Genomic DNA, 115343 nt, shown 5'->3' on the forward strand with positions numbered 1-115343 from the left:
TACCGGATCAACATGGAGCGCCGGCGCCGGCAACAGGCCCAGGAGCATGCCCTGGACGTTCAGCGCCAGGCCAACCTGACCCTGGAATCCCGGGTTCGGGAACGTACCGAGGAACTGGAGCAGGCAAACGAGCAGTTACGGGCCATCAGCCTGACCGACGGCCTGACTCACGTCGCCAACCGGCGCCGGTTTGATGAGAAACTGGAAACCGAGTGGAACCGGGCGTTGCGTCACGAGCATGAACTGAGCCTGATTCTGCTGGATATTGACCACTTCAAGCAGGTGAACGACCGCTTCGGTCATCTGGTGGGGGACGATTGCCTGGTGGCGCTGGCCTCGATTCTGTCCGATGAAGTCCAGCGCTCTGGGGACCTGGTGGCTCGTTACGGCGGTGAGGAGTTCGCCATTCTGCTGCCTACCACAGATGTGGCCGGCGCGCAGCAAGTGGCGGAACGGATGCGGCTGTCGGTCGCCCGAACGCCGGTCAACAGCGGCGAGCACATGTCGCCGGTCAGCCTGACTATCAGTCTCGGTGTGGCGACATTGACCCCCAACCGGCAATCCGATTGTCAGGAACTGATTCGCCGCGCCGATGAGGCGCTCTATGCCGCCAAGTCTGATGGGCGCAATCGGGTGGTGGTCTGGTACCCGAAAGCGGTTGCTCCCACCACCGGATGACCTCAGTTCTTGAGCTTGTACCGACCCGGCCCCAGGAAAATCAGCGCCAGTGCGGTGAACAGGAAGAAGCCCTGAAGTTCCAGCGCCCAGCCGCCATTGCTGCTCAGGGTCAACAGCTGATGGCCATGCACCAGGGCGATGGCGACGATCATGTTGAAGACAATGATCAGGGCGCCAATCCGGGTCTGGTATCCGAGAATCACCATCAGCGGTGCAATCACTTCCCCGATATAGACGCCGTAGGCCAGGATCGTGGGCAGGCCATGGCTGGCCAGCTGGCCTTCGATAAAGCCAATGCCATTGAGCAGTTTGGCGATGCCGTGGAACAGCAGTAACCCGCCCAGTGTCAGCCGTACAATCAGTTTTCCCAGATCGGCATTATCCAGCACGTTTGGCCTCCTCAGTGTTGTTCGGGAGGGCAAGAATACTGTTTTTCCGGAGGCAATTCAGTGACGTGTTGTTATTAAACTCAGCACGACGGCCCGAGGGCGAAGCGGATGTGGTTCCGCTCCAGCAGGTTTTCCCAGTACTGTCGCATCCAGTCCCAGGCCTGGTTATTGACCTGGTCGATGAAGGGTTCCAGGTCCAGGTCGTAATAATCCGGGGTGCCGGCAATCTGGAGTACGGTAACGGTAATGGCATCGTCCAGCTCATTGGCGAAGGGTTCACCAATGAGCTCGTGCACCAACAGGTTGGCCCGGGTGGCTTCCAGGTCAATCAGTTCGCTGGCGCGGGTAGAGCGGTTGTTATCGTGCATTTCTTCCATCAACCGGTGGCACAGGTAGGCGCGTATGAGCAGCCCGTCCAGGCCATCGTAGCGCACCAGCAGTACCGAGGGCTGGGTGAAGTAGCGGGTAGCGGCATCAATGAAGGGTTGGAACAGTTCGGTTATGCCGGCTTCCCGGGCACAGGCGTCAACACATTCCACCAGCCTGGGCGCCATTTCAATGTATTCCACCGCGAACTGGAACAGGGACGTTGCCGGTTGATAGCCATCCACCACCACCGAACCCGGCAGCCGGGCAGCTTTCTCTTTCATCTGGCGTAAGAAGGCGCCGGATCGTGCTTCCTGGCGCCTTGCCTGATCGATGATTTCAAGGACGGCCTGTGGTGTCATTTCAGGAGATGCCGAAGTCTGAACAATTTGAGGTCGCAAGGCGCCTCCCGTTCTATCAAGGAGTAACCGGAGGCAGGAAAGCAGGGGCTGGCTACCGCAACATGCCTGCCGTTTCTGACTAGTGTAGCCAAGATTTGTTGCCTTGCTGCCTGTACTGGCAAATTTAACGGTTACGGTGTGTATAGCAGGCTTCAGCGGGCATCAAACCACCGGTCCTCGCGGGTATAGCGCCAGCACAACCAGCCCATGCTTCCGGCTCGCGCCAGCATCAGCGTAATGAGCGCAAACCAGAGTCCGTGGTTGCCCCACCCGGTGGTCAGCCACCAGACCGGCAGAAACACAGCCAGCGCTGAAAACAGCATGGTGTTCTGCATTTCCCGGGTGCGGGTGGCGCCGATGAACACACCGTCAAGCAGAAAACCCCAGACCGAGGCAAATGGCAGCAGCCAGAGCCAGGGCAGGTATTGCCAGGCGGTAGTTCGCACCTCCTCCAGACCGGTCAGCAGGCTGATTAGCCAGCGGCCGCCGAGCACGAACGCAACGGTCAGCAGCAACGCACCCCAGATCGACCAGCGCAGGGCGCTCAGGAAGACCATGCGGAACCGGCGCCGGCTGTTCTGGCCAATGGCCTCACCCACCAAAGCTTCGGCAGCATTGGCGAATCCGTCCAGGGCATTGGAAATCACCAGCAAAAAGGTGATCAGCACGGCGTTGGCGGCCAGGATGATATCCCCCTGCCGGGCACCCTGAGCGGTGAAAAACGCCAGTACCAGCAGCAGGGCAATGGTGCGAACCATGATGTAACGGTTCACCTGCAGAATGGTCAGGTAGTCTGCCAACTGTCCGAACAGCGCGCGGGTCAGTCGCTGGCCTTCGGGCATCCTCCGAAGCACGATGGCAAACCCGATCAGGGCAGCACCGTATTCCGCCATCACGGTGGCCATGGCCACGCCCCGGCTGTTCCAGCCCAGTACCGTAACGAAGAACACGTCCAGCACAATGTTGATGCCGTTGGCGATGATCAGCATCACCATGGGGCCGCGGGGGAACTGGGTACCGATCAGCCAGCCCACCAGGGTGTACTGGCACAGCACCGCTGGCGCACTCCAGATCCGGATAGCCGCGTATTCTGCGGCCAGAGCGGCCACCTCAGGGCTGGGATTCATCAGCTTCAGACCGATTCGGATCAACGGTTGGTGAAACAGGATCAGTAACAGCCCGATGCCGATGGCCAGCAGGATTGAGCGTAATAGCAGCGCGACCTGAGCAAAGGCATCCCGTTTGCCCCAGGCCTGCGCCGCCAGTCCGGTGGTGCCCATGCGCATGAAACCGAAAGTCCAGTACAGGATGCTGAACAGGTTGGCGCCCACGGCAACCGCGCCCAGGTATTCCGGACTGTGCAGATGGCCGAGCACGGCGGTGTCCACCAGGCCCAGCAGGGGCACGGTGAGATTGGTCAGCATCAGTGGCCAGGCCAGTGCCCACAGGCGTCGGTCAATGATGCCGGGCGCACGCTGCTTATTCTTTATGCTTCTCAAAACTCTGCACTTATCTTATTTGGATTTAAGGATTTTTTAGTCTTTTTTTGATCTGTGTCTATACTCAATTTTGATGTATCCATAAGCAGGCTTTCACTCGGGGATTTCCGACGGTTGCGAGTGCCATCGGTAAATTTCGGAGGGATGACGCAAAATCCGACAAGAATAACACTCTGTGGAGACACAGTATGCGCGTGCATGCCAAGCGGGCAGTAGCCCTAGCCGCTGGTCTGTTGTCACCGGCTGTGGTCGTGGCCGACTGGACCATGAACATGACGCCCGGTGTAACCGGCACCAGTAATCAGATTTTCAGCCTTCACATGACCATTCTCTGGATCTGCGTCGCCATCGGTGTGGTGGTGTTCGGGGTCATGTTCTGGTCCATTTTCGCCCATCGCAAATCCCAGGGCGCCAAACCTGCCAATTTCCATGAGAACACGGTGGTCGAAATTCTCTGGACCATTATTCCCTTTGCCATTCTCGTGGCCATGGCCATTCCCGCCACGGCAACGCTGGTGGAGATGTACGACACCACCGAATCCGAAGTGGATATCAAGATTACCGGCTATCAGTGGCGCTGGCAGTATGAGTACATCAATGAAGATTTCGGTTATTTCTCCAGCCTGTCCACACCCCGGGACCAGATCGAGAACCGCCAGGCCAAGGGTGAAAACTACCTCCTGGAAGTGGACAACCCGCTGGTGATTCCAGTCGGCAAGAAAGTGCGTTTTCTGTTGACCGCCAATGATGTAATCCACTCCTGGTGGGTGCCGGAGTTTGGTGTGAAGAAAGATGCCATCCCCGGATTTATCAATGAAACCTGGACTCGGGTGGATGAGCCGGGCATTTACCGTGGCCAGTGCACCGAGCTGTGTGGCAAGGACCACGGCTTCATGCCGGTGGTGGTTGAGGCGGTGCCGGAAGAGGAATACAACGCCTGGGTGGCGGAGCAGCGCGAGGCAGCCGAGAAAGAGCGCCAGCTGACCCAGAAAGACTGGACTCTGGAAGAACTGATGGAGCGTGGTGAGAAGGCCTACGCCACAGCCTGTGCGGCCTGCCACCAGGCGGATGGCAGCGGGGCCCCCCCGGCGTTCCCCGCGCTCAAGGGTAGCCCGATTGCGACCGGGGATATGACGGCTCACATCGACATTGTGGTGAACGGCAAGTCCGGGACGGCGATGCAGGCGTTCGGCAACCAACTGAGCGAAGTGGACCTGGCCGCGGTGATTACCTATGAGCGTAATGCCTGGGGTAACAACACCGGCGATATGGTCACGCCCAAGGAAATTTTTGATTACAAGAACCAGCAGTAATCAACGCCAGATAACAACAATCACCAGCCACATCAGAAGGCGGTAACGGGGGTTTTCATGAGTGCGGTTGCAGATACCCACAGCCAGGAACATCACCACGGCCCGGCCAAAGGCATCAGCCGCTGGCTGCTGACCACAAACCATAAAGACATCGGGTCCATGTACCTGATGTTCAGTTTTGCCATGTTCCTGCTCGGCGGCAGCATGGCCATGGTCATCCGGGCCGAACTGTTCCAGCCCGGCCTGCAGATTGTGCAGCCGGAGTTCTTTAACCAGATGACCACCATGCACGGTCTGATCATGGTGTTCGGGGCGGTCATGCCGGCCTTTGTCGGATTAGCCAACTGGATGCTGCCCTTGATGATCGGCGCTCCCGACATGGCACTGCCGCGCATGAATAACTGGAGTTTCTGGCTGCTGCCCTGCGCCTTCCTGATTCTGGTCTCCACCCTGTTCATGCAGGGCGGCGCCCCCAACTTCGGCTGGACCTTCTATGCGCCGCTTTCCACCACCTATGGGCCACCCAGCACCACGTTCTTCATCTTCGCGGTGCATATCATGGGGGTGTCCTCGATCATGGGCGCCATCAATGTCATCGCCACCATTCTGAACATGCGGGCGCCGGGCATGACCCTGATGAAAATGCCCCTGTTTGTCTGGACCTGGCTGATCACCGCGTTCCTGTTGATTGCGGTCATGCCGGTGCTGGCCGGCGTGGTGACCATGATGCTGATGGACATCAACTTCGGGACCAGTTTCTTTGATGCCTCCGGTGGTGGCGATCCGGTGCTGTTCCAGCATGTGTTCTGGTTCTTCGGGCATCCGGAGGTTTACATCATGATCCTGCCGGCGTTCGGGGCCATTTCCCACATTGTTGCGGCCTTCTCCCGCAAGCCGCTGTTTGGCTATGCCTCCATGGTGTATGCGGTGGGTGCCATTGCCCTGTTGTCGTTCGTGGTCTGGGCGCACCATATGTTTACCGTGGGTATTCCACTGGCCGGGCAGTTGTTCTTCATGTACGCCACCATGCTGATTGCCGTGCCCACCGGGGTGAAGGTGTTCAACTGGGTCACCACCATGTTCCGGGGCTCCCTGAGTTTCGAGGCGCCCATGCTGTTCGCCGTGGCCTTTATCATTCTGTTCACTATCGGTGGTTTCTCCGGTCTGATGCTGGCCATCGCGCCTGCGGACTTCCAGTACCACGATACCTACTTTGTGGTCGCGCATTTCCATTATGTGCTGGTGCCCGGTGCCATCTTCGGCATCTTCGCTTCCGCCTACTTCTGGCTGCCCAAGTGGACCGGCCACATGTACGACGAAACCCTGGCCAAGACCCACTTCTGGCTGTCGTTCATCGGCATGAACCTGGCTTTCTTCCCCATGCACTTCCTGGGGCTGGCGGGCATGCCCCGGCGGATTCCGGACTACGCGCTGCAGTTTGCTGACTTCAACATGGTGTCGAGCATCGGGGCCTTTATGTTCGGCGTCAGTCAGTTGCTGTTCCTGTTCATCGTGGTGAAGTGTGTGCGAGGGGGCGAGAAGGCCACCGCCAAACCCTGGGATGGTGCCGAAGGGCTGGAATGGACGGTTCCCTCACCAGCGCCGTATCACACTTTCTCGACACCGCCGGAAGTGAAATAACCGGGAGGTCGCCATGGCAGAGCCACAACCGCAACACGGCAAACGCAGCAACGGTCGGGTGATTGCCTGGTGCATGGCCGGCGTGGTCGGTATGTTTGCCTTCGGCTTTGCCCTGGTGCCCCTGTACGACGTGTTCTGCGAAATCACCGGTATCAACGGCAAGACCGGCGGCCGGTACGAAGCGCAGGTCACCAACCAGGTGGATGCCAACCGCACCGTGACGGTCCAGTTCCTGGCCAGTAATGGTCCGGGTATGTCCTGGGAATTCCGGCCGGTGACCCGCAGCATCAAGGTGCATCCCGGTGAGCCGGTGACCGTCAATTACTACGCCGAAAATGGCAGCGACCAGGCCATGGTCGGACAGGCAGTTCCGAGCCTGTCCCCGGCTGAGGGCACCCTGTACTTCCACAAGACCGAGTGTTTCTGTTTCAACCAGCAGCCCCTGGAAGCCGGCGAAAGCACAGAAATGCCTCTGGTGTTTATCGTGGATCCGGAACTGCCGGAACACATCACCAAGCTGACACTGTCCTACACCCTTTACGACCAGAGCCAGAAGGCCGAAGTATCGGGTGCCGCCGGGGCAGCAAAAACAACCAACAATAACGGCTAAGCCATCGGAGACAGCTATGGCGGATCACCAGACCTACTACGTTCCCGAACAGAGCAAGTGGCCCATTGTCGCTACCGTTGGCCTGGGGGTCACCCTGTATGGCGCGGCAGCCATCATGGTGAACGGCAACCAGGGTGAAAGCACCACCGGTTCCTGGATCATGTTCTGGATTGGTGCCCTGATCATGGCGTACATGCTGTTCGGCTGGTTCGGCAGCGTTATCCGCGAGAGCCGCGCCGGACTATACAGCGACCAGATGGACCGATCTTTCCGCTGGGGGATGAGCTGGTTCATTTTCTCGGAAGTCATGTTTTTTGCGGCTTTCTTCGGTGCGCTCTTCTACGTTCGGATGTTCGTGGTGCCCTGGCTGGGGGGCGAGGGTGATAAAGGCAGTAGCAACATGCTGTGGGAAGGCTTTCAGGCCAGTTGGCCTCTGGTCAGCAACCCTAACCCTGAGGCCTACCCGGGCCCGAAGGAAGTGATCGGGCCCTGGGGCCTGCCGCTGATCAACACCATCCTGCTGGTAACCTCGTCGTTCACCGTGACTATTGCCCACCATGCCCTGAAAGCGGGTCACCGGGCCAAGGTGAAGCTGTGGCTGGGAGCCACCATTGCGTTGGCGGTGGTGTTCATGTTCGTACAGGGGTACGAGTACATGCACGCCTATCAGGACCTGGACCTGACCCTGCAGTCCGGCATCTATGGCAGCACGTTCTTTATGTTAACGGGTTTCCATGGGGCCCACGTGATGCTGGGTACGTTGATGCTCGCCATCATGCTGATCCGGATCATCAAAGGCCATTTCACCGCCGACAATCATTTCGGCTTTGAAGCGGCAGCCTGGTACTGGCATTTTGTGGACGTGGTCTGGCTGGGTCTGTTTGTGTTCGTGTATGTGCTCTGAGGCAGGTGAAGTCAGGGCGTCGGGTTCAGGGTGAGATCGCCGGTCCAGAGCGCGATCAGCACCACGGCCAGTAATAGCACGCTGAGCGAGACCCGCACCGCCAGTGAGTTCACCACACGGTTGGTTTTACCGCCGTCCCGAATCAGGAAAAACAGCCCGCTGAACAGGCTGATAATGACGGCGAACAGCAGTACGACAATGGCAAGTTTTAACATGAGGAATCCGGTTGTTTCAGGTCCGCAGCCTGTTGAGCATTCTGGTGCCGGGAACAACGCCCCGGTTTGTTACTTCACTATAGCAGAGCGGCGCTAAGTGGGTTTCAGCTCCCGCCGCTGGCAGTTCGACTGGCGCCTGCTGGTCTTCAGCGGTGTCTTTCTGCCTCTGCTGATCAGTCTGGGCGTCTGGCAGCTGAACCGCGCCGCGGAAAAAACCAGTCTGCTGCGGACCTGGAATTCAGAAAGCGCCGGGTGGGACTGGCAGGATGTGGCGGCTGCAGATGGATGGCAGGAGGGCCAACCGGTCACCCTGACCGGTTGGTACCGGGAGCAGACCTGGTTGCTGGACAATCGGACCCGGGACGGCCGCGCCGGTTACGAAGTCCTGACGCTTTTTGAGCCGCTCTCAGGCCCTTTGGTGGTGGTCAACCGGGGCTGGGTGCCGGCACCGGCCAGTCGTGAGCAACTACCGGAAGTGCTGACGCCTGAGCCTCTGTTCACCCTTCAGGGCCGGCTGGCGGCCTATCCGGAACCGCCGGTGCTGGGGGCGCAGGAGCCCGATACACCCGGCTGGCCGAGACGGATTCAGGCGTTGCCTGAGAGCCGTGTCCGGGCGTTGGGTAAGACGCCGGCCCCGATGATTGTTCACCTTGCCGACAGCCAGCAGCCGGGTGCATACCGGGCGGACCGGGCGCCGGATGTGATGGGCCCGCAGACGCACTACGGATACGCCGCCCAATGGTTTGCACTGGCGGTAGCACTGACTATATTGACTCTGGTGGCGAGTTATAAAAAAGACAGCGAAAGACCCAAGGCAGGAGCCGACAATGACAACGACAACGGCTGACTCTCTCTCTCATTCTGATGGCCCGAGCCCGGCTCAGGTCAGGCGGGGCCGGCGCACCGCCATGTTGCTCTTTGCGGTGGGGTTCGGCCCCATGCTGGTGGCGACGGTCATGTTTTACACCGGCTGGCTTAACCCGACCGGTCAGAGCAATCAGGGGCAGTTGGTGCAACCGCCGGTGCCGGTGGCAGAGCTGAATCTGCAAACCGCTGCGGGGAACCCCCTGCAGGCCCGCTTTGGTGTTGATGTCGCCGACCCGAAATGGCTGATGCTGGTGGCCTCGGAGCGTTGTGCGGAAGACTGCGAGCAGCTGCTGTATCTGGCTCGCCAGGTTAACGTTGCGCTTGGCAAGAACGCGCCGCGTGTTGGTCGTGCCGCCTATCTGGGCACGGTACCGGCGGATCTGGAGCGGCGCTGGTCCGATGAGTACCAGTTGATGGAGCGCCTGCAACCGGCCGCTGGCAAGACACCGGCATGGCCCGCCGGGATCAACCCGGAGCAGCAACCGAGAATCCTTCTGGTCGACCCGTTTGGCAATGTGATGATGCACTATGGCAGGGAACATACCGGCAAACAGCTGCTGAAAGATCTGAAGCACCTGCTGAAACTGTCACAGATTGGCTAACGGGAGGCCTGCGGTATGACGGCGATGTCTCCGGAGCAATCCCGGGCAATAGCAAAGAAACTGGCGTTCTGGGCTACCCTGGCCTGTTTGCTGGCAGTGGTGGTGATCATGCTTGGTGCCTGGACACGGCTGGTTCATGCCGGCCTGGGATGCCCGGACTGGCCTGGCTGTTATGGTTTTCTGACCGTGCCCCAGGATGAAACCCGCATCGCCATTGCCAATGCCCGTTTCCCGGAGACCCCGGTGGATGTCTCCAAGGGCTGGCCAGAAATGATTCATCGCTACGCCGCCGGTACCTTGGGACTACTGGTATTCGGGCTGGCCATTGCCTCGGTGCGCAACCGCAGAGCGGGGCTTCCGGTCAAACTGCCGCTGTTCATTGCCGGCTTTATCGTGTTGCAGGCCGCGTTCGGCATGTGGACGGTTACCCTCAAGCTCTGGCCCCAGGTGGTGGCCCTGCATCTGCTGGGCGGATTTACCACCCTGAGCCTGTTGTTGTTGCTGACCCTGCGGCTCCGGCGGCGGGCACGGGAAAGTGAGGCGCCGCGACCGGCGATGGCGGCATCCCTGGCAAGACTCCGACCCTGGCTGTACGGCGGTTTGCTGCTGGTCATTGCCCAGATTGCCCTGGGGGCCTGGACGGCAGCCAACTACGCCGCCGTTGCCTGTACCGATCTGCCTACCTGTCAGGGTCAGTGGTGGCCCGAGGGCATGGATTTTCAGCATGGATTTGATATCACCCAACATGTTGGTCCCAACTATCTGGGCGGCCAGCTGACCAGCGATGGCCGGGTTGCTATTCATGTCAGCCATCGCCTGGGCGCGGTTCTTGTGTTGGGTTATCTGGCCATATTGCTGGGGCTGCTGTGGCGCCAGCGAGCCCAGAGCGGTCTCGACAGGGCCATCGCTCTGGTGGGCGGTGCCCTGGTGCTCCAGTTCTGTCTGGGGCTGACCAACGTCTGGCTGCACATCCCCCTGATCGTCGCCGTTGCCCATAACGCCATGGGCGCCGGCCTGTTACTGTCGATGGTGCACCTGATCTGGCGGCATCATCAGCTGGCCCTGCCAGCACTATCCCCCGCACCTCATACAACAACCATAAACCGGGAGGTTACGGCATGAGCGAGCAAGTGAAGGCGCTGCCGATCCAGAATTCAACGCATGCGAGCCCTATTTCCTGGCGCGATTACCTGGAACTGACCAAGCCCCGGGTAGTGGCATTGATGATTCTTACCTCGGTGATCGGCATGCTGCTGGCAGCACCGGGCGTGCCCGGCTGGAGCGTGCTGCTGTTCGGCAACCTGGGTATTGCCTTGCTGGCCGGGGCGGCTGCGGTGGTGAACCACGTGGTGGATCAGAAGATTGATACCGTGATGGCCCGCACTCGCAAACGCCCGGTGGCGACTGGCCGGATTGCGCCGCTGGACGCCCTGCTGTTTGCTACCGTGCTGGCGGCCCTGGGCATGGTCGTGCTGGTGTGGCAGGTGAACGAGCTGACCGCCTGGCTGACGCTGGCCTCCCTCGTGGGTTACGCCGGTGTTTACACCCTGTTCCTGAAACGGGCGACGCCACAGAACATTGTCATCGGCGGGCTGGCCGGCGCCATGCCGCCACTGCTGGGCTGGACCGCGGTCACTGGCCAGGTGGAAGGGCACGCGCTGTTGCTGGTGCTGATTATCTTCGCCTGGACGCCACCGCATTTCTGGGCTCTGGCCATCCACCGCAAGGAGGAATACGCCAAGGCCGGTATTCCCATGCTGCCGGTGACCCACGGCAATCGCTACACCGAACTGCATATTCTGCTCTATACCCTGATGCTGCTGGCCGTCAGCCTGCTACCGTTTGTCACAGGCATGTCCGGTGGTATTTACCTGGTGGGCGCCCTGGCGCTAGGCTTGAGGTTCCTGCAATATGCTGTTCGCCTGCTGCGCGGTGACGACCGGCGGGTAGCGCTGAACACCTTCAAATATTCCATCACCTATCTGATGGCGTTGTTTGTGGTGTTGCTGGTAGATCATTTTGTCTTTGTCCCGGCCTGACTGGCCGGGGTTAAGCCTGGTTGGGAGACCCTATGGGGCGGTCGATTCGGATCACGTTGTTTGTTCTGTTGTTGCTGGTGGTGCTGGTGTTCGGCCTGACAGTGGGACGGCAGGTCTTTCTGGTGGGGGGCGAACCGGCACCGGCGCCGGATCTCAGCCAGTACAACGCCTATGTCTACGACCAGCCACGGCCCCTGGTGGAGTTCTCTCTGACCAACGAGGAAGGTGAGACGGTCACCCGGGAAGATCTCCGGGGCCGGTGGACCTTCGTGTTCGTGGGCTACACCAATTGCCCGGACATCTGCCCCGCTGCCATGGCCAATCTGCGCCGCACCGACCAGTTGCTGTCCCCGGAATTACCCCAACCGGACTATCTGCTGGTCTCGGCAGACCCGGAGCATGATACCCCGGCGAAGCTGAAGGCCTACACTGATTTCTTTGGTGAGCATTTCCACGGCCTGACCGGCGATCTGGACACCCTGCGCCAGGTCGCCAAGAGCGTGAGCGCGGTGTTTGTGCACAGGCAGGTGAATGGCGAGTTGCTGGTGGACCACAGCGGGCATTTTGCCTTGCTTAATCCGGACGGCGACGTTCAGGCGCTGATCCAGCCACCCCACAAGCCGGAACAGCTGGCCGAAGCCTTTGAGCGTATCTACCAGTGGGCCAACGCCAATCGCCAGCCAGGCTGAGGCGAAGGTCTCACTGACAAGCATTGGTTAGTCACCTACACTACCCGGTTTCCGTTGATAACCTGACGACCGGGCCTCTGCCATGACTTCTGCAAACACCCCCACCCCCAGGCAACTGTTTACGGTTCTGCTCGCCGGTAGCCTGGTTTTGCTGGTTGTCCACGGCCTTGGCCGATTCATCTACACCCCGTTGTTGCCCTACCTGGTGGCCGATAACCAGTTCAACGCGCCGGACGGAGCTGCGGTGGCCACCTGGAACTACCTCGGCTATCTGATGGGGGCAATGCTGGCCATCCGTTGGCACAGAATCGACCAGATTCGGCTGATGTTGCCTCTTTTCCTGGCGGTTCATGTGGTGACCACGCTGATCGTGACCCAGACCGACCAGCTGACGGTGATTTCTGTCACCCGCTGGCTGAACGGTGTGGCTAACGGCGTGGTATTCGTCCAGGCGCCAGCCCTGATTCTGGAATGGCTGGTAATGCGCAACCGGGCCTCTCTCAGCGGTCTGGTCTATATCGGTGTTGGTGTAGGGCTGCTGGTGTCCAGCGGCCTGGTTACCGGAACCGCCAGCCTGCTGGAGGGCGCGGAGCGCTGGTGGCCAGCTGCCCTGTTGTCGATTCCCCTAGCCTGGTGGGGTGCCATGCAGTTACGGCAACTGGAGGTACCGGTGCGCCAGCATGATGACGCCGGTAAGGCGGTGGTCAATACCCCGTTGCTGGATCGCGCCAGCATCCCGCTGTTTCTGTCCTATGCCGGGGCGGGCCTGGGTTACATCCTGCCCATGACCTTCCTGCCCCTGTTGGCAAAACTGGAACTGCCTGAGGGCCACGCCTTGCTGGACGGCACCTGGGTGATCGTCGCCCTGTTCACCATCCCGGCGCCCTGGCTGTGGAACAAACTGGGGGCCCTGATGGGAGACTTGCCCGCCCTTCGCCTGAATTTTCTGATTCAACTGGCCGGTGTGCTGGCCACCGTGGTCTGGCCTGGCGCCTGGGGCTTGGTGTTATGTGCCGCCCTGGTCGGCAGCACCTTTCTGGGCACGGTATTGCTGACCCAGCGCATCGGGCGCGCGCTGCATCCGCATCAGGGCCCGCGCCTGTCGGCAGCGATGGTGGCACTGTATGGCTTTACCCAGATGGTCGGCCCCTGGCTGACCAAACAGTGGCTGGATGCCGGCGGTACCCTGGTGTCGGCTTTCGGCATCGGGGTGGCAGCGCTGGCGTTTGGCCTGGTATTCGCGTTCTTCGTGCCCCGGCCTGAAGCCTGGCATGCCCGCTCCTGAGGCATGGTAAACTGCGGCCACATTCCGGCAAGCACCCAGTACCATGCTCCCGATTGATGGCATCCTCCCAGAACTGACCCGCACACTGGCAAAGACCACCACCGCTTTGCTCCAGGCGCCGCCCGGCGCGGGTAAAACCACCCGGGTACCGTTGGCGCTGCTGGATGCGCCCTGGCGCGATGGCCGCAAAATCCTGATGCTCGAACCCCGCCGACTGGCGGCCCGGTCGGCAGCGCGGTATATGGCCCGGCAACTGGGAGAGGCGCCCGGGCAGACGGTGGGCTATCGCACCCGACTGGATACCAGGGTCTCCGGCACCACCCGGATCGAAGTAGTGACCGAGGGTATACTCACCCGCCTGATCCAGACCGACCCCATGCTGGAAGACTATGCCGCTGTTCTGTTTGACGAATTCCATGAACGTTCCCTGCAGGCCGATCTGGGGCTGGCACTGGTGCGTGAGAGCCAGCAGGCCCTGCGAGAAGACCTGCGCCTTCTGGTGATGTCCGCGACACTGGATACCGCGCCCATTGCCAAGATGCTGGGGGACGTGCCGGTGATTTCCAGTGAAGGCCGGGCGTTTCCGGTGGATGTCCTTTATCGGCCCCTGTCCCGCAGTGCCCGGATGGTGGATCACGTAACGGCGGTGGTGCTGGAGGTCCTGGGAGACCAGGCTGGCTCGGTGCTGGTGTTCCTGCCCGGGGCCGGTGAAATTCGCCGGGTGGCGCAACAGCTGGCGGGACAACTACCGGAAAACGTGGTGTTGGCACCCTTGTATGGCAACCTCAAGTCTGAAGAACAGGATCGGGCCATTGCGCCACCCCCGGACGGTTCTCGCAAGGTGGTGCTGGCGACCGCCATTGCTGAGACCAGCCTCACCATTGAAGGTGTTCGGGTAGTGGTTGATGCCGGCCAGCAGCGCCGGGCCGTGTTTGATCCCAACAGTGGCATGACCCGCCTGATCACCGGCCGGGTGTCCAAAGCCTCTGCCGAGCAGCGTAAAGGCCGGGCCGGACGGGTCGAACCGGGGGTGTGCTACCGGTTATGGAGCGAGTCGGAGCAGTTTGGGCTGGCTGAGTTCACGCCAGCGGAGATTCAGGAGGCGGACCTGGCGCCGCTGGTACTGGAGCTGGCCCAGTGGGGGGCTCGTTCACCGGATCAGGTGGCCTGGATTGATGCGCCGCCACAAGCCCACTGGCAGCAGGCGGTGGATTTATTGCAGTGGCTGGATTTGCTGGATGCTGACGGTGCTATTACCGATCACGGCAAGGCCGCCCGGGATCTGGGGATGCACCCTCGTCTGGCCCATATGGTTCTCCGGGGCAGGGCCCTGGGATTTGGCCAGCTGGCGGCGGAACTGGCGGCATTGCTGGAAGAGCGTGATTTGCTGGGGCCAGGCTCCGGTGCGGATTTGCACGAACGGATCCGGGTGGTACGGGGACAACGGCCACCCCGTGGTCTGGATACGGCCCGGTTACAGGCGGTACGGCAGGCGGCGAAACGGTTGTGCCGGGAGCCGGGGTCACGGAGCGAACCCGTTGCTACCGAGGTGGGCCGGGTGTTAGCCCAGGCTTATCCGGACCGCATTGCTCGCCGCCGTTCGGGCGAGGCGCCGCGCTACCAGCTCAGTAATGGCAAGGGGGCGAGCCTGAGGGACGATGATCCGCTGGCCCGGGAGGACTGGCTGGTGGCTGCGGACCTGGACGGTAAGGCCCGTGAGGCGACGATTTATCTGGCGGCGCCAGTGGATCTGGGGGATCTGGAGCAGGACCTGGCTGCGCACATACAAGAACGGGAAGAAGCCCTCTGGGACGACAAACGGGGCACGGTGGTGGCGCGTCACATACGCATGCTTGGCGCCCTGATACTGGCGGAAAGGCCGTTGCAAGCGGTGGACCCCGAACTGATCCAGCAGGGTTTGCTGGATGCCGTCCGTCGCAAAGGACTGGATCGGCTGCCCTGGAACGAGGCCGCCCGCCAGTGGCAGGCCCGGGTGCAGTTACTGGCCACACAGTTCCCCGGTCACTGGCCGGATGTGACGGATGCTGCCCTGCTCGCCGGTGTGGAAAGCTGGTTGGCGCCGTTTATGGCCGGCATGCAGCGGTGGTCGGATCTGGCCCGGATTGATCTGACATCCGCTCTGAACAGCCTGCTCGCTTATCCACAGCAACAAGAACTGGATGAACTGGCTCCGAAAGCTCTGGCCATCCCCACCGGCCAGAAGGTGACGCTGGATTACACTGCCGACAATGGCCCGGTGCTGGCTGCCAAGCTGCAGGCCCTGTTTGGCTGGACTGAAACACCGACGGTGGCGGGCGGCCGGGTGCCCGTGGTAACCCACCTCCTGTCCCCGGCTCAGCGCCCGCTGGCGGTCACGGCAGATCTCGCCAGCTTCTGGCAGAACGCCTATCCACAGGTACGAAAAGAACTCCGGGGCCGCTACCCGAAACACCCCTGGCCGGAAGATCCACTCACGGCCCAGGCTCAGCAGGGAACGAAAAAACGCCCTGCTCGCTGATTCGTCCACTGATCAGCTGCACCGGAACAGGCTCAAAAAAAAGGTTGCGAACGGTAATGTGTTGGCCGGCCGGTGCACCGAGCTGGTTTGTCGCCATTTCTTCCAGTGTGACTTCATTATGTGAAGCCGTGCTGTCCTTGAAACTGTCTGCCAATACCCAGAATGGTTTTGCTTCGGCCCTGGCCAGCAAGGCAAGCGGATAACTGCCCGCCTTGTTGAGAAAGTGGCCATCGGCCAGCCAGGTGTCACAGCCGCACAGCACCACGTCCGCCTTCGGAACGAACAGCCCCATCTGGGCATCGGTGATCACCGTCACTGGCACGCCCAGTTCATCCAGTTCACGGGCCAGGGTAAAGCCCTCGTTACCGGGACTACCCTGTGTACAGATTACCGAGAAGTTGCGGCCCTGCTTTACCAGTAAACGGAACACTGCCAGTACCTGGGAGCTACGGCTGTGAGTGAAAATTCTGGCCCGCTCCGGAATCCGTGTCGTGGCGATTTCCGCCACACGATGGTTGGCGGAGGCAATCTGCTCCAGAACCGAGTCCACCACGGGCAGCGCCTGTTCAGCCGCAGAAGCACCGTCCTGGCTGCCTATTAGGCTCTGACGCACCCGTTCCATGGCATTGGCCAGCGGCACCATGCTGGGACGGGCTCCGGCAAGATCGTTAAGCAGTTTTTTGAGAGTATCCGGGGATACTTCACCCGCGGCCAGCCATTGGCGCAACAGCGTCAGTGCTCTGGTTGCCAGCTGGGCGGCACCGGATTGGTTATCGGTACGTACGGTTTCGACAATCTTGCGGGCCGGGAAATCGGGTTCGGGGGTGCCCATGGCTGGCTCCGGTTAGTCAGCGAGTAATAACCGGAGCTTAGCAGCCCGTGGCCGTTACCGGATGATGGACCGGCTCTTTTCCAGATACACCGCGCCTTGCTCTTTCACGGTATCCGGGGCCGCGTGCTCGGAAGCCTTGTGCACTTTCTCCAGCCGCTCGGCAATGTCCTCCAGCTCATGGTCCAGTTTGCCCAGGGCATTTTCCAGAGTGTAGGTGAGCTGATGGACTTCGCTCATGGCCTCTGGTGTCAGATCACCGGCCAACACCTGCTCAAGCCGGTTGTTGTACTCGGAGAAATTGGCCACCGCCTGTTCCAGGGTTTTCGAGGGTTCGCCTTTGTAGTGATCGTACTCATCATCGGCGAAGGCCGGAAGGGTGAACAGCAGGGTGGCAGCGGCCAGCATCAGGTGTTTTGTCATGGTCAGTTCCTCATTAGTGATAACTAATGCGAATTATTGTCAGTATCATTAACTGTGACCATGAGATCGGTCAATTTACGCATAAAATAACCCTTGCCAGGGTTCCAAAGCTGGATAAAATGCAGCCAATTTTCACTCTGTGCGGCTGTCACCATGCACCTTGTCTCATTCAACGTGTTCCGTACCCTTGGCTTTCCCGACACCACTGTACTGAAGCCCGAGCATTTCCTTCGCCACAAGCCGCTGTTGCAGGAGGCGGACTGGGTACTGTTCCCGGAATACTGGCAGATCAACGCCCTGGTGCATGGCTTGAAGTGCCGGGTGTTCCCCAGTATCGCCAGTTATCGCATTGGTCACGACAAAGTGGAAATGACCCGCGCCTTTCAGACCGTGGCGCCGGAACACACACCCTGGACCTTGATTGAAGCCAATGGTCCACAGGAACGTGACATGCTGTGGGACACCATGGCCCTGCCTTTCGTGGCCAAACTACCCAAGGCCAGCATGGGCGAAGGTGTGTGGTTGATCGAGTCCCGAGCCGACTGGCTGAAGTATTGTGATCGCACAGACGTGCTCTACGTGCAGGAGTACCTGCCGATCGATCGGGATGTGCGGGTAGTCGTGGTGGGTGATCAAGTGGTGACCGCCTACTGGCGTACCCAGTCGGAGCAGGGGTTCTACAACAACGTGGCCAGGGGTGGCCAGATTGTGGCTGGTGATGTGCCGACGGCGGCTACCGATCTGGCCCTGCGCCTGGCCCGGGAACTGGAAGTAGACCATGCCGGCTTTGATATCGCCCTGGTGGAAGGCTATCCCTATGTGCTGGAATTCAACCGCCTGTTCGGCAATCAGGGCCTGGGTCAGGGCAGTGATCTGAAAGACGCCATCTTGGATTATCTGCAGCGCCAGAGTCGGCCCCAGGACCCGGATGGTCCCACCGAACCAACGCCGCTGTGGCCAGTAGCGGTGTGACACAGAATACTGTGCCATAGGTCCGGTTTCGGTCACCGGATTTATGGGTATAACTGCGCATTTGCGGTGATTGGAAAAAGGCCCGATGATCGCGCCATTCACGGGTAATACAGCCAGTCTGTGCTACCCTTTTTTTATGCCCGTTTACCCTGTGGAGGGACACACCACCCATGATCCAGACGCCTAACGCCGATATCGCCGACTACTACAGTGCCGAGACTTTCAAGCGGATCAAGGACTTTGCCGACGGCAAGGAAACCCCGTTTGTGGTGATCGACACCCAGACCATTGACCGTCAGTACGAAGAGCTGGTGGAAGGGTTTCCTTACGCCAAGGTCTATTATGCGGTGAAGGCCAACCCAGCCCCGCAGATTCTGACCATGCTGCGGGACAAAGGTGCGAATTTTGATATCGCTTCGGTGTATGAACTGGACAAGGTGATGGCCCTCGGTGTGACCGGCGACCGCATCAGTTACGGCAACACCATCAAGAAGGCGAAAGACATTCGCACCTTTTACGAAAAGGGTGTGCGCCTGTATGCCACGGATTCCGAGGCAGACCTGCGCAACATTGCCAAGGCTGCCCCGGGCTCAAAAGTGTATGTGCGTATTCTGACTGAAGGCACCCTGACCGCCGACTGGCCTTTGTCCCGCAAGTTTGGCTGCCAGACCGATATGGCCATGGATTTGCTGATACTGGCTCGTGATCTGGGCCTGGTACCTTATGGTGTGTCGTTTCACGTAGGTTCCCAGCAGCGCGAAATCGGTGCCTGGGACGCTGCCCTGAACAAGGTGAAGGTGATTTTCGAGCGCCTTAAGGAAGAAGACGGCATTGAGCTGAAGATGATCAACATGGGCGGTGGTTTCCCGGCCAACTACATTACCCGAACCAATGAACTGGGGGTGTACGCGGAGGAGATTGCCCGTTTCCTGCACGAGAATTTTGGTGACGACCTGCCCGAGATCATCATCGAGCCGGGGCGATCGCTGATTTCCAATGCCGGTGTGTTGGTGAGTGAGGTGGTGTTGATTTCACGGAAATCCCGCACTGCCCTGCACCGCTGGGTGTTCACCGATGTCGGCAAGTTTTCCGGCCTGATCGAGACCCTGGATGAGTCCATCAAGTTTCCGATCTGGACCGAGAAAAGCGGTGAAGGTGAGGATTGTGTGATCGCCGGACCGACCTGTGACAGTGCCGATATCATGTACGAGCATCACAAGTACCCGCTGCCGCTGAATCTGGCGATCGGAGACCGGATGTACTGGCTGTCGACCGGGGCCTATACCACCACCTACAGTGCCATTGAATTCAACGGCTTTCCTCCGTTGAAGGATTACTACATCTGACCGAAGGTCAGTGAGGTATCTCAGAAAGGATCAGCTTGCGGGCTGATCCTTTTTTCGTTTCAGGTCCAGAGTGAAAGCCAGGGGTAATACCAGCAGGCTGTAGGCCACCATGGCCATCACGGCATGACGGGTGTCGCCAGTCCAGTCGGCGAGCAGGCCGCCGAGCATGGGTACCGAGAAGGCCATGGTATAGCCCACCAGGAAGGTGCCGGCAGACAGCCGTCCGGTTTCGGCGGAGTTCACCAGCAAAGGCGGCAGCGCCACCAACAGGATCAGCAGAATGCCGGCCACGAAGCTCATCAGCGTGGCGCTGGCAATGAACCACCAGCCTTCGAGCACCAGAGTGCCGGCGGTGCCGGCAATGCTGAGAACCGCCATGACGACAATGAAGGTACGGCGGCCGACCCAGGCCCGTGCCATTTTCAGCATCACCAGCGAGGCAAAGACCTGGGCGATGTTGTACCAGAACAGGGCCTCGGACAGCAGGCCGATACGCCCCTGTTGTTCCAGCAGGTTACCCATGTAGGCGTTGAGGCCGAAGAACATGGAGCCGGAAAGCCCCAGCAGCAGGCCCAGACGCAAGGTAAGCGGGTTTTTCCAGTCTGGCAGCCAGGCGCTTTTGCGGACGGGGCGGTCCAGGTCCCGTTTGGGCAGAAACAGGGCGGCGACCACCAGCAGGGCCGGCAGCGACCAGGCCAGTATGGTGGCGCGCCAGCTGTTGTCCAGCAACGGCATAAGAACCGGCAGGGTAATGCCGGCGCCGATGAACTCACCCATGAGCATGCCGTTCATGTAGATGGCTGAGCCCAGAGCAATGTGATGGGGTTCCAGCCAACGCGGCAGCAAGGCTGGCAGCGCTGGCTGCATCATCGCCACACCCAGACCCATGACGGCGCTGGCTATCATCAGGGTGACGGTATCGGGCACCAGACCACGGCCGGCGGAGCCTATGACCATGATCACCATGGCCAGTGCCAGTGTGTTTCGTGGGCCGATGCGGGAGATGGCCAGCGAACCGGGCATGGCGCCAATGGCCAGCATCAGGATGGGCAGAGTGGTCAGGGCGCCGGTCAGTGCCTGGGTCAGGGCCAGTTCATCGCCAATGAAGGGCGCCAGGGGCGGCGCTACCAGCACGGGGATGCGCAGATAAACACCGGCGAGCCAAAGCAACACCGCCACCGGCAGCAATCGGGCTGGCGGTGGCGGTGTGGTCGCGGCGGTTTGAAATGCCACGGCGGAGCGAATCAGTCTTCGCTGGTATCCGGCAGGTAAGCACCGTCTTCGTCGTGCACTTCCCGGCCGGTTACGGGCGGGTTGAAGGCGCAGATCAGGCGCATGTCTTCAGTGCCGCCGTACAGGGTGTGACGGTCGTGCTTGTCGAGGGCGTACAGAGTGCCATCGGTGATTTCGTGCACTTCGCCGGTGGCGAGGTCCTTGATGCGGCCGTTACCCGCCACGCAGTAAACCGCTTCCAGGTGGTGCTTGTACCAGAAGGTGTGCTCGGAGCCGGCCTTGATAATGGTTTCGTGGAAGGAGAAGCCCATGCCATCCTTCTTCAGCAACAGGCGGCGGCTGGTCCACTGCTTGTCGCTGACTTCACGCTCGGTACCGATAATGTCTTGCACTCGTACGATTTTCATTCGCATTCCTCATTTTGTGATGGAATAGCCATACAGTATAAACATGCGCCTCAGGCTCGATTCAACCGCCAGTCGTCGTATGCCGCCAGGGCCTGCTCGATGGCGGCAGCAAATTGTTCCCTCTGCTGATGGGTCAGAGCTCGTTGTTTCCGGCACCGTTCGAAGGCTTTCTGGATTTCCCGCCGGCTGGCTTTGTCGAGCTGTTCCAGCCAGTGATGGTCGGCCGGTTCCAGTTCCAGCAAATCCCGCCCGGCGTGGTTCCGCTGGCTGATATGCCACCAGTGATCCACCGCCCGCCCTAACACAACATAGCCGAACTGGCTGTCCTGTACAGGCCCGAAGCTGGCGGTTTTCAGGCCGTCCTTCATGGGCCCGATGCTCAGTGCCGGCAAAACCAGGCGATCCCCGTAGAAGTAACTGCCGGCAGCGCCAATCAACCCTCCGAGCAGGGCGCCGGTGCCCAGCGACGAGCCAAACGTTACGGCATCAATGCCGGCACCGCTCACCGCTCCGGCACCAAAGCCCGCGGTGGCCAGGTAGCGCTTGCTGACCGCCCAGTGCTTGCGGGTGTCCTCGGAAAACAGATCGTGCTGGCTGTGCCACTGCAGTTCGGCTTCCTGGCGGCGTATGCGCTGATGTTGGTACAGGTGCTCAATGTCGATTCTGAGGGCCTGTTCCCGTTGGCGTTGGTGCCGGTACCAGCGATCCCGCAGGGTCTCGGCGAGGCTGGCATCGCTGGTTTCGGCGATCTGGTTGAGCGTCAGTGTGCGTCGTTCCTGATATGACATCAGGTCTTCGAGGGCTCGGGCAACCAGGCCTGCCGCCTGGCGCCGGCGCTGGCGGCGCTGTTCGGACAGGAACCGGGTGGCCCGTTCCAGCGGCGCCTCCCAGTCCGGTTCCAGCTGGCCGAACGCTCGTAACAGGCTTAGATGTTGCTCAAACGGGGCGCGAACAGCGTCGAACTTGCGGACAACCTGGAAGAACTGGCCCAGTGCGGCCTGCCAGGTGTCGCTGTAATCGTCCTCACCGATACTGTTGATCAGCGCCAGGCTCGGACGCCCGGTCCAGCGCAGAATGGTCATTTCCGCCTCGTGCTCGGCACTGTAGGGCACCGAGCCATCCACCACATAGATGATCCCGGCACCTTCCACGATCGGTGCCAGTAATTCACATTCATCGACAAACCGGTCATCGCCCCGGTGCTGGAGCACAAAAGCCCGCGCAGTTTCCGGGTGATCCGAGGCGGAAATGCTGTGCGCCTCCAGCCACTGCAACACTCGCCGTGGGCGCTGGAAACCCGGGGTGTCCACCAGGGTGTAGAGTTTCCGGCCGTCGACGGTCAGCGGATAGTCCTGCCGGGCCCGGGTGGTACCGGGTTCCAGGGCAATGGCGATAGCGTCATTCTGGGACAGGGTGGCGACGACACTGGATTTGCCCTTGTTCGGGTGGCCGACCACGGCGAATACCGGAGCATTGGTCATGGTTGTGCACTCCCGGCCAGATAGGGGTTGGGCTCTTCGGTAGGCGGCAAGGCCACCGAGGCAAAGCCCGGAGCCAGGCGTTCGGTAAACCGAAGCCAGGGCTGAACCAGGTGGGTCTGCGGCGGCTGGTTCGGATCGCTCGCCAGCGGCAGCAGGGTTACCCGGCTATTCGAGGGCCAGCGCTCCCGGGCGGTCTCCAGAAAATCGTGCAGCTCGCCGGTGGGCGGCTCCCAACTGCGGGTGACGACAATGACTGCCGGATGTTCCTGGCCGGCCAGGTGGATGCCTACTTGTGCCAGTACGTCTTCATCCTGGGCCAGACTGGCCCGGCCCCCGGCCCGGAAAATTCGGCAATCCGGAGCCTGCAGGCGTTGGGGCAACTCCGGTTCGCCGGCACCGGCCCAGCAGATCATCAGCGGGGTGTCTGGCAGTTGGTCTGGCTGGGCCCGGGTGCGGGTGTCTGGCAGGTCGGCGGCATCGTTGTGGCTGCTGCCGGTATCCAGGGTGGCGGTTTCCATCCGGTATAACAGGGCCTTCATGCCGGGATGGCCCGCCATCAGCCGAGTGGCACGGCGGCGCAGCAGGCTTTGGCTGAGAATCAGCAGCAGCACACGCGGTATCACCGTCCAGGTCAGCCATAACATGACCACGAAGGGCCACCACAGGCCCCAGCGTGAAGGCTCGACTCCGGTTGTGACGGGAGCGGCGCGAAAGAATCGGGTTGCCTCCACCAGCTCCAGAGACGGCACCGCGGAAGGCCACAGCCAGGACCAGGGCGCCGCCAGGGCGCTGACCAGATGGTGGTAGCCTGAAGCGGCGGTATCCAGAGTGGTGCTCCAGCCAAAGGCCAGGTCCTGAACCACCACCATGATCAGCAGAGTGGCCAGGCCGGCAAGACCAAAAGCAACGCCGCCGGCGTGGGCCGCCTGCGCCATCAGTAGTGGCTGGATCCGGGCCCGGGTCGGGCTGGCGTGGTCCAGGTGCAGCCGTTTCAGCAACCAGCGCCAGGGTTGCCAGCCGACTATGGCCTGTACCGTGGTGGCCAGTGCCAGCAGCAACTGGAACAGCACAAAGGCCAGAATCACAGTGATGTTGATGCGCTGGCCGCCGTCATAGAACAGCAGGCCCAGCATGGTCACGATGCCCATCAGGCAGCCGGCACCTGTGAAGCCGCTGGTTGCCCGGCGCCAGAGTTTCAGTTCCCGACGGCCAGCCGTCACGGCGCCGCCGGGGCCGGACAGTCGATCCATGTGCGCCAGCCAGCGCGAAGGGCTGGGCTTTATTCCCTGCTGCTCGCAGTCCAGAGCAAAGCGCCGGTCCCGGCGGTGGAGAAAGGCGGGGGGCTGATCCCTGTCCCGCTGGATGCGGTCGTCAAAATCCAGCAGCAGACGAAGGGGGTTCGGGCTCATGCAGTGTCCTGATGCAAGTTCGGTCGTGGGTGCTTTGCTGTTAGCATATAGGCAATTACGATCCTGATACCAGCCAATGGACCCGCCATGCCCCATCACCTCATGAATCTGCGCCATGTACCTGATGACGAGGCCGAGGAGATCCGGGCTCTGTTTGAGGACCATGGGGTGCGCTACTACGAGCCCCCGCCCAGCCGCTGGGGCATCAGCATGGGCGGCTTCTGGGTTCACGATGCGGAGGAGGCGGAGCGAGCCAAGGCGTTGCTGGATGAGTATCAGCGTCAGCGTTTCGAGAGGCAGCGCCAGGCCTATGAGCAAGGCCTGGCCCGCGGCGAAATCGGTGGTATCGGCTCCATGTTTCGACGCTATCCGCTGCGGACTCTGGCGGCCTGCCTGGCCATCGCTGCAATTGCGGCAATCAGCTTGCTGCCCTTTGTTCGAATAGGCTAGTTTCACTGCCCGTTGTCTGGTTTTTCAGACAGTGTTCGGTCTGCCGGACAATCTGCGGCCAGCGGCGGTCCTGCGCGCCTGCCATGCTATTGCATGCGCAATCGCTGTCCGGAATTCCGGAATAGCCCCCTCTCAAGTGCCAGTAATTTTTCATTTTTCTAAATATATTCATGGTCTTGTCCGGTTGGCACAGGATCCGCATGGGCCGTGGCGCCCATGGGGCCGATTCAACAACAACAAACAAGGACCGACCATGAAACGAATGATGCTCTGCACCCTGATAGGTGCTGCCACGGTAACGTTTACTGCCTGCAAGAAGGGCGAGGTGTTCAACTCCTTGCCTGATTTCCTGGTGAGTGATGTCCAGCAGTTCGATTACGATGGCAATACCGATGATCTTCTTACCGCCGGCCTGGGGCCGGAGGGTCTGGCCAGTGCCACACCACCGGCGTTTGTCGATGCCCTGAATCCGACACCGGCGGAGTTGCGCCGGCTGGCCATCTACAACAATTACCGGGCACTGGTGGATACCGCACCCGGCGGAGGCTATGGCAGCCTGTTTGGTCCGGCCGTGGATAACGCCAGTGGCCGAATTCCGGGCCAGGAATTCATTGCGCTGATGCAGGTGCCGGGCGCCACTGTGCCGGTGACGGTAATGGCCCAGGTGCCCGACAGCTTTGATCCGGATTTTCCGTGCATGGTAACCGCGCCCTCCTCGGGTTCCCGCGGGATCTACGGCGCCATTGGCACCGCCGGGGAGTGGGGCCTGAAAAAGGGCTGCGCAGTGGTTTATACCGATAAGGGCACCGGTACCGGTGCCCATAACCTCGCCACAAACACCGCCCAGTCCGTGAACGGAACACTCACCCTAGAACCTGAAGAAGCCTTGTTCCGGGCGGATCTGGACGCCCAGAGCCGGGATGATTTCAATAGCCAGTGGCCGGATCGCTTCGCCTGGAAACACGCCCATTCCAAACAGAACCCGGAGGCAGACTGGGGCCGGCATGTGTTGCAATCCATTGAGTTCGGCTTCTATGTGCTGAACACACTCCATGGCCGGGAACTGGGTAATGGTGAAATTCTCCGGACCATCAACCCGAGGAACACCCTGGTGATTGCCTCCAGTGTTTCCAACGGCGGTGGAGCCTCGGTGCGGGCGGCGGAACAGGACGAGAAAGGCCTGATTGATGGTGTGGCGGTGTCTGAGCCCAATGTGAATCCGGCTGTGGACCGGAGTTTCAGCATTCGTCAGGGCAATGGCCCTGCACTGACGGAACACAGCCGCAGCCTGCTGGATTACACCACCGCGCTGGCGGTGTACCAGGGTTGTGCCAACCAGGCCCCCGGCATCCGAGACCTTGCCCCCCTGAACGGCGTGTTCAATCCGCCGGTGACTGGCCAGAACATCTGCCATTCCCTGTTCAACAAGGGGCTGGTGTCGGGTGCTACCCAGGATGACTGGGCGCTCGATGCGCAACGGATCCTGAACGAGGACTTCGGCGTGCAGCCGGAGCAGAACCTGCTGGCGCCAGTGCATTTTGGCCTGGCGGTCGCCCAGAGCATTGCCATGACCTACGCCAATGCATACGGCCGCGCGGGTGTTGAAGACAGAGTGTGTGGCCTGAGCCTGGCGGCGACCGGCAGTGCCGGGGCAGTGGTGCCACTGATGCCTGCGGCCGAGGCGGCGCTGTTTGCAGCGAGTAACGGCATTCCGCCCTCGGCTGGTGTCAACCTGGTCTACGACGACGCTGAGGGCCAGCCCACGAACCTTGCCGTTAGCGCTTCGCCCAGTTCCAGCCAGGTGGATTACGGGCTGGATGCCCTGTTGTGCCTGAGAAGTCTTGCCGAAGGCAGGGATGTGGTGACCGGCGAGCCCCTCGAGGGCGATCGGGCCGAGCTGCATGAAGCCATTAGCCGTGGCATTTCAGCGGTGCGGGCCAGCGGAGACCTGCAGCGCAAGCCGACGGTGTTTGTCACCGGACGGGCCGATGCCATCCTGCCCATTAACCACACCTCCCGACCCTATGTCGGCCTGAACCAGGCAGTGGAAGGCCGGCACAGCAATCTGCGTTATTACGAAATCCTCAACGCCCATCACCTGGACGTGCTCAACGGCTTTCCGGGCATCGGTGACCGCTATGTGCCGTTGCACCACTACTACTTCCAGGCGCTGGATCTGGTGTGGGCCCATCTCACCGACAAACAGCCGCTGCCGCCCAGTCAGGTGGTGCGCACGGTGCCCCGGGGCAGCCTGACCACGCCCCTGACCCTGGCGAACCTGCCTCCCATTCAATCCGAACCGGCGGAAGCGGACCGGATTGTCTTCACCGGTAACCAGTTGCAGATCCCGGACTGATTACCGACGGTTGAAATGCCACCTTTGGAGGTTTGCCCCCGCACCGGGGGCTTCCTATACTCCCGTGACGGCGTCCGGAAATCCGGACGCCCAAGGATTGCCCATGAAACCATCCCCACCCGTGAGCACGCGGACTATGAGCGAGTTGTTTACCAACAAGAACAAGAGCGGCCTGACCCGTGACCTGATCGAAGCCCTGTTCCCGATGTTTGAGGAGGCCAGTGCCGGTGCCATTGCAGTGGATCGGGAAACCAACATTACCTGGATCAACGGCAGTTATTCCCAGTTGCTGGGCCTGGTGGACCCTTCCCACGCCATTGGCAAACCGGTGCGCAAGGTGATTCCGCAGACCCGGATGCCTGAGGTGGTGGAAACCGGGAAGCCCCTGCTGTTGGACATCATGGAACACAACAAGCAGCAACTGGTGGTCACCCGACTGCCGTATTACGACGATCAGGGCGGCATTGTCGGTGCTGTTGCCTTCGTGCTCTACGATGACCTGCAACCGCTGACACCGCTGGTGTCCAAATACCGGCGCCTGCACCGGGATCTGGCTGCTGCCCGCAAGGCCCTGGCGAAGAAAAGCCGTGGCACCCGCTACAGTCTGGGCGATTTTGTCGGTGGCAGTCCGGCGGCCCTCGAAGTAAAGCGCCGGGCGCGACTGGCGGCAGGCCGGGACATGCCGGTACTGCTGCTGGGGGAAACCGGCACCGGCAAAGAGGTGTTAGCCCAGGCTATCCATGCGGTGTCGCCCCGGGCAGATAAGCCCTTTGTTGGTGTGAACGTGGCTGCGGTGCCGGAAAACCTGCTGGAGGCGGAATTCTTCGGTGTCGCCCCGGGCGCGTACACCGGTGCAGACCGTCGTACCCGGGAGGGCAAGTTCCAACTGGCCAACGGGGGCACGCTGTTTCTGGATGAGGTGGGGGATATGCCGCTGCCGTTGCAGGCCAAGCTGTTGCGGGCGTTGCAGGAGGGGGAAATTGAGGCTCTGGGCTCGAACAAGGTAACGACAGTGGATGTGCGGGTGATTGCGGCCACCAGTCGCAACCTGGAGGCCATGATTGCCGAGGGCAGCTTTCGTTCAGACCTCTATTACCGGCTGAATGTGCTGGAGATCAATATCCCACCCCTGCGGGACCGATTGGCCGATCTGGGTGTGCTGTGCGAAGCCCTGCTGGGTGAAATCTGCGAGGGCCAGGACATGCGTGGCGAGATTACCGATGCCGGCGTCGCGGCGCTGGGCAGTTACGACTGGCCGGGCAACATCCGGGAATTGCGCAACGTGCTGGAGCGGGCCCTGACCATGAGTGAGGATGGCGATTTACTGGATGCGGACGCGATCTTTAAAGTGCTGCCCCGTGCTGGCCAGCGCCTGGTCTCGCCGGTGCCCGCCCGCTCTGTGCGCCCGCTGGCCCGCATTGTGGCTGAGGCTGAAGCCCAGGCCATTGAAGAGGCCCTGGTGACCTGCCGTGGCAACCGGACCAAGGCCGCCCGGCTGCTGGGGATTTCCCGTTCCGTGCTCTACGAGAAGTTGGCCAGATTGTCCTGATTTCCGGACGGCTGTCCCGTTATCCGTACAATCACCTAAGACTATTGTCGATGAGTGTCCGGATTGCCGGACAGCTGCCTTGGCTCCAGAACTGCCGCAAATATCTATCCGCATGAAATAAAAGGCATTATCGGCTGTGGCACGGTGTCTGCTATAGCCTGTTTGCAGGACGTCAGAACAACGTAAGAAAACAAAGCTGGCGCAAACTCGTTGGACCCGACCCAAAGTCAGCTATGGTTTCCTGCGTTGTCTGATCAGTTTCAGACGTAGCCCGCCGGCAAGAACCGGTGGCTGTACGACAACAACAAAAAGGATCCATTTCATGTCGATCAAGCATAAGCTTTCAAAACTGACCTATGGCATTACCGCCGCCGCGGTTATCACCGGTGGTCTGGCCAGTGCGGACGCCGTGGCCGCAGAGAAGGTTCGCTGGCAGGTTCCTCTGGCGTTTCCATCCCATCTGGTGGGTCTGACCACACCGGTCAAGCACCTTACCGAGAATCTCAAGAATATCTCCGGTGGCGATATCCAGCTGCGTTATTACGAGCCGGGCGAACTGGTGCCGCCGTTCGAAATCATGGACGCCGTTGGCAGTGGCAAATACCCCGCCGGTTACACCTGGGTCGGCTATGACCAGGGCACCATTGCTTCGTTGCCGCTGTATTCCGGCGCACCCTTCAACATGGAGCCACCTGCGTATCTGGCCTGGTACTACGAGGGCGATGGCCGCGAGCTGCTGGAAGAAATCTACGCGGAGCGCAACATTCACCCGATGCTGTGTTCCATCATTGGCCCGGAAGGCGCTGGCTGGTTCGCGCAGCCCATCGAGGGCATGGACGACTTTGACGGCCTGAAGATCCGCTTTGCCGGCATTGGCGGCAAGGTCCTGGAGAAGCTGGGCGCATCGGTAACCATGGTGCCGGGTGGCGAGATCTACCAGGCCCTGGAGCGCAAGACCATTGATGCCACCGAGTTCTCCCAGCCGGCCATCGACAAGATGCTGGGCCTGGATCAGATCATCAAGAACTACATCATGCCTGGCTGGCACCAGACCCTGACCACCTCGCACCTGCTGGTCAACAAGGACACCTGGGACAAGCTGGAGCCACAAACCCGTGCCCTCATCGAAATGGGCTGTGAGTCGGCCACGCTCAAGGGTTTCGCCGAGAGCGAGTGGGCCCAGCCAACCGCCCTGCGTGACTATGAGAAAGAAGGCGTAACCGCCCAGACCCTGCCGGAGCCTGTCCTGCGGGAGCTGCAGAAGGTCACCAACGAGGTGCTGGATGAAATCGCCGCCAAGGACGAAATGTTCAAGCGCGTTCTCACCAGCCAGCGTGAGTTCATGGAACATCACTCCATCTGGCACTCCAAGGGCTACCTGCCCCGGGATTTCTACCAGTACGACTGATCAGCGGATGATGATCATGGCAGGCGGCGTTGATGCCGCCTGCATTCCCACTCTGCATCCGGACTATTCGAGGTTGTTGTGACTGATACCAATGTCTCCGGGGGTGAGCAGTCCCCGGCACCGGGCGAGGATTTTCTGCCCACCAACGCCCTGGCCTGGCGCCTGGATCGCCTGGTGGTGGCGGTCGGCCGTTTTGCTTCCTGGCTGTGGATCGGTGTACTGGTGGTGGTGCTTATCAACGTGTTTTCACGATACGTGCTGTCTCAGGGTTCCATTGCACTGGAAGAGCTGTCCTGGCACCTGTTCGGCACTGCCACCATGCTGACCCTGGGCTACGCCGTGGTGCGTGACGACCACGTGCGGGTCGACGTGCTGAAAGAAAAGTTCCCGCCCCGGGCCCAGGCCGTCATTGAATTGCTGGGCATTGCCCTGCTTGCGCTGCCGGTGATCTACCTGATGGTGGAAGTGCTGGTGCCCTACGCCTGGAAAGCCTGGACCTACAGCGAGCGTTCCCAGGCCCCGAGTGGTCTGCCGTACCGGTTCATTTTCAAAAGCATGCTGCCGCTGGGACTGATCTTCGTGATGATCGCGCTGTTCTCCCGGTTCCTGCGTTGCGCCACGTTCCTGTTCGGGTTCCCCCGGGCCGTAACGCCCCCTGAAGACGATCGCCGGTCTACCGGCCATCCCAATCCCTGAATCACGAGGCAGACGTCATGGGTGTAGAAGCGATTCTTGTTATCGCCATGTTCGCCAGCTTCATGGTGCTCCTGCTGCTGGGGTTCCCGGTAGCCTGGTCACTGGCGGGTATTGGTCTTGTGTTCGCCATTGTCGGACACGTGATGGTGGAGTATTTCGACTCCCCGCTCTGGTTTACCTGGCAAGGCACCATGGGGGTGCTGGATGCCAGAATCTACGGCATTGTCGCCAATGAATTGATGGTGGCGCTGCCGATGTTCATTTTCATGGGCATCATGCTGGACCGCTCCGGCATTGCCGAGAAACTGATGCACAGCCTGGTGCGGGTGCTTGGCCCGCTGCGTGGCGGTTATGCCATCACCGTGGTGATTGTCGGCGTGCTGCTGGCCGCCTCCACCGGTATTGTCGGGGCCTCCGTGGTCTTGCTGGGCATGTTGTCCCTGGGGCCGATGATGCAGGCCAACTACAACAAATCCCTGGCCGTGGGCACGGCCTGTTCCGTGGGTACCCTGGGTATCCTGGTGCCACCCAGTATCATGCTGGTGCTGATGGCGGATCGCCTGGGTACCTCAGATGCCTCGGTTGGCAAATTGTTCATGGGGGCGCTGATTCCGGGCATCATGCTCGGGGCCATGTACATCCTGTACATTCTCATAGCGTCGTTCCTGAAAAAAGACCTGGCGCCCGCGCCGAAGAACCGGCAGCCGCTGGACGCCCGGGCCTGGCTGGATGTGCTGAGAGCGGTGCTGCCACCGATGGCCCTGATCATTGCGGTACTGGGTTCGATTTTCTTCGGCATTGCCACTACCACAGAAGCCTCGGCGGTGGGTGCCGGTGGCGCCATGTTGATGGCCTTTGTCAGCAAGCGGCTGGACATGGCCACCCTGAAAGAATCCCTGTACCAGACCAGCCGCACCTCGGCCTTCATCTTCGGCATCTTTATCGGTGCCACGGTGTTTGCCTCGGTGCTGCGTGGCCTGGGTGGTGACGAGGTGATTGAAAGCGCCATTACCGGGCTGCCTTTCGGTACCACCGGGGTCCTGCTGACGGTGCTGTTCATCACCTTCCTGCTCGGTTTCTTTCTGGACTGGGTGGAAATCACCCTGATCATCCTGCCGCTGGTCGCGCCGGTGCTGTTCAAGATGGGCGTGGAGCCGGTGTGGTTTGCCATCATGTTCGCCATCTGTCTGCAGACCTCGTTCCTGACGCCACCGGTGGGTTTCTCACTGTTCTATATCAAGGGCGTGTGCCCGCCGGGCATCACCACACGGCATATCTATCTGGGCGTACTGCCGTTTATTGCCCTGCAGTTGCTGGCGCTGGCCCTGGTGTTCTGGTTCGAGCCGCTGGCCACCTGGCTGCCCAACGAGGTATACGGAGGGGGCTGACCGGCCCTCCCTGCGGATTCCAATAACAATTCCAATCCTGAAAGGAGACTGTGACCATGCGTCTTCACAATCAAGTTGCCCTGATTACCGGCGCCGGCCGGGGCATTGGCCGCGCCATTGCTGAGCATTACGCCCGCGAAGGGGCCCGGGTGGCGGTGGCAGACCTGACCCTCGAAAGCGCCGCCGACACCGTGGCAGCCATTGAACAGGCCGGCGGCACGGCCCTGGCCCTGGCCATGGATGTCACCGACGAACAGGCGGTTGACCAGGGCGTGGCTTCCATCGTTGAACACTGGGGCAGGCTCGATGTCGCCCTGGCCAATGCCGGTATCCAGCATATCGACCCGGTGCACAAGCTGGCCTATGCCGACTGGAGCAAGGTGATGAACGTGCACCTGGACGGCGCCTTCCTGGTGACCCGGGCGGCCCTGCGCCAGATGTACGCCCAAGGTGGGGGTACTATGCTCTATATGGGCTCGGTACACTCAGTGGAAGCTTCGCCCCTGAAAGCGCCCTATGTCGCAGCAAAGCACGGCATGCTGGGCCTGTGCAGGGCAGTAGCAAAAGAAGGTGCGGAGCACGGGGTACGCAGCAACATTATCTGCCCCGGCTTTGTGCGCACACCGCTGGTGGACAAGCAGATACCGGAGCAGGCCAAAGAGCTGGGCATTTCCGAAGAAGAAGTGATCAGCAAGGTCATGCTCAAGAACACCGTGGACGGGAAGTTCACCACCCTGGAAGACGTATCAGAACTGGCGGTGCATCTGGCCGCCTTCCCGTCCGCTGCCCTGACCGGCCAGTCGATCGTGGTCAGCCACGGCTGGCATATGCAGTAATTTTCTGGAGAGACGGATGAGCAACACAGAACAATCACCGGTTGTCTGGACCCCGGACCAGGACACCCTCACCCGTTCCCGCATGGGCCAGTTCAAGGCCTGGCTGGAGCAACAGGGCTTTGGCCCCTTTGATGATTACCACGCCCTGCACCAGTGGTCGATTACCGAACTGGACACCTTCTGGCAGAAAGTCTGGGACTACTGCGGCCTGGTCTGCGAGACACCGGCCAAACAGGTGCTTGGCAACCGGGAAATGCCCGGTGCGGAATGGTTCCCCGGCATGAAACTGAATTTTGCCGCCAACCTGCTGCGGCTGGCGGACGGCGACCATGCTGATAGAGAAGCGGTGGTGGCCTACTGCGAAACCCGCCCGGCACTGCGCAAGACCTACGCCGAGCTGAAAGCCGACGCCGGTGCTCTGGAAGCCTTCCTGCGCAGCAAGGGCATTACCAAGGGCGACCGGGTGGCGGGTGTGGTCACCAATGGCTATGAAGCCCTGGTGGGCATGCTGGCGGCTACCAGCCTGGGCGCGATCTGGAGCTCCGCATCACCGGACTTCGGCATCGGCGCCATCAACGACCGCTTCGGCCAGATCGAGCCCTCAGCCCTGGTTGTGGTCAACGGCTACGGTTATGGCGGCAAAGTGTTCGCGCGCCAGGACGACTTTGCCGAGCTGATCGCTGGCCTGCCCTCCCTGAAGGTGGTGGTCAGCATTGCCCAACTGCCCGATGAAGCACCGATCCCCGGCGAACTGGTTACCACCTGGGATGATGCCCTGAAGGTCGGTGAAGGCGAGGCGCCCTCGTTCACCCCGGTTGATCCGGATCACCCTGTGTACATCCTCTATTCCTCGGGCACCACCGGCAAACCCAAGTGCATCGTGCACGGTACTGCCGGCTTGCTGGTTAACCACGCCAAGGAACTGATGCTCCATGGTGATGTTGGCCCGGAAGACCGCTTCCTGTACTTCACCACCTGCGGCTGGATGATGTGGAACTGGCAGGCCTCTGCCCTGATGACCGGCGCCGCCGTGATCACCGTCGACGGCTCCCCGGGTTACCCGAGTCTGAATTTCCTGTGGGAAACCGTAGCGAAAGAACGGGTCACCCACTACGGCACCAGCGCCCGTTTCATCGCCGGCTGCCGCAAAGCTGAACTGCAACCGGCGAAAACCCTGGACCAGAGCCACCTGCGCGTGGTGTTCTCCACCGGCTCCCCGCTGTTGCCGGAAGACTACGACTGGATCTATACCGACGGTGCTCCCAACGTATTGCTGGGCTCCATCGCCGGCGGCACCGACATCTGCGGCTGCTTTGTGGGATCAACACCACTGTTACCGGTGCGAAGAGGTGAAATCCAGTGCCGCTTCCTGGGCGTGGACGCGGTCGCCTACGGCGACGACGGCCAGCCGGTCAGCGAAGGCCGGGGCGAACTGGTCTGCCGCCAACCGTTGCCCTCGATGCCCGTCAGCTTCTGGCAGGACCCGGACGGTGAACGCTACCGAGATGCCTATTTCAATACCTTCCCCGGCGTCTGGGCACACGGCGACTTCATCGAGTTCACCGAACACGGCGGCGCCATCATCTACGGCCGCTCCGACGCCACTCTCAACCCTGGCGGCGTGCGCATCGGCACCGCCGAAATCTACCGTCAGGTGGAAACCGTTGACGCGGTTAAAGACAGCCTCGTGGTCGGACGCCAGATCGACGGCGACGTGGAAGTGGTGCTGTTCGTGGTTCCGGCCGAAGGCCAGAACGTCACCGACGACCTGGTCAAAACCCTGAAAACCCGAATCCGCGAAGGTGCCAGCCCCCGACATGTGCCCAAACACATTGTCGAGGTGCCGGACATTCCCTACACCCGTAGCGGCAAAAAAGTGGAACTCGCGGTGGCCCGGCTGATCAACGGCTCCAGGAAAGCCGACAACCGGGATGCACTGGGCAACCCGGAAGCGCTGGACCGGATTCGGGAACGTTTGGCGCAAGCAGGGTTGTTGCCCGACTGATTCTGGATAAAGGGGAATGTGAAGTGTGCCGATATGGGCTGTTTTGTCGACAAAACAGCCCATATTTGCGAACTCTGCGACGATGAAATTGGACTACCCGTACATCGTTTGGGCGTGGCAGGGGGAGAGCTTTCCAAAACCTTGCGGAGCCATGGATGGCGGAGCAGAGCGTACAGGGAGGTATTCACAGCGTGTTTTGGAAAGCTCTCCCCCTGTCACGCTTACCCCATACCTGATAAATGTTAGAAAGTTTCGTAAATTCCCGCCATTTCATCGTCCTGTCACGGAAGATCAGGCATTTTAAGTCCGTTCTTATACTAAGATCGTAACCAAAATTTTGTAAAAAATGCTATCTTAGTAGGTCTATCAAAAGTTCCGAATCAGTCACTGGCCCGACCGGACGTTCACAAGACGCCCGACCGCGCCATGACCGTCCTGAACCCACCCAATAGCCTGAGGACGAAAATGACATCATCCAAAGCCAAGATTGTCTACACGTTGACCGACGAGGCTCCCGCCCTCGCCACCCGGTCACTGCTTCCCATCCTGGAAACCTTCGCCAAGCCGGCTGGCATCGACTTCGAAACCAGCGACATCTCTCTCGCGGCGCGTATTCTGGCAGGCTTCCCGGACTACCTTGAGGAAGACCAGCGGGTTCCGGATGCCCTGGCTGAATTGGGTGAGTACACCAAGGATCCGGACGCCAACATCATCAAACTGCCGAACATCTCCGCCTCCATTCCGCAGCTGCGTGCCGCGATCAAAGAACTGAATGAGCAAGGCTACAAGGTGCCCGAGTACAAGGAGCACCCGGAGACCGACGAAGAGAAAGAAATTCACGCCCGCTACAGCAAGGTGCTGGGCAGTGCCGTTAACCCGGTACTGCGTGAAGGTAACTCCGATCGTCGCGCGCCGGCCGCGGTCAAGGCTTTCGCGCGTAAGTACCCGCACACCATGGGCGAATGGAGCCCGGCCTCGCGTACCCACGTGGCGCACATGCGCGGTGGCGACTTTTACTCCAGCGAGCAGTCCGTGACCCTGGACAAGGCCACCAACGCCCGCATCGTGTTCGAGAACAAAAAGGGCGAACAGACCGTTCTGAAATCCGACCTGCCGCTGCAGGAAGGCGAGGTGCTCGACGGCATGTTCATGAGCAAGAAGGCGCTGGTGAAGTTCTTTGAGGACGCCATCGCCGACTGTGAGAACACCGGCGTGATGTTCTCCCTGCACGTGAAAGCCACCATGATGAAAATCTCCCACCCGATCGTATTCGGTCACGCGGTGAAGGTTTTCTACAAGGAGCTGTTCGACAAGTACGGTGAGCTGTTCCAGGAAATCGGCGTTAACCCGAACAACGGCCTGTCGTCCGTGATCGAGAAGATCAAGCAACTGCCGGAATCCAAGCAGGAGCAGATTCAGGAAGACCTGCACGCGTGCTACGAGCACCGTCCGGAAATCGCCATGGTCGATTCTGTTAAAGGGATCACCAACCTGCACGTGCCGAGCGACGTCATTGTCGACGCCTCCATGCCGGCGATGATCCGTAACTCCGGCAAGATGTGGGCCCGTGATGGCAAGCTGAAGGACACCAAGGCGGTGATGCCGGAGTCCACCTACGCCACCATCTACCAGGAAGTGATCAACTTCTGTAAGACCCACGGCGCGTTTGACCCCACCACCATGGGTACCGTTCCGAACGTGGGCCTGATGGCACAGAAAGCCGAAGAGTACGGCTCTCACGACAAGACCTTCGAAATGAAGGAAGACGGTGTCGTGCGCGTTGTGGCCGAAGACGGCACTGTCCTGACCGAGCACAAGGTTGAGGAAGGCGATATCTGGCGTGCCTGCCAGACCAAGGATCTGCCGATCCGCGACTGGGTCAAGCTGGCGGTTAACCGCTCCCGCTCCAGCGGCATGCCGGCCGTATTCTGGCTGGACGATGAGCGTGCCCACGATGCCCAACTGATCAAGAAGGTCAAAACCTACCTGGCTGACCTGGACACCGAAGGTCTGGACATTCGCATCATGTCTCCGGTTCGCGCCATTCGCTGGACCATGGAGCGTCTGATTCGCGGCCTGGACACGATCTCTGTCACCGGCAACGTGCTGCGTGACTACCTGACCGACCTGTTCCCGATCCTGGAGCTGGGCACCAGCGCCAAGATGCTGTCCATCGTGCCGCTGCTGAACGGCGGTGGTCTGTATGAGACCGGTGCCGGCGGTTCCGCACCCAAGCACGTACAGCAGCTGATTCAGGAAAACCACCTGCGCTGGGATTCCCTGGGTGAGTTCCTGGCCACCGCGGTGTCCCTGGACGAGCTGGGCGAGAAGCAGAACAACGAGCGTGCCCGCCTGCTGGGCCAGACTATGGACAAGGCCACCGAGCGACTGCTGGAAAACAACCAGTCTCCGTCGCGGGTAACCGGCGAGCTGGATAACCGTGGTTCACACTTCCACCTGGCCCGCTACTGGGCGGAAGAGCTCTCCAAACAGGATGAAGACAAGGAACTGAAAGAATTCTTCACCAAGCTGTCTGCCCAGCTGGAGGAGAACAAGGACAAGATCCTGGAAGAAATGACCGTGGTGCAGGGCCATCCGGCCGATATCGGTGGTTACTACCACCCGCCCATGGAGAAGGTGTGCGAGGTTATGCAGCCGAGCGCCACTTTCAACAAGATCCTGGCCGAGGCACGGGATTCCGTGAATTAAGGCCAGTGTTTCAGCCGGGCCACGGGCCCGGCATGAATCCCCGAAACCCGGTGCGCTTGAAGCTCACCGGGTTTTTTATTGATCTGGCTCTCCCTGGTAGCTCTGTCCGGTTTCACCGGCCTTGCGTAGCTGAAGCAGCGTCATTGGCGGGCCGATCAACTCGAATACCACCGTAGCGCCAATCACCAACGGCAGAATGTAGCCAAGCTCCGGCAGCCGTTCGGTGGCCACCAGGGCGAGGCCCAGGGCAACGCCGGCCTGGGGCATCAGGCAGGCACCGATACGTTGCCGGGTTTCCGGAGCGGAGCCGGCGAGCAGGCCGCCCAGGTAACCACCGGCCAGCCGGCCGCCAATGCGGGCCAGTACATAGGCCAGGCCAAGCGCACCGAGGGTGGGTAGCGCCAGCCAGTCGAGCTGGTAGCCGGCCATGAAGAAAAACAGTGCCAGGAAGGGCTCGGAAATGCCTTCGATGGAACGGAACGGCCGAACGTGATGTCGGGCTCGGTTCGCCACCACAATGCCCAGAGTCATGCAGGTCAGCAGGTACGACAGGCCAAACCAGCTGGCCAGCCCCGCCGCGACAAAGACAAACCCGGCGGATTCCAGCAGCATGGGTTCACCCGGCCGTAGCCGCCCGGTCAGCCAGGCCATGGGAAACCCCAGTACCATACCCAGCAGCACCGAGCCTGCCACTTCCCAGAGCCCGTGCAACATGGCCGTGGGCCCGCTCAGGTCGCCGTTGCCCAGCAACAGACCGGCCGCCACCAACAGAACACTGAACAGTATGGCGCCCCAGGCATCGTCGATGGCGACCACCTGAAACACCAGCCGGGTGAGCGGACCGTTGGCGCCCGCTTCGCGCAGGACATCCAGGGTCGCTGCCGGTGCCGTGGCGGTGGCGATGCCGCCCAGCAGCAGAGCTGCCGGCAGGTTGCCGGTTACGGCCCAGACCGCCAGGATGACGGCCATGGCGGTCAGCAACGTGACGGCCAGGCTGACAATCAGCGCTTCCTTTCCCTGCCTGAGATCCCGTGCCGACATTCGTTCACCCAGCAGAAACCCCACCATCGCCAGGGTTAACTGGGTAATCAGGCTGAAGCTCTGGTCTGCGTTATCCGGCAGCAGGTCAAGAAGATCCGGTCCAGCCAGGGCGCCCAGCAACAGCAGCAGGGTCACCCGGGGCACGTGTACCTTCTGGCCCACGGCGTGGGCCGCGAGTGCCAGCAGCAGGGTGCTACCGATAAGGATCAGGTCGCTGGCGTGATTCACCCCCTTACTCCTGTTGCAGCGGAGCGAACCGGGCCTGGGTCAGTCGGGCCAGATCGGCGGGTGCCAGTTCGATTTCCAAGCCCCGTTTGCCAGCACTGACAAAGACCGTTTCGAAGCCCTCGGCAGACTGGTCGATGAAGGTTTTCAGAGGTTTTTTCTGGCCCAGGGGACTGACCCCACCCAGGACATAGCCGGTGGTGCGCTGCACCAGCTGTTTGTCGGCCATGACGGCTTTCTTGGCGCCGGCAGCCTTGGCAATCTGTTTCAAACCGAGCATGGCGGTGACCGGTACGATGCCCACCGCGAGATTCTTACCATCGAGGCTGACTACCAGGGTCTTGAACACCTGGGCCGGGTTCGCACCGGTTTTTTCCGCCGCTTCCTCGCCATAGCTTTCCGCAGCCGGATCGTGCTCATACTCGTGAATGATGAAATTCACCTGGGCCTGTTTGGCGGCGTTGATTGCGGGGGTCATGACGGTTCCTGTCGGTTGGATCGAACGTAGCACCGATTAAAGCATGTGCCGCCAACGAGTTCATCCTTCCCGGAACACCGGCCAGCGGTCGGAAATGGCGCCCCTGACCGGATCAAAGACGGCCAGATCGCCAAACTGCAGGAAGACCGATTCGCTCTGGTGCGGCCGCAGGAACACCCGGTCGCCCTCTGCCAGGTCGAGCCCATCGGCGAAATTCAGCATTTCCTGATTACTGGATCGGCCGTAGACCGGATTGGGGGTTAATCCTGCCGGTGACACCGGCGTTGCCGGCCAGTTGCCGCCGTAGATGAAAGCCGTGCGGGCCCGGTTCGGGTTCCACAGTGCCTGCAGCCTGCCCAGCCCGGGTGCGCCGGGAATTCGGGTGCTTTCCAGCAGCTTCAGGACCGGCGTGGCAATGAACGCCGCGGGCCGGTGGTCAGACAGTGTTGGCAGGTCGAAATCCGTGGGCATTACCAGGCCGGAACCGGCGGAGAGCTCATTCACGGGCAGCTCGCCGGACAGCCCGCGATAGAGCTGATAGGTGGTGGATCCCCCGGTGTTAAGTGTCAGGTCTGTCAGTGAGCGTCCCAGGTGTTGCTCGGCGGTGGACACGTAATCCTGATACCGCGCCATGGCCCGGTCCCGCAGCCAGGCCGCTGGCCCCGGTGCTTTCATGATATGAGGTTCGTAGCCCATGAACCCGCTGAAACTGAGCCAGGGCGAGCGTTCAATCATGGTGAGGACCCGAGCCAGGTCACCGGTGTCGGTAAACCCGCCACGATGTAGGCCAACATCGATCTCCAGGTTAATCCGCAGCCGGCGTTGTTGTGCCCGGGCGAAGCCTTCATAGGCCTCAAGCCGCTGCCGGGAATCCACCAGCCATTGCAGTTGCTGTTCTGGCCGGAAGCCGGTGGTACTGGCTGTGAGCTGCCGATAGAAACGGTCAACGGCGGCCACCGGGAGCGGCTTGCCCATCAGCACATCCGCCTGAGGCAGGGCATCGGCCACGGCGTTGAGAAAGGGTTGATGGAAAACCATCAGCCGGTTACTGCCGGTAGCCGTCATGATCCGTTGCAGAAACGGCAGAGAAGGCAGTGATTTGACCACAATGCGGTAGTGGTACTCGCCGTTCAGGTGACTGTTCAGGGCCGACAGGTTGTGATCCAGCCTGGCCTGATCCAGCACCAGCGTCGGGGTTGCCAGGCCAGCCTTGGAAAGGGCGGCGTCCAGGGCCTGGAAATAGGGGTGATGACCGTCCCGGCGGGCTTCTGGTCGCAGCCAGGCCAGTGCGCCGGCGGCACCCAGGGCGGTGGCGCCGAGTAGAAGCCGGCGACGTTGTCGAACGAAGGCATCACTGTGGGCCATGGTTACGCGCTCTCCCCCGCCGTCTCGAACAGGCCGGCCAGGTAAGGATTGAGAAACCGCCCGCCCGGGTCCAGGCTGCGCCGCACCTCCAGAAAATCCTGCCACCTGGGATACAGGGCCCGAAAATCACCGGACTTGAGGGTGTTGAGCTTGCCCCAGTGGGGCCGGCCGCCGTGCCGCAGCAAAATCGGCTCCAGCGCTGTGAACATGGGTTGATAGTCTTCCTCGAAGAACCGGTGTACCGCAATGGAAACGGAATCACGCTGGTAAAACGGGCTCAGCCAGGCATCGTCGGCCTTCACAAAGCGAACCTCGAAGGGAAAGAACACCTCGGGAAACTCTGCTTCCACTAAAGAAACAATCTCCCGGAAGGCCGCCTGCCAGTTTTCCCGCGGCAAATGGTATTCCATTTCATTGAAACGGACATTGCGGTCGCTGGTGTAATTCTGCCAGGACGCGGCCACTTTCACTTCTTTGTCCAGGGAGCGGATATAGCCGCCCAGGATCAACCGGCGTAACCGGGGCGACCAGGCCAGGTAGTCCCGCGCCCGCTGAAGATCCCGGGCGCCGTCGTTCTGGTCCAGCTGGGCGGTGGCCGATATCGGTTCGTCGGTCAGATCATGTTGACTGGTAAAACCCATGCCGGAGAACGGAATGTAATAGAATTCGTAGTTGCGATGCTGGTCGGCGCGGGCATCGGCAGCATCCAGAATGTCGTCCAGTGGCAGCCACTCGGTGGTCTTGCGCAACCGGTAAGGTCGGGTGTTCTGCAGGGTCACGTCGGTCACAATGCCCAGGCAGCCGAGGCCAACCCGGGCGGCGTGGAAAATCTCCGGGTGCTGGTGCCGGCTGCATTCCAGTAGCTCGCCCCCGGCGGTCATCAGCGTGAGAGCCTCGACATAGCCGGACAGGCTCATCAACCCGGCGCCGGTGCCGTGGGTTGCAGTGGCCAACAGTCCGCCCAGGGCCTGTTGATCAATGTCCGGCATGTTGAACAATGCCTGGTTGATGGCCTCCAGCGGCCGGCCCACCTGCCCCAGCAGGGTTCCGGCAGCGATGCGGGCCTGGCACTGCTGATCATCGTGGCTCAGAACACCGGTCATGCGCGCCAATGAGACCAGAATGCCGTCGGTGGGTACCAGGGCCGAGAATGAGTGCCCGGACCCCACGGGCCGTATGGTAGTCCCCACATGGTCAGGGTTCTGCAGCAGATGCCGGAGCTCGTCAATGTTGGCCGGAGCAATCCGGTTTTCGGGCAGGCAGGTCTGGGAGCCGGACCAGTTTCGCCAGGGCAAAGGGCTTTGTGATGGCTCGCCCGCAGCCGGCAATGCGCTCTCACTGGCGGTGGCACCGGTCAGATGGCTGGCGATGGCAGTGCTGACCAGTAACTGCAGGAAATGGCGCCGTTGCATCGTCAGTGGTCCTCCGCTTCGGCGGGTGTGGCCATAAAGCGAATCAGCTGGCGGAACTGCTCGGCGTTGCAGTCCATACAGAGCCCGTAGGGTGGCATGCCACCGATACCAGAGACCACGTTATCCACGAGGGTTTCCATGCCTTTGGCCAGCCTTGGCTGCCAGGCCTCGCCGTGGCCGGTCAAGGGGGCATCCGAGGTGCCTCGGGCGTGGCAGGCCTGGCAGGACCGCTGGTAAACCGCGGCCAGTTCCGGGCTCGCCGGGCTGCTGTTGGCGGCATGGGCCTGAACGGCAGCGGATGGGCTGTGACCGCCATTACAGGCAGCCAGGCCGATGGTAATGGTGGCCACAATGGCCCGAGGCAGATGCTGGTGCAATCTCATTCTTGTTATCCATAACGCGATCATGTGTCACGTTTAGTGTCATCGATCCCGACTGAAACTGCAAATCCTTCTCGACTCATGAGCCGTAACTGTCTATTTTTTGTATAGGAAGCTTGAGGCGACAAGGAAATTGGCATGCAGCCAGAACGGCCGGATTATCCGGGGCTGACCCGACTGAAGGAAAGCCACAGTCCGCGAAGACGGGCGCTGTGGACAACACTGGTGTATCTGGTGGCCGGGTTTATCTGGATTACTTTCTCGGATCGTATCGTCGAGCTCTGGTTTCCAGATCCCCGCATGTTGTCGTTGGTACAGACCTGGAAAGGGGTCCTGTTTGTGGTGGTGACCGGCCTGGTGCTGTTCACGGTGATTCTGCGCCAGCTCAACAAGGATCGCCTGCTGCTGTCCCTGCAAGCCGACCAGCGCCGGGCGCTCCGTCGCCGTGAACGACAGCTGACGGTGCTGATGGATAACCTGCCCGGTATGGCCTACCGCTGCCTGCCCGACGAAGACTGGACCATGTTGTTCGTATCGGCCGGGTGTGCCGATCTCACGGGGTATCAACCTGAGGAGCTGATTCGTAATCGAATCACCAGCTACGCGGCCCTGATGGATGAGGAAGACGCCGGACAGGTCGCGCAGGACGTGGAAGCGGCGGTCCGCAAAGATGAGTCCTTTTCCGTCGAGTACGCCATTACCCGCAAGGACGGACGGAAGATATGGGTCTGGGAGCGGGGCTGCGGCGTGCTGGATGATGACGGCACCATGGTGCTTGAGGGCATTATTCTGGATATTTCCGACCGCAAGCAGCTGGAAAACGAGCTCGAAGCACTGGCGACGCGGGACTCACTGACCGGCGTGCTCAACCGCCGGGAGTGCTCACGGGTGCTGATCGAAGAGCTGGAGCGGGCGCGTCGGTACAACCGTCCCCTCGCGTTGTTGTGGATCGACTTCGACCACTTCAAGGAAATCAACGATACCTGGGGCCACGCTGCAGGGGATTCCGTGCTCTGTTCCATCAGCAGTCTGCTCGAGGACAGCGTTCGCAGCGTTGATACCCTGGGCCGTTTCGGGGGCGAGGAGTTTGTCCTTATTCTGCCAGAAATGGACGTTGCCGAAGCGGAGGAAACGGCTGAGCGGTTGCGCCAGCGTGTCTGTAATCACCCGGTTGCCCTGGAATCCGGTCACAACATTCGATTGACCATCAGTATTGGCGTGGCGGTTTTTCCCGACCATGGCGATACCCTGGATGCACTTTGCGCTGCTGCCGACAAGGCGATGTATCGGGCCAAAAAGCAGGGTCGGAACTGTATCGCCATGGCACAGGCGGTTCAGTCAGTCCATAATGGTTTCAGATAGTCACGTTTTCCGGCCCCGGTCGAAAAACCTCTGGCGCACCAACCAATAACAAGACTGATAAGGCGTTTATCATGCATTCACTCGCCCGCCGTGCCCTGCATACCTGTAATGTGCCTCGGGACCTGAACCCGGTGACATTTCGCGACACCGCCGGTGAACATCCGGATCGGGTCGGGCTCGACAGCAATGCCGCCGAAGCCGTCTGGCGCAGTGTTGAGGCCCTTTACAGAACGGGCGTGCATCCCGGTATTCAGTTGTCACTGCGTTATCGGGGTGAGCAGGTATTGCACCGGTCGATCGGGCACGCCCGGGGTAATGGTCCCCACGATCCGGCCTCGTTGCCGCGCATTCCCATGACCACCGACACCCCGATCTGTTTCTTTTCCGCCTCCAAAGCAGTCACCGCGTTACTGATGCATATGTTGTCCGAGCAGGGGCTGGTCAACCTGATGGACCCGGTGTCCTACTATTGCCCGGAATTTGCGCGTAACGGCAAGCGCACGATTACCGTGCACCAGATTCTCTCCCACCGGGGCGGTATCCCCGCGATACCCCGGGAAACCCCGATCGACGTGCTTTGGGACCGCGACGAAATCTGGCGGCTGCTCTGCGCCGCCAAGCCAGTCGAAGTGGACGGCGCCAAGGTGGCCTACCATGCCATTACCGGTGGCTTTGTGTTGCAGCGGGTTCTGGAAAAGGTAACCGGCGACACTATCGAAAGCTACCTGGATCGTTACCTGCGCCGCCCCATGGGTATGAAATGGTTTACCTATGGCATAGCTCCCGAACACCTGCACGAGCTGGCCAGCAATTATGCGACCGGGCCGACACCCCGGTTTCCGGTGTCCTGGGTGGTGAACCGCGCCTTGGGCGGTGATATCCGGACGGTGGAGAAAGTCACCAACGACCCCCGCTTCCAGGAGGCGGTGATCCCCGCCGGAAATCTGTGCGGCACGGCCGAAGAAATGGGGCGCTTCTTTCAGATGATGCTCAATGGTGGCAGTTGGGATGGCAAGCGCATCTGCAGTGAACTCACGGTTCGCCGTGCCATCCAGCAATTTGGCTCACTGCAGATGGACAGGACCATGCTGGTGCCCATGCGATTCAGTGCCGGCATGATGCTGGGCAGCAATCCTGTTGGCCTTTGGGGCCAGCAAAGCCGCTATGCGTTTGGCCATGTCGGGCTGATCAATAAACTGTGCTGGGCGGACCCGGCCCGGGACATTTCCGTCAGCCTGTTGAACACCGGTTTTCCGATTGTGGGTCATCACTTACCAGCCCTGGCTCGTTTCGTCTACACTGTCTGCAAACAGTTCCCGGTGTTGCCGGAAAACCAGCGGAGACTGGTGGCCGCCTGAGCGTTTCATTAAGGCGTCAGGCCTTGGCGCTCAAGGCCTGACGCCAGAATCTGTCAAAAAAAGTGAAAGCTTGTTCATTGTAATTGCACTTTGTCTGACAGTTCGGCACACTTGGTATCAATCAATAAGGATGTTTTCCACACTCATTGGACGAGGTTAACTATGGAAAAGCCGCAATTTCCCCCGCCTGAGCAGCGTAGCGTCAAGCTTGATCAGCACGACAGTGTGCGTTCCCACGTGCAACAGCAGATCTGCGATGAGGTACAGCGCCTGGAGCGTCGTATTGAAACCCTGCGCCTGACCAAAGCCCCCCACGCAGCCATCATGATTTCCACCTACGAACGGATGATCTGCCGAAAAAAGGGCTTTCTGCAGAACTGGGACCTGTAACAGGCCCAGTTCTGCAGAGACGATTGCTACTGTCGGTCAGGTGTTGATTCTGCATTCCAGGACATCAGGAATTCCGTTTCCGGCTGATTGGCACAGTTTGCCGGATTGCTGACGGTTGGAATGTCATCGGCGTTCTCGTAATCGGCTGGATCTTCCTCTGGATCCGGAATTCTTGCCGGTTCGTCGTTGGAGACGAACAGATGGACCTTGCTCATGCCGTAATCCAGTTCAATGCGGAGACAGTCCGGGCTGTCGTCCTCCATATTGAAGCCGTGTCGGCTGAAATCAATGACCGCCTGATCCGGACTTTTAATATACAAGGTATCTTTCTGGGTCGTTCCGATGAACTCCTGGCGCAGTTCGATGCCGCCGTAGTCCCGTGACACGTAGTCTGCCGTCGCGTATTCCGGCTGGTTGTAGCCAATGGCGCTGAATGACGCTGCACTGAACCTTGAGCCTGCGAGAACGCTCAGCAATTGTGGTTGTTGATCCCGGTTTTCAGCGTCGACGCTGCGGGCAACATACTGGACAGTGCGATAAACATGCCCGGTTTCGCTGCCAGCCTGATAGCGCCAGTCCAGAGTCTGATAACGCCATTCCCGGGCATTCAGAGGTCGGTTTTCAAGGGTCGCAGCCTGATCGGTAAATCGGATGGAGGCCTGATTGGAGCGGGAGTTATAGGTGCCTGACTCACCGGCTTCAATGCGCCTGCGGATATAGTCCCGCCCTTCATCAAAATTATCGACGCGCCCTACGCTGATCACCTGGTTCATCAGATCGAGAGGGTTACGAACCTTGCGGTAGCTTTTTTCGTCGCTGGTGGGCTCGCCACCGATAAACCGGTCGATATGGCGACGGATTTCGGCAGCCGTTGCCTGGTAGTCCTCTGTCTGGTCCGCACCGTTCGGCTCGATACCGGGATAGAAATCAGCAAACCGGGTTTTGCTCAGGGTGTTCGGGGCACGGTCTGTATCCGCGAGGTCAAAGGTTCTGAAGGTGAGATCAACATTACTGGCCGGATTCAACGTCGATGAGGAATCGCCGCCACTGTCTACCCGACAACCGCTGAGTGTCAGTAACGTGAGTGAAACAGCGGCAAAAAGGCAGGAATGTCTCATTTCAGGTGACCCCGGGGTGCGAAAAAGCGTGTGAACGGCTAAAGTGACGAGTGCTGACAATAAACGATAAAGCACGCAGCTACCCGCGCGGAGATCACATTTTGCAGCAACGGTTTGCCCATATCCCGGTGCGGACGGTGGTTCTGCTCCTGTTTCTGGCCGCTCTGGTTTTGCCATCTGTGGCGAAGGCCCAGAATGCCTGCCGGGATGGGCAGATCATGCTGGATCACAACACCGGTAGCATTCCGAATCTGGGCGAGTGCCTGTGGTACCTGGAAGATCCTGAGCAGTCACTGACGATTGATGAGGTTCGCGCCGTAGGCGAGGACACGCTGACCCGTCACCAGGGTGGAGTGCTTAACTTCGGTTATACCGGCTCGGCCTACTGGACCCGCTTCGACCTGAGCACCCGCCGTTTAACCTCGCGGTCGGACTGGATACTGGAGCTGGCGCTGCCACTGGTGGACGACGTTCGGCTGTATCTGGTTCGGGATGGGCAACTGGTGGAACAACGCCAGACCGGGTATCTGGACAGCTGGGACGAACGGGATCTGGCCGTGCCAAACCCGACCTTTCGGCTCAGATTGTCGCCAGACACCGTCACCACGGTTTTCCTGCGCATTACCAACACCAACACCTTCCGCCTGCCGATTACCCTCTGGCACCCGGACAATTACATAGAAAAGGTCTCCATCGACGAAGCCGTACGCGGGCTGCTGCTGGGTGCCATCCTGGCTATCCTGGCTTACAACCTGTTTGTAGCGGTGTCGGTGCGGGAGCGCAGCAACATCTACTACGTGCTCTACCTGGTATGTGCGGCGGTATTCATCGGTACCGAACAGGTGCACGGGGTTCAGTTGCTGGATAGCCGGCCAGCCTTGCTCAACAAGGAATACCTCCATTTCCAGATTATTCTGACCTGGTTCTTTGGCCTGTTAATGGCCCGTTCGCTGCTGGAAACCCGGCAACGCTCGCCCGATCTGGATCATGTACTCCGGTTATGTCTGACCTCTGTCATCACCACCTTTGGTTTGTCGTTTTTCATGCCCTATTCGGTGGCCATGGAATGGATTGTGGTCGGCTCGATTCTGCTCAGTATCATTCTGATTGTGGTCAGTTATCTGTCCTGGCGCTATTACAACCCGGCAGCACGCTCTTATTTCTTTGCCTGGACCCTGGCCCTGATCGGGTTTGGTATCTATGCGCTGACGGTGATGGGTTACCTGCCGCTGAATACCTTTACCAGCTATTCGCCACAGTTCGGCCTGACGGCCCAGATCATCCTGTTTTCCTTTGCCCTGGCTGACCGAATCAAGCAGGTTCAGGGCGAGGCCCTGGCCTGGAACCAGCGCGCTCTGGCGAACCTGAGGCGTTACCAGTCACTGTTTGATAACGCCATTGAGGGCGTGTTCCAGATGTCTCCGGAACGGCGGTTTGTAACCGCCAACCCGGCCATGGCCGAGTTGCTGGGCTACAGCAGCAGCCGTGAGCTGCTGGTGCGAAACCCGGATGTGCTGGAAACCTGCATTGCCGACGAGCGGTTGCGGCGCCTGGTGGTCGAGCAACTGGAAGCCCGGGGCACGGTCAAGGGGATTGAGGCCCGTTACCTGACCCGTCAGGGCGAGGAGCGCTGGGCCACTATCTCCCTGCACACGGTGTATGATGCTGAGGGCCTGCCCATGCATCTCGAAGGCACCTGTATTGACGCCACCGAGAGCCATCAGCGCCTGCAGATCGAGCGGGAGCGGGAGCAGGAGCGGCTTGAAAAAGAGCTGGCCCGGAATTCCGCTCAGGCCAAGAGCCAGTTCCTGGCCAATATGAGTCATGAAATCCGGACCCCGCTGGCGGCAATCATCGGCTATGGCGAAACCCTGCTGGACCCGGATCTGAACGAAACCGAGAAACGCAGCAGTGCTGAAACGGTGGTTCGCAGCGGGCGTCACCTGCTGGAGCTGGTGAACGATATCCTCGACCACTCAAAGATCGACGCCAACAAGCTGGATGTTGATGTGGTGCCGGTCAATCTGCCGGAGTTACTGGATGAAATCCGCGCCTTCTTCGCCCCCCGGGCCCGGGAAAAGGGCCTGGATTTCAGTATCATCTGCGATTATCCCCTGCCCGAGAAGATCCGGACCGATCCAACCCGTTACCGACAAATTATCATTAATTTGTGCGGAAATGCCCTGAAGTTCACGGAAAATGGGTCTATCTCCCTGATTATTCGCTGTGACCGGGGCGCCGAGAAGCTTTACGCCCGGGTGGTGGATACCGGGATTGGCATGAAGCCTGAACAGCTGGACCGTCTGTTTGACCCCTTTGCCCAGGGCAGCACCGCAATTTCCCGCCAGTATGGCGGCACGGGGCTCGGCCTCAGTATATCCCGGAGGCTGGCGGAACTGCTGGGCGGCGATATCCGGGTGTCCAGCACCTATGGTGAAGGCAGTGAATTTGAAGTGTGCATCAGCACCGGTGAACTCGCGCAGGTTCATTTCCTGCGGGATGCCTCGGAATTCAGCCAGCGGCGCCGGGCCATTGCCATGGTCATGGCGCCCCGGTTGTCGGGCCGCATCCTCTGTGCCGAGGATAACGATGTAAACCGCCGGCTGGTGTCGTTGCTGGTGGGGCGCACCGGTGCCGAGCTGGTGCATGTCAGTAATGGCGCGGAAGCCCTGGAGCGCGCCACCCGCGAGCACTTCGATCTGATTCTGATGGACATCCAGATGCCGGTGATGAATGGCCGGGATGCCACCCTGGCGTTGCGGGAAGCAGGTGTTAACACCCCGGTGGTTGCGCTTACGGCCAATGTCATGGCCGAGGATATCGCTGAATATCGTCTGGCGGGATGCAATGATCACCTGGCCAAACCCATCGACAAGCAGCGCTTTTACGAGGTATTGGCCCGTTACCTGGCGTTGTCGGCGGAAACGGCGGTGGGTTCGGGTCACCGGTACAGCGGCAAGGTGCTGGTGGCCGAAGACAACGATGATAACCGTGGGCTGGTGGAGCGGATGCTCCGCCGCACCGGCGCAGAGCCCTTGCTGGTGACCAATGGGGAAGAGGCGGTTCGCCGGGCCCTGTCGGAAACCGTGAAACTGGTGCTTATGGATCGCCACATGCCCGGCATGGACGGCGTTGCGGCCACCCGGCTTTTGCGCCAGGCGGGCTTCCGGCGGCCGATCATTGCCTTTACCGCTGGTGATCAGGCAGAGAATGAAGCCTTGCTGGAGGCCGGTTGCGACGGGGTGCTGAACAAGCCCATTGACCATGCCCACCTGCAGGCTCTGCTGGATCGCTATCTGCCGGTGGAACAATGGGTCGGCGAGGCGGTTGACGATGACATTAGTCCGCTGGTGAACCGTTTCCTGGATGGCCTGGCTGAGCGAAAGCGTCGCATGGAAGCCGCACTGGCCCAGGGACAGTTGCAGCAATTGCAGTCCGAGAGCCATCAGATCAAGGGCACAGCCGGTGCCATGGGCTATCCGTTGATGACAGAACAGGCAGGGATACTTGAGCGATGTGTACGCTCAAGCCCCGGAGAGAGGGGGATGATTCGACAGGAACTGACCATCCTGAACGCCATGATTGACCGGGCCCTTGAGGGTCACCAGAGGTCGTCGAAAACCACAAAGGAACAGGCCAATGAGCGATAACCAAAAACAGGAACATTATTCCCTGAGCATGATGTATGGCACATACGCCGACATACTGTTCGTACTGTTTCCGTTTCTTGTCATTGCCATGCAGCGGCTCTGGGATGGCAACCTGTACCAGTCCCTGATGCGGCCCGACCTGAGTATTGCTGCGGCGATTCTGGCCGGCCTGGCTATCGGCAAGTTTGTGCTGGGGTTGGTGACCAATCGCGATCTGGGGCGCTACAAAGAGCGGATTGTGTTTTTTATTGCCCTGACGCTGTTCGTGGTCCTTGGGCCGGCCATCATCCTGATCCTGAGTATGACCGGGAACTCGGAGATTCCGGGCTTTGTGGCCTTTGTGCAGCCGGTACTGCTGATTGTCTCCATTTCCCTCTATACAACGGCAGTCAGCATTGCCAATATTCTCACCCGGGTGACCGCGCCACCGTCCGTCGGTGACCATGGCGGGCCCGCCGGTGATGAACCGGTTGATGTCCGCCCCGGGCCCGCACCTCTGGACTTGCCGCGCCGAACCGGCAACGATACCTACTGAGCCAGGGCACAGAACAGGAGAGTGTAATGAGTGATCTCAGAGTACTGGTGGTCGAAGATGAGCCGGTGATGCGGGAGCGTCTGGTCGACATGCTTTACAAAGCCGGTGCTACCAGCGTGTCTGAATGTGCGGATGCTGCCTCTGCCAGGGCGGCGTTCGAGGCCAGTGAGTTCCAGATCATTCTGCTGGATCTGGGACTGCCGGATGGTAACGGTCACGAACTGATGACCCGTTTCAAACAGGTTCGGGAGAACCAGCATATTGTGCTGGTCACCGCAGACGATTCCATTGAGAGTATTCAACGTGCCATCAGTGCCGGCGCGAATGGCTATGTGGTGAAGCCCTACTCCCAGGAAAAGATTTACGATGTGGTGAACAACTACGCCATGGTCCATGGCGGTGATCTGTCGATGATGGATGGGCTGAACCGGCATCATTGACCGGTTCAGCCTGCGGCTTTGGCGGCACGTCTGATCAGGCTACCTGGCGGGCAATCCAGGAATTGTAGCGGGTCGCAAGAGCCCGGACATATCGGGCTTCGGCGCCGTCCAGATTGCTGAGTACGCCTTTGAAAATCCAGCCCCGCTCATACAGACCCAGCACCCGCTGCTCGTCATCCAGATTGACTCGCTGATTGAGTTTCTTGCAGATTGCATCCAGCAGCGGCAGCTTCTCCGGGCGCTTGATCGGAGCCTGACGATTGGTCATGGGCTGGTTCGCTGCACGTGATGTCGGATGTCTTCTCATGATGTTCTCCTTGTCGTTTTGCGGCTGCAAAAACAGAAAACCCCGGAGCCTCACAGGCAACCGGGGTCTGGCGGAGAAGCTGCCCCGGTTACCGCAACGGCTCCCGGGACTGACCGAAAGCCGTTAGCTGTCTTTCACCATGGCACGCACGGCCTGCCCAATCTGGCAACCGGCGGCTGAGTATACGGTGTGCTTTGAAATCATCCTGGTCATATCGGCTCTGTGGATTCGGTTCAGTCATCAGTGTATCGGCAATTGGACGGTTTGCAATAGCCCTGTTCATTCGGCAAACCCGTACAGACGCACCGGCGGGAAATCCTCATACTTCGCCTTGTCACGTGTTTTTACGTTGTGCAATCCGCGGTACCTGCCTGGCAGGTATCGGATGGATCTCTCCTTTCTACGCAGCCCGTTGGGCTGCGTTTTTTTTTGCCATCTCGGAAAGTTCGTAGCCACTACTTCGTACAGCCATCTATGGCGGCTTTGGCGATAATTCAATCACTCAATACATTCAGTTATCCAATTGATATCCAGAGGTTGAAACCGAAGAAAATGCCCGAAGAACCCGGACCTGCCCGTAACAAGTTCCGTTCTGATTTTATTGTCGAGATTGCCCTGATTGTCGCGGTTGCCGTTTATCTGGTGATGGCGCAGGGGCAAGTGGTGGGAGAGAACCTGTCCTTTACGGTTACTGGCGCCGCGCTGATGGCACTGGCCACCTACTGGACACTTCATACCATCCGAGATGGCCTGGAAGTTATTGCACTGCGGCTTCGCCCCGGCAAATAACCCGTTCCCAGGTTTTGTGCAGGATGAGAGCATCGTTGGCTGCCCGGTGCACGGGCAGCCCGAGTTCGGCAATCACCTGCTGGCGGATGCCTGACCAGTGGCGTACCTGGCCTGGGTCGAGCAGCATGGAAATGGATTCCAGTTGAAATGCCGGAACCTCACCGGCAGCCCGGAACAGCCTGTGTAGCCAGAAGCTGTCGAAGGTCCAGGCGTCACAGAATACCTGCTCCGGCAACAACTCGTTTAATTGCTGAGCCACCTCGCTAACCGGCATGCCTTCCTGCACCAGCCGTTGCCGTGAAATTCCGTGAATGGTTTCCGCGCTTTCAGACCAGTCCTGCCAGAGCACATGGGGCTGAATCAGCCAGCTGTGCAGTGCCCCGTCGGGCATGCAGATGCCTACCTCAATCGGGTAGCTGGCGATCAGGTCGAGGCTGGACGCCTCAAAGTCAATAAAGGCCGGGCTGAAGTCTGAGCTCATTGAATCGGTGCTGGTGCTTTGTCGTTTTCTTTCGAGTTTACCCCTGATCTTGCCAGGACGCGAACCCAACTCGGTTTGTCACTGTTACAATATGGCCACGCTTTGTAAAAGCCCGATGACACACCCTTCTGAAAAACTGGTGCTGACCCCTCATGACTGACTCCGTTGTCGTTATCTATTCCGGTGGTATGGATTCTTTCACACTGTTGCACCTGGCCCGCGCCAGGGGGCTCAAGGTACATGCCCTGTCCTTCAACTATGGCCAGCGCCACGTGCGGGAACTGGATGTGGCAGCGGCGGTTTGCCAGGCTGAAGGTATTCCCCACAAAGTGATTGATATCCGTGCCATGAGTGAGGTGATGTCCGGCTCGTCTCTGACGTCTGACATCGAGGTGCCTGAAGGCCATTATGAAGAAGACACCATGAAAGCCACGGTGGTGCCCAACCGCAACATGATCCTGTTATCGCTGGCTACCGGGTATGCGGTGACCACCGGAGCGGGCGCGGTCTGGTATGGGGCCCATGGCGGGGACCATGCCATTTACCCCGATTGCCGGCCGGAGTTTGTTGAAAAAATGGATGCCGTGTGCCGGGTGGCTAACTACGAGCCCGTGGGCATTGAGGCACCCTTTATGGCCATGGACAAGGGCCAGATCCTGGCAGAAGGGCTCAAGCTGGGCCTCGATTACAGCCAGACCTGGACCTGCTACAACGGCCGCGACAAGGCGTGCGGGCGTTGTGGTTCCTGCGTCGAGCGGCTGGAGGCCTTTGCCGCCAATGGCGTCACCGATCCACTCGCCTACGAGCGTCTTGCCTGATGTACCGCGTCAAGGAAGCCTTTTACACGCTCCAGGGTGAGGGCGCCCAGGCTGGACGCGCGGCGGTGTTCTGCCGGTTCAGCAAATGCAATCTCTGGACGGGGCGTGAGAAAGACCGGGCGAATGCGGTGTGCAATTTCTGCGACACAGATTTTGTCGGTACCGATGGTCAGAATGGCGGCCGCTTCGACACCCCGGATGCCCTGGCCGCCCATATCCGGTCACTGTGGCCGGATGCTCCTGGCCGGCCCTATGTGGTCTGTACCGGTGGTGAGCCTTTGCTGCAGCTGGATGAGCCTTTGATCACGGCCTTTCACCGGGCCGGATTTGAGGTTGGGGTGGAAACCAACGGCACACTGCCCGCGCCCGAAGGTATCGACTGGCTGTGTGTCAGCCCGAAAGCCGATGCCGAGGTGGTCATTGCCGAGTGTGATGAGCTGAAGCTGGTCTACCCGCAGCCGCTGGCGCCACCGGAGCGATTTCTGCACATCCGGGCGAGGCATTACTTCCTGTCACCTATGGCCTCACCGTCTGTGCCGGAGGGTGGGCCGGATGCCATCAAGCAAAGCAATACCCGCAAAGCCACCGACTACTGCCTGTCGCATCCGCAATGGCGGTTAACCTTGCAGATGCACAAGATTCTGGGCATCGACTGAGTCAGGCGGTTTCTGCGGTCTGCAGTTCCCGGTTGCGAAAGTGGCTGGGGCTCAGCCCCGTCCAGCGTTTGAACGCCCGGGTAAAATTGGCGGCGTCGGCATAGCCCAGGCTGTCGGCAATCTGGCTCAGATTCATGGTGGTGCTGGCCAGCAGATCCCGTGCGCGCTCCAGGCGGACCTGGTCCACAAGGGCCTGGAAGCTGGCTTCTTCTTCCTGCAGCCGGCGTTTGAGGGTGCGCTCTGAAACATACAGGGTGGAGGCCACCCGGGCCAGTTTTGGCGGAAACGGGTGGCTGGTTTCGATCACCCGTCGAACACGGCAGGCAAACCCGGCATCTTCTTTTAGTTGTTTCAGTGCCGTTTCGCATTGTTCCCGCGAACTGACCGCCAACTGATCGTTACTGAACTGCACAGGCAGATTGAGCTGGCTGGCAGGAATCACCAGGGCATCTTCACTGGCGCCGTAGTCCACCGGCACCCCGATGGAGCGTCGGAACCGGTGAAAGTGGTTGGGTTCCGGGCCCCGGCGCAAAACCTGTGTCCCGGGCACCGGGCTGCCAGTGAGTTGTGCCCCCATGGAAACGCAGCCGAACAGCACGGCATCCAGAACGAATCCCTGCAATGGGCCTAGCTCGATATCGCATTTGACCGCGTACCAGACATTGCTGCCTGCGACTCGCTTCTCTACCTTCAGATGCGGTGCCCGCAAGGTGAGATAACGGGTCATCAGCTCCAGAGCCTCGGCCAGCGTGCGGCTGCTCATGACAGCGGTACCCAGTGCACCATGCAGGGGCAGCTTGAGCTCCCTTGCCAGCAGGATACCAAGTCCAGGTTCACCACTTTCAATGATGGCCCGGGTCACAAACTCGCTGGCCTGGGCCTGGCTGACCCGAAGTTCGGTGGAATTGAGCCGGGTGGGATCCAGCCCGACTCTCAGAATCAGGTCCCGGTCATCAACACCAATGGTATGAAGCAGCTCGGCCAGGGTATGCAGGTAGATGGCCGGCATGCCCAGATCCTGAGAATTGGAAACAGAGGCGCGCATGATGTTCCTCGTCAGCGTGTGTTGTTGTTATGTAAGGGAGCTCGTTGGAACCGATTATGGCGCTTTGCACGGTTGAGCCCCATGACTTCGCTGACGGGTCAATGGGCCAGAGAGGCCAATTGCTTTATCTCGCCTGTCGTTGAACAAATTCCTGCAACACCCTGGCGGATTGGCCCGGGCGCTCCAGCATGGGCAGGTGGCCGACACCCGGGAACACGTGAACTTCCGCATTGGGTGTAGCGGTACGAAACCAGTCTACGCAACGGGTTGGTGTGATCACGTCGCGATCACCCCATTGCACTTGCAGTGGTGGAGTGTCCGGGCCAAGAAATCGCGCGGGGGCCAGGGCATCGGCCAGCATATCGTTGAAAATATGCCGTAGCGACGCTTGCCGTTTGAGCAGGTCGGGACCCAGCAGGCCGGTCATGGCCAGCCCGGGTACCGTGGGCTTGCCATTCCCGACGCTGTTGAACATGCGGTAAACGCCGGCCCAGTCGCCAGGAATAAGAATGGCATCGCGATCAGACTTGAAGGGCGCGTTGATATCCACATCCGGGTGTTCCGGAATGCCGGCGCTATTGAGCAGTGTGACCGAGCGGGGTGGCTGGTTCAGCTTATGGGCGAGGATCGCGGCAATGGCACCGCCCATGGAACTGCCCGCCAGATGCAGGTTGTCGCCCGGGTATTCAGACAGCCAGTCCCTCAGCCGCTCTGCCTGGCGTTCGTAGCGATAGCTGGCCGCGGGCTGATACTGGCTTTCGCCCAGCCCCGGCAGGTCCGGAATCAGCAGATGCCAGTGCGAAGGCAGCTTCTGCATCCAGAGCGCCCAGTTCTCCTTCATGGAGGCAAAGCCATGGATAAGCACCAGGGTCGGACGCCCCGGGCCGGGCCGGCCGCGTTCCAGAAAAATCATGCGATGACCGTCCACACCGGCTTCCCGGCGTTTGGCTCTGAGCAGCCAGCGTTGTCCGGTTCGGGCCATGGGCCAGAGATCGGGTACAGGGATCGATGCCACGGGCATACCTCATTACTGTGAATGCCTTGTCAGTTTAACGCGGCGCGGGCCGTGCGCTATTGCCCGGCTGCCGGACTCCGGAGGCGGTGCAGCAAGTCAGCGGGTGGGAGTGAGGTTCAGATCGGTCAGCACGGGATTGTGGTCAGACGATCGCCACGGGCCCGACTGATCCGGGGTCTGACGGTAGCTCAGCGCCCGGGGCTCATCAGCGTTGATGTTCCAGGTTTGCGCCTGCTCAATCCAAGGCATCAGTGCCGGGCTGGCAAGCGCGTAATCAAGGGTACCTTTCTGGCCCTGGTACCGGTAGGTATAGTGCTCGCACTGCATTGGCAGGCAAGGGTAATACTGGTGTACCAGGCTGGTGAAACCGGCTTCCTGGAACCGTTTGACCGGCGCCTCGCGGGCATAGCTGTTGAGATCGCCAGTGATCAGTACGGGTGTGGTTTCGGGATCTCCGGCCAGTGCCTGGAGCCAGATCACGATAGCGTTGGCGCTGAGGGTCCGCTGCCGGTTGTAGCAGCCCTGCCCGTCGCCCTGATCCTGTTCTCGGGCCGCTGCATGCCGGCAGGATTTTGATTTCAGATGTGGTACTACCACCCAGAACGTCAGCTCACTTCCCCGGGCACGGAATGCCTGGGCGAGTGGCGGGCGGGACGCGCCTGGAAGTTCGCCTGGTCCGGGCCTGTAAGCCGGGCCAGTGGGGCGGACCCGGGATTCCCGATACAGCAAGGCAGTGCGGATGGCATCGTTGCCGTCCCGGCCCGGCGTCTGTACGACTGCCCAATCAGCGCCGAGCGTCCGGGCCAGGCCAGCCGCCGCACTGTCTGGGCCGTAGCCGTCATTTTCCAGTTCGGTCACGGCAAGGATGTCGGGGTGCGCGTCCTGGATGGTTCGGGCGAGTTTACGGTTCTGGGTCTGAAACTGCTCGAGCGATGATGCGCCCCGTGGCGTGGGAAAGCCCTTGCCCTGCCCGTCGCCATTGAAGTAGTTCTGCAGGTTCAGGGTCATGATCCGGATACTGTCCGTTGATTTGGTCGGCGCTTGTGGTCTGGGGTTACGGGCCTGGAAACGTGGTACAGCGCCCGGTTGAACCCGCCACTGGCCAAAGCGGTAATCCAGTACGCCCTCCAGTTCTGACACGATATCGCCGGCCCGAACGGTATCGCGTTCTAATAGCCAGGGCACCGGCGTCGGGTTTTGCTTGCCCAGGCCGTCGTCCAGGGTTATCCGTTGCGCCAGGTTTTGCTGTTCCAGTGTGCGGGCAGCCGGACCTGGCGCTAACTGTTCTGTGGCAATCACCTGATCGCTGGCCGCCAATGCCAGCTCGCCGTACCTGGCCAGGTTGTAATTATCGATGACCGTCAGGGGCTCGTCGAAACGCACCCGCATGTTTTCCAGGCTTTCGGGCGGTTGCGACCAGGGTAGCGATACGTTGATCGGCGCTGGCAGGGGTGCCTGGCCGCAGACTGAAAGGCTGTGCACCGGTGCCAGTTCGGTCAGGCCGTGAAACTCCTTGACGGTGCCGGTAACCCGCACCCGCTGACCCACGGTGCCAGCGGCTTTGCGGGTATAGACAAACAGTGCTTCTGAGGTGGCTGGATTGTCATCGGTCTGGTGATCGGCCTGCTGCAGGTAGAATCCGGAAAAGCCGCCAGGTTTTCGGGCATCCAGTACAAGAATGCCTTCTACGGTCACGGTTTGGCCGATCAGTGGGGATTGGTTGCCGGTGCCCTGTACCTGATGGATGGGCGTGGCGGAAGCTCCACAGCGGTTATCGGCATGCGCCTGGAGTGGCGTCGCCGATAACACGAGCCCCAGGTAAAAAAGGGCAGTAAAGGTCTGGAGCGGTCTGGTCACGGGGCCAGTCTAGCAGAGACCGGCCACCGCCTTGAGTGCCCGTTCGCGTTTGCTGCCAAAACCGAGCTGGTCCGGGTTGGCCAGTTCTAGCTGCTGAACCAATGGGTCTGGGTGGCTGTTTTCGTAGGTGATGCCTAGTCGGGACAGCACATAGGGTGCCAGGGCTGCTCGGGTTTCGATGTGCAGCAGGCCATTGGTCATGCCGTAGTCGCGGGCGATGATCTTCTGCTGGGCTTCGGTCAGGCGCTGGTCCGGGGTGATCTCCAGTGTCACCTGCCGCTGCCAGTCGTCATCCTGCTGGGCGTTGTGCCGGGCTTTCTGACGCAGGGCTTCAATACGGCCGTGGAAGCGACTCAGGGCAAAATCCCGGAATTCCCGGTTGGCGCTGCACCATGCCCGAACGTGCCAGCTGTTGCCGGAACAGACCAGAGCGTGGGGTTCCAGCACACTTTCGGCGGCTTCCGGGCGACTCAGTGATACGTAGCTCGCCTTCAGCTGGCGATGATAACGGGTAGCGGTCACCACGGCCCGCATAACTTCCGGTTCTATATGGCGGGCCGCCTCCGGGATGACGGCGTTGCCGGGCAGGCCCAGTTCAAGATCGGAGAAAGTATCACTCAGATTCTGCTGGCGGGCCAGAAGATCCTGATACTCGGATACGGCGCCCCGGGTGACCACCGGCTTGAAATTGTCAGAGGGGACATAGCCTTTCAGGTGCCGGTCGTAGACCAGATTGCCGGGAGCCAGTTCACGAAGATAAGTATTGATGTCCTTGGAAGCCTGCTGTCGACCGATACCAAAGCTGTGACAGATATGGTTGGTGGTCAGCCGACCCTCCCACAGGGCGATAATCTCGATCAGGCGATAGCGAAGCAGTAAATCCCAACGAATGGGCCAGTCCGTTTTCTTCATAACCAGGCGCTCACGGTCCAGTAGATTGCATGGCAAATATGTTACCTGCTCCCGCCAATCGGGTCTGTTACGACCCATTAATGTAAAACATTGTCAAATGGCCTGCCAGTGCGGGCTCGGGGTCTCGGCAACTCCCTAGTGGCGCGGCTATAAAGAGGTTGGTTAAATGCTCGCCAGCAGACAATCTATAATGTTGCTATCTTTTCTTTTTGTTACCCACTGTAATCGCGACAGGCAGAATTCCGATGACCCGAATGGTTGCGTCTTTATCAGCGCTGATACTCAGTATTGTCCTTCTGGTCAGTGGCAACGCCTTTCTGATGACTCTGTTGGGCATTCGCCTGAGTATTGAAGAGGTTTCGCCAGATGTGATCGGCTGGGTGCTGGTGTGCTACTCCATCGGGTTTGTGCTTGGCACCTTGTATGTGCACAAGATTATTGGCCGGGTGGGTCACATCCGTGCCTTTGCGGTGTTCGCAGCCATGGCGGCGGTCACCGCACTGATGTATCCGATGGCTATTTCCATGGTGTTCTGGGCCGTGCTGCGGGTGCTGTCCGGGTTCAGTATTGCCGGGGTGCTGGTGGTCATTGAGAGCTGGTTTTCCAGTCGGGCCACCAACGCGAATCGCGGCGCACTCTTCGCGGTCTATCAGATTGTCTTCTATCTTTCTGCCGCCGGCGGCCAGTTGATTGTCAATGTCGGTGACCCGGCCAACTTCCTGCCGTTCTCGCTGGCGGCCATGTTGCTGACGCTGGCATTGATTCCGTTGTCTTTGACCCGGATGGAGGCGCCGGTTATTGAACAGGCCAGCCGCATGTCGGTGTTCAAGCTGGCGCGCGAATCGTTTTCGGGCGTTGCCGGGGCGCTGATCTGTGGGGTGATGATCGGTGGCTTCTATGCCCTTGGGCCGGTTTACGCCACGCTGGTTGGCCTGGATGTGGCGCGCACCTCTACCTTTATGGCCAGCGCGATTGTGGCGGCCATGCTTCTGGCCTGGCCGCTGGGACGGCTGTGCGACCGTTTTGACCGGCGCAGGGTCATGTTCTGGGTGGCGGTGGCCGCGTCGGCTTCCGCGGGCGGTGTGGCGGTGCTTGGCGCCGGTAACCTGGCCTTACTCACGCTTTTGGTAGGGCTGTTCACCGGCCTGTCGGCCACTATCTATCCGATTGCCGTGGCGATCACCAACGACCGTATGGACAGCAACCGGATAGTCTCGGCCAGTGCGACCTTGCTGCTGAGTTACGGTATTGGCAGTGTCATCGGCCCCATTGCCATGGCAGAGCTGATCAGCCTGTTGGGTCCGGCTGGCCTGTTCTATGGCAATGCGGGGTTCCTTCTGGTGTTGGCGGTGATTACCAGCTACCGCATCAGCCACACCGAAGATGTTCCGGTGGAAGAGCAGGAGCATTTCGTTCCGACCATGCCGGAAACCTCACCGGTGCTGACCGAGATGGATCCCCGGAACACCGAGTTTCACGAGTCACCGGAAGTGGAAGAAATGCAGGAGGAGCTGCGTCAGGCCGGTTGACGCAGCTTTCGGTTTTCCCCAATTATATTTTTGTCTTCACATCTGTTTTTATTTCAATGGTTAGCTTACTATTGGTGAATTTCCAATAAGGTAAGTCTTTTGTCGGTTTTCGGGGTGGCGTTTGCTTGTCCCATGCCGGATCACCATCAGGAGTAATGAACCATGAGAGATCAGTTTCCGTTTGCCGTTGCCCGGGTAACCCGCCGCTGGCGCAAAATGCTCGATGAACGCCTGAAAGATCTGGGTGTTACCCAGGCACGTTGGAGCACCATGGTGTATCTGCAGCAAGGTGGTGAAGGCCTGACCCAGCGTGAACTGGCCAGCCTGATGGCCATTGAAAACCCGACCCTGGTACGTTTGCTGGACAGCCTCGAGCAACAGGGGCTGATTGAGCGCCGCCCATGCCCCAACGATCGTCGCGCCCGTCGCCTTCACCTGACCAAGGCCGGTGTCGAGTTCATGGATGAGTTGTCAGAGCGAGCGGCCACGCTCCGCGAGGAGATGCTTGACGGCATTTCCGACAAAGACATTGAGGCATCGCTCAAGGTTTTCCACAAGATCATGGAAAACGCCGAGAAGCAGAAGTGAGCCTTGGCTGATCAATCCGTAGAGGGCCTGCGGGCCCGATATGGTGACCGCTGGCGCTGGCTGGCGGTGCTTACCGTGGTGCTCGGCACCATGGCCACGGTGCTCAGTGCCACGGTGGTCAACGTTGCCCTGCACGATATCATGGTGGAGTTCGGTATCCGCCAGGGCCAGGTTCACTGGCTGGCGACCGGTTTCATTGCCGCCATGACCACCACCATGCTGGCTTCGGCGTGGCTGCTGGACCGCTTCGGTGTCCGCAAGACCCTCAGTGCCGCCATGGCCATGTTCACGCTGATTTCCCTTGCCGGTGGCTTCGCGCCCACGCCGGAATTGTTGATTGCCGCCCGGATTGGGCAAGGGGCCATGGCCGGGTTGATGCAGCCCATGGGCATGTATCTGGTGTTCCGGATTTTTCCGGCTGACCAGCGCGGCCGCGCCATGGGCATCTATGGTATGGGGGTGATTCTTGCGCCGGCTCTGGGTCCGGTCCTCGGTGGTTTTCTGGTGGATCAGTTCCACTGGCGCTGGGTCATGTTTGCCCCGGCTCCGGTCACCCTGCTGGGTGTGTGGATGGCCTTGCGCTTTCTGCCGTCACCACGGTCCCGTCCGGCTCCCTACATGTTCGATCTGTCCGGTATGGTTCTGCTGGGGGCCGCGGTTGCTGTAACCCTGGAAACGCTTAACCGTCTGCAGGACTGGCCCGGCGACTCTGTGCGTATTGCCTGGCAGGGTGCGTTGGCTGCGAGTCTGATTACTGGATTTATCGTACATGAACGCCGCACAGCCCATCCGCTTATCCGGCTGGCGTTGCTGCGGGAGCCGGTTTTTCTGTATGCAACCCTGGGCGCTATGGCGCTGGGCCTGGCGCTGTTCGGTTCCACTTACCTGATCCCGCTATTCGTACAGACTTCCCTGGGTTTTTCGGCCACGGAGGCGGGCGTGCTGATGTTACCGGCAGGTATTGTGCTGGGGATGGTGTTCCCCGTGGCTGGCAGGCTTGCCGACAAACGCAGTGCCCGGGGGCTGGTGCTGTTTGGTATTGCCATGTTTGCCTGCTCGGCCGTGTTGTTCGCCGCCACCGGGGCGTTGGTCGGTTTTGTCTGGCTGGCGCTGTGGGCAGTTGTGGGCCGAATCGGTATAGGCTTTATGTTGCCAGCGCTGTCGACGGGCGCTCTGAACCCGCTCGCGCCGGAACAGCTGGGTGCAGGTTCCAGTACGATCAATTTCGCCCGTCAGCTGGGTGGTGCGCTCGGGGTGAATATCGTTGCCCTCACCATCGAGTTCGGCGAACACGAAGGCGGGCTGCCAACCGTTTCAGCCTTTGCCTCGGCCTGGTGGCTGGTTGCGGTATGCGTGGCGCTGGCGGCGGTGCCGATCTGGAAAATGCGGGCCTGAGGCCGGGAGTTGCCTTGTTTGCCGCTATTCATTACTATGGCCGCACCTTCGGGGGAGTAGCCTCTGCACCGGTGATCCGGGGCAGACGGTGGTCAACATACTTGCAGCTCAATCTGCATGGCCATCGTGTTCCTGAACAGGAACTGGCAAGACCTGAGGCAGATCACCTCCAATGGGCGGAAGGTGGGCTGTCTCATGTCTGAATTGTCTCCGCCCTGAGGTTCTGCTGAATGGATGCTTTTCTCGCTTCGACGCTTGCCGTTGCCATCGCTGAAATTGGCGATAAAACCCAGCTGTTGTCTCTCTTTCTGGTTGCCAGATACGCCAAACGTACCCCTATCATCCTCGGGATTCTGATTGCTACCGTGCTTAACCATGCCCTGTCCGCCTGGCTGGGCGCCTGGGTTGCGCAATGGATTCCGGAGGCCTGGCTGCCCTGGATCCTGGCCGTCAGCTTTGTTGCCATTGCCCTGTGGCTGTTGATTCCAGACAAGGATGATTCGGAGGACTCGAAATTCCTGGGTATGGGTGCCTTCATGGCCACGACCATCATGTTCTTCCTGGCGGAAATTGGTGATAAAACCCAGATTGCCACGGTGGTCCTGGCCGCACGGTATACCGACACGTTCTGGGTTATCATGGGTACAACGGTGGGTATGCTGTTGGCCAATGTGCCGGTTATCATGGCGGGTCGCTGGCTGATGGAACGCCTGCCGCTGGCCATGGCGCGAATCAGTGCGAGTATTCTGTTTGTGGCCCTGGCCGTGGTGACGGTCTGGGCCACGGTAATGAACTCCTGAGCCGGACGCCGGTCATTGAGTGTGAGAAATGTTGTTACGGGAACCCAATCTTATGCGGTGGAAAAGCTGGTTGCTTGTTGTCATTGGTGTCAGTCTGCTGTGGCCGTTTTCCTCAGTGCAGGCCGCCCGGGACACAAACGGGCCGGAGGCATCAGAACGGGTGCCGGACCGCTCCCCGCGGGTTCCTACCTTTCAGCCCGACGGTGACCTGGCGGGAGAGCTGCAGGTGTTCAATACCGTCTATGAGGACACCTTTGCCGGCATTGGTAACAAGTTGGCCCTGGGGTACCTGGAGTTGGTGAAGGCCAATCCCGGTATTGATCCCTGGCTGCCGGGCGAAGGCACCATGATCACTCTGCCCCGCATGTATGTGTTGCCCGATGTTGAGCGCGAGGGCATCGTGATTAATCTGGCTGAATACCGGCTGTATTACTTCACACCGGATGGCGGGGTGCAGGTGTACCCGGTTGGTGTGGGCACTGAGGAAAACCCGTCGCCGCTGACCAATGCCAAAGTAACCATGCCACTGGAGTCCCCGGCCTGGTACCCGCCAGCGAGCATTCGTGCCGAATATGAGGCGTCGGGAGACTATCTGCCGAAAATGATCCCACCAGGCCCGGGCAATCCCCTGGGTACCCATGCCCTCATGCTGAGTGAGAAAGGCTACCTCATTCACGGCACCAACAAACAGTTCGGTGTCGGTATGCCGGTCAGTCACGGCTGTTTCCGCATGTACAACGAAGATATTTCACGGTTTGTCTATCAGGTGGAGAAAGGCACGCCGGTTCAGGTGATTCGTGAGCCGGTCAAGATCGGTATGGCCAGTGGTGAGGTGTGGCTGGAAGTGCATCGGCCCCATGAGGACTATTCGGCCCGCGACCGGGAGCGCCTGTGGGCTCAGGTATTTGAAAAAGTAGAGAGCTTCCGCCAGCAGCATCCGGATGTGGATCTTCGCCGCCGTTCCATTGAGCTGGCGGTGGATCAGGCCGATGGTCTGCCCACAATGATCGGCGAGAAGCTGACCCGGATGGCATCCGAGGATTCGGTTGAACCGGCAGAATCCGAGAAACAGGGCAAGCCGGAACAGACCCTGTATTTCTAGTCCCCCTGGTAAAGGAACACCGCAATGAGCAGGAGCATTCTGATCACCGGCGCCAGTTCTGGCCTTGGCGAGGGCATGGCCCGAGAGTTTGCCGCCCGCGGAGATAACCTGGCGCTCTGCGCCCGAAGAACTGAGCGGCTCGAGGTGCTGAAAGCGGAGCTTGAACAGCAGTATCCGGGTATCCGGATTCAGGTGATGGCACTCGACGTGAATGATCATGTTCAGGTGCAGGAGGTGTTCCGGGCTTTTCAGGCGCACTTTGGAGCACTGGACCGGATTATTGTGAATGCCGGTATCGGTAAGGGCCAGCCACTCGGAACCGGGCGCTTTGATGCTAACCGGCAGACCGCAGAAACCAACTTTGTCGCCGCCCTCGCCCAGATTGAAGCGGCGATGGAAATTTTCAGGGAACAGAACCGGGGCCACCTGGTGGCCGTATCATCGGTAACGGCAGTGCGCGGTATGCCGGGCAACGTTACCACCTATGCCGCCACCAAGGCCGGGTTGGCAGCACTCTGTGAAGGACTTCGCATCGAGTTGAAAAAACGCCGGTCCCCGATCCGTGTGACTACCCTGTATCCGGGCTATATTCGCACTGAAATCAATGAGAAGGTGAAAAACACACCGTTCATCGTCGACGCACAAACTGGCTGTCGTGCTATGGTGAAAGCCATAGAAGCCGGAAAAGCCGAGCATTTTGTGCCCGCCTGGCCCTGGGCCCCGATCGGTTTTGTGCTAAGGCGGTTACCGGAGTCGGTTCTGGCAAAGCTGTTCTGATCACTCCCGTGGGAGGTTGAGATGCGTGCAAGCCACTTCAGGACATCGACACTCACCCCCAGAGCAAAACTCTGGGCGCTGGTGTTTGTAGCCGGAGCCTTGCTGGCCCTGTTCAGTCTTTCCCTGAAAGTCTTTGCGCAACAGGAATCGCCCCGTCAGGCCCTGGTGCTTTCGGTTGAAGGAGCGATTGGCCCGGCCACCATGGATTATGTGACCCGCGGTATTCGCCGGGCGGAGCGGGAAAGCGCCGGCCTGGTGGTGATTGAAATGGACACCCCGGGCGGTTTGATGGATTCCATGCGGGAAATCATCAAGACCATTCTCGCTTCCGATGTGCCGGTGGCGACCTACGTTTCACCCCAGGGTGCCCGGGCGGCCAGTGCCGGTACCTATATCCTCTACGGCAGCCACATTGCCGCCATGGCTCCGGCCACCAACCTTGGCTCAGCCACACCCGTGCAAATGGGTGGCCTGCCCGGCTCCACAGAACCTGAGTCCCCTTCGGAATCTGCCCCTGAAGAATCTTCGGAGGACACCGACCAGAGCGAATCGGCCGACAAACGTCGTGGCGACACTGCTATGGAGCGCAAGGTACTGGAAGATGCCGTGAGCTACATCCGCGGCCTGGCCGAGCGCCACGGTCGTAATGCCGACTGGGCGGAAGAGGCGGTTCGGGAGGCGGTCAATCTCGGGGCTACCGAAGCCCTGGAGCGTAACGTGGTGGACGTGGTGGTGCCAAACCTCCGGGCGTTGTTAAGCGAGATTGATGGTCGCACTGTGCGCTTGGCCGCCGGTGATCGGGTGCTGGAAACCGCGCAACTGGAATTGGTGCGGGCCGAGCCGGACTGGCGAACCAAACTGCTGTCGGTGATTACTGACCCGAATGTGGCCTATTTCCTGATGATCATCGGTTTTTACGGCATTCTTTTCGAACTGGCCAATCCCGGCGCCGTAGTGCCTGGGGTGATTGGCGCCATCAGTCTGATTCTGGCCCTGTTCGCCTTCCAGGTATTGTCGGTGAATTACGCGGGCCTGGCGCTGATCCTGTTGGGGCTGGCCTTCATTGTCGGCGAGGCGTTTGTGCCCAGTTTCGGCATCCTCGGCATCGGTGGCATCGTGGCGTTTGTCACTGGCTCAGTGATCCTGATGGACGGCAGCCATCAGGACATTTCGCTGCCCACGATTGGTGGTACGGCGGTGGTGGCTGGGGGCTTTATTCTCTGGACCGTTACCCGGTTCATCGGTCTTCGGCGGCGCCACCCGGTCTCGGGTAGTGAGCAGCTGGTCCACGAGCACGGTATGGCACTGGATGATTTTGTCCCCACGTATGATGCCTTCGCGGGCCATGTACGGGTCAGCGGCGAACGCTGGAACGCCCGGAGTCAGGTGGCCATTGCCGCCCGATCGCAAGTGCGGGTAAATGGTATGGACGGCCTGACTCTGCTGGTGGAGCCCGGCAACGACGAACCGGCAGAGCGCACAGATTAAACATCAACGGCAAATCAAGGAGGCCGTATGAATCTCGGTGACATTATTCCCTATATTGCACCGACGGTGGTGCTGCTGCTGATCCTGGGGTCAGCAATCAAGATCCTGCCGGAATACGAGCGTGGCGTGGTCTTCTTTCTGGGTCGGTTCCAGGGCGTGAAAGGCCCGGGCCTGATCATCGTCATTCCTGGTATCCAGCAGATAGTGCGAGTTGACCTTCGGGTGATCACCCTGGATGTCCCCAGCCAGGACGTGATCTCCAAAGACAACGTTACCGTGCGGGTAAATGCGGTGCTGTACTTCCGGGTGGTGGATCCGGAAAAAGCCATTATCCGGGTTGAAGATTATGGTGCCGCTACCAGCCAGTTGGCCCAGACGACACTGCGGTCTGTATTGGGCAAGCACGATCTGGACGAGATGCTGTCGGAGCGGGACAAGTTGAACGCCGACATTCAGGAGATCATCGATGCCCAGACCGAAGAGTGGGGTATCAAGGTGGCGAATGTGGAAATCAAGCATGTGGATCTGAACGAATCCATGATCCGCGCCATCGCCCGTCAGGCGGAAGCCGAGCGGGAGCGCCGGGCCAAGGTTATCCACGCTGAAGGCGAGCTTCAGGCGTCGAAGAAACTGGTGGAAGCGGCTGAGGTGATGTCTGTGAACTCCGGTGCCATGCAATTGCGTTATCTGCAAACGCTGGCGGACATGAGCAACAACAACTCCTCGACCATTGTGTTCCCGTTGCCGATGGATCTGGTCAAGACCTTCATTCAGAACCAGGGGCCGGACAAGGCTGGGCAGGAAGAGCCGAAACCCTAATACCAAAGGGTTCTGCAGACATAAAAAAAGGCCGGATCAACCGGCCTTTTTTGCTAGCTGACAGCCTTACTTCTGGCTGGCACGCTCGAGCATACGCTTGGCGCGCTCGTTTGCTTCGTCAGCAGCTTTCTGGGCAGCACGGGCTGCAGCCAGAGCTTCTTCAGCAGTCTGCTGGGCAGTACGTGCACTGCTGGCGGCGCTGTTAGCAGTGTTCAGGGCGTTGTTGGCAGTCTGCTCAGCGGAGCTGGCAGTTGCATTTGCTTCGTCGATAGCAGCTTGTTCAGTAGTGGCACAACCTGCAGTCAGAGCAGTAGCCAGTGCAAACCCGGCGATCGTCAGTTTACGCATTGTAAATCCCCTTATTGGTCGTTTTATTTCCTGTGATCCGGAAGCCGGTCAGACAGCTCCCTTCTGCTAGGCCCGATAGGCAGTGACTACCGGAGTCGTTAAACAGTGTAAAACACTCAGAGACAAAATGTTAACTAAGGATACGTAAATTTTCTTAGCTTATGACAACAACTTAATCCGGCTTTCATGGCGTTGTCACCAAGCAGAAAGAATCACGGAACGATGCGGATGGGGGTTCCATTCTGGACCAGTTGCCAGATTTCATCCATGGCTTCGTTGCTCACTGCAATGCAGCCATTGGTCCAGTCCAGCCCGGTGTAGGCAAAGGCCATGTCGCCGGCATTGTTGGGCAGGCCATGGATCATGATGCTGCCGCCGGGATCAAGACCCCAGGCTTCAGCCAGTTCCCGGTCGCGGGGGCTGGGGTAGGAAATGTGGATGGATTTATAGAAGTCGCTGCTGGCATTGCGCCAGTCCAGTACATAGTCACCCTCGGGTGTGCGTTCATCCCCCTCGTACAGCTTGTGGCCGACGGGATTGTCGCCGAGGGAGATCCGGTACTGGCGTACGGTTTCATCACCGCTGAGCAGGTAAAGGCGACGTTCTCCTTTGTTGACCAGTACCTGGGTAATCTCCAGCAGGCCTTCCATTAACGCCGGTTCCGGTGGGCTCGGCATCATGCGGGTGTTGGCCCGGGCCAGAAGCTCAGAGGCTGACGCCAGCAGAGGAGAGGCAATCAGGGCGATGGTCAGTAGAACTCGAACAATCATGAAACTCGCACAAATCGGTAAATGGTTAAACTTTGTTCATGCTGTTTATACCATAGCCTGGTAACGGGGTGATAAGGGGTTCTGTTACAGAGTTTGGCTTTTCTTGACCGGGATCCCATTCAGGAATCCATTTTCATGCCTACTTTGGTCACCCGGTCAGCGTCGGTGGCCCTGGCGACCAGGGTAACGGGCCCCAGCACAACCTTGTCACCAACCACCGGGTGGCCCTTGGTGCGCCTGGCAAAACACTCAGCCAGGGAGAGTTCGGGCGGCAGCTCGTCAAATTCGATGCCGTACACCTGTTCAACATCCCCCAGCAGGGCATCGCCATTGAGCACAAAGTCCCCGAAGAATGCCCGTTCTGCCAGATGCTTCGGCGCCTGCCGGCCGCTGAGGGCCTTGCCAAGATCCGGCAGCAAGGCCGGCGTGGCAAACATGGCCACCACATCGCCTGAGGCAACTTCCAGTTCCCGGGTCGGCTGCAGGCATTTGCGATCCCGGAAGATACCGGCAACGGCGGTATTGTCGGGTAGCCTGAGCTGGCCGAGGGCCCGGGGGCTTTCCCAATTCCTGCCGCGCAGCGGAAACAGCATCAGTTCGTGATCACCTGCGGCAGGCACATCCAGAGGTAGCCTGCGGTACGGATCTTCCCCTGCAGGCACCTCCAGTTTCAGTTTGCGCGCCAATGGTGCCATGGTGGTGCCCTGTACCAGCAGCGACACCAGCACAATAAAGAAGGCGGCATGGAACACCAGTTGGGCATCCGGAAGGTCTGCAATAATCGGAAACAGGGCGAGCACGATCGGCACTGCGCCACGCAGGCCCACCCAGCTGATGAATCCCAGCTCCCGCCGATTGAACGCGAAAGGCCAAAGCGTGAGTAGCACGGTGGCCGGCCGGATCACGAAAATCAGCGCCAGTGCCAGAATCAGACCGCCACCGGCCAGCGGCACCAGATCCGATGGATTAACCAGCAGGCCCAGCATCAGGAACAGGCAAAGCTGCGCCAGCCAGGCCAGACCATCATGCACCTGAAGAATCATCGGCATCATCCGAACATGCCGGTTACCAATCACCACCCCGGTGAGGTAAATCGCCAGAAAGCCGCTGCCGCCGATGGCGTTGGTTGCGGAGAACACGGCGATGCCAGCAGCGGCTACCAGCAACGGGTAAAGCGACGGGGTCAGTCGTATCCGGTTGACCAGCTGAACCACGGCAAAGCCACCAAGGAGGCCGGCCACCGTGCCGATGCCGAACTGCTGGACCAGCATCATCAGGCCTTTGGCCAATGCCCCCTCTTCGTAACTGCCAATCAGGGTAACCAGTAGCAGAGTCAGGAAAATGGCCATGGGGTCGTTACTGCCGGATTCGATTTCCAGCGTGGCGCTGACCCGCTCGTTCAGATGCAGGCCCCGGCCCTGGAGCAGTGAGAAGACGGCGGCGGCATCGGTGGAGGAAATAATGGCGCCGACCAGCAACGCCATCAGCCAGTGCAGGTCGAACACCCACCAGGCAACCAGTGCGGCGCCACCGGCGGTCAGGCCAACGCCAAGGGTGGCCAGTACCAGTGCCGGCCGCAGCCCCACCCGGAACGTTTCCACCCGGGTACGCATGCCGCCATCCAGCAGAATCACACCCAGCGCCAGATTGGCGATCAGGAAGGCCAGCTCGAAGTTGTCGAATTCGATACCACCCGGGCCGTCTTCCCCCATCATCATGCCCACGACCAGGAAGATCAGCAGCACGGGCATGCCAACGCGGCTGGAAAGCGGGCTGAGAACGATGCTGATCACCAGCATCAAGGCGCCAATCAGGGTAAGTGTGGGATCCATCAGACTCCAGACCAAAGGGGCTTGCCCGAACGCAGGGCCCGGGCTTATATTGCTGTGGCAATCATTATGCAGGCGGGCGTAGCTCAATGGTAGAGCAGAGGCTTCCCAAGCCTACGACGTGGGTTCGATTCCCATCGCCCGCTCCAGACCAATACCCGCACACAGGCGAGTGTCCCTTAAAGCTCGGTGGTTACGCGCAAGCCGCTGCCGGGCCCCGTCGAAAAGCTTATGTTGCCCTCATAGCGAGCGACGATCTCCCGGACAATCGCGAGGCCCAGACCGTGGCCAGGGGTCTGCTCGTCAAGTCGCAGCCCTCGTTGACCCAGACTGGACAAGTCGTCGCCATTGACTCCAGGACCATCATCAGAAACAACGATCTGTCTGCTGTTGTTGTCTTGTTTCAGCGAGAGTTCTACGCACCGCGACGACCATTTGCCGGCATTATCGAGCAGGTTGCCTAGCACTTCATTCAAGTCATGCTCCTCTATCGGCCAGCGGGTGTCTTCCGGCAGTGAGCTTGATAGTTCGAAGGATTTTTCCGGATACAGCCGCCCCAGCATCCACAAAAGATCCCGCGCCTGTTTGACGGGATAAGCGCTTTTCCCGACCTGGGGCCCGGCAAAGCGACTGCGGCGCATTTCCGCTTCCAATTGTCTGTCGATGTCACTGAGACGGGCGGCCATTTGGATTCTTAGATCACTTGGCAATGGTCGATCCATATCCTCCAGTATCTGCCGGACGGCTGCGATGGGCGTTTTGACACTGTGTGACAGATTTGCGAGCGCATCCCGGGAACGCACCAGTCGCTTGTCGAGGGAGTCAAGCAACTGGTTTAGCTGCATCACGAGCGGTTGAAATTCTTCGGGTGATGGTGCATTGATTCGGGAAATTTCTCCATCCTGCAATCGTTTTAACGCCGCTTTCAGTGTCACCACCGGCCGCAGCGATAGCGTGATGCCAAACCAGATGACGGCAACCAGAAGTGCGATCAACAGCACCGACACCACGGCTGTCCAGGCGTGCAGCTCGGCCTGACTGCGTTTCAGGGCCTCCAGATCCTCGGATACAACCACGACGATCGGTGACCCGTTCACCTGAAAAGAGTGACGGTATGCCAGGATATCGGACGGACTATCCGGCGCCTGACGGCCTTCAAGACGAAGCGTGCCATTCTGCTCATGGTTGATCAGTGGTGCCAGCAAGGGTTCCCAGGCCTTTGGCGATATGATGATTCGATCGGGCGTGCGTATGGCGAAGGCATGATGGAAGACATCCTGGAAGTAATCACCGGTCTGCAGGGTTTCGACTTGACCTCTGACCTCGCGAATCTGGTGCTCCAGAAAGGCAGCTTCGTCTTTAAGGCGGCTTTCAAGGAATTCCCGGGACATTCGATCCAGCAGCAGGCCGTGGACAAACCAGGCTACGCCCATCAGAGCAATGCCGGCGGGCAGCAATAACACCAGCAGCATGCCTTTGACGGATGCTGGCCTTTTAACGTTGGGCATTGAACATGTATCCCTGGCCACGGCGTGTGGTTATCGTTTCGTTGCCGACCAGCTTTCTCAAGCGCCGAATATACGCCTCAATCACGTTTTCGCTGGGGCTCTCATCCAGGTTGTATAGCTGCTCCATGAGCTGTTCCTTGGAAAAGATGTGGCCCGGACGGCTCATCAGGCATCGTAGCAGTCGGAACTCAGTACCCGTCAGGGCGTGTTCTGCTCCTTCTTCTGTCCGCAGGCTCTGGCGATTTTCGTCCAGTTCGAAGCCACCGGCTTTAACCTGGGAGTGCACTCGCCCTTCGCTGCGGCGTATGAGTGCATTGATGCGGGCGATCAGTTCTTCTGTCTGGAACGGTTTCGCCAGATAGTCATCCGCCCCTGCTTTCAGTCCATTGACCTTGTCCTGCCAGTCGCCTCTGGCGGTGAGGACCAATACCGGGCACTCGACGAGCTTCGATCTCCATCGTTTCAAAACCTCCAGCCCGTTGCCATCCGGCAGGCCGAGATCGAGAACAGCGGCACGATAATCCTCCTGCTCCCCCAGAATCTGGGCCTCACGGGCACTGGACGTGTGGTCGATGCTAAACCCCGCTTTTTCCAGCTGGCGGACCAGCCCCTCGGCCAGCAAACGGTCGTCTTCAACGAGCAATAAACGCATGTATCCGTCCTTAACGGTGCTTGTTCCAGCCGCCAGTGTCGTCGATCAACCTGAATTGTGCCTGAACGCAAGAAAGTGCCCGTTTTTCAGAAAGAATTCAGGTTGGTGAGAGAAAGTGTCGACTGATTCTGGACATTGCTCAAGATTCGGTACGAATCAGCCGTGTTCTCAATACCATTATTCCACAGGAGACAAACGGATGAATGCATCAAACCTGATTGTGGCCGGCCTGGCTTTTTCGATGTCGGTATCGGCGTTTGCGGCTGGCACCCATGGCGGTGGTCACGGCCATGGTGCTTCCATTGGCGAACCGGGAAAAGTCTCAGAAGCCAGCCGGACCATAACGGTTGAAATGCACGACAACTACTACGAACCCGAAGAAATCCGTGTGAAGCCGGGCGAAACCGTTCGGTTTGTGGTGCAGAACAAGGGCAACCTTGTGCACGAGTTCAACATCGGGACTCCGGGTATGCATGAGGCCCACCAGAAAGAAATGAGAATGATGGTCGAGCATGGCGTGATCCAGGGTAACAAGTTGAATCATGACATGATGAACATGGACATGGGCAACGGCCACTCGATGAAACATGACGATCCCAACAGCGTCCTGCTGGAGCCGGGCCAGAGCCGGGAAGTGGTCTGGACGTTTGCCAATCAGGGCAATATCGAATTCGCATGTAACGTACCAGGGCACTACCAGTCTGGCATGTACGGTGACGTGAATTTCGAATAAGCCGGTAGATGGCTTTAACCATGACGTTATGGGCTGACGCTACACCCTCCTGTCAGCCCCGATAAAGTGCGTTTGGAGTAAAACACATGAACATTCGCTTGGGTGCAGTAGTGCTGTGCCTGCTGATGCCCGCACTGGCGTTGGCTGGCGAGTACGACCTGACGGTTGATCGCGTAGAGATAGATACCGGTGATTTTGTAAAGCAGGGCATCGGCTACAACGGCAAGTCTCCCGGGCCGGTACTGAGATTCAAGGAAGGTGAGACTGTCCGGATCAATGTGACGAATAACCTTGATGAAATGACCTCCATCCACTGGCACGGGCTTATCCTGCCCTATCAACAGGATGGCGTGCCAGGTATCAGTTTCCCGGGTATCAAACCGGGTGAGACCTTTACCTACGAGTTTCCCATTCAGCAGGCTGGGACCTACTGGTTTCACAGCCACTCCGGCTTTCAGGAGCCGGATGGCGCCTACGGTGCGATCGTGATCGAACCTGAAGGCCGGGAACCCTTCCGGTACGACCGGGAATACGTGGTCCAACTAACGGACAAGCATCCGCATTCCGGCGATCGAATCATGCGCAACCTGAAAATGATGCCGGACTACTACAACCGTAAACAGCAGACCGTTGGTGAGTTTTTCTCCGATAGCTCCGAACAGGGGTTCTGGAACACCGTCCGGGATCGCCTGGCCTGGGGTGATATGCGCATGATGAAAGCGGATGTAGAGGATCTCCAGGGGTTTACGGGCCTGATTAACGGCAAAGGCCCGGAGCAGAACTGGACGGGGTTGTTTGAGCCGGGTGAACGCATTCGGCTGCGGTTCATCAATTCCTCCGCCATGACCTATTTCGATGTCCGGATTCCGGGCCTGGATATGACGGTGGTGCAGGCGGATGGCAATAACGTGCAACCGGTGACGGTGGACGAATTCCGCATCGGCGTCGCGGAAACCTATGACGTGATCGTGCGCCCGAGAGATGAACAGGCCTACACCATCTTCGCCGAATCCATGGGGCGTTCCGGATACGCCCGGGCAACACTGGCTCCTGAAGAGGGAATGGAAGCGGCCGTGCCGCCACTGCGAGAACCTTCTCGCCTGACCATGGCGGATATGGGGAATATGCATGGTATGGATCATGGAAACATGGATATGGGCAGCTCGGACGATATGGCCGGCATGGACCACTCGTCGATGTCGGGGATGGATCACTCCGGCATGTCTGGTATGGATCATGGCTCCATGATGATGGATAACCAGGCTCAAAATGATCCGTTTTACGCCAGAGGCAGTGGCCTTGTGCCGACCGCGGCCAATGGCGGTAAGTTCCTCTCCTATGCCGATCTGAGGGCGCAGAATCCGTTATACGAGGAGCGTGAACCGACCCGGGAAATCGAGCTTCGCCTGACCGGCAATATGGAACGTTACAGCTGGAGCATTAATGGCGTTAAGTATGAAGAGGCTGATCCGATTCGTCTCAAATACGGGGAGCGCGTCCGGTTCAAGTTCGTCAATGAAACCATGATGACGCACCCCATGCATCTGCACGGCATGTGGTCGATTCTTGACGTTGGCGCCGGTCAGTGGAACCCGATCAAACACACCATTAACGTGAACCCGGGTACCACGGTGTATATGGAAACGGAGGTCGATGAACCGGGCCAGTGGGCATTTCACTGCCATCTGTCCTATCACGCAGCTGCCGGTATGTTCCGAAAAGTCATCGTCGAGGGGGGCCCAGATTCGCAGCAGGCGAAAACAGAGGTGATGGCTGAAGATGGAGGTGAGGCATGAGTCTGGTGCGATTCTCTGGGGCCGTCAGTTTGTTGGTCTTCCTTGTATTGCCGGCGATGGCTGCGGCACAGGCAATGATTGCGGATACCTCTGGCCGCAAGCAACCGCTGACAACCTGGGGTATTCAGTTTGAAGAACTTGAATACCGATACAGTGATGACGATGAGGAACTGGGCGTCTGGAACGCCGATGCCTTCTACGGTACAGATGATTTCAAAGTGCGGCTGCTCTCGGCGGGCGAATACGAGATTGAGGAGCAGGCCTATGAAACGCTGGAACATCAGCTGGTAGGCCAGATCCCCGTTTCCAGGTTCTTTGATGCCAAAGCGGGTGTTCGTTTCGATACGCCGGAGGGCCCGGACCGCACCTACGCTGTTTTCGGTGTGACTGGACTGGCGCCGCAGTGGTTCGAGATCGATGCCAGCCTGTATGTAAGCAAAGAGGTTGATACCTCGGCCGCGCTGGATGCAGAGTACGAACTGCTGTTCACCAACCACTGGATTCTGACAGCAACACTGGACGCAACCGTGGCATTCAGCGAGGACGAGGAGATCGGTATCGGCAAAGGACTGGTTTCTACGGAAACAGGCCTGCGGCTGAGCTATGACCTTATTGACCGCGCCGTCTCACCCTATTTCGGTGTGGTGCATGAACGGAAGTACGGTGATACCGCTGATCTGGCTGAGACCGCTGCTGGAAGCACGGAAGACTGGTTTGCCGTGATCGGCGCCCGGATCGCTTTCTGATGTTGATGGGCCATGGGACAACTCACGGCCTTTTTAGTGCGGTATTTGATGCAACTTAAATCTTGCTAAAGCCCGCTGTTTTTTCAGTAAGAGTTCAGTTTTACGTGTTCTGCTGGGAGGTGAAACGACCTGAAGGGGAGATGTCACTGATGACCAAAGCACACAAAGCAACCAATCAGGAGCAGTTTTTGTTGCGCCGGAAAGTGGCTATCGAGGGGCTTGAAGAAACCCGGTGGGAGGAGCTCATTCACGATCTTAACCACCACCCTTGTGTTGATTTCGCGGAACGTAAGAAAAATGGCCTGTTACAGGTGGCCTACGACGGAAGCCACTGGACCGTCGATGAACTACTGGAAGTCATCCAGGACTACGGTGGCCGATTGAAATCCGGATGGTGGGCCCGGCGCAAGCTGGCCTGGTACCGGTTTACCGACGATAACGTGCGGGCAAATGCCAAGCATGAGCCGTTCTGCTGTTCCAAGATTCCACCCATGAAAAAATAACAGGAGGTTCAATGAGCAGGGAGGAAGACCGGACCACTCGCTATCAGGAAGGCAGTCTCACGTTACCCGGGACGGTCATGCTGGGTACCGGCGTCATGATTGGTGCCGGTATTTTTGCACTGACCGGGCAGATGGCGCAGATGACCGGCGTGCTTTTCCCGCTGGCCTTTCTTGCTGCGGCAGTGATTGTGAGCTTCAGCGCCTATTCCTACATCAAGATTTCCAATGCCTACCCCTCCGCCGGCGGTATTGGCATGTACTTGCACAAGGCCTACGGAAATCGGCTGCCGACAGCCTTCAACGCCCTCCTGATGTATTTCTCGATGGTGATTGCCCAGAGCTTCCTGGCTCGCACCTTTGGCTCCTACACCATGCAATTGTTTGGTGGCGATGACAGTGGCCGCATGGTGTCCATTCTTGGCGTTGGCCTCATTCTGGTGGCTTTTCTGATCAACCTGATGGGCAATCGGATGATTCAGGGTGTCGCGTCCTTTATCGGCGTACTGAAAATCGGTGGCATCCTGATCTTCGGTCTGGTCGGGGTCTGGATTGCCGACTCAATCTCGGTGGATTTTTCAGAGCCCGGTGAAGCCGGAACCCCGGGTAACTTTCTCGGCGCAACTGCATTGGGGATCCTGGCATTCAAGGGGTTCACTACAATTACCAACAGCGGCTCGGAAGTGATCGATCCGAAGAGGAATGTGGGGCGTGCCATCGTTATTTCCATTGCTGCCTGCGTGATGATCTATACGCTGGTCGGGTTTGCCGTAGCCAGTAATCTGTCTCTTGCCGAGATTATCGAAACACAGGATTACTCGCTCGCTGCAGCCGCACGCCCGGCCCTGGGCGAGTACGGTGTCTGGTTTACCGTCGCCATTGCCATGATGGCCACGGCGGGCGGGATTCTGGCCAGCGTCTTTGCGGTGTCCCGCATGTTGGCCATGCTGACAGAAATGAAACTGGTCCCTCATCGGCATTTTGGTATGCCCGGCAGCATCCAGAAACACACCTTGGTATATACCGTGGTTCTGGGTCTGGTCCTCACTGCATTCTTTGATCTGTCACGAATAGCTGCGTTGGGTATCGTGTTTTACCTGATCATGGACATTGCCATTCACTGGGGCGTGTTGCGCTATCTGCGGCAGGACATCAAGGCCAACCGCTGGGTGCCGGCCACCGCCATTTTGTTGGATCTTTTGGCTCTGGGCGGTTTTGTCTGGGTGAAGCTGAGTACGGACCCGTTCGTCATTGGTGTGGCAGTGGTCACAATGCTTGTGATTGCAGTGTCCGAACAGGTCTTCCTGAAAAAATCACCGGAATCTGCGCAAGCGAAACAGGAACAGACTCACGCGCATCACCACCATTAACCAGAATCAGGAAGAGAGGCCATTACCATGATGGAAGAAAACATGTTTGGGAACACGATGTGGGCGGGCCACTGGCTCTGGATGCTGGTGATCGCCATTGTGGTCGTCATTCCGGCTTGGCGTATTTGTCAGCGCACGGGGTATCCGGGCTGGATGGGTGTGCTGATACTGATCCCTATCGTCAATCTGGTTCTGCTGTATTTCATTGCATTTGCAGACTGGCCCGCCGATAAAGGAGGAGATCGGAATGGCTGAGCATCATCACGCCCATCACCACGATCATCACACTGCTAAAGAAGCTGGCGAGCATACCGCCAAGGACCCGGTCTGCGGTATGGCAGTGGATCCGCATACTGCAGAGCATCGTAGCCGGCTCGGGGGCAACACCTGGTATTTCTGCTCGTCACGTTGCAAGACCAGGTTTGAGGAGAATCCGGAGCAGTATCTCGGTGACGAAAAGAAGCAGCAAGATCCGGTAGCGCCGGGCACCATGTACACCTGCCCCATGCATCCGGAGATTCGCCAGCAAGGGCCGGGGGACTGTCCCATCTGTGGAATGGCCCTGGAGCCCGAGCAGGTGAGCCTGGATGACGGGCCTTCGGAAGAACTCAGGGACATGACTCGCCGCTTCTGGATTGGCCTGGTACTGACGTTACCGGTCTTTCTCCTGGAAATGGGCGGGCACCTGACCGGGCTTGATCATATTGTTGCACCTCAGATGTCCAACTGGATTCAGTTAGTACTGGCGACGCCAGTGGTGCTCTGGTGCGGTTGGCCCTTCTTCGTCCGGGGCTGGAAATCCGTCGTTAGCCATAACCTGAACATGTTTACTCTTATCGCCATTGGCACCGGCGTGGCGCTGATCTACAGCCTGGTGGCCACGTTAGCGCCACAGATATTCCCGGGTGCCTTTCGGCAGGAAGACGGCTCGGTGGCGGTGTATTTTGAGGCGGCGGCCGTCATCGTTGTGCTGGTATTGCTTGGTCAGGTGCTGGAACTGCGGGCCCGGGAGAAAACCTCCGGCGCCATCAAGGCTTTGTTGGATCTGGCGCCTGCCACAGCCAGGAAGTTGGATGACGATGGCAGCGAATCCGATGTGTTGCTGGATCAGGTCAAGGTTGGTGACCGTCTGCGGGTGCGCCCCGGCGACAAGGTGCCGTTGGACGGCGAAGTGCTCGAAGGCAGTTCCAACGTGGATGAGTCCATGGTGACCGGGGAGCCTCTGGCCGTCAGCAAGAAATCCGGCGACCAGGTGATCGGCGGCAGTATTAACCAGCAGGGCAGTTTCATCATGCGCGCCGACAAGGTTGGCCGCGATACCATGCTGTCCCAGATCGTTCAGATGGTGGCCAGTGCGCAACGCAGCCGGGCGCCGATTCAGGGGCTTGCAGACAAGGTTGCCGCTTACTTCGTGCCGGCAGTCATCTTGATTGCGATCATCGCCTTCATCGCATGGTCTGTTTTTGGTCCCACGCCGCCCATGGCCTTCGGCCTGATTGCTGCCGTTAGCGTTCTGATCATTGCCTGCCCATGCGCACTCGGGCTGGCAACACCCATGTCTATCATGGTTGGGGTTGGACGCGGTGCCCAGAGTGGTGTGCTGATCCGGGATGCCGAAGCGCTGGAGCGCATGGAAAAGGTAGACACCGTGGTGGTGGATAAAACCGGTACGCTGACAGAGGGCAAGCCGCAGGTTACCCGACTTGTCGCGGCAAACGGATTCAGTGACAACGATCTGATGCGCTATGCCGGAGGTCTGGAAAAGGGCAGCGAGCATCCATTGGCCCACGCCATCCTCGATAAAGCCAAGGGTATGGATCTGGAGCTCCCGGATGCAGAGGACTTTGATTCGCCTAACGGAAAAGGGGTCACCGGTCGAATCGATGGCAAGCGGGTACTCCTCGGCAATCGACTCCTGATGGAGTCCGAGAATGTCGACACCGGAAAATATGACGGCGAGGCCGACCAGCTCCGGAAAGACGGCGCTACGGTGATTTTTGCGGCCGTCGACGGCAACGTCGCAGGCTTGCTCGCGATAGCCGATCCGGTCAAGGAAACCACCGAAGCCGCCATCACCGCCCTGCAGAAGGACGGCATACGGGTAGTCATGCTGACCGGCGATAACCGCACGTCAGCCGAGGCTGTTGCCCGCAAGCTGCATATCGACGAAGTGGAAGCGGAAGTGCTGCCGGAAGACAAGGGTAAGATTGTTCAGCGCCTGAAGGACGAAGGTCGGGTTGTCGTGATGGCGGGCGACGGCGTGAACGACGCGCCTGCGCTGGCCACGGCGGATGTGGGTGTCGCCATGGGCACCGGCACCGATGTGGCTATTGAAAGTGCTGGCATTACCCTGCTTCGCGGTGACTTGATGGGTATTGTGGAAGCTCGCCATTTGTCCATGGCGACCATGCGCAATATCCGGCAGAACCTGTTCTTCGCCTTCGTCTACAACTCCGCTGGCGTTCCGATAGCGGCCGGGGTCTTGTATCCGTTTTTCGGCATACTGCTGTCGCCGATCTTTGCAGCGGCGGCCATGTCCCTGTCCTCGGTCAGCGTGATTGTGAATGCGCTGCGGCTGCGGGTGATCAAGCTCGGGCCTCAACAGTAAATAGGTGATCGGCCTCAGAGTGCTATCTCTGAGGCCGTTGATAATACCGCTTACTGATCCCGGCTGTGGTGATCGGAGTGGCGCGCGTTAGCCCGTTCCCTGATCATCTGTATGTGAGCCTCATGCATCATATTCAACTCACGCTCGGACATAGACGACATCATCGTCATCATCTTTTTCATATCCGGACTGATCATGCCTTTCATCTTTTCTCCTATCATATCCGGATTATTGCCACCAGATGATGCGTCATGGGTAAGTCTGCTTCCAGTTATATCAGGGTAACTGCGAGTTTCATTTATCCTGTCTGCCAAGCCAGTATTAGCCGTCGCTATAGTGGAAAAGAATAAGGTGATTGAAACTGCCAAGACTGATTTATTCATAATAATATCCTGTAGTTTAAAGTTATCTGATGATTCAGTTACGTTTCAGTTTTCTATGATGTACTTGCTCTTGAGCTCGGTGTTGGCTGGCTCAGGAAATCGAGCCAGAGAGAGTTTGCGTCTCCACTAGTAAGTTTTGCCGCAGGGTCACCCTGCGGTATTTTTTCGCTTTTCTTTCAGAGCCTCGTGGTAGGCACGCCCTTGTTTGTTCATCATTTTTTTGCGAGCTTCAAAACCCGACTCTGACATGGAGTAGCGTGTCATTTCTCTGTGCAGACGTTGCATGTCTTGATTCTTAAGTATGTCTTCAAGCGATGAACTATTTATGGTTTTACCATGCACACTCTTCATGTCTTTTTCGTTTGACATGTTGCCTGCAAAGACGTATGTGGAAATAGTGAATGCTGCGATTAAAGCGATCATGCGTTTCATAAATACACCTCCCCGTTAGTTGGTGAGTTTATGAAAACATTGAATCCTGAATTCATCCTGAAATAATAATTCTGTTTAAATAAACATTTTTTAATTGATTTGCCCGTTATTGATTAAAGTCAAGTACTGAGTTTTTTTTCAGTTATTCAGTTTGGTTTCAGATAAATAAAATAAGATCGCGGGAGGAAAACAATTAATGGAGATGTCCCGTTGTCCTTTCTTTCCCACCTCGTAAAGCCCGTTGTTCTAGGTGCTTTGATTCTTACCGGTCTGCCCGGTTTCGCCGAGCCCAGGCTTGAGTTATCTGACGCCATTGATGTTGCTACTGAGGAGGATCCCTGGCTTCGCCAGAGTGTCCAGATTCAGGATGCCCTTCTGGAGGAGTCGATTGCCGATGGCGCCCTGCCGGATCCGAGAATGACCCTCGGCGCCGCGAATCTGCCCACAGATACTTTTGATACGGGCCAGGAGGCCATGACTCAGGCTACCGTCGGTCTTACCCAGCGAATTCCACGTGGCAACAGCCGTCAGCTGGCAAGCGCGAAGAAGGCGGAAATGGCCGCAGTTCAGCCGTTCCGGCGCGCGAATCGTCGGGCACAGGTTGAACAGACGGTAACGCAGCTCTGGCTGGAGGTCTGGCGCTCCGAGCAGAGTATCCGGTTGATTGAAAGCAACAGAGGCTTGTTTGAGCAATTGGAAGATGTTGCTGAGGCGGGCTACACCTCTGCCTCCATGGGGTCCAGGCAGCAGGATGTTATCCGGGCTTCGCTGGAGCTGACGAGGCTTGAGGACCGGCTGACAGCACTGCAGGTGCAACAGGCATCGAATCGGGAAGCGTTGGCCGAGTGGATTGGCCTGAATCAGGCACAGCTGGCCGTCACCGACCATGTCCCCCGCGAACTGCTGGCAGAACTCCCTTCTGCCTGGGCTGAAACCGCGACTGATTCACTGCCCCGACATCCTGCCGTGCGCGCCACCGATCAGTTGATTGAAGCCCAGAGTGTTGACGTTGATCTGGCCCGCCAGTCCTACAAACCGGAATGGTCGATATCGGCCCAATACGGATATCGGGACCGGGCTCCGAACGGCGAGGACCGGGCCGATCTGTTTTCCGTGGGGATTGGCTTTGATCTGCCCCTTTTCACCGGCAACCGTCAGGACCGAAAACTCAACGCGTCTGTGGCTCGACTGGAGGCGGCGAAAACCGAGCGTATCCTGCAGCTCCGTGGGCTTCGCGCCAAAGCCAGGGCTGCCGTTGTCAGAATTCAGCGCCTGGATGAGCGCATAGCGCTGTATGAAAAGACCCTTCTGCCACAAATGGAAGCGCAGGCAAGTGCGGCACTGACGGCCTACAACAACGACGACGGCGACTTCGCCGAGGCAGTGCGCGCGCGAATTGCCGAGCTCAATGCCCAGGTTGAACTGATTCAGATGAAAGCCGAGCGGGCCGGGAATATGGCGAACTTCCGCTACCTGACGGCTGAATCTTCCGAGATCCCTACCTTTTCAATGACCCGTTATCAGGACTGATCATCATGGCTAACTTGGTTCGCCCTCTGGGCTTTGTGTTGCTCGGCGGTCTCGCCGGTGCGGTGGCCACCTACTGGTTTGCAACGGACACCCACGCGCTATCTTCTGCAGAACAGACCAGCTCCGATTCAAAAAAACCGCTGTACTGGGTCGCTCCCATGGACCCCAATTTCAAAAGTGACAAACCGGGAAAATCACCCATGGGTATGGATCTGATTCCGGTGTATGACGACGGCGGATCGGCAGACGATACGGCGGGCACGGTCCGTATCTCACCGACGGTTGTCAATAATCTGGGGGTTCGCACGGAGCCGGTGATTCAGGGGCGGCTGCCCAATAACATCACCACTGTGGGCTATGTGGCCTACGATGAAGACCAGATGGTTCACGTTCATCCCCGGGTTGATGGCTGGATTGAAACGCTGTTTGTCAAAGCCGAGGGAGAGCCTGTTGAACAGGGCAAGCCGCTGTACACCTTATATTCGCCCACCCTGGTGAATGCCCAGGAGGAGCTGCTGTTGGCGATGAACCGTGGCAACCAGAAACTGGTGGAGGCTGCTACAGAGCGGCTGGCGGCGCTGAATGTGCCGGCCAGTCTGATCAGCCGGTTACGCCAGAGCCGGGACATTCAGAGGACGATGACGGTTTACGCGCCCCGCTCGGGTGTGATTGAGAACCTGAATGTGCGCGAGGGTATGTTCATCAAACCGGGAGACCGGGTTCTGTCGATCGCTGCGCTCGATGAAGTCTGGCTGATCGGTGAAGTGTTTGAAAGCCAGCTTTCGGCTGTAGAGGCAGGCAACCGGGTGCAGATGACCCTGGATTACATGCCCGGTCGTGAGTGGCGTGGCCGAGTGGATTATGTCTATCCGGAAGTAAACCCCAAAACCCGGACAGCCCGGGTCCGGATGCGGTTTGATAACGAGGATGGTGCCCTGATGCCGGGCATGTTTGCCCGGCTGGAGGTTCAGGGTGAGCGGGGAAAACGGCAGTTTCTGGTGCCCCGGGAGTCGGTTATCCGCACTGGCCAGAGTGATCGCCTCGTTCTGGCCCTGGAGGAGGGAGCTTTCAAGTCGATAAACGTCAGCGTTGGGCGCGTGGGGGAAAAGTATGCGGAAATACTCGATGGCCTGATGCCTGGTGATACTGTCGTCACATCGGCCCAGTTTCTGATCGACTCAGAATCCAGCAAGAGCTCGGATTTCCAACGGATGTCGGCACCTCAGACCCGAGATAACGACGGTATGAATCATGAAGGCATGGATCACGGCGCTATGAACCATGGCGCGATGAACCACAGCTCGATGAATCAGGATGGCGTGGAGCAAGACACCATGGATCACAGCACCATGAATCATGGCGGAGGCGAGTGATGATTGCAGCCATTATTCGCTGGTCGGTTGGTAACCGCTTCCTGGTGTTGCTGGCCACGTTGCTGATTACGGGGCTCGGCCTGTATTCCCTGAAACAAACGCCGGTGGATGCCTTACCGGATCTGTCGGATGTCCAGGTTATTATCAAAACCGGCTTTCCGGGGCAGGCCCCGCAGGTGGTGGAAGATCAGGTGACCTACCCGATGACCACTGCCATGCTCTCGGTACCAGGTGCGAAAACGGTCAGGGGATACTCGTTCTTCGGGGATTCCTACGTCTACGTGATCTTCGATGAAGACACCGACATGTACTGGGCGCGCTCGCGGGTGCTGGAGTATCTCTCCCAGGTGGCGCCCAGCCTGCCGGACTCGGCTCGTCCCCAGCTTGGGCCCGATGCCACTGGCGTGGGCTGGGTGTATCTCTATGCCCTGGTGGATCGCACCGGAAATCACGACCTGAGCGAACTGCGCAGTCTGCAGGACTGGTTCCTCAAATACGAGCTGCAAACGGTGCCCGGTGTGTCTGAGGTGGCCGCCCTGGGCGGCATGGTGAAACAGTATCAGGTCAAGGTCAGCCCGGAAAAACTCCGCGCCCTGGGGATCCCGCTGGCCCATATCCAGAACGCCATAAAACGGGGTAATCAGGAAGTGGGTGCGTCCGTGATCGAGATGGCTGAAGCGGAATACATGGTGCGCACCTCAGGCTACATCCAGTCCCGTGATGATCTGCTCTCGATCCCTCTGGGGCTGGACGACAATGGCACGCCCCTTTTGCTTAAAGACGTGGCGACCGTTGAGGTTGGCCCCCAGATGCGCCGCGGCGTTGCTGAGCTGAACGGTGAGGGCGAGACCGTTGGCGGAGTGGTGGTCATGCGCTTCGGTGAGAACGCCCAGGCGACCATCAATGGCGTCAAGGACAAACTAAAGGATCTCAAATCCAGCCTGCCCGAGGGGGTTGAGGTGGTAACGGTCTATGATCGCTCCGGTCTGATCGAACGGGCCGTCAATAACCTGGGTTTCAAGCTGCTGGAAGAGTTCCTGGTGGTGGGTCTGGTGTGCATTGTCTTCCTGTTCCACGTGCGGTCTTCGCTGGTCGCGATTCTCAGCCTGCCGGTGGGCATCCTGGCGGCCTTTATTGTCATGCACTGGCAGGGCATCAACGCCAACATCATGTCACTGGGCGGTATTGCCATTGCGATCGGGGCGATGATCGATGGTGCCATTGTTATGATCGAGAACATGCACAAACACATGGAGCGGACGCCGTTAACGCCAGAAAACCGGTGGGAAGTGGTAACCCGATCCGCTTCCGAGGTCGGGCCTGCCCTGTTTTTCTCCCTGCTGATCATTACCGTCAGTTTTGTGCCAGTTTTCGCACTGGAAGCACAGGAAGGCCGGATGTTTGCGCCCCTGGCCTTTACCAAGACCTATGCCATGGCAGCCAGCGCGGCTCTGGCGGTGACCCTGGTGCCGGTGCTCATGGGGTATTTCATCCGGGGCAAAGTGCTGCCGGAGCACAAGAATCCGGTGAACCGTTTGCTGGTCAGTGCCTATATGCCGGTTCTGAAGCTGGTACTTCGCTTCCCGAAAACAACTGTGCTGGCGGCAGTTCTGGCTCTGGTTGTTGGTGTCTGGCCTGCCACCAGAATCGGCAGTGAATTCATTCCGCCGCTGGATGAAGGCGATCTGATGTACATGCCCACCACCTATCCGGGCATCTCGATCGGTAAGGCGCGGGAGCTGCTGCAGCAGACCGACAAGCTGATCGCCACGGTACCCGAGGTTGAAACTGTCTTCGGTAAAGTGGGCCGGGCCGATACCGCAACCGATCCGGCGCCGTTGACGATGATCGAGACCTTTATCCAGCTCAAGCCAAGGGATGAATGGCGGGAAGGCATGACCACGGAAAAACTTAAGCAGGAACTTAACAACCTGATTCGGTTCCCCGGCCTGACCAATGCCTGGGTGATGCCGATCATCACCCGCATCGACATGCTGGCAACGGGAATCAAGACGCCGGTCGGCATCAAGGTGGCGGGGCCGGACCTGGCTACCATTCAGGGTATTGGCAAACGCCTTGAGGAAATCATGGTGGACATACCCGGCACAGCGTCGGTTTACTCCGAGCGGGTCGCCGGGGGCCGCTACATCAAGGTCGATATCGATCGCGAGCGCGCCGCGCGCTACGGACTGAACATTGCCGACGTACAGCAGGTGGTGGCATCGGCAATTGGCGGTATCAATGTTTCCCGGACTATCGAAGGGTTGGAGCGCTACCCCGTGAATCTTCGTTACCCCGAGGATTACCGGGATTCCCCGGAAAAGCTGGAGCAATTACCGATTGTGACCGCCTCTGGCCAGCGGATTGCGCTGGCGGATGTGGCTGATATCCGTGTGGAGGACGGTCCGCCGGCGATCAAGAGTGAGAACGCCCGGCTGAACGGCTGGACCTTTGTCGATATTGAGGGGGTTGATGTCGGTAGCTATGTCGAACAGGCCATGGCCACCGTGAACGAATCGCTTGACCTGCCCGCGGGCTATTCGGTGACCTGGTCCGGGCAGTACGAGTACATGCTGCGAGCCAAGGAAAAGCTCACCTATGTGGTGCCCCTAACCCTGGCGATCATTGTGATATTGCTGTTCCTGAACTTCCGGCGTTTCGCGGAGGTCGGGATCATCATGGGTACGCTGCCCTTTGCCATGATCGGTGCCATCTGGCTGATGTATCTGCTGGGTTACAACTTCTCTGTGGCTGTAGGGGTCGGGTTCATTGCACTGGCGGGTGTCGCCGTGGAAATCGGCGTGATCATGCTGGTGTACCTGAACCAGTCCTATGCCGCCATGCTGGAAACCTGCGAGGAGAAGGGCCTGACTCCGAGGCGCGAAACCCTTCGCCATTCGGTGCTCCACGGTGCCGGTTTGCGAGTAAGGCCGATCATGATGACCGCGGCAGCCATTATCGGGGGGCTGGTGCCCATCATGGTGGGTACCGGCACCGGCTCGGAAGTAATGGGGCGCATTGCGGCACCGATGGTTGGCGGAATGATATCTGCCGTTATTCTGGCGTTGCTGGTGATTCCTGTGCTCTTTTATCTATGGAAGCAGAGAGCTTTGAAGGATTGATGTTGACCGTATGCCTGAGCACGACTAATCAAACCTGTCCCAGTAGGGCGGATCACCAAAATAACCGTCGATAAAGTCGATGAAGCTGCGGACCTTGCTTGCCAGTAACTGGCGGTGAGCGTAGACGGCGTATAGCCCCAGCGGCTCCGGTTCATGTTCCGGCAGGACGATCATTAACTTGCCTTCCTGAATGGCGGGGCCCGCGATAAAGGTCGGTTGCAGGGCAATCCCGGCCCCGGCAATGGCTGCCTCGACAAGCACGTCGCCGTTGTTGCTGACCATTCCCTGCAGGTTGTCACTGCGGTTGTCCTGGAGCCACTTCTGCGGGGGATGGTTGGAATCCGGGTCCATGTAGCTGTAGCGCAGGTACTGATGGTCCCGGAGGTCTTCCGGTTTGCCGGGGGTGCCGTATCGTGCCAGATAAGCTGGAGAGGCACACAGCACCAGCCGCACCGGCGCCACCCGCTTGGCGATCAGGGAAGAGCTTTGCAGGCGGCCGATGCGCAGCGCGATGTCGAAGCCTTCCTCGACTATGTCGACCTTCCGGTCATTGAGTTGCAGATCAATACCCACGGCGGGGTGCATTCGCTGGAACTCGGTCAGCAGGGCCGGCATGTGGCGAATGGCGAAAGAAACCGGGGCACTGATGCGCAGCAGGCCCTGGGCCTCGGTTTGCAGGTCGCCGAGCTGGTTTTCCAGATCATCAATATCACTGAGCACCTGCTGGGCCCGCGGGTAATATTGCCTGCCTGCTTCGGTCAGGTGGAGCCTGCGCGTGGTGCGGTTCAGCAACCGAACGCCCAGGTGCGTCTCCAACTGAGACACGTATTTGCTGACCAGTTGTGGCGAGGTGTCCAGGCGGTCAGCGGCTCGGGTGAAGCTGCCTTCGTTGACCACTGTCACGAAGGTGCGCATGGCTTCAATACGATCCATGGCGGTGTCCTGATCTGAGTTGTGCTGATGATTATCAATAAAATGGCGATAATATAGCAACAAGAGTCATCTTAGTCTTTGAGATTGGTGATAGTAAAGTGAGCCCATAGCCTGAAGCCAGGGCTTCGGGATAAACCAATCAGAGAAAGACTTAAGGTGACGAATATGAACGCTCAATTCACCAAGGCATTACTCCAATCCAATGGTGGCTTTGCCGCACTGGTACTGAGGGTTCCGGTGGGGATGATCCTGGCCGCTCATGGTGCCCAGAAACTGTTCGGCTGGTTTGGCGGATATGGGCTGGAAGGTACCGGACAATGGCTGGCCAGTATTGGCCTGGAGCCTGGCTACCTGATGGCCTTGCTGGCAGGTGGTGCCGAATTCTTTGGCGGTCTGGCACTGGTGCTCGGGCTACTGACACGTCCGGCGGCGGTGGTTGCGGCTTTCACCATGTTGGTGGCCATTTTCGCGGTGCATATCGGTAATGGCTTATTTATGGCCAATAATGGTTACGAGTATGCACTCACGCTGTTTGCCGCCACCGTCGCTCTGGCGATTCAGGGCGCAGGCCGGTTCGCTGTCGATAACCTGTTGCAGAAAGAAAGCTGAACCGGGGAGAACGCCATGAGCAAAGCGACCGATGTACTGTTTGTTTCCCACGGTGGCGGCCCCATGCCGCTGCTGGGAGATCCCGGGCACCAGGACATGGTGGACCGGTTAACAGAGCTAGCGGCTGACCTGCGCAAACCCTCTGCGATACTGGTGATCAGCGCCCACTGGGAGGAGGCGATCCCGACCATTACCTCAGGTACTACGCCGTCGCTGATTTACGATTATTACGGTTTTCCTTCGGAAGCCTACAAGATCGAATACCCCTGCCCGGGTGAGCCAGTGCTGGCGCAGCAGGTCGCCCAGGCGTTGGATCAGGCTGGTATCCAGGCCCGCCTGGATGACCAGCGAGGCCTGGATCACGGCGCGTTCGTGCCGCTTAAACTGATGTATCCGGAGGCAAAGATTCCCTGCATTCAGCTCTCACTGGTCAACACTCTGGACGCCAGTACGCACCTTACGATTGGCCGGGCATTGCAGGCACTGGATTACGATCACCTGCTGGTGCTTGGCTCAGGCTTCTCGTTCCACAACATGCGGGCCTTCTTTGCTGCACAGACACCGGAAATCCAGGCCCGTAACCTGGCCTTTGAGGACTGGCTGGAACAGACCTGCGGCGACAGCTCCCTGTCGGAGCCGGAGCGGGCGAAGCGCCTGGCAGATTGGGAGCAAGCGCCCCATGCCCGGTTCTGTCACCCCCGGGAAGAGCACCTCCTGCCCTTGCACGTGTGCTATGGCCTCGCCAACAAAGCCAGCGACCGGCACATTGCCGCAACCATCCTCGGGAAACAGTCGGGGATGTTTTACTGGGGCTGAATCAGTGCAGCTTCAACCGTGGCTGCATGGCCCGACTGATCTTGTCCATCAGCCAGATCACGCCGGTTCGCAGGAAACCGTGCAAGGCCACCTGGTGCATCCGGTATAGCGACACGTAGAACAGCCTGGCTACTTTCCCTTCGATATACATACTGCGGCCGGACAGGTTACCCATCAGGTTGCCGACGGTGGTGTATTTGCTGAAGTTGATCAGTGAGCCATGGTCGTTGTACACGAAGGGAACGGCTTCTTTGCCTTCCAGCCGGTTGCAGAGGGTTTTGAACAGGGCATCGGCTTGCTGGTGTGCGGCCTGGGCACGTGGTGGCACCGGCCGGTCGGATTCCGGCTGCGGGCAGGCGGCGCAGTCACCAAACGCGAAGATATCGGCATCTTTGGTGGTTTTCAGGGTCTGTTCCACCAGCAGCTGATTGCCGCGGTTGGTCTCCAGGCCGTCCAGTTCCGCCAGAAACGGCGGTGCCTTGATGCCAGCGGCCCAGATGGTCATTTCCGAGGGCAGTTCAGTGCCGTCCTTCATGATCAGACTGTTCTCGCGCACCTCGCTTACAGGTTGTCCGGTCAATACCTTGACCTTCTGGCGTTCCAGTTCCCGGGTGGCTGCGGCGGAAAGGCGCCCGGGCAGCGCAGGCAATATGCGGTCGGCCGCCTCGATCACGCTGATGGAAACATCGGAAGATTTGAGGTGGTTCATGCCGTAGATGGGCAATTCGCGGGATGCCAGTCTCAGTTCGGCGGCCAGTTCCACGCCCGTGGCTCCGGCACCAATGATGCTGATGTTCAGGGCATGGGGCTGGCCCTGAAGGGCTTCGTGGTTTTTGCGCAGGAAGGCATTGAGCATCAGGTTATGAAAGCGGCGAGCCTGCTTCAGACTGTCCAGGAACAGGCAGTGGTCCTGTGCGCCGGGGGTGCCGAAGTCGTTCGCGGTGCTGCCAACAGCAATCACCAGGGTGTCGTAATGAAGGCGCCGTTCCGGCACTACTTCTTGGCCTTCTTCATCCCGGAACGGGGCAATCACGATCGCTTTATTGGTCCGGTCCAGACCGCTCATGCGGCCGAGCTGAAACTCGTAATGGTGCTTGCGGGCGTGGGCGCGGTAATTGATTTCGTTGGCGCTGGCGTCCAGCGAGCCGGAGGCCACTTCATGCAGCAGGGGTTTCCAAACATGGGTAAGACCGGCGTCGACCAGGGAAATACGGGCTTTGCCTTTTTTGCCAAGCTTGTTGCCCAGACTGGTGACCAGTTCCAGACCGCCGGCTCCGCCGCCGACCACGACTATGTGATGAAGGTTTTCCATAACGTTTCAGACCTTTAAGTGATGAGAGCCAAACGCTCTCGGATGAAAGCGCTTGGCTGTCGTCACTGGCCTGAATGTCTATGATTAGGGAGCTAATACAGGGGCGTATACTACCGCCGATGTTGGAGCGAGACAATTGAGCCCAAGTACCTATTGGCTCCATCGTTAGTATTGTCGGGCTGGACACAGAGCCGTTGGCGCTGCTACAAACTTCTCATCCACTTGAAGAACAGACAGGAGAAAGCGACGTGAAACTGCAGGTTCGAGGTGTTGAGGAAGGCCAGCCGGTACCGGAAAAGTTTGCCTTCGGTGTGTTCAGTGAGCAGGACCACATGAGTTTTGGTCCCAACCGGAATCCAGAGCTGGTCTGGGACGGTGCACCGGAGGGCACCAAAAGCTTTGTGGTAATGATGTTTGACCCGGATGTGCCCAGCGTCGCCGACGACGTCAACCAGGAAGGCAAGAACGTACCGGCCGACCTGCCACGCGTCGATTTCTTCCATTGGTTGTTGGTGGATATTCCCGCTGGCACAAAGCGGATCCCGGAAGGTGAAGACAGCGATGGTGTCAGCCCCAAGGGCAAGGATTATGGACCTGGCCCGATTGGTGTCCGTGGTGTGAACAATTACACCCAGTTTCTGGCCGGCAATCCGGACATGGCCGGTACCTATGCCGGTTATGACGGCCCCTGCCCGCCCTGGAACGATGAAATCATCCATCACTACCACTTTGAAGTGCATGCTCTGGATGTAGACACCCTGGGCCTGGAGGGTGAATTTGACGGCAACGACGTGCGTCAGGCCATGGCCGGTCATGTCTTGGCCAGTGCTCGGGTAACCGGCACCTACACGCTTAATCCCGCCCTTCGCCAGTAGTTGCAGCCAGCGGAGCCGGCTACGTCGGCTCCGCTTTCATCAAATTGTCTTGGTGCTGTCACCCCGGTGTCACCGGGTGTTGCCAAGGTGATGTCAGGATCCTGAAAGCAGGCCTGTTCTCACCGGAGGCACCATGCGACAGTATCGAAGCGTATTCATATCCGACGTCCATCTGGGTACCGCCGATTGCCAGGCGGACTATCTGCTGGATTTCCTGAATAACATTCAGTGCCAGACCCTTTACCTGGTGGGCGACATCGTCGACCTGATTGCCATGCAGCGACGGGCTTATTTTCCCGACAGCCACCGGCAGGTTATCCACAAGCTGCTGGAGCTGGCCGCAACGGGAACCCGGGTGGTGTACATCCCGGGCAATCACGATGAATTTTTCCGGCGTTTCTGTGGCCAGACGTTTTCCGGCATCGAATTGCAGTACAAGGCCGTGCATACCACCGCCGACGACCGTCAGTTTCTGGTCTGCCATGGCGACCAGTTTGACCAGGTGGTTCGCTGCAGCCCTTTGATGCTGCTGGTCGGAGACCGCGCCCATGGGTTGTTGCTGCGTCTGAACCGCTGGTTCAACGCCTTGCGGCGATTACAGGGCAAGCCCTACTGGTCGCTGGCGGCCTGGATTAAAAGCCGGATTGGCAAGGCGAGAACTTTTATCCGCCGTTTCGAGTTGGCGGCGCTGACCGCGGCGGAAAAAGGCCACTATCACGGTTTTATCTGCGGCCATATCCACTCGGCGGGCTTCCTGCGCAGCGAAGAGGGGCTCTATTGCAATGATGGCGACTGGGTGGAACACTGCACCGCGCTGGTGGAGCGTGAAAACGGTCGGCTGGAACTGCTGCACTGGTCCGAATCGCCTGTGACCCTGAGTCAGGAACCGGAGACGCCGAACCCGGAGCTGGCCGGTGACGCCCGGCCCGTGATTGATGCGTTACCGGCGGCGTTTCTGGAGCAAATCAACGGTCCCGCCCAGTAGCCTGTCGGCCACAGTTGGAGAACACGAGCCCGGTGAACTAACCTGCTGGTAGTATCTTAGCCAGAGCAGGAGCACGATATGTTCTTCCGAATAATTGCTTTTCTTTGCCTGATTGCCACCAGTGTATTGGCCAAGGCTGCCGATGGTTTGATCTGGCTGGAAAGTCCCCATTCCCCAAAGCAGACCATGGACAAGCTTGAAGCCATTGTTAAGGAGAAGGGTCTGAAGGTGTTTGCACGCATTGATCACGCGCAAGGGGCAGAGGGTGTTGGCGAGTCCCTTAGGCCAACCGAACTCCTGATTTTCGGTAATCCCAAAGGCGGTACTCCCCTGATGCAGTGCGCCCAGACCGCCGGGATCGATCTGCCGCTGAAGGCATTGGTCTGGGAAGATGAAGATGGCAAGGTGTGGCTGGGTTACAACGATCCGCAATACTTGGCGGAGAGACACGGTGTGCCCGATTGTGTGGTAGTGAATAACCTGCTGGATGCCCTGGCGGGCATGATCGAGCAGGTTATTGAGCGCTAGTGTCTAATTTCTGACCCGATACGCGTCCAGAATGGCAGCCATATCTTGGCCCAAGTGTTCCAATTCTATGGCTGACAGGTCTCGCTCGGCCATGGAACGCAGCCCCATGATCTGCCCTTGAATCAGTCGCGCCAGTCGGCGGCAGTTGGTTGCAGGTGCCAGCTCGCCCTGCTTCCTCGCGGTTTTCAGTAGCTCCGTGAATGCATCTTCAATGGCAGCCAGCACGGTTTTTGCCTCCTGATGGAGCGCGGTGTTGGTGTTGCTGGATTCAAGCAATGTTTTCACAATCAGACAGGCCCTCGCGGGCGCGCAGCCTGGATCAGAGCAGTTTCTGGCAATCTTGACCAGAAAAGCCTGCAGGCCATCCAGCACGTTGTCGTAGCCTGCCATATGCCCGGCCAAGTCTTCGCCACTCTGCTCTGCATACCGTGCCAGAACTTCTGAGAACAGCCCGTCCTTGCTGCCGAACGTGGCGTAGATGCTGCCAGGACGCATATCGAGCGCTTGCTCAATCTGCTTCATGGAGCTGCCATGATAGCCCTTATGCCAAAACAGCCCGACAGCTTGAGTGAGCGCGGTTTCCCGATCATAGCTTGGAGGTCTGGGCATTGTTTTCACCACTGGATCGATCGTTGAATAGTTTCTGAATTATAACTTGAGCAATTGCTCAGAAATAGTTACGGTTCTATTTTTGAGCGATCATTCATTTATAGTTGGAGACGTGGAAATGACCGATTTCACCATACACACCCCTGATACTGCTCCGGAGTCCGCAAAACCTCTGCTGGAAGTTTCCCGCAAAAGCTTTGGCCGTATTCCAGGCCTGCATGCGGTTATGGCGGAAGCACCAGGTGTGCTTGAGGCATACCAGAAGCTGCACGAGTTGGTGTTGGCCAGCAGTTTTGATAATGAGGAAAAAACCGTGGTGTGGCAGACCATCAATGTGGAGAATGCCTGTCACTACTGCGTACCCGCCCATACGGGTATTGCTAAGGCGATGAAGGTTTCCGATGAAATTATTGACGCCTTGCGGGATGAAACACCGTTGCCAAACCACAGGCTGGAGGCGCTGCGGACCTTTACCCTGGCCGTCATGCGCGAGCGTGGGTACGTGACCGAGGATGACCTGAGTGCGTTCTTCGCTGCAGGTTACGAACAGCGCCATGTCCTTGAAGTCATCATGGTTCTGTCTCAAAAAGTCATCAGCAACTATGTCAATCACATCGCGGAAACCCCGGTTGATGAGCCCTTCAGAAAGTATGCCTGGAGCAAAAAAGCCTGACCGGCGTGGATGTTACTTGGCGGCCAGCAGGTGACCTGATAGCTGATCCACGAGCGTGACAAGGCTGTTGGATTGAATGCAGGGGGCTGGCATGGCGGGATGGAACAAGGCGTCCTGGCGCTGAATCCAGCCAGTCAGCAGCCCCGCATTCCGGGCCCCGGACGTATCCCAGGCATGGGCTGCAATCATGGCGGATTGTTCCGGGGCGCCGTCCACTTGGCTTATTGCACTTTCATAGGCAGATCTTGCAGGTTTCCATCGTCTGAAGGTGTCGATTGAAACCACGTGATCCACCAGGTTAATCAGGCCATTTCTGGCAATCAGTGATCGGGTATTCTGTTCTGAGCCGTTGGTAAAAAACAGCACATCCACGCCGCGTTCTTTTGCCAGTCCCAACGCGTCCTCAACGTCCGGATGAGCGTCCAGCTGCCCAAAAACCGGCAAGATGCGATCGATGATGGTGTCGGCGTGTTTCGTTTCGTTGACGCCACCGACCGTGTGCAGCAAAACCTCCAAGGTGCCCCGGGCCATATCGACGAACGGGACGTAACAATCCGTTGCCGAGCTGGCAAAGGCATCTCGAAGCAGTTGAGCAAAAAACAGATCTTTGGTGTGCGTCGGCAGTCCCTCAGCGCTTAGGGCCCGTGTCAGCGCGTTCAGCGAGAAAATCGTTTCAATGACGTCAAAGACAAGCACTGGTTTACGTTTGCACATACTGGCTCCTCGTCAGTCGGCATCTGTTTTTTTGCTTCTGCGGACGCTAAGGGCTTCGGCTACCCGCTCATCAATCTTGCGGAGAAACGCCTCCTCGGTTCGTGCCGAGGCGTGGGCACCCAGCAACTCATTGCTGGCGCGCAGGTTACCGATAAAGGTTCGGCAGTGTTTGCACATCATCAAATGTGTTTTCACCGACAGATTCCGCCGGGTATCCAGTTCGCCGTCGATGTAGTCACTGGCGATCCTGGCCAGCTCGCTGCATTTCAGCATTCGCCGGTCTCCTGGAAGGTTTCTACCATCAGAAAGATCTTCTGCCTGGCACGATGTAACAACACCCGAAGATTGGACGCGCTGACCCCGAGAATGTTACAGAGATCGTCTGATTTGTGTTGGTGCGCCTCGTAGAGAATCAGGGCGGATCGTTGGGTTTCCGGCAACGCAGAGAGATGTTTGTCCAGGCACTGGTTAAGAGCGCCATTTTCCATCAGCGTATCGGCAGATTCATGAAACTTCAGCCTGGGGGGTAATTGCCAGTGGCCTCTGGCGTTGAAGCGTTCCGCCAGATCAGGCTCCAGGCTGTCTGAGTCGTCGAGAGGGACTTCCCGTTTACTTGCCCGCAGCCGATTCTTGCAACGGTTGGCGACAATGCGGTGCAACCAGGTTTTTAGCCCCGAACGGCCCTCAAATTTCTGAATGGCATCGATGACGGCGACCCAGCAGTCCTGCACGACGTCTTCGGCGGCCGCCTCATCAAGGTAAAACCTGGCGACCGCGAGCATACCGGGCGTGAAGCTGCGCACAGCTTCCTGAAAGGCGAGGTTGTCTCCGTCACGCAGCCTGCATACTAGCGCCTGCTCGTGTGGAGGGGCTGTGTGAGTCATGGTTATTCTCTTTCGTGAGCGGTTGTTCAAGAATAGCGGCAAGGCGCCCGATGTGTCGAGAAGTTTCCCTGACTGTATGCACTAACAACTTGTGACTGAATTGTTAAACAATCGTGTGTATTTGATGACATCTGGCAGGGCACGATGACGTAAAACCCAATAGGCATGTTTAAAAGGTGGGCGAGGTGTAACAGGTGTAGAGTTGATGTGTCTCAAAGGTAAACGACAAGTGTTTAAAGGGTTTCTTTCATGACATTGAAAAAGTGGATTCTTGTTTTCGCCATTGCGATTGTTGTGATCGGCTTTATCGCAGCTGGCGGAAATGAACTTCTGACACTGGAAAACCTGAAGAGGCATCAGCAGAGTCTTGGCGACTGGATTGATTCGAATCTACTGATTGCGCTTTCCGCTTTTGTGGTGGTTTATGTACTGGTTACCGCATTGTCTTTGCCGGGGGCAACGGTCATGACTCTGGCAGGAGGGGCTTTCTTCGGAAACCTGTACGGATTCGCTGCGGTGTCTTTAGCCTCGACCATTGGAGCCTCTTTGGCGTTCCTGGCTGCTCGTTTCCTGGTGCGGGATTCGTTGCGCAAACGTTACGGAGACACAGTGGCGAAAATGGACCGTGGCATCGAAAAAGATGGTGCCTTCTACTTGGCCACCCTGCGGCTTGTACCGGTGTTCCCTTTTTTCCTGATCAACCTGGCCATGGGCCTGACCGCCATGAAGCTGCGCACCTATGCCGTGGTGAGCTGGGTTGCCATGTTGCCTGGCACTTTTGTGTACGTAAACGCAGGCACTCAATTGGGTCAGATCGAGTCCACCGGTGACATTGTCTCGGTTGACCTGCTGCTTTCCTTTGCATTGTTGGGTCTCTTTCCCTTGATTGCCAAGTTTGTGGTGGGCTTTATCCGCCGCCGCAAAGTGTATGCCGGCTGGCAGAAACCCGCGCATTTCGACTACAACCTGCTGGTCATCGGCGGTGGATCTGCAGGTCTGGTCTCGGCCTATATTGCTGCGGCGGTGAAAGCCAAGGTGGCCCTGATTGAAAAACACAAGATGGGTGGCGACTGCCTGAATACCGGCTGCGTGCCCTCCAAGGCCCTGATACGCAGCGCCAAGGCTGCCGATACCCTGCGCCACGCCAATCGTTACGGTCTGGAGTCCGTGCCCGTAAAAGGCTCGTTCAAAAACATAATGAACCGGGTGAAGGACGTTATCGCAAAAGTGGAGCCCCACGACTCTCCAGAGCGCTATCGCAAGCTGGGTGTGGACTGCATCTCTGGTGAGGCGAGTTTTGTGTCGCCCTGGGAACTGGAGGTCAAACATAATGATGGTAGTACCGAGCGCCTGACAGCTCGCAGCATCATCGTGGCCACCGGTGGCAAACCGGCGGTACCGCCGATCCCCGGACTGAAAGACATGCAGCCACTGACCTCCGATAACCTGTGGGAATTGCAGGAGCAGCCGCAACGCCTGCTGGTGTTGGGTGGTGGTCCCATTGGCTCAGAGCTGGCGCACGCGTTTGCCCGCCTTGGCACTCAGGTCACTCAGGTGGAGCGGGGGGAGCGCCTGCTGGCGAAAGAGGATGCCGATGTCTCTGAACTGGTGCTGAAGCAGTTTCGGGCAGACGGCGTGGACGTTCGGTTGAAACATTCTGCCGCCGAGTTTCGTATAGAGGAAGGAGAGAAGGTTGCCTACTGTAAGCATGAAGGTGAGCGGGTACGCATTCCTTTCGATCATGTTCTCGTGGCGGTCGGCCGCGCAGCCAACACCTCCGGCCTGAATCTGGAGCGTATTGGTGTGGAAACCCTGCCAAACGGAACGGTACCGGTGGAAGAGGACATGAGTCTGAGTTATCCGAACGTGTTCGCCTGCGGCGATGTGGCCGGCCCGTACCAGTTTACTCACGCTGCGGCCCACCAGGCCTGGTACGCGGCCGTCAACGGTCTGTTCGGGCAGTTCAAGCGCTTCAAGGTGGATTACCGGGTAATGCCCTGGGTTACGTTCACCTCGCCGGAAGTGGCCAGAGTTGGGTTGAGTGAGGCTGAGGCAAAGGCAAAGGGCGTGGCCTACGAGGTTACTCGTTACGGCCTGGATGACCTGGACCGGGCGATTGCCGAAAGCGAGGACCATGGCTTTATCAAGGTGCTGACTCCGCCGGGCAAAGACAAGATTCTTGGCGCTATGGTGGTGGGCACGCACGCCGGGGAAATCCTGGCCGAGTTCACCCTGGCCATGAAACACGGTCTGGGCCTGAACAAGATCCTGGGCACCATTCACCCCTACCCGACCTGGAACGAGTCGGCCAAGTACGCGGCCGGTGAATGGAAGCGCTCTCATGCCCCTGAAGGCATTCTGAAGCTGCTGGAGAAGCTCCATGGCTGGCGCCGTGGGAAAAAGACGAATACACCAAGGAGCCACTATGCCCCTGACCAAAACCCGACCGGCCCGCGCTAAACGCATTCCGGCCGTGGAAGTTCTGGAACCCCGGGCCCGTGATAGCTGGACCCACACCCGCAACGGTGATCCCCGGGGATACATCGATGCCGACAGGCTAAAAGAGCTGTGGATACACACCGGTACCGCCTGCAACCTGGCCTGCCCGTTTTGCCTGGAGGGTTCCCATCCCGGTGATGGCCGCATCCCGGGCATGAAGCTCATTGACGTGAAACCGTTTATCCACGAAGCCATTGACATGGGCGTGGAGCAGTTTTCCTTCACCGGTGGTGAGCCCTTCGTGATCCGGGATTTCGTCAATATCCTGGACTACGCGAGCCAGTACCGCCCCTGCTTTGTGCTCACCAACGCCACTGAGCCGCTGCACAAGCGCCAGCATCAGGTGCTGCCCTTATTGGATAACCCCTATCCGATCCACTTCCGGGTGAGCCTGGATTTTCCCGACCGCGCCCGGCATGACAAGGACCGCGGCGAGGGCAGCTTTGATGAGGCCTTGCAGGGCATCCGCTGGCTGATCGAACAGGGTTTCAAGGTATCCATTGCCCGCCAGACCGATCCGAAGGAAATTCCGGCTGATATCGAAGCCGCGTTCCGTGGAATCTTCCGGGAATGGGGCATTCCGGAGGGCCTGGCGTTCACCGCATTTCCGGACCTGGGCACGCCTGGTTCGGAAGATGGCAGCCCGGAGATTACCGAGACCTGCATGGAGAAGTATCCGACGAAGGAATCCCGGTCGCACTTTATGTGCACCTATACGCGGATGCTGGTGAAGAAGGGCGAACAGGTGCGGGTGTATGCCTGCACGCTGGTGGACGATGATCCGCAGTATGACCTTGGCGGCACGCTGGCGGAGAGCATGAATGAGCGCATCATGTTGCGGCATCACCGGTGTTTCTCGTGCTACCGCTTTGGGGCGAGTTGTTCGGCGCCTGCGTAGATCCGTTAAACCGTAAACCAGGAACAAGACAATGAATTTTACTGAAGCATCCCTGTTCTGGGGATTCCTGCTGGTCTACGGCGTCGTTATGTATGCGCTGTCGCCCAAGAGCAAGAACGCAAACTCTTTTTATAAGGGCGCCGATGATCAGGGCAACCCGGTGGGTCAGTGGTCGCTGACGGCGAGTATTTTTATCAGCTGGATCTTTGCCAAGTCGGTGACTAATGCGGCGAATCTTGGGGCGGCTTATGGTGTGGTGGGCGGTCTGGCTTATGCCAGTTACTGGCTGTCCATCCCGGTGGCAGGCTATGTGATTTACCTGATCCGGACTCAGACCGGGGCCCGGAGTCTGCAGGATTTTCTGACCTCGCGTTTCGGGAGGCTGGCCAGTCTGGCGTTTGCCGCGGCGGTTCTTATCCGGCTCTATAACGAGGTCTGGAGTAACACCGCGGTGGTGGGCGGTTACTTCGGGTTGCCCGGTGAGTGGGAGTATTACGCGGCGGCGATGCTGTTTACGGTGTTTACCCTGGCTTACAGTCTGAAGGGCGGTCTCCGGTCCTCGATCTTCACCGATGTGATTCAGGCCTTCGTGTTTGTGTTCTTTGTGGGGGCGGTATTGTTCCTGATCATCCCTGCCAACGACACCAGCGCCCTGTTGACTAATGGTGAGTTCCGGCTCAATGCTGGTTTCGACTTGCTGTTGGTGGCTCTGTTGCAACTGTTCAGTTATCCATTCCACGATCCGGTGCTGACTGACCGGGGCTTTGTGAACAAGGAAAAGACCATGCTCAAGAGCTTTGTGGTCGCCGGATTGTTGGGCTTTGTGGCGGTGTTTATTTTCAGTCTGGTGGGCGTTCACGCCCGGGTTAACGGCATTGAGGCCATGGGGAACGCGCCCGCAGCAGTGGGCCAGTCCCTGGGGCTGGCGGCGTTGTTCTTCATGAGCGTGGTGATGATGACCTCGGCCGGTTCCACTCTCGATTCCACCTTTACCTCACTGGCCAAGTCCCTTGCGGTGGATCTGCCTCGCCTGGCGCGGCGTGCGTCGGACAAGCTGCCGAGCATGAGAGTGGGGGCCGTGGTGATGGTGATTTTTGCCTTCCTGGGTAACCTGCCCATGTTCGGCGGTACTGACATCCTCAAGGCGACGACCATCTCGGGCACTATGGTCATGGGGCTGGCGCCGGTTTTCCTGTTCTATGGTTTTACCCAGTGGTCGCCCTGGAGCTTCCATCTCAGCTTCTGGACCGGGCTTGGTCTTGGTGTTCTGTTGGCGGTGGGCCTCATCCCATCAAGCTGGGCGATTGGTGACGGTGCCTATGCGATGTTGCTGGGCGTGAATGCTTACGGTTTCCTGATCTGTACGGTGTGTTTCTTCCTGCCCTTGATGTTAAAGCGTCTGGCTGGAAAGCCGGTGGCCGCCGAAGGTGCCTGACCAGAACGGAGGGGCCAGATCATGGCTGATACAGAAGGGCGCAGCTGCCCGCTGACATACCGCTACACGCCAGAGTCTCTTTGCAGAGAGCCGGCGCAGGTTTCTGAGGACGTGCTGTACATCGTCGGTGGTCTTTACGGCAATGCCTTCGCCCTTGATGAAATCGAGGTCATGGTGCGCGCAGAGGAGCGCCATGGCCACCGGGTGAAGCTGGTCTTCAATGGCGATTTCAACTGGTTTAACGCTGACGACACCTTGTTCCGGGAGATCAATAGCCGGATCCTGGACCACACAGCGATTCTCGGCAACGTGGATTATGAGCTCTCGGTCCCCAATGCCGGCGCCGGCTGTGGCTGCGCTTACCCGGAGTATGTGGATCAGGGAGTGGTGGAGCGGTCCAATCAGATGATGGGGCGGCTGCAGGTGGTGGCGGACCGACACCCCGATATTCAAAAGAAACTCTCATTATTGCCACGATACCGTTGCCTGATATTTGGAGGCCTAAAGGTTTTGGTCTTGCATGGTGATCCGGAGTCTCTGGCCGGGTGGGGGCTGGCTCACGAATCTATTGCCTCGGGCGGCGAGGAAAAGCTGGCGTACTGGTTTCGTGCCACCGGTGCCGACCTGATCGCTTGCACCCATACCTGTCTGCCGGTGATCTGGTCCGGTAAAGTGGATGAAAGACAACGGATCGTGGCCAATAACGGCGCGGCCGGCATGGGTAATCTGCGTGCCGACTCCCGGGGGCTCGTTACCCGCATTGGCTTTACAAGCCCTTTTATGGAGCCGTTGGCGGCAATTGCGCGGCCCGGTCTGCATGTGTCCCTGATGCCGGTGGCTTACGATATCGATGCCTGGCTGGCTCAGTTTGACAGGCTGTGGCCCGAAGGATCTCCTGCCGCTGTGTCCTATCGAAGACGCCTGACTGACGGCACCCATCTTGTGCCGGAGGGCATCATTTTTCCGTCTTTCCGGTAACCAATTTGTCACTGGCAAATGCTTCAATCCGGTCTATTCTGAAACGATCGGGCCCGGGCCGTGTTGAGTGGCTGGCCGGGGTCGACTTGAAATATATTTTGTGGTCTATATAATTCAACACTAACTTTTGGAAGCGAATTGATCACGTTATGACATCAGAAGGATCGAATACCACCGCCATCACCCTGCGTAAACCGACAAAGGATGATGGCTACAGGCTTCACCAGCTGGTTGCGGAATGCCCCCCGCTGGACCCCAACTCGATTTACTGCAACCTGTTGCAGTGCAGCCACTTTGCCGAGACCGGCGTGGCCGCGGAGAAGGAAGGCGATCTGGTCGGCTTTATCTCCGGATACATCCCTCCCCAACAGCCCGAGACCGTGTTTGTCTGGCAGGTGGCGGTTCACGAGAAAGGTCGTGGACAGGGCCTCGCCAAGCGGATGCTGAAGGAAATCGTTGGCCGGGACGCGTGCAGCAACGTCACGCACCTGGAAACCACGATTACCGAAGACAACGAGGCCTCGTGGGCGCTGTTCCGCTCTTTTGCCCGTGATCTGGGAGCCGAGCTCACCTACCACGAGCATTTCGAGAAAGAGACCCATTTTGGCGGCAAGCACGATTCTGAATTTCTGCTGCGCATCGGGCCTTTCACGAACCCTGTCTGAGAGCCTGTGTTCACGCCTTCAGGCGTGAACCACTGACGAGATTGTAGTAGCCGGCAGGCCGCCCGGGGTGGGCCTGCCATTCGGCTTAAAGCAACGCTCGGCGGGTCTGTTGCGACCGACACGTTTTACCGACAGGCTCCCGCGCATTTACCTCGAACCTGACATGCTAAGAGGCAAGACAATGGAAATTTTCAAGTCTACTGAATCTGAAGTTCGCGTTTATTCCCGTGCTTTTCCGGTGATTTTCAACCGCGCCAAGAACGCGCATCTGTACACCGAAGATGGCAAGGAGTACCTGGACTTTCTGGCCGGTGCCGGTTCCCTGAACTACGGCCACAATAACGACATCCTGAAGAAAGCGCTGCTTGAGTACATTGAAGCGGACGGCGTGAGCCAGGGCCTGGACCTGTTCACCACGGCCAAGCACGACTTCATGGAATCGTACAAAAAGCATATCCTCGATCCCCGTGGTCTGGACTACAAGATGCAGTTCACCGGTCCCACCGGTACCAACTGTGTGGAAGCGGCCATGAAGCTGGCCCGTAAGGTGAAAGGCCGTACCAACATCATTTCCTTCACCAACGGTTTTCACGGTGTCACTACCGGTGCGGTAGCAGCCACTGGTAACGAGCATCACCGTGGTGGCGTAGGTATTCCCCTGGGGCATGTCGACTTCATGTTCTACGACGGCTACCTGGGCGAAGACGTTGATACCCTGGCCATCATGGACAAGGTGCTGTCAGACAGCTCTTCCGGCGTTGAGCTGCCGGCTGCCGTCATTGTTGAAGCCGTACAGGGCGAGGGTGGTCTGAACGCCGCCCGTGCCGAGTGGCTCAAAGGTCTGTCCGAGCTGTGCCAGAAGCACGATATTCTGCTGATTGTGGATGATATCCAGGCGGGCAACGGCCGTACCGGCGAGTTCTTCAGCTTCGAGTTCGCCGGCATCAAGCCGGACATTGTGACCGTGTCCAAGTCCCTGAGCGGCTATGGTCTGCCGATGGCACTGGTGCTGTTCAAGCCGGAACTGGACGTGTGGGAATCCGGTGAGCACAACGGTACCTTCCGTGGTAACAACATGGCGTTTGTCACCGCCCGTGCCGCCATTGAAACCTACTGGAAGGACGACACCTTTGCCAACGAAGTGAAGGCCAAGACCAAGGTGCTGGGTGATGCCCTGCAGGCCATCTGCGACAAGTACCCGGGTGAGTTCAAGATGAAAGGCCGGGGCTTGATGCGCGGCATCGAGGCCAAGCATGCAGATCTGACCGGCCCGATCACCAAGCGTGCCTTTGAGCACGGCCTGATCATCGAGACCAGTGGTCCGAACGATGAGGTGATCAAGTGCCTGATGCCGCTGACCACCAGCGAAGACGATCTGCGCCTGGGTGTGAAAATCCTGGCCGAGAGTGTCGATGAGATCATGCAGGAAGGTGTTAGCGAGGCGTCGTAAGACGCCCGCCATCCCACACTTACATTCCGCAGGATAGCAAAGGCAACGACATGACAACGGCACAACATACCGTCGAGAAAATCGGCGGTACTTCCATGAGTAACTATGAGGCCGTGCGCGACAATATCATTATTGGTAAGCGCAAGAAGAGCGACCTCTACCAGCGGATTTTTGTGGTCTCTGCCTACGGTGGCGTGACCAATGAACTGCTGGAGCACAAGAAAACCGGCGAGCCGGGGGTCTATGCCCTGTTTGCCGATGCCGAATCCGACTGGGCCTGGGGCGACGACCTTACCAAGCTGATTCAACTGCTGACGGACATCAACGGTGAGCTGTTTGCCGATCCGATGCTCAAGCAGCAGGCGGACCAGTTCATTACTGATCGCATTGAGGGGGTCCGGGGCTGCCTGATCGACCTGCAGCGCCTGTGTTCCTATGGCCAGTTCCAGCTTGAAGAGCATCTGCTTACCGTGCGGGAGATGCTGGCGGGGATTGGCGAGGCCCACAGTGCTTTCAATACCGCCCTGAAGCTGCAGCAGGAAGGTATTAACGCCCGCTTTGTCGATTTGACCGGCTGGCGCGACAGTGAATTGCTGCCGCTGGATGAAAAGCTCAAGCAGGCCTTCGATGCCATCGACCTGAGCCGGGAACTGCCAATCGTGACCGGTTATGCCCAGTGCAAGGAAGGTCTGATGCGTACCTTTGACCGGGGCTACAGTGAGATGACGTTCAGCCGCACGGCGGTGATCACCAACGCCCGGGAAGCGATCATCCATAAGGAATACCATCTGAGCTCTGCCGATCCGAACATTGTTGGCGAAGACAAGGTGGTTCCGTTAGGGCGTACCAACTACGACGTCGCCGACCAGTTGGCCAACCTGGGGATGGAAGCGATTCACCCGCGGGCTGGTAAAGGTCTGCGCCAGAACGAGATTCCGCTGCGGGTGATGAACACCTTTGAGCCGGAGCACACTGGTACGCTGATCACTGGTGACTACGTCAGTGAAAAACCCCAGGTGGAGATCGTGGCAGGTGCCAAAGGCGTATTTGCCATTGAGGTGTTCGACCAGGACATGCAGGGCGAGCCGGGTTCCGACCGCCGTATCCTGGATGTACTGAGCCGTTTCAAAGTGCGGTTCATGTCCAAGGACACCAATGCCAATACCATTACCCACTACGTGGATACCACGCTCAAGCACGTGAAGCGGGTGGTCAAGGCACTGGAGGAAGAGTTCCCCAATGCCGAAATCAGTACCCGCAAAGTGGCCCTGGTGTCTGCCATTGGCAGTGATATGAAGGTGCCGGGCATTCTTGCCCGTTCGGTAAAATCACTGGCTGATAATGACATCAGCGTGCTGGCGATCCACCAGTGCATGCGCCAGGTGGATATCCAGTTCGTGGTTGATGAAGACAAATACGACCAGGCGATTGTGGCCCTGCACGGGGCGCTGATTGAACCCCATAACCACGAATATGCCATCGTGGCGGCATCAACCACCGCCGGCTAGGAATTACCCACAGGCGGAACCGGTCGCTTCGTCTGTGGGTAATGGAGGAGTCTTGCCTCCAGATCGGGCGCCCGGTCGGCCGTCTCACAACCTGTGAGGTTTCATGGCCGGGCGTGACCGATCCCTCCCCCACTCATCCTCATTCCTGTGTTCCTGTATTTCGGTTTTCCCCTCGTTGCTGGGGAATCCATGCCTGCCTGATCTGCGTATTCTCAATAAATATCAAACGGGTACCGAGCCATGCAGATACAGAGCCGGCCGGGACCGCTTCCGACGCTGCCCAACGATGGTGAAAGGGATTCCCTGGTCGGGTTGTATTTCAGGGATGCGTCCCGGCATGACCTCCTCAGCGAAACCGATGAACGGCGTCTGGCCAGAAAGCTGATCCGGTCGCTACGGGTGATTCACACCGAGCTGGCATTACCCGAGGACACCCCACAAACCTTGCGGGATGTGGTGGGTAGCCTCGGGGATGCCTGTGCCTTTTCGGCCCGCTGTCGCCGGGCTTATCACCTTGCCCTGGCCTGCCGTCACCGCCTGATTCAGAGCAATCTGAGGCTGGCGGTACATATCGCCCGCCGCTACGGCCATCATGGCATCGCCATGTCGGACCTGATCCAGGACGCCAACGTCGGGCTGATCAAGGCCGTAGAGCGCTACGACCCCGGCAAGGGTTTCCGGTTTTCCACCTACGCTTACTGGTGGATCAGCGAGGAAGTGCGCCGCTGCCTGCAGCGGGGTGTGCGTGTGGTGCATACGCCGGAAAACGTGGTTGAGGAGATCCGCCAGTTGCAGAAGGTATCCATGCGTTTGCATCAATCCCTCGGCCGGGAGCCCACCCAGTCCGAGCTGGCCCGGGAAATGGAGGCCACACCCTCCAGGATTGGCGAACTGAGAGCCCTGGCGGCCCGGGAAGTTTCAACGGATGTACCACTGGTCGAAGATGGATCGGTGACCCTGGCCGACAGTCTTGATGCGGGTGCCGATACCCGCCCGGATCAACCGTTTCGGGCGCGGGACCGGATGATTCGTCTGGAGCGCATGATGGGGGCGTTGTCGGACCGGGAGCGGGATATTCTGACCCGGCGTTACGGGCTTGGCTTGATTGAACCGGAGACCCTGCAAACGATTTCGGAACAGCTGGGTCTCAGCCGGGAGCGTGTGCGACAGATCGAGAAAGGCGCTCTGAGAAAACTGCAGACCCTGTTTGGAACCGATCCTGACGGTGCCTGAATCAGGCACCGTGCAGCAGGAAGAACCAGCCGGCCACCGTTAGCTGGCAAGCCAGTACCACGGTGGTCAGCACCAATCGCATCTTCAGATACCAGGCCGGCCAGTAGCTTCGCATCCAGCGGGCGTCTACCAGATACAGCAACAGGAACGCGACGATGTAGAGCGGGATTTTCTGCGGCGTCTGCAGCAACAGTCCGATACCGGCGGCAACGAAGAACAACTGGCTCAGCAGCATGGTCACCAGGGGCGATTGCGGGTAGGAGCGGTTTTCCAGCTGCATGGCAATGGTCCAGTAGATTCCGCCCATAAAAGCGAGAATACCGGCACTGTAGATATAGAACCACGCCAGAATAGCAACGCTGTTGGCTGGCATCAGAAACAGGCCAGCGGTGCCTAGAATGAATGGAATCAGGCCGGCAATGCCGACGAGAACCGCGAGGCGAGCAACTGAAATCACGACTTCTGCCTCTGTACCTGTATCCGCATGGGTTCAATGTCTGCCGGCGCCATCCCGACCATTTCATGGTACGCCGAGGGATGCACCACCTGGGTTTCGCGAATGGTGTAGCTGGAGAGGGTGTCCTGAATCTGCCAGGCGCTGCGGAACAGCCGGATCTGCCCTTTATGGTCCGACAGTACCTTCATGCCTCCAGGGCCATGCAGACGAGCCATGTACTGTTGGCCCTCCAGAGAGAGGATCTCCAGAAGGTCGATCACCGGTTGTTCCAGGTTTTTGAGTTCGTCGAGGGTAATGCGCACCGTGAAGCTCCCGAAATGATGTGTCAGGGGAACTTACGATCAACCGGCCCGGTAAGATCATTGTGCCAGTTGCCGGCACTCCGTGTGGGCATGGCAGGACACCAGATGATCATTGACCATGCCGGTGGCCTGCATGAAGGCGTAGACGATGGTGGGGCCCACAAAATTAAAGCCTGCTTTCTTCAGGGCCTTGGACATGGCTTCAGATTCCGGCGTGGTGACGGGGACCTCGGCCAGTGTCTGCCACCGGTTCTGGATGGGCCGGCCGTTGACGAATTGCCAGAGAAACTCCGAGAACGAGATGCCCTGATCCCGCAGAGCCAGGAACCCCCGGGCATTGCGGATGATGGAATGGACCTTCAGGCGATTCCGGATAATGCCCGGGTCTGCCAGCAGGCGGGCGATATCGTCCTCATCAAAGCGGACAATCTGCTCCGGGTCAAAGCCGGCGTAGGCCTGCCGGTAGCTTTCCTGCTTGCGAAGGATGGTAATCCAGCTCAAACCGGCTTGCTGTCCGTCCAGGCAGAGCTTTTCGAACAGCGCCTGATCGTCATATTCCGGGCGCCCCCAGACGGTGTCGTGGTAGTGCACGTACAGTGGGTCGGTGCCGCACCAGGGGCAGCGGCCGGTCGTCTGGGGCATGGTGGCCTCGCTAGGGTCGGGCTCTGATCAGCCGGTGAAACAGAGGCTCCCAGGAAACGTCGAGGCTGGAAGCCGGCCCCAGATTGTAGTCATCCGGCGGTGGTTCCAGCAAGGTAATCTCCGGCCAGGTGCTGGTCCTATCCGGATTGCCATCGCAAGGGTAGACCAGGGTAACCAGAAAACCCTCGGCGTACAGGCAACTGGCTTGCCAGTGTCGGTCGGGCTGGTCCCCGTACAGCTCGAAATTCTTCCGTACTTCCAGGGTTTGCAGATTGCCGGCAATGCCCCGCCCGGTCGCTTTAAGCCAGGCTTCTTTCAGGGTCCAGACCTTAAGGAAGCTGAACGCATTGTTCGCCCTCAGCAGCCATTCCTGCTCAACGGGAGTGAACCAGCGTGTCGTCACTCTGGCCCAGTCTGGCCGGCGCTGGCTCGGTTCAAGATCAATCCCCAGCGCCGCCCGACCCGTGGCGCACGCGGACAGCCCCTGGCTGTGGCTCAGCGACAGGTGCCAGCCTTGCGGGCTGGCCGAGGCAACGGGGCGTCCCGGTACCGGGTGACAGCATGTTGGAGCCTCCCCACTGGCGCGGGCCAGAGCCTGACGAATCAGCCATCGACTGGTCAGATATTCCTGGCGTCTGGGCCCTTCCAGACGCGCGAGGGCTTTGCCTTCATCGGCGGTCATCCAGGCCGGGGCCTGGGACAGGTTCCGGTTGATCTGGTGGCACAGCCAGATCGCCGGCCGGTCAGGGTTGCAATCGTTGGATTGTCCAGCCATCGCCTTCTCTCACGTACTCAAATCGATCGTGAAGCCGGCTCGGCCTTCCCTGCCAGAATTCGATTCGCTCCGGAACCACCCGGTACCCACCCCAGAAACTGGGGAGCGGAATTTCTCCGGAACTGAATTTGCGCTTCATCTCCGCGACTTTTTGCTCCAGCAGGCCTCGGGACGTAATGACCTGGCTCTGCTCCGAAACCCAGGCGCCAATCTGGCTGCCCCGGGGCCGGGACGAAAAGTAGCGCAGGGATTCCGCCTTGCTGACCTTTTCGACCGCACCCTGAATACGCACCTGCCGGTTCAGGCCGATCCACGGGAACAGCAGTGCCGCCCGGGGATTCTCCTGCAGCTCCTGAGCCTTGCGGCTGCCGTAGTTGGTGTAGAACACAAAACCCTGGCTGTCGAAATACTTCAGTAGCACGGTTCTGAGATCGGGCATGCCGTCGGCACCGGTGGTGGCCAGTGACATGGCATTGGGCTCCAGAATGCCCGCCGTTCTGGCATCCTCGAACCAGGTCTGGAACTGCTGTACCGGATCCTCGTTCAGGTGTTCCCGATCCAGCCCTTCGCTTTCGAAATCCCGACGCATATCGCCGATATCCATACTGCTCGTCTCCGTTGATCAACACAGGGAGTCATACGTCAGCGGAGCATATCGGGTTCGGTGGTCGCTGTCAGGTTTCGTGTCTGGTCGGGTGAATTCGCTGACAAACACCGCACACGGGCGCTATGCTTGCATCATGGCCGGCCGCGGCGCCGTGGGTAGTTAAAGGGAGAGTCTTGTGGCAGAGAAAGAGGCAGAGAACAGCCAGGTAGCAAGCCAGCGGGTAGTGAGTCGCCGGAAGAGCCATCTGGTCAGGAACCTGCTGATCGCATTGGGCGTGTTGTTGGGTCTGTATGCCCTGGCCGGCTTCCTGGTTCTGCCCTGGTGGCTGGAGCGGTCGTTGCCGGAACAGATGGACCAGCGCATGGGCTGGCAGGCTGAGGTGGAGAGCGTGCGGTTCAATCCGTTTGCCTTCAGCCTGGAAGCAGACGCCTTTTCTGCAAAGGATACGACTGGGGAGCCGGTGACGTCTTTTGATCACCTGCGGGTGAATCTCAGTTTCCTCAGTTTGCTCCGCGGTATCATCGGGTTTGAGGAAATCCGTCTGGTGGAGCCGGACGTTCGCCTGGATTTGCTGCAGGACCATGACATCAATTTTGCCCGGGACTGGCGCAGTGCCAATCCCGAGAAAGAGGACACAACCCGGCCTGAAACCGCTGAGTCGAGTCATCCGCCCAGGTTGTATTTCCAGCAGGTGACCATCGATGGTGGTGAGCTGCTGTTCCGTGACTTCTCCCAGGGTGGCGACCCTGCCGAGTTTCGGGTTGCGCCGCTGGATCTTACCCTGAACGATCTGGCCACCTGGCCCCGGGATGGCAGCGACAGTCAGTATTCCGTGATGGCTGCTCTGGGTGAGCAGGTGATTGAATGGGAGGGGGATCTGAGCGTTACCCCGCTGTACTCCGCAGGCCGGCTCCGGCTTTCAGGGCTTTGTCACGATACCCTCGCCCACTTCCTGGCGCCCTATCTGCCGTGGCAGCTGCGCGATGGTACCGTGACCCTGGAATCCCGTTATGAACTGGCCGGTGGCGATCACTTTGAACTGATCACCTCCGGTGGCAACCTCACTATCAAGCAACTGGCACTGGCGCTTTCGCCCTCCGATGAGCAGCCAGCCCTGGCTACGGAAGCCGTTGCCATTCAGGGCATTGGCTTCGACCTGACGGCCCGGGAGGCAACCGTTGGCATGGTGTCGATCCAGCAACCGTCGCTGGCCGCCACCCGCAATGCCAAGGGGGAGGTGGATTGGCAGTCGTCTCTGGCAACGGCCGGAACCGATCAATCCGAAACCTCGGAGCCGGCGTCTGATTCGGGCGAGCCATTCCGCTGGTCGGTCCAGGGTGTCGAGTTGTCCGGCGGTCAGGTTCGCTGGCGGGATCAGGTGCCGGAAACAGACGCCGAGATTGCCGTCAATAATCTGGCCATTACCATGGGTGGTCTCTCCCACCGCCTGGATGAACCGGTTTCCTACGATATTTCCGCAGAACTCGGCTCCGGTGGCCGGGTGACCGCCATGGGCCAGCTGACTCCAGCGCCGTTTACCTTTGAGGGCGCCTTGTCCGGCAGCGACATCCTGTTGCCCGTTATCCAGCCCTATGTTGCTGATGCCGCAAACCTGGAGCTGGTGGATGGGCGCCTGGGTTTCGATGGCAATCTGGACCTGGATGGCCAGGATGAACCCCTGACCGGCACCTTCAGTGGCACCGCTGAAATTGCCGGGTTGGCCACGCGGCTACCGGGCAATGGCGGGGAGCTGGTGTCCTGGGAGTTGCTGCGCCTGGCCCCGGTGGAGTTCAACCTTAATCCCGCCCGGCTGGAAATCGGCACCGTGACCCTGAACAGCCCGGCGGTTAATGTCATCCGGGCGGCCGACGGACTGCACAATCTGCAGCAGATTATTCAGGATGGCGGGGCCTCCGAGGCAGAAACCAGCCCAACGGAGCCGTCGGAAGTCTCGGAGCCAGGCTTTATTTTCCGCATTGGCGAACTGGTCGTGGAGCAAGGTTCCATGGCCTACACCGACCGCACGCTGGAGCCGCCCTTCAGTACCGCGTTCCAGGAACTCACGGGATCGGTGACCGGCATCAGCAATGTCCCTCCGCAACAGGGGCGGGTGGCGATCAGCGGCCAGCTGGCCGGGGTGGCACCGGTTCGTTTTGACGGAACCCTGGGCGCTTTGGGCACCGAAGAGCCCAGCAACCTGAAACTCACCATGAAAGACATGGCGTTGCCGGTACTGTCGCCCTATTTCGGTCGCTATCTGGGGTATTCGGTGGACAGCGGCAAACTGGAACTGGCGCTGGATTACCAGATAACCGGTACCCGGCTTGAGGCGTCCAACGAAGTGATCCTGGACCGGATGCAACTGGGCTCTGCGGTGGCCAGCGAACAGGCCATTAACGCTCCGGTCAAGCTGGGTCTGGCTCTGCTCACAGATCGTGACGGTGTTATCGAGGTGAATTTGCCCATTCAGGGTGACATGTCAGACCCCGAATTCAGCGTTGGCCAGATTGTCATGCGGGCGTTCGTGAACCTGTTGGTGAAAGCAGCCGCCTCACCGTTCAGTATGCTGGGCTCGCTGGCGGAAATGGCAGGCTTCAGCAGCGAAGAGCTGGGCCAGGTCAGCTTTGTCCCCGGTAGTGTGCAACTGGCGGATAACGAGGCCGAGAAACTGTCCGCGCTGGCCCAGGCGTTAAGGGAACGCCCGGAGCTTCTGCTCAATATCCGTGGTGCTGTTGCCCCTGAGGCCGATGCCCTGGCATTGCTGAAGGCGCAGATGCAGGCCCGCGGTGAGGCCGTTACCGGCGAAGCCTGGGAGCAGGCGCAGCAGGCCTGGCGCGATGGCGAGCGCAGCCTGCCCCCGGAAGCGCTTGGAAGCCTGGCCTCGGAGCGAGGGGTAACGGTTCGTCAGGTGCTGACGGCGACGCATGAGGTGTCGGACAGCCAGCTGTTCCTGCTGGATCCGGCCCGTGATGCGCCGGTAGATGACCAGGGCAACGTGATGGTCCGGTTTACCCTGGACGTTCGTTGAATCGGAATACACGGAGTTCCCCAGCCATGACCGATAGCCCGGGCCGAAAGGCCAGCCATTTCTTTGCCTATGTGTCGCGCCTGCGCTGGATCAAACGCTGGGGCCTGATGCGCAACGCTATTGATGAAAACGTGGCCACCCATTCCTGGGAGGTGGCTACCGTTGCCCACGCCCTGGCGCTTATTCGCAACCGGCATTTTGCCGGAACGGTGAACGCAGACCGTGTTGCTGCAGCGGCTCTCTATCACGATGCCACCGAAGTGATCACCGGGGATATGCCCACCCCGGTGAAATACCATTCCCGGGTGATGCGGGAGGCGTTCGGTGACATCGAACATAAGGCCGAAGCTGAATTGCTGGCGCTGTTGCCGGAAGACCTGCGGGAGGATTTTTCGCCCTATGTGCGGGAATCCCGACTGGGGCCGGAAGAAAAGGAACTGATCAAGGCGGCGGACCGTCTCTCGGCCTGGCTGAAATGTCGTGCCGAACTGCGTGCCGGCAATCCGGAGTTCGGCCCCGCGGAGCAGCAGATCCGGGCACGCCTGGAAGCGGACGGCCTGCCGGAAGTGCAGTACTTCCTGGAGGTGTTTGCACCCGGGTATGACCAGCCCCTGGATAACCTGCTGGGTTGATTGGAGGACTGGCTCTGGTGCCGGGCTCGCCAGGGGTCCAGTGCCATAGGTTTGCCTCTGGTGGCTCTCTAAAGTGGCGAATAACGAAAGCGCTGCTTTACTGAAAGACCACAACAAGAGGTTCCCGCCATGAAAGATCTGAACAACAAGGTGGCTGTCGTCACCGGTGCTGGCTCTGGTATCGGCCGATCCCTGGCCAAATCCCTCGCGGCCCGGGGCTGTCGGCTGGCTCTTTCCGATGTTAACGAGGCGGGGCTGGCGGAAACCGCAGCCAGCCTGGGCGGCGCCGAGGTAAAAACCTACCGCCTGGATGTCTCCGACCGGGACGCTATCTACGCCCACGCCGCGCAGGTCCGCAAGGAATTTGGTCAGGTTAACCTGATTATCAACAACGCCGGTGTGGCCCTCTCTGCCACGGTGCGGGAAATGACCGACGCCGATTTCAAGTGGGTGATGGACATTGATTTCTGGGGCGTTGCCCACGGTACCCGGGCGTTTCTGCCGTACCTGATTGAATCCGGCGATGGTCATGTGGTGAACATCTCCAGTGTGTTTGGCCTGATCGGAGTGCCCAAGCAAAGCGCCTACAATGCTGCCAAGTTTGCGGTGCGTGGGTTTACCGAGTCCCTGCGCCAGGAAATGAAACTGGAGAATCAGCCGGTTCAGGTCAGCTGTGTGCACCCTGGTGGCATCCGCACCAACATTGCCAATGCCGCGCGCATGGGCAAATCCGAAAACGCCGAGGCCCAGCGCAAGGGCTTCGACAAGCTGGCCATGACCACTCCGGACAAGGCGGCTGAAATTATTGTCAAAGGCATCCTCAAAAACGAATCCCGTATTCTGGTGGGGCCGGATGCCTGGGGCATTGACGCCATCAATCGGTTGCTGGGCTCGGCCTATCAACCGTTGGTGGAGCGGTTCTCCCGCAAGAACCTGTATATCTGAGGGCTCGCGGTAACCTGATCTCCGTTGGCTGGTTGTTTTACAGCCAGCGGAGACCGACTATACTCTCTGGTTGATCCAGGGAAGAGTCAGCATGAATACGTCAAAGCATCCGGATCTGGGGACGGCATTGGAACAAAGCCGCTCAGGACTCCGGGATAACCACCGTCGCTCGCTTACCAGGCTGTTGTTTCTGGTGACTGGCTCTGCGCTGGTCGTTTTTTCCTGTCTGCAATTTTTCAACGGTTATCCATGGGTGGCGCTGGTCGAGCTGTTGGCCAGTGGGCTGCTGTTCTACGGCGTTTTTTGTCTGAAAACCACGGCTCACCTGCAACAGTGGATCTACGCCTATCTGGTGTCGCTGTTTTCGTTTTTCATCGTCATCTTGCTGTTGCCAGAGGCCTCCATTGCGGCTTTTGTCTGGGTTCTGATGATGCCGGTTCTGGCCTACCTTCTGCTCGGCAAGCACGAGGGCATGATCCTGAGTGTGCCCTTTATGCTGGTGGGCGGGGTGGTTTACTACTTCTTCCTCGGTGATGTGGGTTCTGCCCACCGGATGATCGATCTGCTCAACATGGTTCTGTGCGGTGCCCTGATGCAGGTGTTCATGCACATGTACGAGGTGCGTCGGGAAGAGGCTGAGCAACGGTTGTTCGACATGGCACAGACCGATGCCCTGACCGGCCTGGCCAATCGCTCCAATTTCCAGTCAACACTGGCCCGCACTATTGCCGAGTGTGAGCGCAGCGGAACCGATTTTGCTCTGGTGATTATGGACATCGACCACTTCAAACTGGTCAACGATACCCTCGGCCACGATGCCGGTGACTACGTATTGAGGAGCATCGGGCAGTGCCTGACCGAGCGTCTGCGCACGACCGACTTTGTTGGCCGGCTGGGCGGCGAGGAATTTGGCCTGATTCTGAGGGATGCAAAGCCCGGCGATGCCTTTGAACTGATGGACGAGTTGCGGGAGCGCATTGCCCGGCGGGAGCTGAAATACGGCGAA

Annotated in this window: 108 protein-coding genes and 1 tRNA gene (2 of these 109 cut by a window edge); 69 read left to right on the plus strand and 40 right to left on the minus strand. The window is 59.1% G+C overall.

Translation table 11 applies throughout. The features are described 5' to 3' along the window. Positions 1-678, plus strand: partial view of a sensor domain-containing diguanylate cyclase gene (locus MARHY_RS00220; protein WP_226374368.1) — the 3' portion only. The gene continues 1119 nt to the left of window position 1, outside the view; 678 of the gene's 1797 nt are visible here — the last part of the coding sequence; its start codon lies beyond the left edge, outside the window; the stop codon is at positions 676-678. A gap of 2 nt (positions 679-680) precedes the next feature. Here the strand turns inward: MARHY_RS00220 and MARHY_RS00225 are convergent, their stop codons facing one another. The 3 genes from MARHY_RS00225 to MARHY_RS00235 form a co-directional block, all read right to left on the minus strand. Then, positions 681-1067: a DoxX family protein gene (locus MARHY_RS00225; RefSeq protein ID WP_014420036.1), complete on the minus strand. Its 387-nt coding sequence runs from the start codon at positions 1065-1067 to the stop codon at positions 681-683. An 80-nt stretch (positions 1068-1147) separates the two neighbouring features. Beyond that, on the minus strand, positions 1148-1795 hold the full coding sequence (locus MARHY_RS00230) for a hypothetical protein (protein WP_031211724.1): 648 nt from the start codon (positions 1793-1795) through the stop codon (positions 1148-1150). A 191-nt stretch (positions 1796-1986) separates the two neighbouring features. After that, entirely contained in the window at positions 1987-3333 is a 1347-nt protein-coding gene (locus tag MARHY_RS00235; protein ID WP_014420038.1) for an MATE family efflux transporter, read from the minus strand. A gap of 188 nt (positions 3334-3521) precedes the next feature. Between MARHY_RS00235 and coxB the strand changes: the two genes are divergently transcribed. From coxB to MARHY_RS00255, 4 genes are read left to right on the plus strand one after another with little or no spacing between them, the layout of a single operon-like run. Next, on the plus strand, positions 3522-4646 hold the full coding sequence (gene coxB, locus MARHY_RS00240) for a cytochrome c oxidase subunit II (RefSeq protein WP_014420040.1): 1125 nt from the start codon (positions 3522-3524) through the stop codon (positions 4644-4646). Between the two features lie 57 nt (positions 4647-4703). Then, positions 4704-6287: a cytochrome c oxidase subunit I gene (gene ctaD / locus MARHY_RS00245; RefSeq protein WP_014420041.1), complete on the plus strand. Its 1584-nt coding sequence runs from the start codon at positions 4704-4706 to the stop codon at positions 6285-6287. A 13-nt stretch (positions 6288-6300) separates the two neighbouring features. Beyond that, positions 6301-6897 carry a cytochrome c oxidase assembly protein gene (locus tag MARHY_RS00250; protein WP_041654405.1) on the plus strand — a complete coding sequence of 199 codons (597 nt, stop codon included), beginning with the start codon at positions 6301-6303 and terminating at the stop codon, positions 6895-6897. Between the two features lie 16 nt (positions 6898-6913). After that, positions 6914-7801, plus strand: a complete 888-nt coding sequence (locus tag MARHY_RS00255) for a cytochrome c oxidase subunit 3 (RefSeq protein ID WP_014420043.1) — start codon at positions 6914-6916, stop codon at positions 7799-7801. An 11-nt stretch (positions 7802-7812) separates the two neighbouring features. On the opposite strand, the gene MARHY_RS00260 is transcribed toward MARHY_RS00255, so the two are convergent. Next, positions 7813-8016, minus strand: a complete 204-nt coding sequence (locus tag MARHY_RS00260; protein WP_011783646.1) for a twin transmembrane helix small protein — start codon at positions 8014-8016, stop codon at positions 7813-7815. Between the two features lie 97 nt (positions 8017-8113). On the opposite strand from MARHY_RS00260, the gene MARHY_RS00265 reads away from it, so the two are divergent. The 7 genes from MARHY_RS00265 to hrpB all read left to right on the plus strand — a co-directional run bounded on the left by MARHY_RS00265 (position 8114) and on the right by hrpB (position 16016). Further along, positions 8114-8863 (plus strand): SURF1 family protein, encoded by a 750-nt coding sequence (locus MARHY_RS00265; RefSeq protein WP_011783647.1) that lies wholly within the window; start codon positions 8114-8116, stop codon positions 8861-8863. Continuing rightward, positions 8844-9485 (plus strand): redox-active disulfide-containing membrane protein, encoded by a 642-nt coding sequence (locus MARHY_RS00270; RefSeq protein ID WP_011783648.1) that lies wholly within the window; start codon positions 8844-8846, stop codon positions 9483-9485. Before MARHY_RS00265 ends, MARHY_RS00270 begins: the two co-directional genes overlap by 20 nt. A gap of 15 nt (positions 9486-9500) precedes the next feature. Beyond that, entirely contained in the window at positions 9501-10607 is a 1107-nt protein-coding gene (locus MARHY_RS00275; protein WP_014420046.1) for a COX15/CtaA family protein, read from the plus strand. Next, positions 10604-11524 (plus strand): heme o synthase, encoded by a 921-nt coding sequence (gene cyoE / locus MARHY_RS00280; protein ID WP_014420047.1) that lies wholly within the window; start codon positions 10604-10606, stop codon positions 11522-11524. The genes MARHY_RS00275 and cyoE overlap by 4 nt, the downstream gene beginning before the upstream one ends. 32 nt (positions 11525-11556) lie before the next feature. Then, positions 11557-12213, plus strand: coding sequence for an SCO family protein (locus MARHY_RS00285; protein ID WP_011783651.1), 657 nt, complete (start codon positions 11557-11559; stop codon positions 12211-12213). A gap of 82 nt (positions 12214-12295) precedes the next feature. After that, positions 12296-13498: a YbfB/YjiJ family MFS transporter gene (locus MARHY_RS00290; RefSeq protein ID WP_014420049.1), complete on the plus strand. Its 1203-nt coding sequence runs from the start codon at positions 12296-12298 to the stop codon at positions 13496-13498. Between the two features lie 43 nt (positions 13499-13541). Beyond that, entirely contained in the window at positions 13542-16016 is a 2475-nt protein-coding gene (hrpB, locus tag MARHY_RS00295) for an ATP-dependent helicase HrpB (RefSeq protein WP_014420050.1), read from the plus strand. Here hrpB and MARHY_RS00300 read toward each other — a convergent pair. Together MARHY_RS00300 and MARHY_RS00305 are read right to left on the minus strand one after the other, a co-directional pair. Beyond that, positions 15970-16848: an eIF2B alpha/beta/delta subunit family protein gene (locus MARHY_RS00300; protein ID WP_014420051.1), complete on the minus strand. Its 879-nt coding sequence runs from the start codon at positions 16846-16848 to the stop codon at positions 15970-15972. The two genes, hrpB and MARHY_RS00300, sit on opposite strands and share 47 nt — an antisense overlap. 54 nt (positions 16849-16902) lie before the next feature. Then, positions 16903-17268, minus strand: a complete 366-nt coding sequence (locus MARHY_RS00305; RefSeq protein ID WP_011783655.1) for a DUF6746 family protein — start codon at positions 17266-17268, stop codon at positions 16903-16905. A gap of 153 nt (positions 17269-17421) precedes the next feature. Between MARHY_RS00305 and MARHY_RS00310 the strand changes: the two genes are divergently transcribed. Then, positions 17422-18240 (plus strand): ATP-grasp domain-containing protein, encoded by an 819-nt coding sequence (locus MARHY_RS00310; RefSeq protein ID WP_041654406.1) that lies wholly within the window; start codon positions 17422-17424, stop codon positions 18238-18240. Positions 18241-18410: 170 nt separating this feature from the next. Next, a complete protein-coding gene (locus tag MARHY_RS00315; protein WP_014420053.1) occupies positions 18411-19586 on the plus strand; it encodes a type III PLP-dependent enzyme in 1176 nt (391 codons plus the stop codon). A gap of 30 nt (positions 19587-19616) precedes the next feature. Here MARHY_RS00315 and MARHY_RS00320 read toward each other — a convergent pair whose 3' ends face one another. The 4 genes from MARHY_RS00320 to MARHY_RS00335 are packed head-to-tail and all read right to left on the minus strand — an operon-like array spanning position 19617 to position 24116. Beyond that, a complete protein-coding gene (locus tag MARHY_RS00320) occupies positions 19617-20819 on the minus strand; it encodes an MFS transporter (RefSeq protein ID WP_014420054.1) in 1203 nt (400 codons plus the stop codon). Between the two features lie 11 nt (positions 20820-20830). After that, on the minus strand, positions 20831-21226 hold the full coding sequence (locus MARHY_RS00325; RefSeq protein ID WP_022991806.1) for an ectoine synthase: 396 nt from the start codon (positions 21224-21226) through the stop codon (positions 20831-20833). A gap of 50 nt (positions 21227-21276) precedes the next feature. Continuing rightward, positions 21277-22707: a GTPase/DUF3482 domain-containing protein gene (locus tag MARHY_RS00330; RefSeq protein WP_014420056.1), complete on the minus strand. Its 1431-nt coding sequence runs from the start codon at positions 22705-22707 to the stop codon at positions 21277-21279. Continuing rightward, positions 22704-24116, minus strand: coding sequence for a DUF2868 domain-containing protein (locus MARHY_RS00335; protein WP_041654408.1), 1413 nt, complete (start codon positions 24114-24116; stop codon positions 22704-22706). Before MARHY_RS00335 ends, MARHY_RS00330 begins: the two co-directional genes overlap by 4 nt. Before the next feature lie 87 nt (positions 24117-24203). On the opposite strand from MARHY_RS00335, the gene MARHY_RS00340 reads away from it, so the two are divergent. The 9 genes from MARHY_RS00340 (at position 24204) to MARHY_RS00380 (ending at position 37513) form a co-directional block, all read left to right on the plus strand. Continuing rightward, positions 24204-24566, plus strand: a complete 363-nt coding sequence (locus MARHY_RS00340) for a DUF6164 family protein (protein ID WP_014420058.1) — start codon at positions 24204-24206, stop codon at positions 24564-24566. 253 nt (positions 24567-24819) lie between these two features. Next, complete coding sequence (locus MARHY_RS00345; protein WP_041654410.1) at positions 24820-26922, plus strand: 3-hydroxybutyrate oligomer hydrolase family protein; 2103 nt, start codon at positions 24820-24822, stop codon at positions 26920-26922. 103 nt (positions 26923-27025) lie between these two features. Next, positions 27026-28471 (plus strand): sigma-54 interaction domain-containing protein, encoded by a 1446-nt coding sequence (locus MARHY_RS00350; RefSeq protein ID WP_407635398.1) that lies wholly within the window; start codon positions 27026-27028, stop codon positions 28469-28471. A 322-nt stretch (positions 28472-28793) separates the two neighbouring features. After that, complete coding sequence (locus tag MARHY_RS00355) at positions 28794-29879, plus strand: TRAP transporter substrate-binding protein (RefSeq protein WP_014420063.1); 1086 nt, start codon at positions 28794-28796, stop codon at positions 29877-29879. 78 nt (positions 29880-29957) lie between these two features. After that, positions 29958-30575 (plus strand): TRAP transporter small permease subunit, encoded by a 618-nt coding sequence (locus MARHY_RS00360; protein WP_014420064.1) that lies wholly within the window; start codon positions 29958-29960, stop codon positions 30573-30575. A gap of 17 nt (positions 30576-30592) precedes the next feature. Further along, on the plus strand, positions 30593-31963 hold the full coding sequence (locus MARHY_RS00365) for a TRAP transporter large permease (RefSeq protein ID WP_014420065.1): 1371 nt from the start codon (positions 30593-30595) through the stop codon (positions 31961-31963). Between the two features lie 56 nt (positions 31964-32019). Then, a complete protein-coding gene (locus MARHY_RS00370; protein ID WP_041654412.1) occupies positions 32020-32799 on the plus strand; it encodes a 3-hydroxybutyrate dehydrogenase in 780 nt (259 codons plus the stop codon). A gap of 16 nt (positions 32800-32815) precedes the next feature. Continuing rightward, positions 32816-34804 carry an acetoacetate--CoA ligase gene (locus MARHY_RS00375; protein ID WP_014420067.1) on the plus strand — a complete coding sequence of 663 codons (1989 nt, stop codon included), beginning with the start codon at positions 32816-32818 and terminating at the stop codon, positions 34802-34804. 465 nt (positions 34805-35269) lie between these two features. Beyond that, positions 35270-37513: an NADP-dependent isocitrate dehydrogenase gene (locus MARHY_RS00380; protein ID WP_041654413.1), complete on the plus strand. Its 2244-nt coding sequence runs from the start codon at positions 35270-35272 to the stop codon at positions 37511-37513. 75 nt (positions 37514-37588) lie between these two features. Here the strand turns inward: MARHY_RS00380 and MARHY_RS00385 are convergent, their stop codons facing one another. The 5 genes from MARHY_RS00385 to MARHY_RS00405 are packed head-to-tail and all read right to left on the minus strand — an operon-like array spanning position 37589 to position 42417. After that, the gene (locus MARHY_RS00385; protein ID WP_014420069.1) at positions 37589-38782 is read right to left on the minus strand and encodes a cation:proton antiporter; all 1194 of its coding nucleotides are present in this window, start codon (positions 38780-38782) and stop codon (positions 37589-37591) included. Positions 38783-38786: 4 nt separating this feature from the next. Next, the gene (gene ybaK / locus MARHY_RS00390) at positions 38787-39257 is read right to left on the minus strand and encodes a Cys-tRNA(Pro) deacylase (protein WP_014420070.1); all 471 of its coding nucleotides are present in this window, start codon (positions 39255-39257) and stop codon (positions 38787-38789) included. Between the two features lie 60 nt (positions 39258-39317). Next, positions 39318-40622 carry a DSD1 family PLP-dependent enzyme gene (locus tag MARHY_RS00395; RefSeq protein ID WP_014420071.1) on the minus strand — a complete coding sequence of 435 codons (1305 nt, stop codon included), beginning with the start codon at positions 40620-40622 and terminating at the stop codon, positions 39318-39320. 2 nt (positions 40623-40624) lie between these two features. Then, positions 40625-42034 (minus strand): D-arabinono-1,4-lactone oxidase, encoded by a 1410-nt coding sequence (locus MARHY_RS00400; RefSeq protein ID WP_041654414.1) that lies wholly within the window; start codon positions 42032-42034, stop codon positions 40625-40627. 2 nt (positions 42035-42036) lie between these two features. After that, positions 42037-42417: a c-type cytochrome gene (locus tag MARHY_RS00405; protein ID WP_041654417.1), complete on the minus strand. Its 381-nt coding sequence runs from the start codon at positions 42415-42417 to the stop codon at positions 42037-42039. Between the two features lie 135 nt (positions 42418-42552). Here MARHY_RS00405 and MARHY_RS00410 point away from each other — a divergent pair, with 135 nt between their 5' ends. The 3 genes from MARHY_RS00410 to MARHY_RS00420 all read left to right on the plus strand — a co-directional run bounded on the left by MARHY_RS00410 (position 42553) and on the right by MARHY_RS00420 (position 45524). Further along, a complete protein-coding gene (locus MARHY_RS00410; protein WP_014420074.1) occupies positions 42553-43776 on the plus strand; it encodes a sensor domain-containing diguanylate cyclase in 1224 nt (407 codons plus the stop codon). Between the two features lie 71 nt (positions 43777-43847). Further along, complete coding sequence (locus MARHY_RS00415) at positions 43848-45134, plus strand: EstA family serine hydrolase (protein ID WP_014420075.1); 1287 nt, start codon at positions 43848-43850, stop codon at positions 45132-45134. Positions 45135-45296: 162 nt separating this feature from the next. After that, positions 45297-45524 carry a hypothetical protein gene (locus tag MARHY_RS00420; protein WP_022991822.1) on the plus strand — a complete coding sequence of 76 codons (228 nt, stop codon included), beginning with the start codon at positions 45297-45299 and terminating at the stop codon, positions 45522-45524. 26 nt (positions 45525-45550) lie between these two features. Here MARHY_RS00420 and MARHY_RS00425 read toward each other — a convergent pair whose 3' ends face one another. After that, on the minus strand, positions 45551-46642 hold the full coding sequence (locus MARHY_RS00425; protein ID WP_014420077.1) for a hypothetical protein: 1092 nt from the start codon (positions 46640-46642) through the stop codon (positions 45551-45553). Between the two features lie 101 nt (positions 46643-46743). Between MARHY_RS00425 and MARHY_RS00430 the strand changes: the two genes are divergently transcribed. The 3 genes from MARHY_RS00430 to MARHY_RS00440 are packed head-to-tail and all read left to right on the plus strand — an operon-like array spanning position 46744 to position 51267. Then, entirely contained in the window at positions 46744-50292 is a 3549-nt protein-coding gene (locus MARHY_RS00430) for a 7TM diverse intracellular signaling domain-containing protein (protein WP_041654418.1), read from the plus strand. Beyond that, positions 50282-50827 (plus strand): hypothetical protein, encoded by a 546-nt coding sequence (locus MARHY_RS00435; protein ID WP_022991825.1) that lies wholly within the window; start codon positions 50282-50284, stop codon positions 50825-50827. Before MARHY_RS00430 ends, MARHY_RS00435 begins: the two co-directional genes overlap by 11 nt. A 26-nt stretch (positions 50828-50853) precedes the next feature. Next, positions 50854-51267 carry a response regulator gene (locus MARHY_RS00440; protein ID WP_011783682.1) on the plus strand — a complete coding sequence of 138 codons (414 nt, stop codon included), beginning with the start codon at positions 50854-50856 and terminating at the stop codon, positions 51265-51267. A 34-nt stretch (positions 51268-51301) separates the two neighbouring features. Here the strand turns inward: MARHY_RS00440 and MARHY_RS00445 are convergent, their stop codons facing one another. Then, positions 51302-51574 (minus strand): hypothetical protein, encoded by a 273-nt coding sequence (locus MARHY_RS00445; protein ID WP_011783683.1) that lies wholly within the window; start codon positions 51572-51574, stop codon positions 51302-51304. 552 nt (positions 51575-52126) lie between these two features. On the opposite strand from MARHY_RS00445, the gene MARHY_RS00450 reads away from it, so the two are divergent. After that, on the plus strand, positions 52127-52363 hold the full coding sequence (locus tag MARHY_RS00450; RefSeq protein WP_014420082.1) for a hypothetical protein: 237 nt from the start codon (positions 52127-52129) through the stop codon (positions 52361-52363). Here the strand turns inward: MARHY_RS00450 and MARHY_RS00455 are convergent. Then, entirely contained in the window at positions 52332-52844 is a 513-nt protein-coding gene (locus MARHY_RS00455) for a 3'-5' exonuclease (protein WP_014420083.1), read from the minus strand. The genes MARHY_RS00450 and MARHY_RS00455 overlap by 32 nt on opposite strands. A gap of 152 nt (positions 52845-52996) precedes the next feature. Between MARHY_RS00455 and queC the strand changes: the two genes are divergently transcribed. Next, positions 52997-53662 (plus strand): 7-cyano-7-deazaguanine synthase QueC, encoded by a 666-nt coding sequence (gene queC / locus MARHY_RS00460; RefSeq protein ID WP_014420084.1) that lies wholly within the window; start codon positions 52997-52999, stop codon positions 53660-53662. Further along, the gene (queE, locus tag MARHY_RS00465) at positions 53662-54318 is read left to right on the plus strand and encodes a 7-carboxy-7-deazaguanine synthase (RefSeq protein WP_014420085.1); all 657 of its coding nucleotides are present in this window, start codon (positions 53662-53664) and stop codon (positions 54316-54318) included. The genes queC and queE overlap by 1 nt, the downstream gene beginning before the upstream one ends. A 1-nt stretch (position 54319) precedes the next feature. Here queE and MARHY_RS00470 read toward each other — a convergent pair whose 3' ends face one another. From MARHY_RS00470 to MARHY_RS00485, 4 genes are all read right to left on the minus strand, one after another. Further along, on the minus strand, positions 54320-55363 hold the full coding sequence (locus tag MARHY_RS00470; RefSeq protein ID WP_014420086.1) for an AraC family transcriptional regulator: 1044 nt from the start codon (positions 55361-55363) through the stop codon (positions 54320-54322). A 124-nt stretch (positions 55364-55487) separates the two neighbouring features. Next, positions 55488-56378, minus strand: coding sequence for an alpha/beta fold hydrolase (locus MARHY_RS00475; protein ID WP_023008084.1), 891 nt, complete (start codon positions 56376-56378; stop codon positions 55488-55490). 96 nt (positions 56379-56474) lie between these two features. Then, a complete protein-coding gene (locus tag MARHY_RS00480) occupies positions 56475-58235 on the minus strand; it encodes an ExeM/NucH family extracellular endonuclease (RefSeq protein ID WP_014420088.1) in 1761 nt (586 codons plus the stop codon). A gap of 9 nt (positions 58236-58244) precedes the next feature. After that, positions 58245-59147 carry a helix-turn-helix transcriptional regulator gene (locus MARHY_RS00485; protein WP_014420089.1) on the minus strand — a complete coding sequence of 301 codons (903 nt, stop codon included), beginning with the start codon at positions 59145-59147 and terminating at the stop codon, positions 58245-58247. A gap of 245 nt (positions 59148-59392) precedes the next feature. Here MARHY_RS00485 and MARHY_RS00490 point away from each other — a divergent pair, with 245 nt between their 5' ends. The 8 genes from MARHY_RS00490 to MARHY_RS00525 all read left to right on the plus strand — a co-directional run bounded on the left by MARHY_RS00490 (position 59393) and on the right by MARHY_RS00525 (position 67645). Next, a complete protein-coding gene (locus MARHY_RS00490; RefSeq protein ID WP_041654420.1) occupies positions 59393-60676 on the plus strand; it encodes an MFS transporter in 1284 nt (427 codons plus the stop codon). A gap of 162 nt (positions 60677-60838) precedes the next feature. Next, positions 60839-61264 (plus strand): MarR family transcriptional regulator, encoded by a 426-nt coding sequence (locus MARHY_RS00495; RefSeq protein WP_011783693.1) that lies wholly within the window; start codon positions 60839-60841, stop codon positions 61262-61264. A 3-nt stretch (positions 61265-61267) separates the two neighbouring features. Then, complete coding sequence (locus MARHY_RS00500) at positions 61268-62659, plus strand: DHA2 family efflux MFS transporter permease subunit (RefSeq protein ID WP_014420092.1); 1392 nt, start codon at positions 61268-61270, stop codon at positions 62657-62659. 230 nt (positions 62660-62889) lie between these two features. After that, complete coding sequence (locus tag MARHY_RS00505) at positions 62890-63459, plus strand: TMEM165/GDT1 family protein (protein ID WP_011783695.1); 570 nt, start codon at positions 62890-62892, stop codon at positions 63457-63459. Between the two features lie 52 nt (positions 63460-63511). After that, entirely contained in the window at positions 63512-64561 is a 1050-nt protein-coding gene (locus MARHY_RS00510) for a L,D-transpeptidase family protein (protein WP_041654422.1), read from the plus strand. Positions 64562-64585: 24 nt separating this feature from the next. Further along, the gene (locus MARHY_RS00515) at positions 64586-65338 is read left to right on the plus strand and encodes an SDR family oxidoreductase (protein WP_041654424.1); all 753 of its coding nucleotides are present in this window, start codon (positions 64586-64588) and stop codon (positions 65336-65338) included. 21 nt (positions 65339-65359) lie between these two features. Next, complete coding sequence (locus tag MARHY_RS00520; protein WP_014420097.1) at positions 65360-66826, plus strand: NfeD family protein; 1467 nt, start codon at positions 65360-65362, stop codon at positions 66824-66826. Positions 66827-66853: 27 nt separating this feature from the next. After that, complete coding sequence (locus MARHY_RS00525; protein WP_014420098.1) at positions 66854-67645, plus strand: slipin family protein; 792 nt, start codon at positions 66854-66856, stop codon at positions 67643-67645. Between the two features lie 66 nt (positions 67646-67711). On the opposite strand, the gene MARHY_RS00530 is transcribed toward MARHY_RS00525, so the two are convergent. From MARHY_RS00530 to MARHY_RS00540, 3 genes are all read right to left on the minus strand, one after another. Then, positions 67712-67993 carry an Lpp/OprI family alanine-zipper lipoprotein gene (locus MARHY_RS00530; protein WP_011783700.1) on the minus strand — a complete coding sequence of 94 codons (282 nt, stop codon included), beginning with the start codon at positions 67991-67993 and terminating at the stop codon, positions 67712-67714. Positions 67994-68205: 212 nt separating this feature from the next. Beyond that, positions 68206-68763 (minus strand): L,D-transpeptidase family protein, encoded by a 558-nt coding sequence (locus MARHY_RS00535; protein WP_014420099.1) that lies wholly within the window; start codon positions 68761-68763, stop codon positions 68206-68208. Between the two features lie 119 nt (positions 68764-68882). After that, positions 68883-70595, minus strand: coding sequence for a potassium/proton antiporter (locus tag MARHY_RS00540; RefSeq protein WP_041654426.1), 1713 nt, complete (start codon positions 70593-70595; stop codon positions 68883-68885). A gap of 72 nt (positions 70596-70667) precedes the next feature. Here MARHY_RS00540 and MARHY_RS00545 point away from each other — a divergent pair. Further along, a tRNA-Gly gene (locus MARHY_RS00545) sits at positions 70668-70741 on the plus strand. 30 nt (positions 70742-70771) lie between these two features. Here MARHY_RS00545 and MARHY_RS00550 read toward each other — a convergent pair. Continuing rightward, positions 70772-72100: an ATP-binding protein gene (locus MARHY_RS00550; protein WP_041654427.1), complete on the minus strand. Its 1329-nt coding sequence runs from the start codon at positions 72098-72100 to the stop codon at positions 70772-70774. After that, on the minus strand, positions 72087-72752 hold the full coding sequence (locus MARHY_RS00555; RefSeq protein WP_011783704.1) for a response regulator transcription factor: 666 nt from the start codon (positions 72750-72752) through the stop codon (positions 72087-72089). Before MARHY_RS00555 ends, MARHY_RS00550 begins: the two co-directional genes overlap by 14 nt. A 199-nt stretch (positions 72753-72951) precedes the next feature. On the opposite strand from MARHY_RS00555, the gene MARHY_RS00560 reads away from it, so the two are divergent. The 7 genes from MARHY_RS00560 (at position 72952) to MARHY_RS00590 (ending at position 80505) form a co-directional block, all read left to right on the plus strand. Further along, the gene (locus MARHY_RS00560) at positions 72952-73485 is read left to right on the plus strand and encodes a cupredoxin domain-containing protein (RefSeq protein WP_041654429.1); all 534 of its coding nucleotides are present in this window, start codon (positions 72952-72954) and stop codon (positions 73483-73485) included. A gap of 86 nt (positions 73486-73571) precedes the next feature. Further along, entirely contained in the window at positions 73572-75281 is a 1710-nt protein-coding gene (locus tag MARHY_RS00565) for a copper resistance system multicopper oxidase (RefSeq protein ID WP_014420103.1), read from the plus strand. After that, complete coding sequence (locus tag MARHY_RS00570) at positions 75278-76027, plus strand: copper resistance protein B (protein ID WP_041654430.1); 750 nt, start codon at positions 75278-75280, stop codon at positions 76025-76027. Before MARHY_RS00565 ends, MARHY_RS00570 begins: the two co-directional genes overlap by 4 nt. 149 nt (positions 76028-76176) lie before the next feature. After that, positions 76177-76530, plus strand: coding sequence for a hypothetical protein (locus MARHY_RS00575; protein WP_011783708.1), 354 nt, complete (start codon positions 76177-76179; stop codon positions 76528-76530). An 11-nt stretch (positions 76531-76541) separates the two neighbouring features. Beyond that, positions 76542-77897 (plus strand): APC family permease, encoded by a 1356-nt coding sequence (locus tag MARHY_RS00580; protein WP_014420106.1) that lies wholly within the window; start codon positions 76542-76544, stop codon positions 77895-77897. Between the two features lie 27 nt (positions 77898-77924). After that, positions 77925-78152, plus strand: a complete 228-nt coding sequence (locus MARHY_RS00585) for a DUF805 domain-containing protein (protein WP_041654431.1) — start codon at positions 77925-77927, stop codon at positions 78150-78152. Further along, on the plus strand, positions 78145-80505 hold the full coding sequence (locus MARHY_RS00590) for a heavy metal translocating P-type ATPase (RefSeq protein WP_041654433.1): 2361 nt from the start codon (positions 78145-78147) through the stop codon (positions 80503-80505). The genes MARHY_RS00585 and MARHY_RS00590 overlap by 8 nt, the downstream gene beginning before the upstream one ends. A 50-nt stretch (positions 80506-80555) precedes the next feature. On the opposite strand, the gene MARHY_RS00595 is transcribed toward MARHY_RS00590, so the two are convergent. Both MARHY_RS00595 and MARHY_RS00600 read right to left on the minus strand, forming a co-directional pair. Then, the gene (locus MARHY_RS00595; protein ID WP_011783712.1) at positions 80556-80888 is read right to left on the minus strand and encodes a hypothetical protein; all 333 of its coding nucleotides are present in this window, start codon (positions 80886-80888) and stop codon (positions 80556-80558) included. A gap of 147 nt (positions 80889-81035) precedes the next feature. Continuing rightward, positions 81036-81320, minus strand: a complete 285-nt coding sequence (locus MARHY_RS00600; RefSeq protein WP_041654434.1) for a hypothetical protein — start codon at positions 81318-81320, stop codon at positions 81036-81038. Between the two features lie 210 nt (positions 81321-81530). Between MARHY_RS00600 and MARHY_RS00605 the strand changes: the two genes are divergently transcribed. From MARHY_RS00605 to MARHY_RS00615, 3 genes are read left to right on the plus strand one after another with little or no spacing between them, the layout of a single operon-like run. Next, entirely contained in the window at positions 81531-82850 is a 1320-nt protein-coding gene (locus tag MARHY_RS00605) for a TolC family protein (protein ID WP_014420111.1), read from the plus strand. Between the two features lie 5 nt (positions 82851-82855). Continuing rightward, positions 82856-84223, plus strand: a complete 1368-nt coding sequence (locus MARHY_RS00610) for an efflux RND transporter periplasmic adaptor subunit (RefSeq protein ID WP_014420112.1) — start codon at positions 82856-82858, stop codon at positions 84221-84223. Then, positions 84223-87345 (plus strand): efflux RND transporter permease subunit, encoded by a 3123-nt coding sequence (locus MARHY_RS00615; RefSeq protein ID WP_041654435.1) that lies wholly within the window; start codon positions 84223-84225, stop codon positions 87343-87345. The genes MARHY_RS00610 and MARHY_RS00615 overlap by 1 nt, the downstream gene beginning before the upstream one ends. Before the next feature lie 24 nt (positions 87346-87369). On the opposite strand, the gene MARHY_RS00620 is transcribed toward MARHY_RS00615, so the two are convergent. After that, positions 87370-88278: a LysR family transcriptional regulator gene (locus MARHY_RS00620; protein WP_041654436.1), complete on the minus strand. Its 909-nt coding sequence runs from the start codon at positions 88276-88278 to the stop codon at positions 87370-87372. A gap of 165 nt (positions 88279-88443) precedes the next feature. Here MARHY_RS00620 and MARHY_RS00625 point away from each other — a divergent pair, with 165 nt between their 5' ends. Then, positions 88444-88887 carry a DoxX family protein gene (locus tag MARHY_RS00625; RefSeq protein ID WP_041654437.1) on the plus strand — a complete coding sequence of 148 codons (444 nt, stop codon included), beginning with the start codon at positions 88444-88446 and terminating at the stop codon, positions 88885-88887. Positions 88888-88902: 15 nt separating this feature from the next. Then, positions 88903-89703 carry a DODA-type extradiol aromatic ring-opening family dioxygenase gene (locus MARHY_RS00630; RefSeq protein WP_014420116.1) on the plus strand — a complete coding sequence of 267 codons (801 nt, stop codon included), beginning with the start codon at positions 88903-88905 and terminating at the stop codon, positions 89701-89703. Position 89704: 1 nt separating this feature from the next. Here the strand turns inward: MARHY_RS00630 and MARHY_RS00635 are convergent, their stop codons facing one another. After that, positions 89705-91015, minus strand: a complete 1311-nt coding sequence (locus MARHY_RS00635) for an NAD(P)/FAD-dependent oxidoreductase (protein ID WP_014420117.1) — start codon at positions 91013-91015, stop codon at positions 89705-89707. A gap of 248 nt (positions 91016-91263) precedes the next feature. Here MARHY_RS00635 and MARHY_RS00640 point away from each other — a divergent pair, with 248 nt between their 5' ends. From MARHY_RS00640 to MARHY_RS00650, 3 genes are all read left to right on the plus strand, one after another. Further along, the gene (locus MARHY_RS00640; protein ID WP_041654438.1) at positions 91264-91890 is read left to right on the plus strand and encodes a YbhB/YbcL family Raf kinase inhibitor-like protein; all 627 of its coding nucleotides are present in this window, start codon (positions 91264-91266) and stop codon (positions 91888-91890) included. Positions 91891-92023: 133 nt separating this feature from the next. Next, positions 92024-92875 carry a UDP-2,3-diacylglucosamine diphosphatase gene (locus MARHY_RS00645; RefSeq protein ID WP_014420119.1) on the plus strand — a complete coding sequence of 284 codons (852 nt, stop codon included), beginning with the start codon at positions 92024-92026 and terminating at the stop codon, positions 92873-92875. 78 nt (positions 92876-92953) lie between these two features. Further along, the gene (locus MARHY_RS00650) at positions 92954-93403 is read left to right on the plus strand and encodes a DUF302 domain-containing protein (protein ID WP_023007844.1); all 450 of its coding nucleotides are present in this window, start codon (positions 92954-92956) and stop codon (positions 93401-93403) included. Between the two features lie 3 nt (positions 93404-93406). Here MARHY_RS00650 and MARHY_RS00655 read toward each other — a convergent pair whose 3' ends face one another. After that, positions 93407-94012 carry a TetR/AcrR family transcriptional regulator gene (locus tag MARHY_RS00655; protein WP_031209637.1) on the minus strand — a complete coding sequence of 202 codons (606 nt, stop codon included), beginning with the start codon at positions 94010-94012 and terminating at the stop codon, positions 93407-93409. A gap of 118 nt (positions 94013-94130) precedes the next feature. Here MARHY_RS00655 and MARHY_RS00660 point away from each other — a divergent pair, with 118 nt between their 5' ends. After that, positions 94131-94685 carry a carboxymuconolactone decarboxylase family protein gene (locus tag MARHY_RS00660; protein ID WP_014420122.1) on the plus strand — a complete coding sequence of 185 codons (555 nt, stop codon included), beginning with the start codon at positions 94131-94133 and terminating at the stop codon, positions 94683-94685. A 12-nt stretch (positions 94686-94697) separates the two neighbouring features. Here MARHY_RS00660 and MARHY_RS00665 read toward each other — a convergent pair whose 3' ends face one another. The 3 genes from MARHY_RS00665 to MARHY_RS00675 are packed head-to-tail and all read right to left on the minus strand — an operon-like array spanning position 94698 to position 96283. Then, entirely contained in the window at positions 94698-95399 is a 702-nt protein-coding gene (locus tag MARHY_RS00665; protein WP_014420123.1) for an HAD-IA family hydrolase, read from the minus strand. 12 nt (positions 95400-95411) lie between these two features. Beyond that, the gene (locus tag MARHY_RS00670) at positions 95412-95672 is read right to left on the minus strand and encodes a zf-HC2 domain-containing protein (protein ID WP_014420124.1); all 261 of its coding nucleotides are present in this window, start codon (positions 95670-95672) and stop codon (positions 95412-95414) included. Further along, positions 95666-96283 carry an RNA polymerase sigma factor gene (locus MARHY_RS00675; RefSeq protein WP_041654439.1) on the minus strand — a complete coding sequence of 206 codons (618 nt, stop codon included), beginning with the start codon at positions 96281-96283 and terminating at the stop codon, positions 95666-95668. The genes MARHY_RS00670 and MARHY_RS00675 overlap by 7 nt, the downstream gene beginning before the upstream one ends. Before the next feature lie 249 nt (positions 96284-96532). On the opposite strand from MARHY_RS00675, the gene MARHY_RS00680 reads away from it, so the two are divergent. The 8 genes from MARHY_RS00680 to MARHY_RS00715 all read left to right on the plus strand — a co-directional run bounded on the left by MARHY_RS00680 (position 96533) and on the right by MARHY_RS00715 (position 106949). Further along, positions 96533-98743, plus strand: coding sequence for a dihydrolipoyl dehydrogenase family protein (locus tag MARHY_RS00680; RefSeq protein WP_014420126.1), 2211 nt, complete (start codon positions 96533-96535; stop codon positions 98741-98743). Continuing rightward, positions 98709-99680 (plus strand): radical SAM protein, encoded by a 972-nt coding sequence (locus tag MARHY_RS00685; RefSeq protein ID WP_041654440.1) that lies wholly within the window; start codon positions 98709-98711, stop codon positions 99678-99680. Before MARHY_RS00680 ends, MARHY_RS00685 begins: the two co-directional genes overlap by 35 nt. A 31-nt stretch (positions 99681-99711) precedes the next feature. Next, positions 99712-101115 (plus strand): sodium:solute symporter family transporter, encoded by a 1404-nt coding sequence (locus tag MARHY_RS00690; protein WP_014420128.1) that lies wholly within the window; start codon positions 99712-99714, stop codon positions 101113-101115. 21 nt (positions 101116-101136) lie between these two features. After that, positions 101137-102093 (plus strand): hypothetical protein, encoded by a 957-nt coding sequence (locus MARHY_RS00695; protein WP_041654442.1) that lies wholly within the window; start codon positions 101137-101139, stop codon positions 102091-102093. A gap of 149 nt (positions 102094-102242) precedes the next feature. Beyond that, a complete protein-coding gene (ectA, locus tag MARHY_RS00700) occupies positions 102243-102758 on the plus strand; it encodes a diaminobutyrate acetyltransferase (protein ID WP_011783727.1) in 516 nt (171 codons plus the stop codon). Between the two features lie 181 nt (positions 102759-102939). Further along, the gene (gene ectB / locus MARHY_RS00705; RefSeq protein ID WP_014420132.1) at positions 102940-104208 is read left to right on the plus strand and encodes a diaminobutyrate--2-oxoglutarate transaminase; all 1269 of its coding nucleotides are present in this window, start codon (positions 102940-102942) and stop codon (positions 104206-104208) included. 50 nt (positions 104209-104258) lie between these two features. Next, positions 104259-105716, plus strand: a complete 1458-nt coding sequence (locus tag MARHY_RS00710; RefSeq protein WP_011783729.1) for an aspartate kinase — start codon at positions 104259-104261, stop codon at positions 105714-105716. Positions 105717-105956: 240 nt separating this feature from the next. After that, positions 105957-106949 (plus strand): sigma-70 family RNA polymerase sigma factor, encoded by a 993-nt coding sequence (locus MARHY_RS00715; RefSeq protein WP_011783730.1) that lies wholly within the window; start codon positions 105957-105959, stop codon positions 106947-106949. 1 nt (position 106950) lies between these two features. Here MARHY_RS00715 and MARHY_RS00720 read toward each other — a convergent pair whose 3' ends face one another. The 5 genes from MARHY_RS00720 to pdxH are packed head-to-tail and all read right to left on the minus strand — an operon-like array spanning position 106951 to position 109729. Then, positions 106951-107406, minus strand: coding sequence for a DUF3429 domain-containing protein (locus MARHY_RS00720; protein ID WP_011783731.1), 456 nt, complete (start codon positions 107404-107406; stop codon positions 106951-106953). Further along, complete coding sequence (locus MARHY_RS00725; RefSeq protein ID WP_014420133.1) at positions 107403-107708, minus strand: DUF6482 family protein; 306 nt, start codon at positions 107706-107708, stop codon at positions 107403-107405. Before MARHY_RS00725 ends, MARHY_RS00720 begins: the two co-directional genes overlap by 4 nt. Positions 107709-107765: 57 nt before the next feature. After that, the gene (locus tag MARHY_RS00730) at positions 107766-108350 is read right to left on the minus strand and encodes a DNA-3-methyladenine glycosylase I (RefSeq protein ID WP_011783733.1); all 585 of its coding nucleotides are present in this window, start codon (positions 108348-108350) and stop codon (positions 107766-107768) included. 10 nt (positions 108351-108360) lie between these two features. Continuing rightward, complete coding sequence (locus MARHY_RS00735) at positions 108361-109125, minus strand: 4'-phosphopantetheinyl transferase family protein (protein ID WP_014420134.1); 765 nt, start codon at positions 109123-109125, stop codon at positions 108361-108363. Beyond that, positions 109094-109729 (minus strand): pyridoxamine 5'-phosphate oxidase, encoded by a 636-nt coding sequence (pdxH, locus tag MARHY_RS00740; protein WP_011783735.1) that lies wholly within the window; start codon positions 109727-109729, stop codon positions 109094-109096. The genes MARHY_RS00735 and pdxH overlap by 32 nt, the downstream gene beginning before the upstream one ends. 178 nt (positions 109730-109907) lie before the next feature. Between pdxH and MARHY_RS00745 the strand changes: the two genes are divergently transcribed. The 4 genes from MARHY_RS00745 to MARHY_RS00760 form a co-directional block, all read left to right on the plus strand. After that, positions 109908-112760 carry a DUF748 domain-containing protein gene (locus tag MARHY_RS00745; RefSeq protein WP_014420135.1) on the plus strand — a complete coding sequence of 951 codons (2853 nt, stop codon included), beginning with the start codon at positions 109908-109910 and terminating at the stop codon, positions 112758-112760. Between the two features lie 26 nt (positions 112761-112786). Next, on the plus strand, positions 112787-113392 hold the full coding sequence (gene yfbR / locus MARHY_RS00750) for a 5'-deoxynucleotidase (RefSeq protein WP_011783737.1): 606 nt from the start codon (positions 112787-112789) through the stop codon (positions 113390-113392). 129 nt (positions 113393-113521) lie between these two features. Then, positions 113522-114337: an SDR family NAD(P)-dependent oxidoreductase gene (locus tag MARHY_RS00755; RefSeq protein WP_014420137.1), complete on the plus strand. Its 816-nt coding sequence runs from the start codon at positions 113522-113524 to the stop codon at positions 114335-114337. Between the two features lie 91 nt (positions 114338-114428). Then, positions 114429-115343: the 5' portion of a GGDEF domain-containing protein gene (locus tag MARHY_RS00760; protein ID WP_023011989.1), read on the plus strand. The gene runs 192 nt beyond the window's last position; the window shows 915 of its 1107 coding nt (coding positions 1-915); its start codon is at positions 114429-114431; the stop codon falls past the right edge of the window.

Source organism: Marinobacter nauticus ATCC 49840, assembly GCF_000284615.1.
Lineage (GTDB): Bacteria > Pseudomonadota > Gammaproteobacteria > Pseudomonadales > Oleiphilaceae > Marinobacter > Marinobacter nauticus.

Coding starts and splice junctions, on each gene's coding strand:
- MARHY_RS00425 (WP_014420077.1), bottom strand. CDS start 46,642: ATGAGACATTCCTGCCTTTTTGCCGCTGTTTCACTCACGTTACTGACA.
- MARHY_RS00250 (WP_041654405.1), top strand. CDS start 6,301: ATGGCAGAGCCACAACCGCAACACGGCAAACGCAGCAACGGTCGGGTG.
- MARHY_RS00420 (WP_022991822.1), top strand. CDS start 45,297: ATGGAAAAGCCGCAATTTCCCCCGCCTGAGCAGCGTAGCGTCAAGCTT.
- MARHY_RS00290 (WP_014420049.1), top strand. CDS start 12,296: ATGACTTCTGCAAACACCCCCACCCCCAGGCAACTGTTTACGGTTCTG.
- MARHY_RS00400 (WP_041654414.1), bottom strand. CDS start 42,034: ATGCAACGGCGCCATTTCCTGCAGTTACTGGTCAGCACTGCCATCGCC.
- MARHY_RS00345 (WP_041654410.1), top strand. CDS start 24,820: ATGAAACGAATGATGCTCTGCACCCTGATAGGTGCTGCCACGGTAACG.
- MARHY_RS00570 (WP_041654430.1), top strand. CDS start 75,278: ATGAGTCTGGTGCGATTCTCTGGGGCCGTCAGTTTGTTGGTCTTCCTT.
- MARHY_RS00255 (WP_014420043.1), top strand. CDS start 6,914: ATGGCGGATCACCAGACCTACTACGTTCCCGAACAGAGCAAGTGGCCC.
- MARHY_RS00310 (WP_041654406.1), top strand. CDS start 17,422: ATGCACCTTGTCTCATTCAACGTGTTCCGTACCCTTGGCTTTCCCGAC.
- ectB (WP_014420132.1), top strand. CDS start 102,940: ATGGAAATTTTCAAGTCTACTGAATCTGAAGTTCGCGTTTATTCCCGT.
- cyoE (WP_014420047.1), top strand. CDS start 10,604: ATGAGCGAGCAAGTGAAGGCGCTGCCGATCCAGAATTCAACGCATGCG.
- coxB (WP_014420040.1), top strand. CDS start 3,522: ATGCGCGTGCATGCCAAGCGGGCAGTAGCCCTAGCCGCTGGTCTGTTG.
- MARHY_RS00680 (WP_014420126.1), top strand. CDS start 96,533: ATGACATTGAAAAAGTGGATTCTTGTTTTCGCCATTGCGATTGTTGTG.
- MARHY_RS00515 (WP_041654424.1), top strand. CDS start 64,586: ATGAGCAGGAGCATTCTGATCACCGGCGCCAGTTCTGGCCTTGGCGAG.
- MARHY_RS00380 (WP_041654413.1), top strand. CDS start 35,270: ATGACATCATCCAAAGCCAAGATTGTCTACACGTTGACCGACGAGGCT.
- MARHY_RS00375 (WP_014420067.1), top strand. CDS start 32,816: ATGAGCAACACAGAACAATCACCGGTTGTCTGGACCCCGGACCAGGAC.
- pdxH (WP_011783735.1), bottom strand. CDS start 109,729: ATGGATATCGGCGATATGCGTCGGGATTTCGAAAGCGAAGGGCTGGAT.
- MARHY_RS00550 (WP_041654427.1), bottom strand. CDS start 72,100: ATGCCCAACGTTAAAAGGCCAGCATCCGTCAAAGGCATGCTGCTGGTG.
- MARHY_RS00450 (WP_014420082.1), top strand. CDS start 52,127: ATGCCCGAAGAACCCGGACCTGCCCGTAACAAGTTCCGTTCTGATTTT.
- MARHY_RS00540 (WP_041654426.1), bottom strand. CDS start 70,595: ATGGATCCCACACTTACCCTGATTGGCGCCTTGATGCTGGTGATCAGC.
- MARHY_RS00270 (WP_011783648.1), top strand. CDS start 8,844: ATGACAACGACAACGGCTGACTCTCTCTCTCATTCTGATGGCCCGAGC.
- MARHY_RS00630 (WP_014420116.1), top strand. CDS start 88,903: ATGAGCAAAGCGACCGATGTACTGTTTGTTTCCCACGGTGGCGGCCCC.
- MARHY_RS00305 (WP_011783655.1), bottom strand. CDS start 17,268: ATGACAAAACACCTGATGCTGGCCGCTGCCACCCTGCTGTTCACCCTT.
- MARHY_RS00260 (WP_011783646.1), bottom strand. CDS start 8,016: ATGTTAAAACTTGCCATTGTCGTACTGCTGTTCGCCGTCATTATCAGC.
- MARHY_RS00510 (WP_041654422.1), top strand. CDS start 63,512: ATGCGGTGGAAAAGCTGGTTGCTTGTTGTCATTGGTGTCAGTCTGCTG.
- MARHY_RS00575 (WP_011783708.1), top strand. CDS start 76,177: ATGACCAAAGCACACAAAGCAACCAATCAGGAGCAGTTTTTGTTGCGC.
- MARHY_RS00590 (WP_041654433.1), top strand. CDS start 78,145: ATGGCTGAGCATCATCACGCCCATCACCACGATCATCACACTGCTAAA.
- MARHY_RS00530 (WP_011783700.1), bottom strand. CDS start 67,993: ATGCGTAAACTGACGATCGCCGGGTTTGCACTGGCTACTGCTCTGACT.
- MARHY_RS00330 (WP_014420056.1), bottom strand. CDS start 22,707: ATGACCAATGCTCCGGTATTCGCCGTGGTCGGCCACCCGAACAAGGGC.
- MARHY_RS00610 (WP_014420112.1), top strand. CDS start 82,856: ATGGCTAACTTGGTTCGCCCTCTGGGCTTTGTGTTGCTCGGCGGTCTC.
- MARHY_RS00230 (WP_031211724.1), bottom strand. CDS start 1,795: ATGACACCACAGGCCGTCCTTGAAATCATCGATCAGGCAAGGCGCCAG.
- MARHY_RS00755 (WP_014420137.1), top strand. CDS start 113,522: ATGAAAGATCTGAACAACAAGGTGGCTGTCGTCACCGGTGCTGGCTCT.
- MARHY_RS00730 (WP_011783733.1), bottom strand. CDS start 108,350: ATGCCCCAGACGACCGGCCGCTGCCCCTGGTGCGGCACCGACCCACTG.
- MARHY_RS00275 (WP_014420046.1), top strand. CDS start 9,501: ATGACGGCGATGTCTCCGGAGCAATCCCGGGCAATAGCAAAGAAACTG.
- MARHY_RS00670 (WP_014420124.1), bottom strand. CDS start 95,672: ATGCTGAAATGCAGCGAGCTGGCCAGGATCGCCAGTGACTACATCGAC.
- MARHY_RS00435 (WP_022991825.1), top strand. CDS start 50,282: ATGAGCGATAACCAAAAACAGGAACATTATTCCCTGAGCATGATGTAT.
- MARHY_RS00445 (WP_011783683.1), bottom strand. CDS start 51,574: ATGAGAAGACATCCGACATCACGTGCAGCGAACCAGCCCATGACCAAT.
- MARHY_RS00580 (WP_014420106.1), top strand. CDS start 76,542: ATGAGCAGGGAGGAAGACCGGACCACTCGCTATCAGGAAGGCAGTCTC.
- MARHY_RS00470 (WP_014420086.1), bottom strand. CDS start 55,363: ATGCGCGCCTCTGTTTCCAATTCTCAGGATCTGGGCATGCCGGCCATC.
- MARHY_RS00455 (WP_014420083.1), bottom strand. CDS start 52,844: ATGAGCTCAGACTTCAGCCCGGCCTTTATTGACTTTGAGGCGTCCAGC.
- MARHY_RS00340 (WP_014420058.1), top strand. CDS start 24,204: ATGCCCCATCACCTCATGAATCTGCGCCATGTACCTGATGACGAGGCC.
- ybaK (WP_014420070.1), bottom strand. CDS start 39,257: ATGACCCCCGCAATCAACGCCGCCAAACAGGCCCAGGTGAATTTCATC.
- MARHY_RS00735 (WP_014420134.1), bottom strand. CDS start 109,125: ATGGCTGGACAATCCAACGATTGCAACCCTGACCGGCCGGCGATCTGG.
- MARHY_RS00675 (WP_041654439.1), bottom strand. CDS start 96,283: ATGACTCACACAGCCCCTCCACACGAGCAGGCGCTAGTATGCAGGCTG.
- ectA (WP_011783727.1), top strand. CDS start 102,243: ATGACATCAGAAGGATCGAATACCACCGCCATCACCCTGCGTAAACCG.
- yfbR (WP_011783737.1), top strand. CDS start 112,787: ATGACCGATAGCCCGGGCCGAAAGGCCAGCCATTTCTTTGCCTATGTG.
- MARHY_RS00665 (WP_014420123.1), bottom strand. CDS start 95,399: ATGTGCAAACGTAAACCAGTGCTTGTCTTTGACGTCATTGAAACGATT.
- MARHY_RS00695 (WP_041654442.1), top strand. CDS start 101,137: ATGGCTGATACAGAAGGGCGCAGCTGCCCGCTGACATACCGCTACACG.
- queC (WP_014420084.1), top strand. CDS start 52,997: ATGACTGACTCCGTTGTCGTTATCTATTCCGGTGGTATGGATTCTTTC.
- MARHY_RS00595 (WP_011783712.1), bottom strand. CDS start 80,888: ATGAATAAATCAGTCTTGGCAGTTTCAATCACCTTATTCTTTTCCACT.
- MARHY_RS00440 (WP_011783682.1), top strand. CDS start 50,854: ATGAGTGATCTCAGAGTACTGGTGGTCGAAGATGAGCCGGTGATGCGG.
- MARHY_RS00660 (WP_014420122.1), top strand. CDS start 94,131: ATGACCGATTTCACCATACACACCCCTGATACTGCTCCGGAGTCCGCA.
- MARHY_RS00650 (WP_023007844.1), top strand. CDS start 92,954: ATGTTCTTCCGAATAATTGCTTTTCTTTGCCTGATTGCCACCAGTGTA.
- MARHY_RS00370 (WP_041654412.1), top strand. CDS start 32,020: ATGCGTCTTCACAATCAAGTTGCCCTGATTACCGGCGCCGGCCGGGGC.
- MARHY_RS00350 (WP_407635398.1), top strand. CDS start 27,026: ATGAAACCATCCCCACCCGTGAGCACGCGGACTATGAGCGAGTTGTTT.
- queE (WP_014420085.1), top strand. CDS start 53,662: ATGTACCGCGTCAAGGAAGCCTTTTACACGCTCCAGGGTGAGGGCGCC.
- MARHY_RS00615 (WP_041654435.1), top strand. CDS start 84,223: ATGATTGCAGCCATTATTCGCTGGTCGGTTGGTAACCGCTTCCTGGTG.
- MARHY_RS00335 (WP_041654408.1), bottom strand. CDS start 24,116: ATGAGCCCGAACCCCCTTCGTCTGCTGCTGGATTTTGACGACCGCATC.
- MARHY_RS00325 (WP_022991806.1), bottom strand. CDS start 21,226: ATGAAAATCGTACGAGTGCAAGACATTATCGGTACCGAGCGTGAAGTC.
- MARHY_RS00410 (WP_014420074.1), top strand. CDS start 42,553: ATGCAGCCAGAACGGCCGGATTATCCGGGGCTGACCCGACTGAAGGAA.
- MARHY_RS00565 (WP_014420103.1), top strand. CDS start 73,572: ATGAACATTCGCTTGGGTGCAGTAGTGCTGTGCCTGCTGATGCCCGCA.
- MARHY_RS00490 (WP_041654420.1), top strand. CDS start 59,393: ATGACCCGAATGGTTGCGTCTTTATCAGCGCTGATACTCAGTATTGTC.
- MARHY_RS00520 (WP_014420097.1), top strand. CDS start 65,360: ATGCGTGCAAGCCACTTCAGGACATCGACACTCACCCCCAGAGCAAAA.
- MARHY_RS00655 (WP_031209637.1), bottom strand. CDS start 94,012: ATGCCCAGACCTCCAAGCTATGATCGGGAAACCGCGCTCACTCAAGCT.
- MARHY_RS00560 (WP_041654429.1), top strand. CDS start 72,952: ATGAATGCATCAAACCTGATTGTGGCCGGCCTGGCTTTTTCGATGTCG.
- MARHY_RS00645 (WP_014420119.1), top strand. CDS start 92,024: ATGCGACAGTATCGAAGCGTATTCATATCCGACGTCCATCTGGGTACC.
- MARHY_RS00715 (WP_011783730.1), top strand. CDS start 105,957: ATGCAGATACAGAGCCGGCCGGGACCGCTTCCGACGCTGCCCAACGAT.
- MARHY_RS00315 (WP_014420053.1), top strand. CDS start 18,411: ATGATCCAGACGCCTAACGCCGATATCGCCGACTACTACAGTGCCGAG.
- MARHY_RS00355 (WP_014420063.1), top strand. CDS start 28,794: ATGTCGATCAAGCATAAGCTTTCAAAACTGACCTATGGCATTACCGCC.
- MARHY_RS00285 (WP_011783651.1), top strand. CDS start 11,557: ATGGGGCGGTCGATTCGGATCACGTTGTTTGTTCTGTTGTTGCTGGTG.
- hrpB (WP_014420050.1), top strand. CDS start 13,542: ATGCTCCCGATTGATGGCATCCTCCCAGAACTGACCCGCACACTGGCA.
- MARHY_RS00625 (WP_041654437.1), top strand. CDS start 88,444: ATGAACGCTCAATTCACCAAGGCATTACTCCAATCCAATGGTGGCTTT.
- MARHY_RS00710 (WP_011783729.1), top strand. CDS start 104,259: ATGACAACGGCACAACATACCGTCGAGAAAATCGGCGGTACTTCCATG.
- MARHY_RS00585 (WP_041654431.1), top strand. CDS start 77,925: ATGATGGAAGAAAACATGTTTGGGAACACGATGTGGGCGGGCCACTGG.
- MARHY_RS00525 (WP_014420098.1), top strand. CDS start 66,854: ATGAATCTCGGTGACATTATTCCCTATATTGCACCGACGGTGGTGCTG.
- MARHY_RS00405 (WP_041654417.1), bottom strand. CDS start 42,417: ATGAGATTGCACCAGCATCTGCCTCGGGCCATTGTGGCCACCATTACC.
- MARHY_RS00505 (WP_011783695.1), top strand. CDS start 62,890: ATGGATGCTTTTCTCGCTTCGACGCTTGCCGTTGCCATCGCTGAAATT.
- MARHY_RS00365 (WP_014420065.1), top strand. CDS start 30,593: ATGGGTGTAGAAGCGATTCTTGTTATCGCCATGTTCGCCAGCTTCATG.
- MARHY_RS00635 (WP_014420117.1), bottom strand. CDS start 91,015: ATGGAAAACCTTCATCACATAGTCGTGGTCGGCGGCGGAGCCGGCGGT.
- MARHY_RS00535 (WP_014420099.1), bottom strand. CDS start 68,763: ATGATTGTTCGAGTTCTACTGACCATCGCCCTGATTGCCTCTCCTCTG.
- MARHY_RS00690 (WP_014420128.1), top strand. CDS start 99,712: ATGAATTTTACTGAAGCATCCCTGTTCTGGGGATTCCTGCTGGTCTAC.
- MARHY_RS00495 (WP_011783693.1), top strand. CDS start 60,839: ATGAGAGATCAGTTTCCGTTTGCCGTTGCCCGGGTAACCCGCCGCTGG.
- MARHY_RS00300 (WP_014420051.1), bottom strand. CDS start 16,848: ATGGGCACCCCCGAACCCGATTTCCCGGCCCGCAAGATTGTCGAAACC.
- MARHY_RS00620 (WP_041654436.1), bottom strand. CDS start 88,278: ATGGATCGTATTGAAGCCATGCGCACCTTCGTGACAGTGGTCAACGAA.
- MARHY_RS00415 (WP_014420075.1), top strand. CDS start 43,848: ATGCATTCACTCGCCCGCCGTGCCCTGCATACCTGTAATGTGCCTCGG.
- MARHY_RS00600 (WP_041654434.1), bottom strand. CDS start 81,320: ATGAAACGCATGATCGCTTTAATCGCAGCATTCACTATTTCCACATAC.
- MARHY_RS00485 (WP_014420089.1), bottom strand. CDS start 59,147: ATGAAGAAAACGGACTGGCCCATTCGTTGGGATTTACTGCTTCGCTAT.
- MARHY_RS00685 (WP_041654440.1), top strand. CDS start 98,709: ATGCCCCTGACCAAAACCCGACCGGCCCGCGCTAAACGCATTCCGGCC.
- ctaD (WP_014420041.1), top strand. CDS start 4,704: ATGAGTGCGGTTGCAGATACCCACAGCCAGGAACATCACCACGGCCCG.
- MARHY_RS00395 (WP_014420071.1), bottom strand. CDS start 40,622: ATGGCCCACAGTGATGCCTTCGTTCGACAACGTCGCCGGCTTCTACTC.
- MARHY_RS00555 (WP_011783704.1), bottom strand. CDS start 72,752: ATGCGTTTATTGCTCGTTGAAGACGACCGTTTGCTGGCCGAGGGGCTG.